This is a genomic window from Delftia sp. ASV31, assembly GCF_016428765.1.
Taxonomy (GTDB): domain Bacteria; phylum Pseudomonadota; class Gammaproteobacteria; order Burkholderiales; family Burkholderiaceae_C; genus Comamonas; species Comamonas acidovorans.
The window spans coordinates 1-93,253 of sequence record NZ_JAELTK010000013.1 but is presented as its reverse complement, the minus strand read 5'-3'; the positions used below and the strand labels follow the sequence as shown (position 1 = coordinate 93,253).

The window sequence follows — 93,253 nt, the reverse complement described above, 5'->3', positions numbered from 1 at the left end:
TCAGCCACAGCGTGGCCACGGTGGAGAGAACGGCGGCAACCAGCGGCATCCAGGGGCTGGGTGCCAGCAGCCAGCCCGTTGCCGCCAGGCACGCTGCGCCCCATGCGCCCACCAGCCAGCCGACGCCGGGCAGATGGGCAACGCTGGCGTGCTGCAGCTGGGGGCTCCAGCCAGCCCAGGCGGCCAGCCGCCCCGTGACCGGGATGCGGCTGAAGAACTGGACGGCCAGGACAAAGTGGCGAAGCGGCTGCATGGGCGTGTCAGTGCCGGCCCGCCAGGTCCGTCACTTGAGGAAAAGCTGGTAGGCCGGGTTGGCGGTTTCCTCGACCCAGGGATAGCCAAGATTGTTCAGGAAGGCGTCGAATTTCTTGCCATCCTTGGCGGGCACCTGCATGCCGACCAGGATGCGGCCGTAGTCGGCGCCCTGGTTGCGGTAGTGGAACAGCGAGATGTTCCAGGTCGGCGCCATCAGGCTGAGGAACTTGAACAATGCGCCGGGGCGCTCGGGGAAGACGAAGCGCAGCAGGCGCTCTTCCTGCGCCAGCGGCGAATGGCCACCGACCATGTGGCGCAGATGCTCCTTGGCCATGTCGTCGAAGGTCAGGTCCAGCGCCTCGAAGCCCTGCTTCTCGAAGTTCCTGGCGATCTTCTCGGACTCGCCGCGTGCCGCCGTGGTCAGGCCCACGAAGACATGGGCCTTGTTCTCGTGGCTGATGCGGTAGTTGAATTCGGTCACGTTGCGCGGGCCGCCGGGCAGCTTGCCCACCGCTTCGCAAAAGCGCTTGAAGCTGCCGCGCTCCTCGGGGATGGTCACGGCGAACAGGGCCTCGCGCTCCTCGCCCACCTCGGCCCGCTCGGCCACGAAGCGCAGCCGGTCGAAGTTCATGTTGGCGCCGCACAGGATGGCGGCATAGGTCTCGCCCTTGGTCTTGTGCTTGGCAACGTACTGCTTGATGGCCGCCACGGCCAGGGCGCCGGACGGCTCGACGATGGAGCGCGTGTCCACGAAGATGTCCTTGATCGCGGCGCAGACGGCATCGGTATCGACCACCACGTAGTCGTCCACCAGGCCCTGGGAGATGCGGAAGGTTTCCTCGCCCACCAGCTTGACGGCCGTGCCGTCGGCGAACAGGCCCACGTCGGCCAGCTCCACGCGGTGGCCGGCGCGCACGGACTGCAGCATGGCGTCCGAATCCTTGGTGTGCACGCCGATCACCTTCACGTCGGGGCGCACGGCCTTGATGTAGTTGGCCACGCCCGAGATCAGGCCGCCGCCGCCGATGGCGACAAAGACCGCGTCCAGGCGCGGGCTGCCCAGCTTTTGCAGCTGGCTCAGCATTTCCATGGCAATCGTGCCCTGGCCGGCGATCACGTAGGGATCGTCGAAGGGGTGCACAAAGGTCAGGCCCTTTTCCTTTTGCAGCTTGACGGCGTGCTTGTAGGCGTCGGAATAGCTTTCGCCGGCCAGTTCCACCTCGCCGCCCAGCGCCTGCACCGCATCGATCTTGACCTGGGGCGTGGTGGTCGGCATCACGATCACGGCGCGGCAGCCGAGCTTGCGTGCGCCCAGGGCCACGCCTTGCGCATGGTTGCCGGCCGAGGCGCAGATCACGCCCTTTTCCAGCTGCTCGGCCGACAGGTGCGCCATCTTGTTATAGGCGCCGCGCAGTTTGAAGCTGAATACCGGCTGCTGGTCCTCGCGCTTGAGCAGCACCTTGTTGTGCAGGCGGCGGCTCAGCGCCTTGGCGGGCTCCAGGTCCGACTCCACGGCCACGTCATAGACGCGCGCGGTAAGGATCTTGGTCAGGTAGTCGGCAGGGGTCAGGGGGTGGTTCATCGTCGGCGAAAGGCTGGAGAGCAGCAGGCCGGGAGGCGGCCCGTCGGTGTCAGGCGGCCATCATAGGCGCTTGTGAATCATGCTGCAGTGCAGCGTCCTGCGCGTGCCGGGAGCGACGAAACCAAAAAAAAGCCCCAGGCTGTAAAGCCGGGGGCTGAATCCACCAATAGAGGAGGTGGAGGAGACAACTGGTGCGATGCAGAGCGAAGTTGGTTCACAATCTGCAGTCCATCTGGAGGGGTGTCCGGGTTAACCCTTCAGATAACGCTTGGGTGCATTGTATGCACGACAGGTGCTGCGTTGCAACAAAATCAGGGTTTTTGTGTAGTTGATGCAAAATAGCAACAGTTTTTTGAGGACGCAACAATGGAATGCACAGTGAGTTGGACAGGCGGCACGACCGGCATGCGCTCGGGCATGGGCTTCGTGGCGGAAACGGGCAGCGGCCATGTAGTCAATATGGATGGGGCGCCGGATGCGGCCAACCCCGCCAATGGGGGGCAGAACCAGGCGCCCCGCCCCATGGAGATGCTGCTGGCCGGCGCCGGTGGCTGCACGGCCTATGACGTGGTGCTGATCCTCAAGCGCGGCAGGCATGCCGTCAAAGGCTGCAGCGTCAAGCTCACCTCGGAGCGCGCCGATGCGGACCCCAAGGTGTTCACCAAGATCCATATGCAGTTCACCGTCAGCGGCACGGGCCTGCCCACGGGTGCGGTGGAACGTGCCATCGCCATGAGCCATGACAAATACTGCTCGGCCACCATCATGCTGGGCAAGACGGCCGAGATCACCACGGGATTCGACATCGTCGAGGCCTGATGTAAGCCGATGGCCGGGCTTGCGCCTCGGCGCGGCCCTCCTGAAATGAAGAAAGCGGGCAAGGCCCGCTTTTTTTGGATGGAATGCTGCTTCAGATGTTTCTGAAGGTTCAGATGCGGTGGGCGGTTGTCGTCATCACCTTGGCTGCCAGGCGCATCAAGGCGCGGGCGGGGGGCGGCAATTGCAGGGCGCCGGCTTCGCGCGCAGCGGCGGCATGGCGTTCCTCGTCATCCTTCATGCGGGCCACCACGGCCAGCGAGGCGCGGTCTTCCTCGGGCAACAGGCCCAGATGGCTTTCCAGATGGGCGGACACCTGTTCCTCCGTCTCCACCACAAACCCCAGGCTGGCCGCGTCGCTGATCTTGGCGGCCACCACGCCAATGGCGAATGCCCCGGCGAACCACAGCGGGTTCAGCAGGCTGGGCCGGTCGCCCAGGGCGTTGAGCCGGTCGCGGGTCCATGCCAGGTGGTCGGTCTCCTCGCGCGCTGCCTCCAGCAGGTGCTCGCGCAGCACCATGTCGCGCGTCACCATGGCCTGGGCGTTGTACAGCGCCTGGGCGCAGACCTCTCCGACATGATTGACGCGCATCAAGGCGCCCGACAGGCGGCGCTGTGCCTCGGTCAGCTCTCCCTCCGCGATGCCGGCGGCCGGGGAGCGTTCGGCGGCGGAAGGCTGTGCAAACAGGGTGCGAAGCGCCGCATCGGCGGCAGTCAGTATCTTGTCCATGGGCGGTCCCTAGAGCGGAAATCTTGGCAAATTCAGGGTCTGAACGGTACACCAGGACGCCATGCCCTCTCTTTGTGCAAGCGCAACAAGGCCGGCGCGATGTTCGGGTTGGGCCTGATTGTGTTGGCTTGCAGGTTTGTTGCGGCAGTGCAACGAAAAACGGGGGGTAATGCCCGTTTGTGGGTGAATTTCTTTGCATGGGCAGCGGTGGTCTGGTGCAATAGGCCCTAACTTCCCCACCAGGAGGTTGGCGCGGGAAACCGGTGGAGCCTCAGGCCAAGCCTCTCTTCCTCACGACCGGCGCCCTTCTAAACCTTGGAGTAACTCGTAATGAAAAAATCTCTGATTGCCCTGGCAGTGCTGGCTGCTTCCGGCGCCGCAATGGCTCAATCCTCCGTGACCCTGTTCGGTATCGTGGACACCAACGTTGCCTACGTGAACAAGGACGCAGCTGGCGACAGCCGTTACGGCCTGGGCACCAGCGGCGCTTCCACGAGCCGTCTGGGCCTGCGCGGCACGGAAGACCTGGGTGGTGGTCTGAAGGCTGGCTTCTGGCTGGAAGGCGAAATCTTCGGTGACGATGGCAACGCCAGCGGCTTCAACTTCAAGCGTCGTTCCACCGTGAGCCTGTCGGGCAACTTCGGTGAAGTGCGCCTGGGCCGTGATCAAGTCCCGACCTTCCAAAAGCTGACCTCCTACGACCTGTTCAGCGCCACCGGTATCGGCCAATTCATGGGCTTCCGTAACTGGGCAGCTGGCCAAGGCGCCGACGACAACGGCATCCGCGCTAACAACCTGATCTCGTACTACACCCCCAACTTCGGCGGTTTCAACGCCGGCTTTGGCTACGCTTTCGACGAAAAGCAAACCATCGGTACTGCTGACAGCGTCGGCCGTTACATCGGCGGTTACGTTGCATACGACAACGGCCCCCTGAGCGCCAGCCTGGGCCTGGCCCAGCAAAAGACTGCCGTTGGCGGCCTGGCTACCGACCGTGACGAAATCACCCTGGGTGCTTCGTACAACTTCGGCGTTGCCAAGCTGACCGGCCTGCTGCAACAGACCAAGTTCAAGCGTGACATCGGCGGCGACATCAAGACCAACTCCTACATGCTGGGCGCTTCGGCTCCCGTCGGCGGCGTGGGCGAAGTCAAGCTGCAATACGCTCTGTACGACCAAAAGGCCATCGACTCCAAGGCTCACCAGATCACTCTGGGCTACGTCCACAACCTGTCCAAGCGCACCGCTCTGTACGGCAACCTGGCGTTCCTGAAGAACAAGGATCTGTCGACCCTGGGCCTGCAAGCCAAGGGCGTGTACGCTGGTGGCGTGCAAGCTGGCGAAAGCCAGACTGGCGTGCAAGTCGGCATTCGCCACGCTTTCTAATGAACGGCTGGCGTAAGCCAGTTGCCATTTGAAGCAAAAAAGAGCCAGTCTTCGGACTGGCTCTTTTGTTTTGTGCTAGGGAAAGACCTGTGTTGTGCTTGTGCCAACGGTGACGAGGCGGGAAAAGCGTTTCTAGAATGAAATTTCCACCAACCAATCGTTAACAAGAGAGAGACAACACAATGAATTCTTCATTCGTGAAAAAGAGCGTGGCACTGGCGGTGTTGGCAGCAACGGCACCCTTGGCAGCATTCGCCCAGCAAAGCAGCGTGCAGCTGTACGGCATCGTCGATGCCGCTGTGCGCCACACCACCAATGAAGGCCCGACCAAGAGCGGCAAGACCCAGATGATTGGCGGCGGCATGTCGCAGAGCCGCTGGGGCATCAACATCACCGAGGACCTGGGTGGCGGTCTGGCAGCGATTGCCAACCTGGAAGCCCGTTTCCTCACCGACACCGGCGAGCAGGCTGCGGCCAGCTACTTCCAGCAATCCTGGGTCGGTATTCGCAGCAGCAGCTTCGGCCAGGTCACCCTGGGCCGCCAGTACAACATGCTGTTCGACCTGGTGACCTCCACCTATGCCTCCTTCCCATATTCGCCGTACATGGAGGCCTACAAGCCTGAAATCGGCATGTCCATGGGCGCGCGCGCCAGCAACATGGTCAAGTACCTGGCCGAGTTCGGCCCCGTGCGCGGCGCCCTGCAGTATTCGTTCGACGAGAACAACACCTTCGACAAGGTCGGCACCGGCGTGAGCCCTGGTGGCGCCATCAAGACGGCCGGCGGCTATCTGCGCTACTCGCAAAGCGGCATCTCCGCAGGCGCCGGCTACCTGGGCACCACGCTGCCGGCCGGTACCAAGGTCGATGCCTATACCCTGGGCGGCTCGTACCGTGTGGGTCCCTGGTACGTCAACCTGGGCTACGGCCTGAACAAGCGCAAGGACGCATTCCCGGCGGCAACCGCAGGCGGTGGATTCGACCAGGCCATCCTCAATTCCTTCTGGACGGGCTCGTCCAACGGCGGCTTCGTGGCTGGCGACGCCAACAAGCGCCAGATGTACAAGATGGGCTTCGGCTACCAGATCACGCCCCAGATCAATGTGGGCGCGCATTACTACCATGCCAAGCAGTCGGGCTCGGGCACGGGCAATTTCAATGGCAAGGCGGACTTCCTGGTGGCGGTGGTCGACTACGCCTTCTCCAAGCGTACCGATGCCTATGTGGCCCTGGACCACACCAAGACAAGCGGCGGCTCGGGCGTGATGCTGGACGCCAATGGCGCCACCAAGCGCACGGGTTTCACCGTCGGCCTGCGCCATCGCTTCTGAGCACGCGGCATCTGCGCAACGAATGGCCTCCTTCGGGAGGCCTTTTTGTTTCCTGTCGATGGGCTGACGGTGGGCGGGTGCGATTTCCTGCGTTAAGGTAATGCGCAGGCCAACGAAGCGAAAGAACCAAGGCTATGGAAGCCACTCGATACAAGGCAGGCGGTCGGGCCTTTGCCCAGATCGCCCAGTACCACCCGGAGCTGACGGCGCTGCGCCGCGAGCTGCATGCGCATCCGGAGCTGGGATTCGAGGAGCGCTTCACGGCGGCGCGCGTCAAGGAGGCCTTGCGCCAGTGCGGTGTGGACGAGATCCATGAAGGCCTGGGCACCACGGGCCTGGTGGCCGTGATCCGCGGGCAGGGCCACAGTTCGGGCGCCATGGTGGGCCTGCGTGCCGACATGGACGCACTGCCCATGGTCGAGCACAACGAATTTCCCTGGAAGTCCGGCAAGCAGGGGCTGATGCACGGCTGCGGGCATGACGGCCATACGACCATGCTGGTGGGCGCCGCCCGCTACCTGGCCGCGACGCGGCGCTTCGATGGCTCGGCCGTGCTGGTCTTTCAGCCTGCCGAGGAAGGGCGCGGCGGCGCGCGGGCCATGATTGCCGATGGTCTTTTCGACCGCTTTCCGATGCAGGCCGTGTACGCCATGCACAACTGGCCCGCCATGCGTGCGGGCACGGTGGGCATCAACATGGGCGCGATGATGGCGGCAGCCGACCGCATCACCATCGAGATCACGGGGCGCGGCGGCCATGGTGCGCATCCCTACCAGACGGTGGACGTGGTGCTGGCGGCCGCGCACATCACCACGGCGGTGCAGAGCATCGTCTCGCGCAATGTACGCGCCATCGACAGTGCCGTCATCAGCCTGTGCGCCGTGCAGGCCGGGGACCTGGGCGCCTTCAGCGTGATGCCGGGCACGGCAACGCTGGTGGGAACCGTGCGGACCTTCGATCCCGCCGTGCAGGACCGTGTCGAGCAGCGCCTGCAGGAGTTGTGCAGCGCGGTGGCGCTGGGGCTGGGTGCCACGGCCAAGGTCAACTACGAGCGCATCTATCCCGCCACCATCAACTCTCCCACGGAGGCCGCCTTTGCTGCCGATGTGGCCCAGTCGCTGGTGGGGGTGGAGAACCTGGACCGGCAGCTGGAGCCCAGCATGGGGGCCGAGGACTTTTCGTTCATGCTGCAGCACAAGCCCGGTGCCTACCTGCGCCTGGGGCAATCCACGGGCGCCCAGCCCGGGGTGCCGCTGCACAGCAGCCGGTATGACTTCAACGACGAAGTGCTGCCGCTGGGCGCTGCCCTGCACGCCAGCCTGATCGAGCAGGCCATGCCGCTGCATTCGCAGGACGTATAGCGCAGGCGGAGCGGGTCAACGGGCCTGGCTCTCGGGCGCAAGAAGGTGGGCCTGCACCGTTTTCAGAATCTCGTCGGACAAGGCTGGATTGGCTGCGACCGTGGCGCGTGCCAGGACCAGGGCGCCCACCATGCTGCTGAGCATGGCCATGGCCTGGGCGCGCTGTGTGGCATCGGGTGCCTGATCGTCGCCAAGTGTGCCTATCACGCGCGCAAATCTGCCGATGTTGCGTTCCACCCCTTCGGCGAACACCGCTGAAAGATCGCCGCCTGCCCGGGCCACGTCCACGGCCAGCGCTGCGGCGGGGCAGCCCTCGCCGGGGCTGTCGCGGTGCTGCGGCGACAGATAGGACTGCACGCGCGCGGCAAGGCTGCCGGCCTGTTCACCCTGCAGGCCGTCCAGCGGCGCGATGGACCAGTCGAAGGCGCGTGCGCAGGCCTCGCGCACCAGCGCATCCTTGGATTCGAAGTGGCGATAGAGCCCGCCGTGCGTGAGCCCCGCGCCGCGCGTCACCTCGGCCACGCCGACGCCTTCCAGCCCGTGCTCGCGGTACAGCCGTGCGGCGGCTTCGAGGATGTCCTGCCGGTTCTGCGCGGCCTGGGCTTTCGTGACTTTCATGTGCGCTGTCCAATGATTGTGGTCGTTATCAAAACACGTTTATGATGACGGCCATCATCATAAATCAGCCCCTGCCATGGCCTGTGCGCCATGTTCTGCAGGGGCTGTGCACTCTACAGGGAAGAACCGATGAATGCCTGTTCACTTCTGCGCAGCCTGCTGCCTGGGCCCGCTCCGACCTCCGCACGGTGTGCCAGGAGCGGCTCATGAATACGGCCCATACGGTCCATACGGCGGCCCACCTGCCTCGCCGCGTGGTCATCACGGGCATGGGCATGGTCTCGCCGCTGGGGCGCGGCACTGAATTGGCCTGGCGCCGGCTGCTGTCCGGCGCATCGGGCCTGAGCCGGCTGCCCGAGGATCTGGCGCCCGATGTGCCGGGCCAGGTGGCAGGCCAGGTGCCCGACCTGGCCCGGGACCCGGAAGGCGGCTGGGACATCGATGCCGTGGTCTCGCCCAAGGACCAGCGCAAGATGGACCGCTTCATTCCGCTGGCGCTGGACGCTTCGGACCAGGCCCTGGCCCAGGCCGGCTGGCAGCCTGCCAGCGAGCAGGAGCGCACGCGCACGGCCTGCATCATTGCCTCGGGCATCGGCGGGTTTGGCGCCATTGCCCAGGCCGTGCGCACCACGGACAGCCGGGGGGTGTCGCGCCTGTCGCCCTTCACCGTGCCGTCTTTCCTGGTCAATCTCGCGGCCGGGCATGTGTCGATACGCCATGGGCTCAAGGGCCCGCTGGGTGCGCCGGTCACGGCCTGTGCGGCCAGCGTTCAGGCGGTGGGCGACGGCCTGCGCATGATCCGTTCGGGCGAGGCCGATGTGGCGCTGTGCGGCGGCGCCGAGGCAGCCATCGACCGCGTGAGCCTGGGCGCGTTCGCGGCGGCCAAGGCCCTTTCCACGGGATACAACGACCGCCCCGAAGAGGCCTCGCGCCCCTTCGACACAGGCCGCGACGGCTTTGTCATGGGCGAGGGCGCGGGCGCCCTGGTGCTGGAGGGGCTGGACCACGCCCTGGCGCGCGGCGCCGTGCCGCTGGCCGAAGTGGTGGGCTACGGCACCAGCGCCGATGCCTATCACATCACCTCGGGGCCGGAGGATGGCGACGGCGCGCGCCGCAGCATGGCGCAGGCGCTGGCCATGGCCGGACTGTCGCCGGATCAGCTGCAGTACCTCAATGCCCACGCCACCTCCACGCCCGTGGGGGACCGGGGCGAGCTGGCGGCCATGCGCTCCCTGTTTGGCGAGGGCAGCGGCGTGGCGATCAGCTCCACCAAGTCGGCCACGGGCCATCTGCTGGGCGCGGCGGGCGCGGTGGCGGCCATCTTCACGGTGCTGGCGCTGCGCGACCAGATGGCGCCGGCCACGCGCAATCTCGTGGAGCCCGATCCCCTGGCCCAGGGGCTGGACCTGGTCGCCGGCGCGGCAAGGCCCTGGGCCATGGAGCATGCCCTGGTCAACGGTTTCGGCTTTGGCGGTGTCAACGCCTCGCTGGTGCTCAGGCGCTGGCAGGGCTGAACGAGGCGGGTGGGCCTGGGGCCGGTGCTACGTGTAGCGCTTGGCCCGCAGGTTGTTCTTCATCTGCTCCAGCGCAGGCTGCAGGGCCGGGCCGATGCGTAGCGCCACGCAGGTGGCCAGCACGTCGATGACCAGCAGGTGCAGCAGGCGCGACACCATGGGGCTGTAGCGGTCGTAGCCCTCGGGATGGTCGGCGGCCAGATGGATGTGGCAGGCCGAGGCCAGGGGCGAGCCGCTGGCGGTGATGGCAATCGTGGTGGCGCCGTTCTTGCGCGCGATGTCGGCGGCGTCCATCAGGTCGCGCGTGCGGCCCGAGTTGGAGATGATCACCGCGCAGTCGCCGGGCCCCAGCAGGGTGGCGCTCATCACCTGCATGTGGCCGTCGCTGGTGGCCAGGCTGGTCACGCCCAGGCGAAAGAACTTGTGCTGTGCATCCTGCGCCACGATGCCCGAATTGCCTGCGCCGTAGAACTCGATGCGCCGCCCCGTCTGCCAGGTCGAGGCGATGGCCTGCGCCGCCTGCTCTATGGCCGTGGTGCTGGCGGCATTGCGGTACTGCAGGAAGGCGGCCACGGCGTTGTCCACCACCTTGACCATCACGTCGCTGGTCTTGTCGTCGGTGTCCACGCTGCGGTGGATGAAGGGCACTCCCTCGCTGACGCTGCCGGCCAGCTTGAGCTTGAAGTCGGCCAGGCCGTCGTAGCCCATGCTGCGGCAAAAGCGCACCACCGTAGGCTTGCTGACGTGGGCACGCTCGGCCAGTTCGCGCACCGGCTGCCGTGCGAAGGCCCGAGGATCGGCCAGCACCAGGCGGGCCACGCGTTGTTCGGCGGGAGCAAGCGAGGGCAGCGAGGCGGTGATGCGGTCCAGCATTAGGCGGTGGGCGTTGTTCTGTGGGTAAAGGGAAGCGGTTGCCGCAAGGCAGGTCCAGCGCGCATTTTGCATGAGCGGCAGCCTTCGCTTACTTTCCTGACGCCGATGCAAACCATGCGCGCGCATACACTCGGAGGATTTGCCGGTACAACCGCACCGCCCTGGTGCGATGCCGCCCCTCGCCAGGCTCCCGCCCAAAGGATGTTCCATGAACCAGCTTGATGCGCTTCGACAGTACACGACCGTGGTGGCCGATACCGGCGACTTCCACCAACTGGCCCAGTTCCAGCCGCGGGATGCGACCACCAATCCCTCGCTCATCCTCAAGGCGGTGCAAAAGCCCGAGTACGCACCGCTGATGCGTGCCACCGTGGCCCAGTACAAGGGCCGCAGCCTCGACGAGGTCATGGACCGCATGCTGGTGCGCTTCGGCTGCGAGATCCTGAACACCATTCCGGGCCGTGTCTCCACCGAAGTCGATGCGCGCCTGTCCTTCAATACCTCGGCCACCGTGGCACGTGCCGAGCGCCTGATCGAGCTGTACCAGGCCGAAGGCGTGCACATCGACCGCGTGCTCATCAAGATCGCCTCCACCTGGGAAGGCATCGAGGCGGCGCGCCAGCTGGAGCTGCGCGGCATCCACACCAACCTCACGCTGCTGTTCTCGTTCTGCCAGGCCGTGGCCTGCGGCCAGGCCAAGGTGCAGCTGATCTCGCCCTTCGTGGGCCGCATCTACGACTGGTACAAGAAGCAGGCCGGCGCCCAGTGGGACGAGGCCGCCATGGCCGGCGCCAACGACCCCGGCGTGCGTTCCGTGCGCGCCATCTACGAGCACTACAAGCACTTCGGCATCGCCACCGAGGTCATGGGCGCGAGCTTTCGCAACACGGGCCAGATCGTGGCACTGGCCGGCTGTGACCTGCTGACCATCGCCCCCGAACTGCTGGCCCAGCTGGGCGCCAGCGATGCGCCCCTGTCGCGCGCCCTGGACCCCGAGGCGGCGCGGACCCTGGAGCTCGATCCCGTGCACTACGACGAGGCCGGGTTCCGCCTGGCCCTCAACGAAGACGCCATGGGCACCGAAAAGCTGGCCGAAGGCATTCGCGCCTTTGCTGCCGACACGCGCAAGCTCGAAGCATTGATGCAGCAGGCCGCAGACTGATTGGATGAAGACCTTGCCCGTTCTGTGCAATACCTTGCCGGCATGGCCGGCACTTGAAAGCCATTTCCACGAAGACATCCAGACCCTGGATCTGCGCCAGGCCTTTGCCGCGGACGCGGGCCGGCTGGACGCGCTGAGCCAGCAGGCGCCCCATGTCTTTGCCGACCTGTCCAAGAACCTCTGGACCGGGCGCACCGAAGAGCTGCTGCGCGAGCTGGCGCAGCAGGCCGGCGTGCTGGCCCAGCGCGACGCCATGCTGGCCGGCGAGCCCGTCAACTGCACCGAGGGCCGTGCCGTCATGCACTGGCTGCTGCGCATGCCGCGCGACGGCGGCCAGCTGCGCCACTGCGCCACCGTGCAGCAGTGGCAGCCGGCCATGCACGAGGCGCTGGGCCAGGTGCACGAGACGCTGGACGCCATGCTGGCCCTGGCCGAGCAGGTGCGTGGCGACGAGGGCATCACCGACATCGTGAACATCGGCATCGGCGGCTCGCACCTGGGCCCCGAAGTGGTGGTCAATGCGCTGGAGGACTGGGTCGATGCGGGCAAGAATTTCCATTTCGTCTCCAACGTCGATGGCCATGAGCTCGGCCATGTGCTGCGCCGCGTGCGCCCGCACAGCACGCTGTTCCTGATCGCCTCCAAATCCTTCACCACGGCCGAGACCATGCTCAACGCGCACTCGGCGCGCCGGTGGTTTCTGGAGCAAGGCGGCAGCGAGGACCCGCAGGCCGCATGCTCCATCGACCGGCACTTCGTGGCGCTCACCACCAATGTGCAGGCCGCAGCCGACTTCGGCATCCGCCGCACGCTGGGTTTCTGGGACTGGGTGGGCGGCCGTTTTTCGCTGTGGTCGGCCATCGGCCTGCCGGTGGCCATCGCCATCGGCGCGGCGCAGTTCCGTGCGCTGCTGGACGGCGCGCATGCCATGGACGCGCATTTCTTTTCCTCGGGCGTGGAGGGCAACCTGCCGCTGCGCCTGGGCCTGCTGGATGTCTGGTACCGCGATTTCTGCGGCTTCTCCAGCCGCTGCATTGCCCCCTACAGCCATGGCCTGCGGCGGCTGACCGCCTACCTGCAGCAGCTGGAGATGGAGAGCAACGGCAAGGGCGTGACGCGCGACGGGCAGACACTGCCCGTGCGCACGGCGCCCGTGATCTGGGGCGAGCCCGGCACCAATGGCCAGCATGCCTTCTTCCAGATGCTGCACCAGGGCCAGGACGTGATTCCCGTGGAGTTCATCGCGCTGCGCGACGGCGGCAAATACCTGGGCGCCCACCACCAGAGCCTGGTCGTCAACGCCATTGCCCAGGCCCAGGCGCTGATGGAGGGGCGACACGGCGAAGGGGCAGAGCGCCATTGCGCGGGCAACCGGCCCAGCAGCTTCCTGCTGCTGCAGCAGCTGGACCCGGCATCGCTGGGCGCACTGATCGCGTTGTACGAGCACCGTGTCTTCTCGGCCGGTGCGGTCTGGGACATCAACAGCTTCGACCAGTGGGGCGTGGAGCTGGGCAAGCACCTGGCGCGCCAGCTGCATGCGCGCCAGGACAGCGGCGACTGGCAGGGCGTCGATGCCTCGACGCAGGGCCTCATGCACCGGCTTGCGGCAGGGTCGGCCGGCTGACCGGGCGCGGCGGGCTTGTGGCTCCCGCGGCGCACCAGCAGGGTGCCGGGTCATGTGGGTGGAGCATGACCTTCTTCCATTTCATCGTTATGCACAGGCGCCTGATTGCTCGATAGTTGATGCAATCGCCTTGACGGCGGCCCTGCCTGGAGGCAGCCGGTGACGGCGGCACGGCAGGGTGGAGGCGCAGCGCGCCTTCGGACCTGCAACAACTATCCAAGGAGACCCTCGATGCGATTCGTACTGGCCCATGTGGCGATGGCATGTGTGGTGGCGGCAACTGGCGCTGCCCATGCACAGGAGGCGGCCGGCACGCTGGACAAGATCCAGAGCACAGGCAAGGTGGTGATGGGCGTGCGCGAAAGCTCGGCGCCCATGGCCTATGCCTTCGGCACCACGCAGAAGTACGTGGGCTACCACGTGGAGCTGTGCGAGAAGGTGCTGGCGCAGATCGTGCCAAAGGCCAAGATCGAGTACATGGCCCTGACCTCGCAGAACACCATGCCCCTGGTGCAGAACGGCACCGTGGACATCGGCTGCGGCCCGACCACGAACAACCTCGCGCGCCAAAAGCAGGTGGCCTTTGCCGTGACCACCTACGTGAGCCAGGTGCGCATGGCCGTGCGTGCCGACTCGGGCATCACCTCCTTCAAGCAGCTCGACGGCAAGCCCGTGGCGGCCTCGGCCGGCACGACCGCCGTGCAGCTGCTGCGCAAGTACGGGCGCGACAATGGCGTGAACCTGCCCACCTCGCTGGGCAAGGACCATTTCGAGAGCTTTCTGATGCTCGAATCGGGCCGTGCCGATGCCTTCGTGCTGGACGACAACCTGCTGGCCGGCGTCATCGCCAACTCCAAGAACCCGGCAGGCTTCAAGATCGTGGGCGAGGTGCTGGGCTCCGAGCCCATCGCCATCCTGTTCCGCCGCGATGATCCCGCCTTCAAGAAGGCCGTGGACGACGTGCTGGTGGGCATGATGGCCTCGGGCGAAGTGGCGAAGATTTACGACAAGTGGTTCGTGCAGCCCATTCCGCCCAAGAACGCCCCGCTGAACCTGCCCATGAGCGACCTGCTCAAGCAGCTGCTGCAAAAGCCCAACGACAAGCCGCTGGAATCCTACGCGCAGCAGTGATTGCGGGCTGAGTCCAGCTCCAATACCGCCCGCGCCAGCGCCTGGATGCCGGCATCGATCTGATCGATGGCAATGGAGGACAGGCGCAGCCGGAAAAAGGGGCAGGGCTGGCGCGGCGTCGCAAAGAACGCGCTGCCTGCCTCGATCAGCACGCCGTGGCGGCGCGCCACGGCGGCCAGCGCATCGGCGTCCAGCCACGCCGGTGCCTGCACCCACAGCGATGCGCCGCCCTGGGGCTGGCGGAAGATGAAATCCGGCAGGTGCGCGCGCAGCGAGCGGTCCACCTGCGCCACGCGTTCCAGCATGGCCTGGTTCACGCGGCGCGCATGGGCCTCATGGTGGCCCAGCGACAGGAACAGCGCATAGGCGTGCTGCAGAAAGGCGCTGGGGTGGCGCACCATGGCATGGCGCAGCACGCGCAACTCGTCGATCAGCGCGCGCGGCGCGACGATATAGCCCAGCCGCAGCGCGGGCGACAGGCTCTTGGACAGCGACCCCACATAGATCACACGCCCGCCCTTGTCCAGGCTCTTGAGCGCGGGCATGGGCGTGCCCTGGTAGAGGTTCTCGGCCTCGTAGTCGTCCTCGATGATCACGAAATCGCCCTGCTCGGCGCGGCGCAGCAGTTGCTCGCGCCGCTGCAGGCTCAGCGTCACGGTGGTGGGGCTCTGGTGCGAGGGCGTGACGAACAGGTAGTCCAGCGGCGGCAGGCCATCGACCACCACGCCTTCTCCATCCACGGCCACTGGCACCCAATGCGGGCGGCGCAGCGAAAAGGTGTTGCGCGCATGCGGGTGGCCGGGCTCCTCGAAGCCCAGCCGCTGCGAGGGGGCCAGCAGCGCGTCGGCCAGCAGGTAGAAGGCCTGCTGCGCGCCCACGGTGACCAGGATCTCTTCCTTGAGCGCGAACACCCCGCGCCGGGGCAGCAGGCGCAGGCGGATCTGCTCGATCAGGTCGGGCACGTCGTCGGTCTCGAAGTCCGGCGTCCAGTGCGGCAGCTGGGCGCGCGCCAGGCTGCGCGTGCAGCATTCCCGGAAGCCTTCGGTGGGAAACAGCGCGGGATCGTGCATGCCGTAGACGAAGGGGTAGGGGTACTCGCGCCACTGCAGCGGCTTGGACAGCGTGTGCCTGTCCGTCAGCGAGCGCAGCACGCGTGCAGACCAGTCCGGCGCGGGCTCCCCGGGACTTGTCGCAGGCAGGGCCACGGCGCCGTCCACACCAGCCAGGCGCGAATCCCGGGCCACGAACACGCCGCTGCGCGGGCGGGCCTCGAGAAAGCCTTCATCCACCAGCTGCTCGTAGACCGTGGTCACGGTATTGCGCGACACCTCCAGCAGGCGCGACAGCTCGCGTGAGGGCGGCATGGCCGCGCCGGGCGGCAGGCGGCCTTCGAGGATGGGCTGGACCAGGGCCAGGCGCAGGCGGTCCTTCAGGGGAAGGCCGGGCTGCTCGGGCAGCGCGAACAGGCGGGCCCACTGGTGGCGTGGGTCTGTGGCGGAAGGGGTGCTCATGGCGCAACGGAGGCAATCGGGGGGCGTTCTTGGCGCGGCCGGGCAGAGGGCGCGCGGTCGGCGCCATGTTGCGGTGCGGGTGCGGGCAAGTAAAGGTTTGGGCCGGCCGACGCGGGTAAACACCGGGCCTCTGGCTCCTACGTTTGGACGGCTGTGGCCCCCGCGGCCCGCGCCCTTGTTGCGTATTCTGGATTGAAGGCAGCGAGCCGCGCGGCCTGGCGATCCAACGAGGGAGACAGTCCATGCACACCATCACTTTCCGACGCCGCGCCCTGGCGGCCCTGGCCCTGGCCGGCGCGCTGGCGGGCCTGGCGGCCACGCCGCTGCAGGCCCAGGCCCAGGAGCCGCAGCGCGGCGGCACCCTGATCGTGGGCAGTACCCAGGTGCCACGGCACCTGAACGGCGCCGTGCAATCGGGCATTGCCACGGCCATGCCTTCCACCCAGCTGTTCGCCAGCCCGCTGCGCTTTGATGACCAGTGGAAGCCCCAGCCATACCTGGCCGAGTCCTGGAAGCTGGCCGAGGACGGCAAGTCGCTGACCCTGAACCTGCGCAGGAATGCCGTGTTCCACGACGGCAAGCCCATCACCTCGGCCGACGTGGCCTTCTCCATCATGGCCATCAAGGCCAACCACCCGTTCCAGACCATGCTGGGGCCCGTGGAGAAGGTGGACACGCCCGACCCTTACACGGCCATCATCCGCATGAACGCGCCGCATCCGGCCATCCTGCTGGCCATGAGCCCGGCGCTGGCGCCCATACTGCCCAAGCACATCTATGGCGACGGCAGCGACCTCAAGACCCATGCGCGCAACAGCGCCGACGTGGTGGGCTCGGGGCCGTTCAAGCTGACCGAGTTCCGCGCGGGCCAGCGCATCGTGATGGAGCGCTTCGACAAGTTCTTCCTGCCCGGCCGCCCCTACCTGGACAAGCTGGTCTTCAACATCGTGCCCGACTCCTCCAGCCTGCTGCTGAGCCTGGAGCGCGGCGACGTGCAGATGGTGCCCTACCTGCAGGCCTCCATCGACCTGAAGCGCCTGTCCACCAATCCCCAGATCACGCTGACCGGCAAGGGCTTCGAGGGCATAGGCTCGATCAACTGGCTGGCCATCAACATCGACAGGAAGCCGCTGGACGACGTGCGCGTGCGCAAGGCCATTGCGCATGCCATCGACAAGAACTTCATCACCAAGGCGCTGATGGGCGGCTTCGCCACCGTGGCCGACGGCCCCATCGTGGCGGCCAGCCCCTTTGCCTCGGCCGACCTGGTGCGCTATCCGCTGGACCTCAAGAAGTCGGCGGCCCTGCTGGACGAGGCCGGCCTCAAGCCCGCCTCCAACGGAGAGCGCTTCAAGATCACCATCGACTATCTGCCGGGCTCGGACGAGCAGCAAAAGAACGTGGCCGAGTACGTGCGTGCCCAGCTCAAGAAGGTGGGCATCGCGGTCGAGGTGCGCGCCTCGGCCGACTTCCCGGCCTGGGCCCGGCGCCTGGCCACGCATGACTTCGACCTGTCCATGGACATCGTCTTCAACTGGGGTGATCCGGTCATCGGCGTGCACCGCAGCTACCTGTCCACCAACATCAAGCCCGTGGTCTGGACCAACACCCAGTCCTACCGCAATCCCAAGGTGGACGAGCTGCTGAACACGGCCAGCAGCACGCTGGACACGGCCGCGCGCAAGAAGCTCTATGCGGCCTTCCAGAAGACCGTGACGGACGAGCTGCCGGTGATCTTCATCAACAACTCGCCCTACCACACGGCTGCGCGCAAGAACGTGGGCAACCTGCCGACCACGGTCTGGGGGCCGGCCTCGCCCTACGACGAGATCTTTCTGAAGTAGTCGGGGAGGTGCAGTCCATGGCTTTTCTTCGCACACTCCTCAAGCGGCTGCTGCAGGGCCTGGCGCTGGTGCTGGCCGTGGTGGTGCTGAACTTCATGCTGGTGCATGCGGCGCCCGGCGATCCCGTGGAGACCATTGCCGGCGCCAGCGGTGGCATGGAGCCCGAGCTCATGGCCGAGCTGCGCACACGCTACGGGCTGGACCGGCCGCTGCCCGTGCAGCTGGGCATCTACCTGGCGCGCGTGGCCAGTGGTGATCTGGGCTACTCCTACTTCTTCAACCTGCCGGTGGCGCAGATGATTGCCGAGCGCGTGCCCGCCACCTTGCTGCTGGTGCTGGCCGCCGTACTCACGGCCTTCGTGGTGGGCACGCTGCTGGGCGTGCTGTCCTCGCGCCGGCCCAACGGCCTGCTGTCGCAGTGCATCACCGTGCTGTCCCTGGTGGGATTTGCGGCGCCCGTGTTCTGGACCGGCATGCTGCTGGTGCTGGCCTTTGCCTCCTGGTGGCCCGTGCTGCCGGTGTCGGGCATGCGCTCGGCCGATGCCGCAGGCGGCGCAGGCCTTGCCGACCTGCTGGACGTGGCCCGGCACCTGGTGCTGCCTGCGCTGACACTGGCCCTGGTCTACCTGGCGCAGTACAGCCGGCTGTCGCGCTCGTCCATGCTGGACGTGCTGGGCGCCGACTACATCCGCACGGCGCGCGCCAAGGGCCTGGCCGAGCATGTGGTGCTCTACCGCCATGCGCTGCGCAACGCGCTGCTGCCCGTGGTGACCATGCTGGGCCTGCAATTCGGCAACGTCATGGCCGGCGCCATCATCGTCGAGACGGTCTTCAACTGGCCGGGCCTGGGCCGGCTGGCCTTCGATTCGGTGCTGCGGCGCGACTACCCGACCATCCTGGGCGTGCTGCTGTTCTCCTCCATCGTCGTGGTCGTGATGAACCTCGTCACCGACCTGTGCTACCGGCTGATCGATCCCCGCATCAAGGCGGCCTGAGACCATGAATGCCATCACACCACCTTCCGTGTCCGTGCCGAGCGTCGCCGCGCCGCAGGCCGCAGCCCATGCCGAGCACCCGGCGCGCGAAGCGCTGCGCATGTTCCTGCGCAACCCCTCGGCCATTGCCGGCATGGCCATGCTGCTCATCGTGCTGCTGGTGGCCATCGCCGGCCCCTGGATCTGGCCTGCGGACCCGTTCGAGATCCGCACCATGCCGCTGAGCCCGCCGTTCAGCGAGGAGGCCTGGCTGGGCAGCGACCAGTTGGGGCGTGACGTGCTCACGGGCATCATCCACGGCGGCCGCGCCACGCTGATGGTGGGCGCCTTCGCGGCTTTGCTGTCGGTGTGCATCGGCGTGACGCTGGGGGCGATGGCGGGCTACTACGGCGGCCGCGTCGATGCCCTGCTGATGCGCGTGACCGAGTTCTTCCAGGTGCTGCCTGCGCTCCTGTTCGCCATGGTGGTGGTCACGCTGTTCTCGCCCTCGCTGGTGACGGTCACGCTGGCCATCGGCAGCGTGAGCTGGCCGGCCACGGCGCGGCTCACGCGGGCCGAGTTCATGCGCATCCGCCAGCTTGAATTCGTGCGCGCGGAGAGCGCCATCGGCGCGCGCCACGGCCGCATCATCTGGAAGGTGATCCTGCCCAATGCGCTGCCGCCGCTGGTGGTGTCGGCCACGCTGGCCGTGGGCGCCGCCATCCTGTTCGAGGCCGGCCTGTCCTTCCTGGGCCTGGGGGACCCCAACCAGATGAGCTGGGGCCTGATGATCGGGTCGGCCCGCCAATACCTGCTGTCGTGCTGGTGGGCCGTGGCCTTTCCCGGTGCCGCCATCTTCGTCACCGTGCTGGCCGTCAGCCTGATCGGCGACGGCCTCAACGATGCACTCAACCCCAAGCTGAGGGAGCGCTGATGGACACCGACACCCCCCTGCTGCAAGTGAGCGGCCTGCGCGTGGCCTTCCAGGGCCGGCGCGGCCAGGCGACGGTGCTCAACGGCGTGGATTTCGATCTGCGCGCGGGCGAGACCCTGTGCGTGGTCGGCGAATCCGGCTGCGGCAAGAGCATGACGGCGCTGGCGCTGCTGCGCCTCATTCCCTCGCCTCCGGGCCGCATCACGGGCGGGCAGGTGCGCTTCCAGGGCGAGGACCTGGTGGCCGCCGGCGAGGCCCATATGCGCCAGGTGCGCGGCAACCGCATCTCCATGATCTTCCAGGAGCCCATGACCTCGCTGAACCCGGTGCTCACCGTGGGCGAGCAGATCGCCGAGCCGCTGCGCCTGCACGCTGGCCTGGACGCGGGCGCCGCGCGCCAGCGCGCGGTGGAGATGCTCCGGCAGGTCGGCATCCCCGCACCCGAGCGGCGCGTGCACGAGTACCCGCACCAGCTGTCGGGCGGCATGCGCCAGCGCGTGATGATCGCCATGGCCCTGGCCTGCCGGCCCGACATCCTGATCGCCGACGAGCCCACCACGGCGCTGGACGTGACCGTGCAGGCGCAGATCTTCGACCTGCTGCGCGAGCTGCAGCGCGAAAAGGGCACGGCCATCGTGCTGATCACGCACGACATGGGGGCCGTGGCCGAGATGGCCGACCGCGTCATGGTCATGTATGCGGGCCGCGTGATCGAGCAGGGCCGCTGCGAACAGGTGCTGTCGGCGCCCGCCCATCCGTACACGCGCGGCCTGATCGCCTGCCTGCCCGAGCTGGGCAGCAGCCAGTCAGGCGGGCGCACCGAGCTGCCCGAGATCCCCGGCGTCGTGCCCTCGATCTGGGAGCTGGGCAGCGGCTGCGCCTTTCGTGCGCGCTGCCGCGAGGCCCAGCCGCGCTGCGCCAGCGAAGCCCCGCCGCTGACCGCGCTGGATGATCCATCCCACGGCGTGGCCTGCTGGCTGCACGCTCCCGCTTCCCGCATCCGCGCCCACACGGAGGCCCTGGCATGAACGCACGCATGGACGAAACCCTCTTGCAGGTGGACGATCTCCAGGTCCACTTTCCGCGCCCGGGCAAGGGCCTGTTCGGCAGGCCCGAGGTGGTTAAGGCCGTGGACGGCGTGTCCTTCAGCCTGCGGCGCGGCAGCACGCTGGCCGTGGTGGGCGAGTCGGGCTCGGGCAAGACGACCACGGCGCTGGCCGTGATGCGCCTGGCGCCCGTGACGGCGGGCCGCATGCAGCTGGGCGATACCGACCTGGGCGGCCTGTCGGGCGAGGCCCTGCGCCAGGCAAGGCGGCGCATGCAGATCGTGTTCCAGGACCCGTTTTCCTCGCTGAATCCGCGCCAGCGCGCGGGCGATGCGGTGCGCGCTCCGCTGGACCTGATGGACGTGGGCACGCCGGCCGAGCGCGAGGCGCGCGTGGCCGAGCTGTTCACCCAGGTCGGCCTGCGGCCCGAACAGCGCCAGCTGTTCCCGCACCAGTTCTCGGGCGGCCAGCGCCAGCGCATCAACATCGCGCGCGCCCTGGCCACGCGGCCCGAACTCGTGGTCTGCGACGAGCCCGTGTCGGCGCTGGACATCGCCATCCGCGCCCAGATCCTCAACCTGCTGGCGCGGCTGCAGCGCGAACTGGGCCTGAGCTACCTGTTCATCTCGCACGATATGGCCGTGGTCGAGCACATCTGCGACGACATCGCCGTCATGTACCTGGGCCAGATCGTGGAGCGCGCACCGCGCCAGGCCTTCTTTGCGCGGCCGCTGCATCCCTACAGCGTGGCCCTGATGTCGGCCGTGCCCACGGTGCGCGGCGGGCGCGAGCGTGCGGCGCGGCGCATACGGCTGGCCGGCGATCCGCCCAGCCCCATCGACCCGCCCGCGGGCTGCCGCTTCGCCGGGCGCTGCCCCGTGGCCGTGCCTGCGTGCTCGGCCGAGGCGCCACCGCTGCGCGAAGCCGCCCCCGGCCACTGGGTGCGCTGCATCCGCGTGGACCACATCGATGGCGTGCCGCGCGCGCCGCTGGCCCTGTGAACCCGGAGCACCCGCCACCATGAGCATCACCGTCTACGCCGCCCGCAAGATCATCACCATGAACCCCATGCAGCCCGAGGCCACGCACGTGGCCGTGCGCGACGGGCGCATCCTCGCGGTCGGGGACCTGGCGCGCTGCACGGCCTGGGGCGAGTGCCGCATCGACGAGCGCTTTGCCGACCAGGTGCTGCTGCCCGGCCTGGTGGAGGGCCACTGCCACCTCAAGGAAGGCAGCATGTGGGATTGGACATACACGGGCTGGTTCGACCGGCGTGACCCCGACGGAAAGACCTGGCCCGGCCTGCGCTCCATGGATGCCGTGGTGGACCGCCTGGCCGAGGTGGCGGCGCGCATGGATGCGCAGGGCCTGCCGCCCGGACAGCCGCTGATCGCCTGGGGGTTCGATCCCATCTACTTTGGCGGCGAGCGCATGACGGTGGAGCACCTGGACCGGGCCGCAGGAGGCCGTCCCGTCGTGATCTCGCACGCCAACGGCCATTTGATGAACGTCAACAGCGCCATGCTGCGCCTGGCCGAGATCACGCGTGACAACGAGGTCGAGGGCGTGGTGCGCTTTGCGCCCGGCCACGCCCTGGCCGGCGAGCCCACGGGCGAGCTGCAGGAGCCGGCCGCCATGTTCCTGGTGCTGCGCAAGATCGGCAACGCCGGCCTGCTGGCGCCCATGACCGAGGCGGGCGTGCGCTCCTTCGCCCGCCTGGCCTGCCGCCAGGGCGTGACCACGGCCACCGACCTGGTCAACAGGCTGGGTGAGCAGGACTGCCGCGTGCTGGAGGCCGCGCTGGCCGACGACCAGGTGCCCATCCGCATCCTGCCGGCCTTCCAGGCGTTTCACGGCACCCATGGCGCCGAGGCCGGTGCCGGGCATGTGCGCGCGCTCATGGCGCGCAACACCGACCGGCTGCGCTACGGCCTGGTCAAGATGATGCTGGACGGCTCCATCCAGGGCTTTTCGGCGCGCCTGCGCTGGCCCGGTCACTACAACGGCGCGCCCAACGGCATCTGGGTCACGGCGCCCGCGCAGTACGAGGCCGATTTCGAGACCTACCACCGCGCAGGCCTGCTCATCCATACGCACACCAATGGCGACGAGGCCAGCGAAGCCGCCATCGACGCCATAGGCCGCGTGCTGGCCCGCGCGCCCCGGCCCGACCACCGCCACACGCTGCAGCATGGCCAGATGATCGATGCGCCGCTGTTTCGCCGCATGGCGGCGCTGGGCCTGTGCGCCAACCTGTTCGCCAACCACCTCTGGTACTGGGGCGACCAGCACTACGAGATGACCATGGGGCCGGACCGGGCCATGCGGCTCGATGCCTGCGCCAGCGCGCTGGCCGCCGGCGTGCCGCTGGCCATCCATTCGGATGCGCCCGTCACGCCGCTGGGGCCGCTGTTCACCGCCTGGTGCGCGGTCCACCGGATCACGCCCAAGGGCCGCGTGCTGGGCGCGGCCGAGCGCCTGACCGTGGCCCAGGCCCTGCATGCCGTCACGCTGGGCGCGGCCTGGACACTGAAGATGGACCACGAGATCGGCAGCATCGAATGCGGCAAGCGCGCCGACTTCTGCGTGCTGGAGGACGATCCGCTGTCCCTGGACCCCATGGTGCTCAAGGACCTCCGGGTCTGGGGCACGGTGCTGTCGGGGCGCGTCTTCAAGGCGGCATGACATGGGACAGCGGCTGCCGTTCACGGTCATCGGCGGTTTCCTGGGCGCCGGCAAGACCACGCTGCTCAACCACTGGCTGCGCCATGCGGATGGCCAGCGGCTGGCCGTGCTGGTCAACGACTTCGGTGCGCTCAACATCGATGCAGGCCTGATCAAGGCCCACAGCGGCGACACCATCGCGCTGACCAATGGCTGCGTGTGCTGCCAGATCGGCGATGACCTCTCCATGGCCCTGATTGGCGTGCTGCAGCAGCGCGAGCGCTTCGACGCCGTGGTGGTCGAGGCCAGCGGCGTCTCCGACCCCTGGCGCATTGCCCAATTGGGCCTGGCCGATCCCGCACTGGCGCTGGACGGCGTCATCGTGGTCGTCGATGCCGCTGCCCTGCCCGGGCAGGCGGCCGATCCGCTGCTGGCCGACACGCTGCAGCGCCAGGTGGCCCGGGCCGACCTGGTCATCGTCAACAAGACCGATCTGGCCGATGCCCGGACCCTGGAGCGCGTGCACGGCTGGATAGCCAGCCACGCGCCAGCCGCGCAACGCTGCGATGTGCACGAAGCCCGGGTGCCCGTGGAACTGCTCAGCGGCGCAGCCCTGCTGCGTGGCGTGCGGGAGGTTTCATGGGGTGCCGGCACTGCGCGCCCCCTGCATGGCCGGCAGTTCGAGACCTGGTCCTGCCAGCCGCCCGGGATGCTGTCCGAGACGGCCCTGCAGGCGTGGCTGCAGGCCATGCCGGCTGGCGTGCTGCGGCTCAAGGGCGTGGTGCAGACCGGGGCGGGCCAGTGGAGCGAGCTTCAGTTTGCCGGGCGCAGCGGCCGGCTGCGTGCCGCATCAGCGCCCGCGCCCGCGCAGCAGCAGGTGCCCGCCATCGTGGCCATCGGCCTGGCCGGGCAGTTGCCGGTGGCGGCGCTGCAGGCGCTGGTGGCAGGCGCTGCGGGCGTCAGGGCTGCGGGCCGTCCCGCATGAAATCCTGGGCTGCCTGCTGCAGCCACTCGCGCAGGCTTTGCAGCGGCGGGTAGTTGCCGCGGCTCGTGGGCCAGGCCAGGTAGTAGCGCTCGGCGCTTTCCATCTCGGGCAGATGGGGCAGGGCACGCACCAGATCGCCCTGGGCCAGTTCCCGCTCGATCAGAAAGCGTGGCAGCAAGGCCACGCCCACGCCCGCGATGGCGGCCTGGGCGGCGGTGGCGAACTGGTCGAACAGCATGCCCTGGCCCTCGGCCATGGGCGCATGGTGCACGGACAGCCAGCGCTGCCAGGCATCGGGGCGCGAGGCCAGGTGCAGCAGCGGCGCCTGCAGCAGGTCCTGGGGCTGGGCAAAGCCATGCTGGGCCAGCAGGGCGGGGCTGCAGGCAGGCACCACGGTCTCGCTCATCAGAAAGGCCAGCTCGGCGCCCGGCCAGTGCGGCAGGCCGAAATGGATGGCGGCGTCCACGGCTTCGAGCTGGAAGTCGAACTGGGACAGCCGCGTCGTCAGGTTGATGGTGATGCCCGGGTGGGCGCTGAAGAACTGCGGCAGGCGCGGCGCCAGCCAGCGCGTGCCGAAGGTGGGCAGGATGGCCAGGTTCAGGCTGCCGCCGCGCGGGTTGGCGCGAAAGCCCAGCGTGGCGGTGGAGATGCGCATCAGCGCGCCGCGTATCTCCTGGGCATAGGCCTGGCCGGCCGGACTGAGCCGCACAGTCTGGCGCTCGCGCACAAAGAGTTCTGCCTCCAGCCGCTCCTCCAGCGCGCGGATCTGGCGGCTGACGGCGCTTTGCGTCAGGTGCAGCTCGGCCGCAGCTGCCGTGAAGCTCTGGTGCCGGGCCGCCGCCTCGAAGGCGCACAGCAGGGACATGGGGGGCAGGAAACGGCGGGACAGCAGCATGGCAGAGGGCGGTGGGGCAATCGTGGGAGGGGCATTCTGTTTGGGAATGACCTATGGGCCTGATTATCGTTTGACCAGGCTCAAGGCGCAGACCTAGCATGCGTGCCAGGAATCCACTCTGCCGCAGGGCTGCCCTGTGGCTCCAACTTCAGTCCCCACGAGCACCATGTCCTCTACGCCTGCCCACACCTTCGTGCCCTCCGACGAGATCCGCGCACGGTTTTCCAGCGCCATGTCCGAGATGTACCGCGATGAAGTGCCCCAGTACGGCACGCTGATCGAACTCGTGGCCGACATCAACCAGCGCACCCTGCAGGCCGAGCCCGCGCTGCTGGCCCGTATGCAGCGCAGCGGCGAGCTGGCCCGCCTGGGCGTGGAGCGCCACGGTGCCATCCGCGTGGGCACGGCGGCCGAGCTGTCCATGCTGCGCCGCCTGTTCGCCATCATGGGCATGGAGCCCGTGGGCTACTACGACCTGTCGGTGGCCGGCGTGCCCGTGCACTCCACGGCCTTCCGTCCCGTCAGCGATGCCGCTCTGCTGGCCAATCCCTTCCGCGTCTTCACCTCGCTGCTGCGCCTGGACCTGATTGCCGACGAGGCGCTGCGGGCCCAGGCGGGCGCCATCCTGGCGCGCCGCAACATCTTCACCGAACGCGCGCTGGCGCTGATCGCCCAGGCCGAAGCCCATGGCGGCCTGGCCGACGCCGACGCCGACGCATTCGTGCGCGAGGCGCTGGAGACCTTCCGCTGGCACAGCGAGTCCACCGTGGACGGCGCCACCTACGACGCGCTGCACAAGGCCCACCGCCTGATCGCCGACGTGGTCTGCTTCAAGGGCCCGCACATCAACCACCTGACGCCGCGCACGCTGGACATCGACGCGGCCCAGGCCGCCATGCCCGCACGCGGCATGGACGCCAAGGACGTGGTCGAAGGCCCGCCGCGCCGCGCCTGCCCCATCCTGCTGCGCCAGACCAGCTTCAAGGCGCTCAAGGAGACCGTGCGTTTTGCGGGCGATGCCACGGGCGCGGGCTCGCACACGGCGCGCTTCGGCGAGATCGAGCAGCGCGGCGTGGCGCTCACGCGCAAGGGCCGCGCGCTCTACGACCAGCTGCTGGCCCAGGTGCGCGACATGGGCAGCGCAGGCAGTGCCGCGCCCGACTACGGCAGCCGCCTGGCCCAGGTCTTCGAGGCTTTCCCCGACACCCATGAGCAGCTGCGCCGGCAAGACCTGGCCTTCTACCGCTTCACGTTGAGCGACGAGGGAGCCGCCCTGGCCGCAGGCGAGGCCGCAGCGGCCGCCGCCTCGGACCTGGACGCCCTGATCGCCCGCGGCCTGGCCCAGGCCGAGCCCATCGTCTACGAGGACTTCCTGCCCGTGAGCGCGGCCGGCATCTTCCAGTCCAACCTGGGCGGCGAAGAGCAAAAGCAGTACGCGGCCCATGCGGCCCAGCAGGCCTTCGAGGCCGACCTGGGTGCCCGCGTGCATGACGAGATCGCGCTGTACGAGCAGGCCCAGCAGCGATCCATCGACCAGCTGCGCAGCGCGCTGCGCGGCCAGGCCACCAAGGTCGCCGCATAAGCGCCGACCCGGGCTGAGCCCGCCACCGTTGATCCCCTTCCCCGGGGCGCATGCACAGGCGCCAGGCCTGCGCGTGCGCCCCTTTGTTTTTGCCATTTGCCGGAGGCCTTCATGAGCACCGCAGACCAGGGCGCGTCGTCGCCCACCGCCCATCTGTTCAACCCGCTGTTCGCACAGCCCGAAGGCTCGCCGATCCGCGAGCTGTTTCCCTACCTGAGCCGTGCCGGCATGCTCTCGCTGGCCGGAGGCTATCCATCGCCCAGCCTGTTCGATGCCGAAGGTTTGCAGCAGGCCGCCATGGCCGCGCTGCAGCAGGATGCCGCCACCAGCCTGCAGTACGGCGCCAGCGAGGGCCAGCTTGCGCTGCGCGAAGCCCTGGCCGCGCTGTGCGCCACGCGCGGCATTGCCTGCACGCCGGCCGACATGATCGTGACCACGGGCTCGCAGCAGGCCTTCGATCTGCTGGTCAAGGTGCTTGTCGAGCCCGGCGATCCGGTGCTGGTCGAAGTGCCCGCCTACCCGGCCACGCTGCAGACCCTGAAGCTGGCCCAGGCACAGGTCGTTGCCGTGCCCACGGACGAGCAGGGCCTGGACACCGAGGCCCTGGCCCGCCTGCTGGCGCAGTGGCCCCATGCGCGCGCCCCCAAGATGCTCTACACCGTGCCCAACTTCTCCAACCCGGGCGGCACCCTGCTGCCCGCGGCGCGGCGCACGGCCCTGGTGGAGCTGGCGCGCCAGCATGGCTTTGTCATCGTCGAGGACGATCCCTATGGCGAGCTGCGCTTTGCCGGCCAGCGCGAACCGTCGATCTACGAAACGGGCCTGGCGCTGTGCGGCGCCCAGGCCAATCCCGTGGTCTACCTGTCCAGCCTGTCCAAGACCGTGGCGCCTGCGCTGCGCATCGGCTGGATGCTGGCCGACGCCCAACTGCTGCGCCGCTGCACCATCGCCAAGCAGACGGCCGATCTTTGCACCTCGCCGCTGGCGCAGATGATCGCCGCGCACTATCTGCGCTCGGGCCGCTATGCGCCCCAGCTGGCCCAGGCCTGCGCCGAGTACGCGGCGCGCATGGATGCGCTGTGCTCCGGCATGCAGTCGGCGCTGGGCGATCAGATCCGCTTCGTGCGGCCTGCGGGGGGCATGTTCGTCTGGGCCCGGCTGCTGCCGCCGCAGCGGCTTGCGGGCGATTCCCAGGCCCTGGCCCGTGCGCTGTTCACGGCAGCGGTGGAGCAGGGCGTGCTCTATGTGCCGGGCAAGGCCTTCTTCCCGGCCGATGCGGCAGACAAGGCCGGCCTGTGCATGCGCCTGTCGTATGCGGCGCCCACCGTGCCCCAGATCACCGAGGCCGTGGCACGCCTGGGCCGGGCCTGGGGCCAGGCCGTGTCCTGAAAGACATAGGCAAGAGCGTTCATGCAATGACAAAGGCCGCCCGAGGGCGGCCTTTGTCTTGCTGGGCAAACCGGGCATGGCGCAAGGCCTGCCCGGTTGCGGCGGGCAATTACATGCCCATGCCGCCCATGCCACCCATGCCGCCCATGTCGGGCATGGCAGGGCCGCCTTCAGCCTTGGGAGACTCGGCGATCATGGCTTCGGTCGTCAGCAGCAGCGATGCCACGGAAGCGGCGTTCTGCAGGGCTGTACGCGTCACCTTGGTCGGGTCCAGGATACCCATTTCCAGCATGTCGCCGTAGGTGTCGTTGGCAGCGTTGAAGCCGTAGTTGCCCGAGCCGTTCAGCACGGCGTTGACCACCACCGAGGGCTCGCCACCGGCGTTGGCCACGATTTCGCGCAGGGGCGCTTCGATGGCCTTCATGATCAGCTTGATGCCGGCGTCCTGCTCGGCATCGCCGGTCTTCAGGTCGCCCACGGCTTGCTTGGCACGCAGCAGAGCCACGCCGCCGCCGGCCACGATGCCTTCTTCCACAGCAGCGCGGGTAGCGTGCAGGGCGTCTTCAACGCGGGCCTTCTTTTCCTTCATTTCGACTTCGGTGGCAGCGCCAACCTTGATCACGGCAACGCCGCCAGCCAGCTTGGCCACGCGCTCTTGCAGCTTTTCACGGTCGTAGTCGCTGGTGGCTTCTTCGATCTGGATGCGGATCTGCTTGACGCGGGCTTCGATTTCAGCAGCTTGGCCAGCACCGTCGATGATGGTGGTGTTTTCCTTGCCGATTTCGATGCGCACTGCCTGGCCCAGGTCTTCCAGGGTCACCTTGTCCAGCGCCAGGCCCACTTCTTCAGCGATGACCTTGCCGCCCGTCAGGATGGCGATGTCTTCCAGCATGGCCTTGCGGCGGTCGCCGAAGCCAGGAGCCTTGACAGCCACAACCTTCAGGATGCCGCGGATGGTGTTGACCACCAGCGTTGCCAGGGCTTCGCCTTCGACGTCTTCTGCAATGATCAGCAGGGGACGGCCGGCCTTTGCCACGGCTTCCAGCGTGGGCAGCAGGTCACGGATGTTGCTGATCTTCTTGTCGAACAGCAGCACGAAGGGGTTGTCCAGCAGGGCAACCTGCTTTTCAGGGTTGTTGATGAAGTAGGGCGACAGGTAGCCGCGGTCGAACTGCATGCCCTCGACGACGTCGAGTTCGTTGGCCAGCGACTTGCCTTCTTCAACGGTGATCACGCCTTCCTTGCCGACCTTGTCCATGGCTTCGGCAATGATGCTGCCCACGGATTCGTCGGAGTTGGCGGAGATCGAGCCGACCTGGGCGATTTCCTTGGAGGTGGTGGTGGCCTTGGATTGCTTCTTCAGCTCTTCCACCAGGGCGGCGACAGCCTTGTCGATGCCGCGCTTGAGGTCCATGGGGTTCAGGCCGGCGGCCACGTACTTGGCGCCTTCGCGGACGATGGCCTGTGCCAGCACGGTGGCGGTGGTCGTGCCGTCACCGGCGATGTCGTTGGTCTTGGAGGCCACTTCCTTCACGAGCTGGGCGCCCATGTTCTGCAGCTTGTCCTTGAGTTCGATTTCCTTGGCGACCGAGACACCGTCCTTGGTCACGGTGGGGGCGCCGAAGGAGCGCTCCAGCACCACGTTGCGGCCCTTGGGGCCCAGGGTGACCTTGACCGCGTTGGCCAGGATGTTCACGCCTTCAACCATGCGGGCGCGTGCTTCGCCGCCGAAAACTACGTCTTTTGCTGCCATTTCAATTCTCCGGATTCAGTTGGAAAGTGCGGTTTCGAAGCGCGGATTACTTTTCGACGACTGCGAACAGGTCGTCTTCCTTCATCACCAGCAGTTCGTCGCCATGGACCTTGACGGTCTGGCCGCTGTACTTGCCGAACAGAACGCGGTCGCCGACCTTCACGTTCAGAGCGATCACTTCGCCCTTGTCGTTCTTCTTGCCGGGGCCCACTGCCAGCACTTCGCCCTGGTCGGGCTTCTCGGCGGCATTCTCGGGGATCACGATGCCCGAAGCCGTCTTGGTTTCGTTCTCGAGGCGCTTCACGATCACGCGATCGTGCAGGGGACGCAGGTTCATACCAACTCCTAAATCATCAACAAAGTTGAAACAAAGACTTGCCGGCCCGGCGGGCCGGCATTCGAAGCAATGTGGGACAGAGGACTGTTAGCACTCATGCCCAACGAGTGCTAATAATAAGGCAATTCGGCCAGGATTCAAGGGGTAGGGTCGATGTGCCGCAAGACGGCACACCCGCAGCGGCACTAGCGCAAGGGCAGGGGCCGATTCACAACCCCCTCGGCCGCTGACTTGAAGTTCTCCATGACTTCATCGATCGGCTGGCCCATCTGCGCATGGACGATGGCGCCATCCGCCACCAGGGTGAGCGCAGCGCCCACGGACACGGGATGGCCATCGAACAGGCGATCCAGCACGGACGACATTTCCTGCTTGTGCCGCCGGACCGTCGCCAGGATCTCAGGGTCGGACGAGCCCAGTTCGGCGGCGGCGTTGAGAAAGGCGCAGCCCCGAAAGTCGGGCTGGCCGAACCAACTCCTGAGGGTGGCGGACAGGGCATCCAACGCGGACGAGCCCGTCGCGGTCGCCTGCGCCAGGCTGGCCTGGAACCAGGAAATCCACCGTTCATGGCGGTAGTCGAGGTACGCCCGGATCAGGTCGTCCTTGCTGGCGTACTGGCGGTAGAAGGTGACTTTGCTGACCGACGACCGCTCGATGATCCGGTCCACGCCCGTGGCCCGGATGCCCTCTGCGTAGAAGAGGCCATGGGCGGCCACCAGGATGCGCTCGCGGGGAGGCAATGACTCGAAGGATGGCTGGGAAGTTTTCATGAAGACATTGTAGACAGATCGTTCCACCTCCGTTAGAGTGGCGCATGTAGACAGATCGTTCTACATCTTTTCAAAAGGTCACATCATGGAAACTCGCCCACCCCTGCCCCCGTTCTCTCTCGCAAGCGCCGTCCAAAAGGTCCGTCTGGCCGAGGATGGATGGAACACACGCGATGCGGCCAAGGTCGCGATGGCCTATACCCCCGACACGAAATGGCGCAACCGGGCGGAGTTCGCCAACAGCCGCGCCGAGGCCCAGGCCCTCCTTGAGAGAAAGTGGAAGAAGGAGCTGGACTACCGGCTGATCAAGGAGCTTTGGCTATACGCGGAAAACCGGATCGCGGTCCGCTACGCCTATGAGTGGCACGACGATGCCGGGAACTGGTTCCGGTCGTACGGCAACGAGAACTGGGAGTTCGAGGCCGACGGTCTCATGCGCCGGCGCTTCGCATGCATCAACGACATGCCCATCCAGGAGTCGGAGCGCAAGTTCCACTGGCCGCTGGGGCGTCGCCCCGATGACCACCCCGGTCTGTCCGACCTGGGCCTGTAGGCAGCAAGGCCTCGGGCCACGCCATGAGGTAGCGGGGTCGCCAGCCGCTGCCGCGGGGGCCTGGGCGGGAAGGAGCTCCGCCTTACCGACTCAGCGCCTTGCGGACCTCCGCCTGGAACGCCTCGCTGTTGCGAAGGCGCAGGTACTCCTGATATGCAGCCCGATATTCCTGCGTTTCGACTCCGTAGGAGATCGATATCTCCGCATGGCGGTCCAATCCGGCGCGGCGCCAGAGTGCGAGATCGGCGATGACTTCGGCGCGGGAAAGCGCAGCGTCCGATGTGGCTGCCGAGGCGTCTTGCGGCTGCGAATGGGCTGCGAAGCAGGTCGAGAAGGCGATGGCCGCAAGCGCCGGCTTCAGGATGCGTGCGGCTGCAGCAACGGTGGGGGAGGGGGTTGTGTTTGACATGGTTTGACAGATGGGGTGGGTGGAGCCGGGCCATGGCTTCGGCCGCCTGCTTGGGCAGGTCGCCTGGGCCGCATGTCCCGCAGGGGTGTTCGGTTTCTTTGCTGTGTGGAAAGGGGGCTCCTTTCGGGAAGTGGCAGGTTCAGGGGGCAACGCTGGCGGGAAGACCGTGGCTGGCGGCCGCCAACGCCCTGGAAGGCAGGGGCTCCGGCGCCCAGCCGCCGCCCAGCGCCTTGAAGATCGCGACCGTCGATCGCGCCGACTCCGTCCGTGCCAGCGCCTGTGCATCGAGCACGCCCAGCAGGCTTTCATCCGCCTGCAGCACCTCGATCAGACTGACCACGCCCTTGTCGTAGGCGGCGCCTGCGGCCTGCCGGGCCCGCGTGAGCGCATCCGCGCCCCTGGCGAGCACGGCCATCAGCTCCTGCCGCTTGTCCAGCGAGACCAGGGCGTTCTCCACTTCTTCCGTGGCGCGCAGTACCGACTGCCGGTAGGCGGCAAGGCTTTCCGCCTCCTGTGCCTGCGCCTGGTGGATCTGGGCGTTGATGCGACCGAAGTCGAACAGCCGCCAGCGCAGGCCGCCCACAACGCTTGCCTGCGACGCGCCGGCGCTGAAGAGATTGCCTGCGGAGATGGAGGTGGCGCTGCCGATCAGGCCGCTGATCGACAGCTTCGGGTAGTACTCGGCGATCGCCACGCCGATGCGTGCGGTCGACGCTGCCAGGCGCCGCTCCGCCGCGATGAGGTCCGGGCGTCGCCGCAGCAGATCGCCGGGCGCCTCCGCCAGGGAAAGGGTTGGCAGCACGGGGACCGGGCGGGATTCGGCCAGCTCTGCCCGGTGCGTGCCGGGTGCCGTGGCAAGCATCACGTCCATGGCGTTGAGCGCGGCCTCGAGCGCATTTTCCAGCGGCGGGACGGTGGCTTGTGCCCGTGCGAGCGCTCCCTCGACCTGGCGCAGCTGAAGCTCCGGTGCCAGGCCTTTGCCAAACCGGAGTTCGACGATGGAGCGCAGTTGCTGCTGGGTTTGCACTTGCGAGCGTGCCACTGCCAGCCGCGCCTGCAGGCCGCGAATCTGGATATAGGTGTCCGCAGTCTGTGCGGCCACCGCAAGCCGCACGGCAGTGGCGCCGGCTTCCGATGCCTGGTACTCGGCCAGGGAGGCCTGCCTGGCCCTGCGCAGGCCGCCGAAGAGATCAAGCTCCCAGCTGGCTCCGAGGTTGGCCTCCTGGGCGCTGCCGTAGCGATCGAACCCCGGCATGGAGTCGAGCACCCGGCCCAGCGGAGTCTCGACCGACTGATAGCTCCTGGCCGTTTGCGCCGAGATCTGGGCCGACGGCAGCAGGGCGGCTGCCGCCGCATCCAGCCCGGCGCGTGCCTGAAGCACGCGGCCAGCGGCCTGGGCAACATCCAGGTTTTGCTGCAGTGCCGCCGTGACGAGGCGCGCCATCTGCGGATCGCCAAAGGCTGCCCACCAGGCTGCAAGGTCCGTGGAGGAGGCCGGCGAGGGCGGCTTGGTCTCACCCAGAACGCGGCTGCCCATGTAGGCCTGGGGCAGGGCCGGGGCGGGCGGCTGGTAGTCAGGGCCTACCGCACACCCTGCACAGAGGCTGGCGAGCATCAGAAAGACGGGGGCGGCAAGACGCGGCATGTTCAACAGTCAGAAGCGTGGTGACGCTGTGACTATATTCCAAAATGGTCACTTGCATAGTATTTTTTTGATGGAGTAAGCTAGGCCGCATGAGCACCACCAACGTCTATCCGACCTCTGCGCGCGGCCCGGTCGAACACGATGTCCGGCAACAGATCGTGACTGCGGCGAAAGAGCATTTCAGCCGCTACGGCTACGAGAAAACCACGGTGTCCGACCTTGCCAAGGCCATCGGCTTTTCCAAGGCCTACATCTACAAGTTCTTCGAGTCCAAGCAGGTCATCGGCGAGATGATCTGTTCCAACTGCCTGATGGAGATGGAGGCGGAGATCCGCCAGGCCGTCGCCAGCACGGATGCGCCTCCCGAGCAGCTGCGGCGCCTGTTCAAGGCGATCGTCGCTGTCACGCTGCGGCTTTTCTCCGAAGACCGCAAGCTGTACGAGATCGCCATTTCCGCGTCGGCCGAGCGCTGGCAGGCAGCGCAGGCCTATGAGGAACGCATGCATCAGCTGCTGCTGCAGATACTCGATGCCGGGCGCCAGCGGGGCGACTTCGAGCGCAAGACGCCGCTGGATGAAACCGGGCGCGCCATCTTCCTGGTCATGCTCCCCTATCTGAACCCGGTGATGCTGCAGCACAGCCTCGACCATGCGGACGAGGCGCCCGCACAACTGGCTGGATTGGTGCTGAGAAGCCTGTCGCCCTAAAATCCGCAGTTGTGACCATTGACATAAATGGTCACAAATCACAGAATCGGGTCCTGCTCATTGATCGGGACCCCTCATGCTTCGGCACCGCCATCTGTCCATCGCCGCTGTCGGCGCACTGTCACTTGCACTCGCTGCCTGCGGCAAAAGCACGCCGCCGGATCCGCGCACTCAGCCACCCCTCGTTCGTACCACCCTGGTAGCGCCAGGCAATGCTTCCGAGCGCGTCTTCACCGGCACCATCGCGGCCAGGGTGCAGGGCGATCTTGGATTTCGCGTGGCCGGCAAGGTGCTCGAGCGCCTGGTGGATACAGGCCAGACGGTCAGGCGGGGCCAGGCATTGCTGCGCCTCGACCCGGTGGACCTGAAGCTGGCCGCCCATGCCCAGCAGGAGGCCGTCGCAGCCGCCAGGGCACGTGCGCAGCAGGCCAGCGACGAGGAGCAGCGCTACCGTGACCTGCAGGGAACGGGTGCCGTTTCGGCCTTGGCCCATGAACAGATCAAGGCGGCCGCGGATTCCGCCCGCGCCCAGCTCAGGGCGGCCGAAGCGCAGGCCGCTGCAGCGCTGAACGCCAGCCGCTACGCCGAACTGCTGGCCGATGCCGATGGCATCGTGATGGAAACCCTTGCCGAGCCTGGCCAGGTCGTCAGTGCCGGCCAGGTGGTCGTGCGCCTCGCCCATGCCGGCAGGCGCGAAGCGGTCATCCAGTTGCCCGAAACACTGCGCCCGGCGCTGGGCTCGGCGGCCCAGGCCCGCCTGTTCGGCAGGGAGGATGTGGTCATCCCCGCCAGACTGCGCCAGCTGTCCGATGTGGCCGACCGGGCCACCCGCACCTTTGAGGCCCGCTATGTGCTGGACGCCGGCGCGGCGGCCAGCGCCCCGCTGGGCAGCACGGTCACGCTCAGGATTGGCGGGACATCGACAGCCACAGCGACATCGACATCTACATCGACAGCGGGCAAGGCAACCCTGCAGGTCCCCATCGGCGCCATCCTCGACGAGGGCAAGGGCGCCGCTGTCTGGGTGGTGCAGGGCGATCAGGTCAGGCGCCAGCCCGTCACCGTGGTTCAGGTGCAGGACGGCAATGCCCAGGTGGTGGGTGCGCTGGGCCTTGGGGAGCGGATCGTCGCGCTCGGCGCGCATTTGCTGAGCGAGGGCGCGCAGGTGCGACTGGACAGCGAGGCGCAGGCGCCTTCAACGGCAACAACGTCCACGGCGTCCTCCGTGTCCACGGGAGCGTCCCGTGAGTGAAGGCCGTTTCAACCTGTCGGCGCTTGCCGTCCGTGAGCGCTCCATCACGCTGTTCCTGATCCTGCTGATTTCGCTGACGGGTGTCTTTGCCTTCCTGAAGCTGGGCCGGGCGGAAGATCCGGCCTTCACCGTCAAGGTCATGACCATCATCACGGCCTGGCCTGGCGCCACCCCGCAGGAAATGCAGGACCAGGTGGCAGAGAAGCTGGAAAAGCGCCTGCAGGAGCTGCGCTGGTATGACCGCACCGAAACCTTCGTCAGGCCGGGGGTGGCCTTCACCACGCTGACCCTGCTCGACTCCACGCCCCCCGGCGAGGTGCAGGAGGAGTTCTACCAGGCCCGCAAGAAGCTCGGTGACGAGGCCCGCAACCTGCCGGCGGGCGTGATCGGCCCGATGGTGAACGACGAGTACGCCGACGTGACCTTTGCAATCTACGCCCTCAAGGCGCGCGGCGAGGAGCCCCGGGCGCTGGTGCGCGATGCCGAAGCCTTGCGCCAGCGTCTTTTGCATGTGCCGGGCGTCAAGAAGGTCAACATCGTCGGCGAGCAATCCGAGCGGATCTACGTGGAGTTCTCGCACGAGCGCCTGGCCACGCTGGGCATCAGCCCGCAGGACGTCTTCGCTGCGTTGAACAACCAGAACGCCCTCACCCCTGCCGGGTCGGTGGAGACCCAGGGACCCCAGGTGTTCATCCGCATCGACGGGGCGTTCGACGCGCTGCAGAAGATCCGCGACACGCCCATCGTGGCCCAGGGCCGCACGGTCAGGCTGTCCGACATCGCTACCGTCCAGCGCGGCTACGAAGATCCCTCGACCTTCATCATCCGCAACGGCGCGGAGCCGGCCTTGCTGCTGGGCGTCGTCATGCGCGACGGCTGGAACGGGCTGGACCTGGGCAAGGCGCTGGACAGGGAGGTGGGCGCCATCAACGCAGACATGCCGCTGGGCATGGGCCTGACCAAGGTGACGGACCAGGCCGTGAACATCAGCGCCGCCGTCGATGAGTTCATGCTCAAGTTCCTGGCCGCGCTGCTGGTCGTGCTGGTGGTGTGCTTCGCCAGCATGGGCTGGCGCGTTGGCGTGGTGGTGGCTGCGGCCGTGCCGCTGACGCTGGCGGCCGTGTTCATCATCATGGCCGCCACGGGAAAGAATTTCGACCGCATCACGCTTGGCTCGCTGATCCTTGCGCTGGGCCTGCTGGTGGACGACGCCATCATCGCCATCGAGATGATGGTGGTGAAGATGGAGGAGGGCTACGACCGCGTGGCCGCGTCCGCCTACGCCTGGAGCCATACCGCGGCGCCCATGCTGTCCGGAACGCTGGTGACGGCGGTGGGCTTCATGCCCAACGGGTTCGCGCGCTCCGCTGCAGGCGAGTACACCAGCAACATGTTCTGGATCGTCGGCATCGCGCTCATCGCGTCCTGGGTGGTGGCCGTGGTGTTCACGCCCTATCTGGGCGTGAAGATGCTGCCCCCTCTCAAGAAGGTCGAAGGCGGACATGCGGCGATGTATGGCACGCCCCGCTACGAGCGCCTGCGGCGCGTGCTGGGCAAGGTGATCGCCCGCAAGGGCATGGTGGCTGCAGTCGTGGGCGGGCTCATGGTGGCTTCCGTGCTGGGCATGTCCATCGTGAAGAAGCAGTTCTTCCCCATCTCCGACCGGCCCGAGGTGATGGTCGAGGTGCAGATGCCCTACGGCACCTCCATCGGCCAGACGAGCGAGACCACCCGCAAGGTGGAAGCCTGGCTGCTGCAGCAGCCCGAATCGGAGATCGTGACCGCCTATATCGGCCAGGGCGCACCGCGCTTTTTTCTGGCCATCTCGCCTGAGCTGCCCGACCCGTCGTTCGCCAAGATCGTCGTGCGCACCGCCAACCAGGCGCAGCGCGACGCGCTCAAGCTGAGGCTGCGCGAGGCCATCGCCCAGGGACTGGCTCCGCAGGCGCAGGTGCGCGCATCGCAGATCGTGTTCGGGCCGTACTCCCCGTTCCCCGTGGCGTATCGCGTCTCCGGCCCCGACCCGCAGCGGCTGCGCGACATTGCCGGCCAGGTGCACCAGGTGCTGCACGACAGCCCGATGATGCGGACCGTGAACTCCGACTGGGGCGTGCGCACCCCCGTCATGCGCTTCACCCTGGACCAGGACCGGCTGCAGGCCATGGGCCTGACCTCCGCGGCGGTCGCGCAGCAGCTGCAGTTCCTGCTCAGCGGCGTGCCCGTGACCACCGTGCGCGAGGACATCCGCACCGTGCAGGTGATGGCGCGTTCTGCGGGCGGCACCCGCCACGATGTGGCCAGGGTCGGCGACTTCACGCTCACCAACGCCACTGGCCAGCGCATACCGCTGTCGCAGCTGGGCGAGGTCACCGTGCAGATGGAGGAGCCCGTCATGCGCCGCCGCGACCGCATGCCCACCATCACGGTCCGCGGTGATATCGATGACAGCCTGCAGCCGCCCGATGTCTCGGCGGCCATCACCCGGCAGCTGGAGCCCATCAGGAAGGCGTTGCCTGCGGGCTACCGCATCGACGAGGCCGGCTCCATCGAGGAATCCGGCAAGGCCATGAAGGCCATGCTGCCCCTGTTCCCGATCATGATCGCCATCACGCTGATCATCATCATCTTGCAGGTGCGGTCGATATCGGCCATGGTCATGGTGTTCCTGACCAGCCCCCTGGGATTGATCGGCGTAGTGCCGACGCTCATCGTCTTTCAGCAGCCCTTCGGCATCAACGCACTGGTGGGGCTGATCGCGCTGTCGGGCATCCTGATGCGCAACACGCTGATCCTGATCGGGCAGATCCAGCACAACGAGCGGGAGGGGCTTGCGCCGTTCCAGGCGGTGGTGGAGGCCACCGTCCAGCGCGCCCGGCCCGTGATCCTGACCGCGCTGGCGGCGATCCTGGCCTTCATCCCGCTGACCCAATCGGTGTTCTGGGGGACGCTGGCCTATACGCTGATCGGCGGCACGCTCGCCGGCACGGTGCTGACGCTGGTCTTCCTGCCCGCCATGTACTCGATCTGGTTCAGGATCAGGCCCGGCGAAGCACGGCGCTGATGCACGGCACACGCGCCCAGGGCTTTGGCCGATTGGCCACAATGGGGCATCCCGTTCCAGGCTCAGGAGGCCATGCATGTCCGATATCCGCTGCGGCGATTCCATCCACCCACGCGCATCCCTGGGCCGCCGCTGCGCGCGCGCCGCCGCTCCCCTGCTGGCGGCGCTGCTGCTGTCGCCGCTGGCCCAGGCCGCGCTCAAGGTGGGCGACAGCGCGCCGCGTTTCACCACGCCGGCTGCGGTGGCGGGCAAGGCCTTCGATTTCGACATGGCCGCCACGCTCAGGAAGGGGCCGGTGGTGCTGTATTTCTTCCCCAAGGCCTTCACCCAGGGCTGCACCATGGAAGCCCACGCCTTTGCCGAGGCCACGCCGCGTTTCGCGGCCATGGGCGCCACGGTGGTGGGCATGTCGCATGACGACATCGATACGCTCAAGCGCTTTTCCACCGAGGCCTGCCGCGACCAGTTCGCCGTGGCATCGGACCCGCAGGCGCAGACCATCCGCGCCTACGACGCCTCGGCCGCCGCCGACCCCCAGCGCGCCGACCGCATCTCCTACGTGATCGGCCAGGACGGCAAGGTCCGCTTCGTGCACATCGGCTCGGACCCGGACGAGCATGTGCGCCAGACCGAGGCCGCGGTCAAGCGGCTGACCGGAAAGTAGCCCGCCGCGCGGCCCCTGTCAGGGGCCGTTGCCCTCGCTGGCCAGGATCTCGGCGTATTCCTCGTCCGTGAACAGCCTGGAGCGTGTGTGGAAGGCCTTGCCCGTGCTGCCCTCCAGTGAGAAGGTGCCGCCCTGGCCCTCGATCACATCGAGGATGAGCTGGGTGTGCTTCCAGTATTCGTACTGGGACTTGCCAATGTAGAAGGGCGCGCCGCCCACCTGGCCCAGCAGCACGTCCTGGGCGCCTATCGTCAGCTCGCCGGGCAGGTAGCAGTTGGCGGCGCTGTTGTCGCAGCAGCCGCCGGACTGGTGGAAGAACACCGGCCCGTGCTGCGCCTGCAGGTCGGCGATCAGCGCCAGCGCCGCCTCGGTGGCAATCACTTTGTCAACCATGGGTTGGTCCTTTCCTGGGCGGCCGGCCGCGCTGTGCGCCGCCGGCCGCATTCACCTGGGAAGAACTTCAGAAGAAGCCCAGCTTGTTCTCGCTGTAGCTGACCAGCAGGTTCTTGGTCTGCTGGTAGTGGTCCAGCATCATCTTGTGGGTCTCGCGGCCGATGCCCGATTCCTTGTAGCCGCCAAAGGCCGCGTGCGCCGGATAGGCGTGGTAGCAGTTGGTCCACACGCGCCCGGCCTTGATGGCGCGGCCCATGCGGTAGGCCACGTTGCCGTTGCGGCTCCACACGCCGGCGCCCAGGCCGTAGAGCGTGTCGTTGGCAATGGCCAGGGCCTCGGCCTCGTCCTTGAAGGTGGTCACGGCCAGCACGGGGCCGAAGATTTCCTCCTGGAAGATGCGCATCTTGTTGTGGCCCTTGAACAGCGTGGGCTGCACGTAGTAGCCGCCTTCCAGGTCACCGCCCAGATGGGCCTGGCCGCCGCCGGCCAGCACCTCGGCGCCCTCCTGCTTGCCCAGGTCCAGGTACGACAGGATCTTGGTGAGCTGCTCCTTGGACGCCTGCGCGCCCATCATGCTGTCGGTGTCCAGCGGGTTGGCATGCCGGATGGCGGCCACGCGCTGGAGCACGCGCTCCATGAAGCGGTCGTAGATGCTTTCGTGGATCAGCGCGCGGCTGGGGCAGGTGCAGACCTCGCCCTGGTTGAAGGCGAACAGCACCAGCCCTTCGACGGCCTTGTCGAGGAAGGCATCGTCCTTGTCCATCACATCGGCGAAGAAGATGTTGGGCGACTTGCCGCCCAGCTCCAGCGTGGCCGGGATCAGGTTGTTGGCGGCGGCCTGGGCAATCACGCGGCCCGTGGAGGTGGAGCCCGTGAAGGCGATCTTGGCGATGCGCTTGCTGGTGGCCAGCGGCATGCCGGCCTCTCGGCCGAAGCCGTTGACGATGTTGAGCACGCCGGGCGGCAGCAGGTCGGCAATGAGCTCGGCCAGGATCAGGATGCTGATGGGCGTGGACTCGGCCGGCTTGAGCACCACGCAGTTGCCTGCGCCCAGCGCGGGCGCCAGCTTCCAGGCCGCCATGAGGATGGGGAAGTTCCAGGGAATGATCTGGCCCACCACGCCCAGCGGCTCCTGGATGTGATAGGCCACCGTGGTCTCGTCGATATGGCTGAGCGCGCCTTCCTGGGCGCGCACGCAGCCCGCGAAATAGCGGAAATGGTCCACGGTCAGCGGGATGTCGGCATTCAGCGTCTCGCGGATGGCCTTGCCGTTGTCCACGGTCTCGGCATAGGCGAGCAGCTCCAGGTTGGCCTCGATGCGGTCGGCGATCTTCAGCAGGACGTTCGCACGCTCGGCCGCGCTGGTGCGGCCCCAGGCGTCGCTGGCGGCATGGGCGGCGTCCAGCGCCAGTTCGATGTCCTCGGCCGTGGAGCGCGCGGCGCGGGTGTAGACCTTGCCGCTGATGGGGGTGACCACGTCGAAGTACTGCTCCTTGACCGGAGGTACGAACCTGCCGCCGATGAAGTTGTCGTAGCGGGCCTTGTAGGCGATCTTGGCGCCAGCGGCGCCGGGTGCTGCGTAGACGGTCATGCTGCTTGTCTCCTGAGGATGCTTATGGGTCTGTTGTGATCGGGTGTGGATCGGCATATCCGGCCATGGCCGGACGGCAGACATGATTCAAAAGCCGTGCCAGCCTGCAGGCCGCAGGGCAGGTGCCCGCAAAGGCACGCGGGACGTGGCTGCTTCGGGTATTCCCGTGCGCGTTCGCCCTGTGCCGTGACGTTGCGCAACAGGACAACTGTCCAGAAATGGAACAGTCGGGCGCCTGGCCTGCCACTTGGCTTGCCCGGTGCCCGCCGGCCCCGCATACTGGTCTGCAACGCGGCGCAATGACGCCCGAGCAGGAGACAGCATGCAATCGAGAGCCTCCCTTGTGGCCTTGCGCCAGGCCCGTCACAGCCTGATGGAGTCAGGCCTGTGCCCCAGCGGCCTGGTGGACGAGCGCCTGGCGCGCTCGTGGCAGCGCTGCATCGAGCAGGGACTGCGTCCCACCGGGCGCCTGGGCGCCGCCGACAACCTGGAGCAGCATGCGCTGGGCGTGCTGCGCAGCCGCCACCATGCGCTGCTGGCGCATTCACGGCCCGTCATGGAATACCTGTCCGAGCAGGTGCGCGGCAGCCAGAGCGTGGTGGTGCTGGCCGGTCCCTGCGGCACCCTGGTGGATACCTGCGGCGATCCCTTCTTTCTGGGCAAGGCCGAACGCGTGGCCCTGGCCAGCGGCGCGTCCTGGCATGAGGCGCAGCGCGGCACCAATGCCATCGGCACGGCACTGGCCGAGATGGACTCCATCGAAATCCAGGGCGGCGAGCATTTCCTGGAGCGCAACGGCTTTCTCACCTGCGCGGCCGCGCCCATCCTGTCGGGCACGGGCCAGCTGCTGGGCATCCTGGACATCTCCAGCGAACATGGCCGGGGCAGCCCGCACACGCTGGGCCTGGTCGGCACGGCGGCCCGCATGATCGAAAACCGCCTCATGGCCTGCGACGGCCAGCGCCACATCCGCCTGCACCTGCACGCGCGGCCCGAAGGCATTGGCACGGTGGCCGAAGGCATTGCGCTGATCTCCGCGGACGGATGGCTGGTGGGCGCCAACCGCGCCGCGCTGGCCCTGCTGCGCCTGTCGCGGGGGCAACTGGGCAGCGTGTCGCTGGAGCAGGTGCTGGACGCCGGGCTGGAGGAGCTGCTGTCACGCCAGCACCGCCAGCCCGATGCGGCCCAGCCGCTGCGGCGCCATGACGGCACGGCGCTGTTCGGCCAGCTGGTGCCGGACCGGCGCACGGTCCGGTCCTCGGTCGTGGAACGGGTTGCAGAGCAACAGCAACAGGAACAGGCGCCGCAGCAGCCGGCGCGCGATGCGCTGGCGCGGCTGGACACGGGCGATGCGCGCTGGCGCACGGCGGCCGACAAGGCCCGGCGCGTGCTGGGCAAGCCGATTGCGCTGCTCATCCAGGGCGAGTCCGGCGTGGGCAAGGAGTGGTTTGCGCGCGCGGCCCACGACAGCGGGCCGCGCCGCGACGGCCCGTTCGTGGCCATCAACTGCGCGGCCATGCCCGAGTCGCTGATCGAGGCCGAGCTGTTCGGCTACCGCCAGGGCGCTTTCACGGGCGGGCGGCGCGAAGGACAGGCGGGCCTGCTGCGCCAGGCGCATGGCGGCACCCTGTTCCTGGACGAGATCGGCGACATGCCGCTGTCGCTGCAGACCCGGCTGCTGCGTGTGCTGCAGGAGCGGCAGGTGGTGCCGCTGGGCGGTGGCACGCCCGTTGCGGTCGATTTCGCGCTGGTCAGCGCCTCCAACCGCAGGCTGCGCGAGGATGCCGACCAGGGGCGCTTTCGTGCCGACCTTTACTACCGCATCAACGGCCTGGCCGTGGAGCTGCCTCCGCTGCGCGAGCGCGGCGACTTCGAGGCGCTGGCAGCGCACATGCTGGCCGACATCGAACCCGCGCGCCCGCTGCGCATGGCTCCGGCCCTGCTGGCGCAGCTGGCCGGCCATGGCTGGCCCGGCAATCTGCGCCAGTGCGCCAGCGTGCTGAGAACGGCCTGCGCCATGCTCGACCCCCATGAGGACTGCCTGCAGTGGCAGCACCTGCCCGACGACTTCCAGGCCGAGCTGGCGCAGACCGCCCGCAGCGGCCCCCGGCTCGACGCTGCGCCGCAGAGCCTGGATGAACTCTCGCGCTCGGCCGTGCGGCAGGCGCTGGAGAACTGCCGGGGCAATGTCACCCAGGCCGCGCGCATGCTGGGCATCAGCCGCCAGACGCTGTACCGCAAGCTGGCCCAGGACCGTGCGGCGGACGGCTTGCGGCTGCAGTGAGGCGCCTGCCGGTGCTCAGGCCTTGAAGGTGATCCAGGGCCTGAGCTTCACGGCGGCGTGGATCAGGCCGGCCGCCTCCTGCGACTCGATGACCGGGCCGATGGGCTTGTAAGCCTCCGGGGCCTCCTCGATGCGGCGCTCCTCGCGCAGCGTCACGCATTGCCAGCCCTGTTCGGCCGCACGGCCTGCATGTGCCTCGGGGCGCAGTGCGCGCACGGCCTGGCGGCGCATGCGCCGCCCCGCGCCATGGCTGCAGGACCAGAGCCAGTCGGCCGCGCCCAGGCCCGTGACCAGGTACGAGGCATCGCCCATGGACCCCGGGATCAGCGCGAAGTCGCCCTCGTTGGCCGGCGTGGCGCCCTTGCGGTGGATGTTCATGCCGCTTTGCTGCAGGACCACGTTGTGCGGCACATCGACCACCAGGCGCGAATCCGCTGCGCCCACGATCTGCTCCAGGTCCTTGCGCACCAGCTCGGCCAGCACCACGCGGTTGGCCCAGGCATAGCGCGCCGCCACGCCCATGGCCTGCAGGTACTCGCCGGCCAGCGGACCCGACAGGCCGTACAGGCCGCTGGCCGGGTGCTTCACGCCTTGCGGCCACTCGGCCCGGGCGCGGTCCATCCAGGCCTGGCCCACGTAAAAGCCCAGGTCGCGCGAGCCGCTGTGGATCATCACCACCACGTCGCCCGCGCGCAGGCCGGCCCGGTAGGCCGCGTGGCGGTCCAGCACCTCGTCGACCACCTGCAGTTCCACGAAATGGTTGCCCGATCCCACCGTGCCCAGGCACGGGTCGCGGAACACGGCATGGCGCTCCTGCAGATAGGCATGGGGCGCGTGGCGGGCGCTGCCAGCGAAGCTGTCCAGGCCGATGCAGGCGGCCAGCTCGCGGTGCAGGCGGTCCCTGTCGACATGGCCCCACAGGCCCTGGCGGCTCAGCCGGTCCACAAAGGCGGCCGGCCCGTGGTCGAACAGCGCGCGGAAGGCGGCCGTGGTCACGGGCACGTCGCGCCCGCTGCCCAGCAGGCTGGCGGTCAGCAAGTCCACCAGCCGGCCCTTGTGCGGCGCCAGCTGGTCCAGCCGTGCGCCCGTGGTCAGCAGGCGCACGCTGCAGTTGATGTCCGTGCCGATGGCGGCCGGAATGACGAAGTCCGATGGCGTGGCCACCACGCTGCCCACGGGCGCCACCGTGCCCGGATGGAAGTCGGGCGTGGCGCAGGCGCGGCAGACGGCGCCGTGGCTGCCCTGGCCGTCATGCCGGCGCACGGCCGCAAAGGCCAGCAGCTGGCGCACGGCCTTGTCCTCCAGGGGAAGGCTGTCGGGAAGAAGAATGTGGGCCTCGGCCTGGCCATCGCGCACGTGGTAGATGCCGTCGCGATAGTCGAGAGAGATGCCCGTGCGTGCAAAGGCACGCTGGAGTCGTTGAGGAGTGCTCATGGCTGCAGATCCGCGAGGCCTGGTTGGCGCTCGCCGCGTCCGATGGGTGTACGGACGATGAAAGACACCCGGGCGGCAAAGGCCCGGAAAACGTCTTTCCTGCAGCAGCTCGTTCAAGAAAGAAGGGGCGCAGTATAGCGGCAGATTTTCGAATCGTCTGCGGCTTCGGTCCTTGCAGCTTGAGCAGCACGCCGATCGATCGGACGGTCGGCCGGCCAGTCTCGCGCTCGACGCGGCGGATCAGGTCCAGCCGTTCCTGGTGCTGGGTGTGGGTTGCGTGGCTGAAGTTCGGGCGAAAGGCGCCAGCGCCAGCGTGCAACAGGGCGCGGATGATGGAAAGGTCGCAGCCCAAGGGCCGAGCGTGGCGTGGAGAAGACCGCGCATGGTGCCCTTGGAGGTTTTGGTGCCTTATATGCCGCGTGCGCCTGACGCGAGAAAGCCGCCATCGACGGGCATCGCGATGCCGGTTACGTACCGAGCGTCTTCGGACACCAAGTAGGTCACGGCCGAGGCGATCTCCCCACAGGTGCCGTAGCGATTCATCGGAATGGCCTTCGAATATTCGGCGCGGAACTGCGCGGTGTGCAGCGCCTGCGTCATCGGCGTATCGACGGGGCCTGGAGCCACCGCGTTGGCGGTAATCCCGTGCTCGGCCAGTTCCACGGCCATCTGCCGCGTCAGCGCAATCACCGCCCCTTTGGACGTGCCGTAGGCGGTGCGGCCGCTCCCCACTGCGCGCATGCCGGCGACAGACGCGATGTTGACGATGCGGCCCCAGCCCTGCTTCACCATCAGCCGAGCCGCCGCTTGCGCGCACAGCAGCGTGCCGGTGACGTTGACGTTCATCGTCGCGACGAAGTTGTCGAGCGGGAAGTCGATGAAGGGGAAGACCTTCGCAATGCCGGCAGAGTTGACAAGTATGTCGCAGCGCCCGTGCTCGCGCTCGACCTGCTCGAACGCCGTGGCAATAGCCTCGGGCTTGCCGACGTCCAGCCGCAGCGCGGTGGCCCGGCCGCCGGCAGCACTTAGCTCGAGTGCCGTCGCCGTCGCCGCATCGACATCGAGGTCGGCCACGAGGACATGGTGGCCGAGGACCGCCAGACGGGCGCACACCTCTGCGCCGATGCCCTTGGCGCCGCCGGTGACGAGCGCGACACGTGATTCGGAAATGGTGGTCATGTCGGGTACCAATAAGAAGGTAGAAGGGTTCAAAGGAAGCCGATCGAGATCCACGGCACCGCCGCGACGATCACGAGGCCGACGAACAAGGCCAGCATGTAGGCGCCAATCGGTCGGATGCCTTCGTCGGGGTTGACGCGGCCGATCGCGCAAGCGGCGTAGTAACCCACACCGAAAGGCGGCGCGAACAGGCCGAGGCCCATCGCGAGGATGACCACCATCGAGTAGTGCACCTCATGGATGCCCACGGTGCGGGCAATCGGGAACAGCAATGGGCCAAACAGCACGATCGCGGGGATGCCCTCGAGCATGCTTCCCAGCACGATGAAAGCGACGACCGATACCGCCATGAAGCCTGCAGCCCCGCCAGGCAGCTCACGCATGGCCTGGCTCAGCGTGTTCGAGAAGCCCGATTGCGTCAGGCCCCAGGCCATCGCGGTGGCCGCACCGATGATCAGCAGGATCGAGCCTGACAGGCTTGCGGTATCCACCAGCATCGGATAAATCCGCTTCCAGTCGAACTGCCGGTAGATCAACAGGCCGGCGAGCACGCCGTAGGCGATGCCGATGGTGGAGACCTCTGTGGCAGTCGCGACACCTTCCACCACAGCGGCGCGGATGATGAACGGCAGCGCGATGGCCGGGAGCGCAATCAGAAATGCCCGACCGATCTCACGCCGGCTGGCACGCTGCACGCCGCTCAGGTCTTCGTGCCGATAGCGGGCCCACACTACCGCCATCAGCGTCACGGCCAGCACGAGACCTGGCAGCAGGCCGCCGGTGAACAACGCGGCGATCGACACGCCGGTGACCGAGCCTATCGTGATCAGCACAATGGATGGCGGAATGGTCTCGGTCTGTGCCCCGGTGGCCGACAGCAGCGCGACCAGGTCGCCTTCCTTGGCGCCGCGCTTCCTCATCTCGGGGAACAGCACCGGTGCCACGGCTGCCATGTCTGCGGCCTTCGAACCTGAGATGCCGGAGACGAGATACATCGCGCCAAGCAGCACGTAATGCAGGCCCCCGCGCACGTGCCCCAGCATGCTGGCGAGGAACGCCACCATCGCACGCGCCATGCCCGTCATCTCGATCAGTTGGCCCAGGAAGACGAACAATGGCACCGACAGCAGGATCAGGTGGCTGACGCCCTCGTCCATGCGACCGACGACGATCAGAACGGGCGTGTTCGTCGCCAGCATCACATAGCCCAGCGTTGCAAGGCCGAAGGCGAAGGCAATCGGCACGCCGGCGAACACTCCCCCAGCGACGACGACCACGAAGAAGACCACCAGATTGGCGTTGCCGAGCTGTCGCCACACCGGTTGCAGCAGCGTCATCACGACCATCAGGGCGACGACCAAGCCGACGGCGGCCATCACTTGGCGCGGCCGCCCCACCGCGACGAGCCGCAGTACGGCCAGCAGCGCCATCGCCCCGAAGCCTGCGGTCATCGCGGCCGCGCGCCATGAATTCTGCAGATCCAGCGCTGGCGTGCGCATCATCGCCTCCTCCACTGCGTATTCATATGCATGCGGCAGCACCAGCAGCAGGAATGCCAGCGCCGCGGCGGTGGCAAGCACATCAAGGAAGGCGCGCGCTTCGGGCGCGAGCTTGCCCACCACTGCCGTCATGCGCATGTGCTCGCCGCGCTGGAAGGCGACTGCAGAGCCCAGCATCGCCAGCCACAGGAACAGGATCGAGGCGACCTCATCCGACCAGATCAACGGATAGTGGAACATGTAGCGCGCGACCACGCCGGCCAGCAGCACGGCGATTTCGGTGGCCACCAGCAGCGCGACGGGTAAGCCGAGCAGGTGTCCCAGCGCTTGATGGGCGCGCTGCGCCCAGGCAGCGACGGCGCCGCGCTGCGGGCCGTCTTCGGAGATGGGTGTGGCGTGCATCTCGGTCAGCCCAGCTTGCCGGTGTGCTTCTCAAGCAAGGCCCAGGCCTCATCGCCATACTTCTTCTTCCACTCGGCGTAGAAGCCCGACGCAAGAAGCCGCGCACGGAACGGCCCGATTTCCGGGTCGTTGAAGGCCAGCCCCCTGGAAGTCAGCTCGGGCCGCAACGAGGCGTCGAGCTTCGCGCCATCGGCGCGCATGTCGAGCGCAGCCTGGTTCAGGTGCTTGGCAATGATGGGCCTTACCTTCTCGGGCATGCGGCTCCAGACCTTTTGGTTCGTCATGCACCAATAGCCATCCCACATGTGGTTGGTCATGGAACAGTACTTTTGCACCTCGTAGAGTTTGGCGATCGAGATGATCGCCAAAGGGTTCTCCTGACCATCGACCACCTTCGTCTGCAGAGACGAATATGTCTCCGCGAAGTTGATAGAAGTGGGTGCGGCGCCGAGATGCTTGAACAGCGAGGTCCACAGAGGGCTAACCGGCACGCGAATCTTCAAGCCCTTGAGGTCGTCGGGCGTGTTGATCGGACGGACGCTGTTGGTGATCTGCCGGAAGCCGGAACTCCACACGGTGTCCATCGCCATCAGGCCGACCTTGGGGAACTGCGCGCGCAGAAATTTGCCGAGATCACCGTCCAGCGCCTTGTTGACGGCCTCGTCGTTCGCCCAGGCGAATCCAAGCCCCCACATCGATGAGACGGGCACGAGCTGCGACAGCACGTTCACGCCCGAGACGGTGAAGAACTCGAGCCCGCCTGCGCGCAGCTGCGAGAGCATGTCGGCGTCGTTGCCGAGTTGGTTGTTCGGGAAGACGTTGATCTGAACCTGGCCACCCGTGTCTTTCAGGATGCGCTCAGCGGCCTGCAGCGCTCGCACGTTGAGGGGATGTGTCGCCGGCAGGTTGGTCCCGAACTTGTAGGTAAATTCGGCGGCGCGCGCGAAGCGCGGCAGCACCAATGCCGGTGCGCTGATCAGTGCGGCGCCAGTCACGATGGCACGTCGGCGGTCGATCGAATTCATGGTTATGTCTCCTGTTGTTTATGCAAGTGAGAGGTGGGCGTCGGCCGTGCCGAGCAACGCCTTGACGAAATAGTCGGGCTGGCCCATCTGGCCGCCCTTGAGCGCAATTTCGAGCTGTGCCAGGTGCGGCTCGCGCGAGATGGCGCGGCACAGCGGAGCGCCTGGCGCCAACCGGGCGACGACGCGCAGAGCCTGCGGGGCCAGTCGCTGCGTGACGTGGCTGGAGGTGTCGCCGCCCGACAGCAGCAGGCGCTTGAGAGGATGCGCACGCAGCAGCGCATCGACGAGGTCGCCGAAGCGGTGTCCCAGCAGGCGGCCGCCTTCGTGGCGGGCCTGCTCCCGGCTGATGCCTTGCTTGGCGAGCGCGGACAGCATCGCTTCGATACGCGGGTCCTTCGGGCCGCGCGCGCTGTGCAGCATCACGCTGTGGCCGGCGCGCAGCGCTAGCAGGGCCTGATCGACGAGGCGGGCGAGTTCCGCTGCGGGATCGCTCGCTGCGACCAACGCGGCAGCGTCCACCGGCAACTCGACGAAGCCCGCATCAACGGCTGCGTCGATCTGCAGCGCGCTCAGCGGCGAAGCGCTGCCTGAGACGGCCAGCACCTGCGGCACGCCGTCGAAGCGGTCGTGCGTAGTCGGGATGGATGGCAGGGCGCCGGTCTCGTGCCACCACTGCGTCAGCGCATATTCGAGACCCGAACCGCCGATGCAGAACAAGGGTGTCTGGCGGCCCTGAGCCGCACCAGCGAGCCCATCGAGCAGCCGGCCGGTCTCGGTCAAGTGCTCAGTCGTGGTGCCGTCCAGCAGCACCGCGCCGCCCGACGTGGCGTCAACCACGCGCTGCAACTCGCCCGCCATCTCGGTGCGGTCGAGTGTGAGTTGCGGCAGCGTGAAGCCGGTGACAGGCATCGCGGTCTGCCCTGCGAGGTGGCGCGCCAGATCCGCCTCGTGCATCGGCGTTACAGGGTGCACGCTCATGATTGGGTGGCGATCGATGCGATGCACACGGTCGTCGGTGCCGGAGCGCGCGAACAGATTGCCGAAGGCGCAGTAGCGGCCGAGCGCGGGGGTGGCGGCAACGATGGGAATCGCGGTGTCACCGAAGGCCGTGCGCGACAGGTCCATGACCCGCCCGATGCTGCCGATGGTTGGTGAGCTGTCGAAGGTCGAGCAGACCTTGTAGTGCACCAGCGGCACAGGCAGGCGGGACATCGCTGCAAGCACGGGTGCGAGTTGCGCGTCCATCTCGGCCGGCGACATCGCGCGGCTCGCGCCCGCCACGCCGATCGCGTCGAAAGGTCCGAACTCGGCCAGCGTCTGCTCGTCGGGCACGTCGAGGAACAGTGCGCAGTTCAGGCCGGCGAACGCCAGCACTTCGAGTGCATCGGTGGACCCGGTGAAATCGTCACCGTAGAAGGCAAGCTTCATACCGGCTCCTACAGGTTGGCGAAATGAACCAGCGCGCGCTGTAGCGCTGGGTGCGCATCGGCATAGTGCTCCAGGCTCACGCCGGCCACCGCCGCCTCCCAGCCTTCGCGCATGCTTGCCACGCCGGCGGCGATGCCGTCGGGGTGGCCGATGATCCCGCCGCCCGCGAGGTGCATCAGGTCCACCGCGCCGAGCGCGCCGTACAGGTCGGGCGCCAGGCCGGCCCATTGACCCGACGAGAACACCGGCATCAGCGGCTGCAGTCCCGCCCAGGGCGCCAGGCAAGCTTTCGCGGAGGCGATCACCGAGTCGTCCGGCTCCCAGAACTTGCTGCGGATGCCGTTGCAGTGCAGGTGATCCACGCCGGCCAGGCGCCACAGCTTCTGGTAGGCCTGGAACGAGAAGCCGAGCCCTCCATGGCGCGTGAACGCGCCCCAGCCATTGCGATGACCATGGATCGGCAACTGCGAGTGGCGGCGCAGGTGTTCGACGGCGCTGAATCCGACCCAGTTGATGCTCACCATCACGCAGCTGCCGCCTGCGGCGAGCACGGCGTCGTGGCGGCGCAGCATCTCGTCGACCGAACCCGAGATGTTGATCGCGTACATCGGCATGCGACCGAGGCGATCGGTATGGCGTTGCAACACCGGCATGACGGCGCGCAGGCGCTCGTCGAACGGCGCGTACGGCGGGTCGGCGATCAGTTCATCGTCCTTGATGAAGTCGATGCCGGCTGCACAGAGGCTGTCGACCAATTCGGCGGTCTGTGCGGGCGTGAGACCGATGCTGGGCTTGATGATGGTGCCGATCAACGGCCGGCCATGGACGCCGGCGAGACGCCGGGTGCCGGGGATGCCGAAGGCGGGGCCGGCGAACTGCGCGGCGTATTCGGGGGCGAGATCAAGGTCGAGCAGGCGCAGGCCGGTGACTTCACCGAGCTCGTACAGGTTGCCCGCGATGGTGGCCAGCATGCTCGACAGATTGGCTCCGACGTTGGCGACAGGGAACGCGATCTCAATCTCCGCGCGGTGGAAGACGCCGCCGTGCGGATGCCGGCCGACATAGGCGCTTGGAAGCGTCGGCTGAAGCCCGGGTGCGAGTGGCTTGATGCTGGCGATCCGCGCGCGGGACCGCTCTTTCAGTTCATCGGTCTCACCGGGCAGTGAAAGGAAGGTGCCGCTGGACTGTTCGCCGGAGATCACCTGCGCGATCTTTTCGGAGGCGACCGAGCTTTCGACGAAATAGCGGGCGGTGAACTCTTTACGCGGGGCGATGTTGTTCATGAGGCTGTGAGCTTCTGTCTTTGATAGACCGAAGGGTAGGCGTCACAAACCAATGAGGCAAACGATTCAATTTCGAATGGCTGTGATATAAACTCACAAAACGTACGGGTTGACCCTAGATCAAAAACTCGCCATGGCCACGCCGCATCGACTTTCGCTCAACGGATTGCGCGCCTTTGAGGCGACAGCGCGTTTGCGCAGCTTCAGCGCGGCAGCTGAAGAACTCTCGGTGACGCATGGCGCGGTGAGTCGCCATATCCGCACGCTTGAAGACTCGCTGGGCCTGGCGCTTCTGCAACGCACAGCGCAGGGTGCGACGCCAACAAACGAAGGGTTGCGCTTGGCGGAAGGCCTCTCTACGGCCTTTGGTCTGATTCAGTCAAGTGTCGAGCAACTCAAGCCTGGCCCGCTCACATTGGCATGTTCGGAGTCGATCATGATGTACTGGCTCATTCCCAGGCTGAATCGCTTCAAGGAGATCAACCCCGAGGTGGAGCTTCGCTTCAACATGAGCCATGGTCCGATCGACTTCGCTCATGACAAGGTCAGTGTGGCCATTCGTCTGTCATCGATTGACCCCCCAAAGGAGGCTGTCCGAGCGGATGTGGCTCATGAATGGATTGGGCCGGTATGCTCACCTGGGTATCTGCAGAACCACCGCATCGAGTCCTTCGAAGATCTCGCTCGAGCACGGCTGATGATCTCGCTCACCCGACCAACAGCCTGGGCCGACTGGGCCAGTTGCAGTGGGCAAATGAGCCCGGAGTTGCGCGTAGATGAGTCATTCGCCCACTTCTACCTGCTTATCCAAGGCGCCCGTTGTGGTCTGGGTATGGCGAATGTGCCCCATATGCTGGTCCGAGATGATCTGATGAGCGGCACCTTGGTTGCTCCCATGGGCTTTGTGTGTGGCCCCAACCGACTAGCGATCTGGACTGCTCCACACCTTAGCCGCAGACCTGATGTGGTGAAGCTGGTCGACTGGTTGCACGATGAGTTGCGCGCATCGGAGCCGTAGATGGTCTGCGGTCAGTGCGGCGCTTTGATGGAGGCGCATGTTTTTGACTCCTGATTGGAAGATTTGGGCTGGTTGATCGTTACCGTGAGGAAACAGCGATGAATGAGCCTTGCTCGCGCAGATGCCTCTGGAAACGATCGGCATAGTCTTCGACGACGGCATGCCTCACGCTGGGGCGCTCCGCAAGCGCCGATCGCCACGCTGAAATGCGCGGAAGGCCGTCGAAGATCTGATACGCGACCGTCGCGGGGGTGATGTCGAAGTATCGGAACAGCGGGGCGTAAACCGCATCGACCATGCCAAAGGCCTCGCCTGCGAAAAATGGCCCTGTATCCATTTCTGACTCCAGCTTGCCCAGCCGTTCGCGAAATGCAGCGCGCTTGGCATCGGCGGTTGCAGAGTCGCGAGCGTGGAGGAACTGCCAGCCTTCGGCGAAGGTCTGGGCGGCAAACTCGATCCACGCGCGGTGCTGTGCGCGAGGCAATGCATCAACGGGGTACATCGGCGCACCGCCTTGCGTTTCATTGAGGTACTCGCAGATGACCACGCTTTCGAACAGGATCGCGTCCTCGGCATTCGCTTGGCGCACCTTGAGCACCGGCACCTTGCCGGTCGGTGAAAGTGCCAAGAACCAGTCTGGCTTGGCTGACAGATCGACGTCTATCCGATCGAATTCCACACCCTTCTCAAGAAGCACGATCACGGCGCGCTGGACGAAGGGGCACAGCGGGTGGCTTATCAGGGTAAGTGCAGTCATAGTGATGTGAGGCTCTGGAGGGTTTGTGCAGGGGAAACAGCGGCATGGGGCCACGTACCGCTGTTTCCTTTGCCTGGAGTGGAGGAGCTGTCACGCAGCGCTGAAGCAGGCCGTCAGCGCCTCGTTGACTCTGCCCGAGCCAACACGCTTTCGCCGACCTCCTGGGCTGCGCGCTTAACCATTGAGCAGGCGGCCGCCGTCAACGACGATTTCAGAGCCCACCGTCCAACGCGACTCGTCGGAAGCCAGATACAGCACGGCTTTAGTCACCTCGTCGGCCGTGCCGAAGCGCCCAAGCGGAATGCTCGCCGCAATATCTTTGTTGACCTGCTCGCGGTACGCGTCCGGAATCCCGAGCTTGTCGTACAGCGGCGTTTCGATCGGTCCGGGGCTGACCGCATTGACACGGATGCCACGTCCCAGCAATTCAGTCGAAAGCGTCTTCGACATGTTCAAGAATGCGGCCTTCGTGGCGGCATACACGGACGAGCGGGCTGCGCCTGCATGCGCGCTGACGGAGGTGTTGAGCACGACGGAGGCGGGATTCGCGAAGATCGGGAGCAGTGCCTGCATCAGGAAGTAGGGGCCCTTGACGTTGATGTCGAAAGAGCGGTCAAACATCTCTTCCGACCATTCCTCGATGGGCAGCCAGACAGATACGCCGGCATTGAGGAAGGCAATGTCCAGTTGGCCGTAGTGCTCCTTGATGATCTGTGCCAATTCCTTTTGGGCAGCAACGCTGGCCGAGTCGGCGCGCAGCACCTGAACTTCGGGGCCCAGTTCGGCTTGTGCCTTTGCGATCGAATCGGGATTTACGCCCGTGACGATGACGCGGGCGCCTTCCTCCAGAAACTGCTTTGCGGTTTCCAGCCCGATGCCACTCGTGCCGCCAGTGATGAGAGTACGTTTGCCTTGCAAGCGCGACATTGATTTCTCCTGAGAACGACGACCGACCAGGTCGACCGCAGGAATGATGCATCCATGTAAAAAAATACATAAGATATGACTTATGTATAAGATTAATGCTGAAACTGCATGAATTGAGGTGAGTAATGGACCGATTTCTCTTGATGAGCTGCTTCGCGCGCGCCGTGGAAACTGGAAGCTTTTCTGCTGCGGGGCGTGATCTGGGCCTGGGGCAACCCAATGTCAGTCGCTATGTGGCGGCGCTGGAAGATCATTTGCAGGCGCGCCTGCTCCACCGGTCCACGCGAAAGCTATCTTTGACGCCGGAGGGCGAACGCTACTACGCGGACATCCGGCGAATCCTGGATGCGGTAGATGAATCCGAATCGTCCTTCAGGAACAACGTCGAGCCATCAGGGCTCTTGCGCGTAGCCTGCCCAACGGCTCTCGCACACGCATTTGTGTTGCCACACGTGCCGACCTTTTTGGAGCGCTATCCCCAATTGACCTTGGATCTTCAATTCAACGATCGATACGTGGACTTGGTCAACGAAGGGACCGAAATCGCCATTCGCATCGGACACTTGGAGGACAGTAGCTTGCGGGCCCGGCGTCTTGGATGGTACGACCGCGTCTTCGTGGCCAGCAAGGACTACCTGGCCAAACGTGGAGTTCCGCAGACTCCAGATGACCTGCGCGATCACGATTGCATCATCTACACCCTGTTGTCGTCCGGGGCGATCTGGCGATTCCGCGACGCGGATATCCCGGTTTCCGGCAGGCTCAGGGTGAACTCGCCCGACGCAGTGGGTACTGCGGTCATGGCAGGCCTGGGCGTAGCTCAAGGACCTGCGTGGCTGTTTGAGGGTGGGCTGAACAGCGGCCGATTGCAGTTCATTTTGACGGATCATGCGGCTCCGCCCGTACCGGTGCAGATCGTCTATGTGGCCAACAGGCTGCTACCCACGCGGGCTGTCGTGTTCATGGACTTTATGGGTGAGTTGTTTTCGAGGATTCCTGCCTTGAATGGCCGCACTCCTTTGCCGAATCTATAAATGTTTCGTTCGTTGGTCACCCGCGAATGCCATCAGGGCCAGCAGTACGAACACCTTGCATCGACAGGCCGAATGTGAGACTGCAAACCCTTCAGCCCCTTGCTCTGCCGAATCTTGCTTTTCTTGAGAAGTCCATGCGAGACATTCCCTACGCGAGTGCGCCTTCCAGCAGCTCGGCCATGCGCGGCAGGTCGGGCTCGGCGCTGGTCACCAGCAAGATGGCGCGCTCATAGGCGGCGCCCGCAATGGGCAGCATGCGGCAGTCGCCCATGAAGCGCTCCAGGCCCGTCCAGTGCGGCACCAGGCCCACGCCCATGCCGTCGGCGGCCAGCATGGCAATGGCCTCCAGCGCGTCCAGGTCGCACAGCACCGCGGGCTCCAGCCCCTGGTCGGCCAGCCAGTCGGCCGCATGGCGGCCACCCCAGGCATCGGGGTCGTAGCGTATGTAGGGCAGGCTGCGCAGCAGCGCGGCAGGCCGGCCGCGTGCCTGGGGCGGTGCCAGCAGCACCAGCGGCTCGCGGCGCAGCTGCACGCTGCGCAGCGCCTTGGGCAGTTCAAAAGGGGGGGCCACGATGACGGCGGCATCGAGCTCGCCGGCCTGCAGCATCTGGAACAGGGCGCGCGAGGTGCCCGGCACGATGACGGGCCGGCACTGCGGCGCCGCCTGCGTGAGCTTGCGCAGCGCGGCCGGCAGCATGCCCGTGAGCGCGGTCGAGATGGCGCCGATGCGCAGCGTGCCGGCCAGCCCATCGGCGCTGGCATCGCTGCCCAGCAGCGCGGCCTCGCGCACCAGGCGCCGCGCGCGCGGCAGCAGGGCCAGGCAGGCTTGGGTGGGGCGGGCCGCATGGCCGCTGCGCGAGAGCAGGGCAAAGCCCAGCTCGCGCTCCAGCGCCTGCACGCGCTGGCCCACGGCGGCGGCGGTCAGGTGCTCGGCGCGCGCCGCATCGGCGATGGAGCCGCTGTCCACCACGGCGATCAGGCTCTTGAGATAGCGGGTCTCCAAAAGATTTCCTTGGGGATTGCAAAGAAATCAACGCTATCACTTTTGAAAAGCCTCTGCTAGGCTCGCGCCACCCACGGCAGGCCACGGCCTGCGAACCTGCCTGCACCACAAGCACAACCAAAGGATCAGCCATGCGCACCAGCTTCCACCTTGCCTACCATGTCCGCGATCTGGACGAAGCGCGCGCCTTCTACGGCACGCTGCTCGGCTGCCAGGAAGGCCGCAGCACCGAGACCTGGGTGGACTTCGACTTCTTCGGCCACCAGATCTCGCTGCACCTGGGCGAGCCCTTCCCGGTCACGAACACCGGCCGCGTGGGCGACCACATGGTGCCCATGCCCCACCTGGGCCTGGTGATGGGCATGGACGACTGGAAGGCCCTGGCCGCGCGGCTGTCGGGCGGCGTGGTGGACTTCGTGCTGCAGCCCGGCATCCGCTTCGAGGGCGAGCCCGGCGAGCAGGCCACCATGTTCTTCCGCGACCCCAGCGGCAATCCCATTGAGGTCAAGGGCTTCGCCGACCTGGACAAGGTCTTCGCCAAATGAGCGCCTCGCTCCCCCCGCTCCCCTTCGTCTGCGCACCCGGCTACCCGGCAGCCCAGGCCTGGCTGCAGGCCCTGCAGGCCGCCCTGCCCGAGGAGCGCGTGGTGGCGCTCGATACGCTGGATGCGGACCAGCGCGCGGCCTGCGAGGTCGCCATCGTCGCCAACCCCCAGCCCGCCGACCTGCGCACGCTGCCGCGCCTGCAATGGGTGCACAGCGTCTGGGCCGGCGTGGAGCGCCTGGTGGCCGACCTGGGCGATACCGACCTGCGCATCGTCCGCCTGGTGGACCCGCAACTGGCCGACACCATGGCCGAGGCCGTGCTGGCCTGGACCCTGTACCTGCACCGCGACATGCCGCGCTATGCCCGCCAGCAGGCCGCGCGCCAATGGCTGGCGCATGACGGCGTGCGCGCGCAGGACAGGACGGTATCGCTGCTGGGCCTGGGCGCACTGGGCGAAGCCAGCGCGCGGCGGCTGCTGGCGGCAGGCTTCCAGGTGCGCGGCTGGAGCCGCACGCCCAGGCGCATGGAAGGCGTGCAATGCCATGCGGGTGATGCCGCGCTGCCCGCCATGCTGGCGCAGACCGACATCCTCGTGTGCCTGCTGCCGCTCACGCCGCAGACGCGCGGCATCGTCGGCGCGCAGGCGCTGGCCGCGCTGCCTGCCCATGCCTCGCTGATCAACTTTGCGCGCGGCCCCATCGTGGACGATGCCGCGCTGCGCGCCGCCCTGGATGGCGGCCGCCTGGCCCATGCCGTGCTGGACGTGTTCGAGCAGGAGCCCCTGCCCGAAGCGTCATGGCAATGGGCGCACCCCGCCGTGACCGTGCTGCCCCACATCTCGGCACCCACGGACCGCGCGACGGCATCGGCCATCGTGGCGGGCAACATCCGGCGCTGGCGCGCCAGCGGCGAGCTGCCGCAGGCGGTGGACGCGGCGCGGGGCTATTGAGGGCGGGGCCTGCCCTTCGGCCGCGCAGGCTCCCCGAGCAGTCCCGAGGTGCTCAGCGGCCCCGGCGACAGCTGCTGTCCCCAGGCCTGCGTCAAGGCCTCGATGGCATCGCCCACCACGCGGCAGGCCTGGGTGAGCTTGCCGTGCCGGGGCAAGGCCAGCGTCACATGGCGCACCAGGCCGGGGTTGACCAGTCGGCTGGCCTGCAGCCGGCCCTGGCGCAGTTCGGCATCGATGGAATACGGGCCGATCACCGAGTAGAGGCCGGGCGCGTGGGCCACGAGTTCCTTTTGCACGGTCAGCGAGTCGGCCTCGGCGGCCGCCGCGAGCCGAAAGCCGTGGCTGTGCGCGGCCTCATCGAGCGCGTCGCGCCAATGGCTGGGGCGTCGCGGCAGCACCAGCTGCAGGCCGTCGAGCGCGGCGAACTCCGTGGTGGGCGCCAGGGTCAAGGGGTCGCCTGGGCGCGACACCAGATAGCTGTGCGCGGTGCTCAGCAGCCGCTCGTCGCCGCCGGCCGGGCGTGCGAAGCGAAAGAGGATGGCCAGGTCCACGGCGCCGCTGTCCAGCAGCGCATCGAGCTCCGTGCCCTGGGCCTCGGTGATGTTCAGGCGTATGCCCGGGTGCTCGCGCTGCAGCCAGTCGAACACATGCGTCATCAGCGGGTGCGCGGCCGAGGGCACGATGCCCAGCCGCACCTCGCCCCATAGCTGGCCTGCGTCCGCACGCAGCGTTTCCTGCAATTGCTCGGTTTCCTGCAGCCAGCTGCGCAGCCGCAGCGCGGCCCGCGCCCCCAGCGGCGTCAGCGTGACGCCTCGGCCCGTGCGCCGCAGCAAGGGGCCGCCCAGAGACGCTTCGAATTCGCTGATCTGCCGGCTGATGTGCGACTGCACGGTGTGCCGCCGTGCCGCGACCTTGCTGATGCTGCCGGCTTCGGAGACCTCGAGGAAGAGCTTGACGCTGGGCAGGTGCATGGTGGTTACCCGGTTGAGGTATGCCTGATGAGGCAATTCTGAAAGCCTGAAATTCTATCTATCCAGATATCAACGGGATTTCTACAGTGCAGTCATGCCTTGCCAGCGGCCTTGCCTTGGCAGGTTTTCCAGACACCGAACCTAAGGAAAATCCGTTGAAACTCGCCAGCTTCATCCATGCCGGACAGCCCCGCTACGGGCAGGTTCTGGCCGAGCGCTTCCTGCTGCCGCCCGCCGACTTTCTCGCCCGCCATCCCGACCTGCTGTCCGTGCTGCGCGCACAGGCGCTGGGCGAGCTGGAGCAGGCCCTGCAGGCCGGCGCCGTGTCCGTCGATGCGGCGCAGACCCAGGCGCTGCCCGTCATCCCCAACCCCGGCAAGCTCATCTGCGTGGGCCTGAACTACAAGACCCATGTGGCCGAGACGCGGCGCGCCGACAGCGAGCACCCGTCGCTGTTCCTGCGCTTCAACGACAGCCTGGCCGCCGATGGCGACGAGCTGCTGCGCCCGGCCTTTTCGGAGCGTTTCGACTGGGAGGGCGAGCTGGCCTTCGTCATCGGCCGGGGCGGGCGCCACATTGCAAAGGAAGATGCCTTCGACCACATCGCCGGCTATGCCTGCTTCAACGATGTGAGCGTGCGCGACTGGCAGCGCCATACGCACCAGTTCACGCCCGGCAAGAACTTTCCCGGCACGGCGCCCTTCGGCCCCTGGCTGGTCACGCGCGACGAGGTGGCCGACGTGCGCGGCCTGGCGCTGCAGACGCGCCTGAACGGCAGCGTGGTGCAGCAGGCCAGCCTGGGCGACCTGATCTTCGACATCCCCACCATCGTGGCCTATGTGTCGCGCTTCACGCCGCTGTCGCCCGGCGATGTGATCGCCACGGGCACGCCGGGCGGCGTGGGCGACCGCCGCGAGCCGCCCCTGTACATGAAGCATGGCGATGTGGTCGAGGTCGAGATCACGGGCCTGGGCGTGCTGCGCAACCGTATCGGCACTGATAGCGCTGCCGTCTGACTCCGGAGAATTTCATGGATAACCAACAAGCGATTTCGCAGCGGCCCCGGCTGCGCATTGCCGTCGATATCGGCGGCACCTTCACCGACATGGCGGCGTTCGACGAGGCCAGCGGCCAGCTGCTGTTCGGCAAGGCCCTGTCCACGCATGGAGAGCTGGTCAACGGCATCCAGGCCACGATAGACAGCGCGGGCATCGACTGGCGCGACGGCCATCTGTTCCTGCACGGCTCCACCATTGCCATCAACACGCTGCTGGAGCGCAATGGCGCCCACACCGCGCTGCTGATCACCGAGGGCTTTCGCGACATCTACGAGATCGGCCGCGTGAACCGGCCCGATGCCTACAACCTGTTCTTCAACAAGCACCAGCCGCTGGTGCGGCGCTCGCTGCGCCATGAGGTGTCCGAGCGCCTGCGCGCCGACGGCAGCCTGCACAAGCCGTTGGACGAGGCGGCCGTGCGCGAGCTGGCCCGCGAGCTGGCAGGGCAGGGCGTGGAGGCCGTGGCCGTGCTGCTGCTGCACTCCTACCGCAATCCGGCGCACGAGCAGCGTGTCAAGCAGATCCTGCAGGAAGAGATGCCGGGCGCCTTCGTCTGCGCCTCGCACGAGCTGTCGCAGGAGTACCGCGAGTTCGAGCGCGTGTCCACCGCCGTAGCCAATGCCTATGTGGGGCCGCGCGTGTCGCAGTACCTGGGCCAGCTGGAGAACCACCTGGGCGGCAAGGGCTTCGAGGGCGATTTCTACATCGTGCAGTCCACGGGCGGCCTGTTCCCGGTCGAGCATGCCAAGGTGGGCTGCGTGCGCATGCTCGAATCGGGTCCGGCGGCCGGCGTGATCGGCGCCCAGGCCATCTGTGCGCAACTGGGCATGGGCGATGCCATCGCCTTCGACATGGGCGGCACCACGGCCAAGGCCGGCGTGATCAGCGAAGGCCGGCCGCTGACCACGGGCTCGGCGCTGATCGGCGGCTACGAGCAGGCCCTGCCGATACAGATCCCGATGATGGACATCCACGAAGTGGGCACGGGCGGCGGCTCCATCGCCCGCGTGGAGACGGGCAACGCGCTGCGCGTGGGCCCGCAGAGCGCCGGCTCCATCCCCGGCCCCGTGGCCTATGGCCGTGGCGGGCTGGAGCCCACGGTGACCGACGCCAACCTGGTGCTGGGCCGGCTGGACGCGGAGCATTTCCTGGGCGGCGAGCTGCAGCTGGACATGGACGCCTGCCAGCGCCAGATGGCCGAGCGCGTGGCGACCCCGCTGGGCCTGGAGCCCACCGAGGCGGCAGACGGCATCCTGCGCATCGCCGTGACGCAGATGTCGCATGCCGTCAAGGCCGTGACCACCGAGCGCGGCCTGGACGCGGGCAGCTTCACCATGGTCGTCTACGGCGGCGCGGGGCCGCTGCACGCCTCGGCCATTGCGCGCGAGATCGGCATCCGCAAGGTGCTGATTCCCTATGCGCCCGGCTATTTCTCGGCCTACGGAATGCTGTTCTCCGACCTGCGCTACGACTATGTGCGCTCGGTGTTCCGCAAGCTGGGCGAGGTGTCCTTCGAGGAGATCGAGGCCGCCTACCAGAGCATGGAGGACGAGGGCCGCGCCGCGCTGGCGCAGTCCGGCATCGCGCCGGACGGCATCGTGATCGAGCGCGCTGCCGACATGCGCTACGTGGGCCAGGAGCATGCGGTGACCGTGGACCTGCCCATGGCCTTCTTCGAGGGCCGGGACCGCTCGGCCATCAAGCGCCAGTTCGACGAGCTGCACAAGGTGCGCTACGGCACCTCGGCCCCGCAGGAGCCGGCCGACCTCGTGAGCCTGCGCGTCACCGTGCTGGGCACGATGAAGAAACCGCCCAGGCACAGCGTGGAGCGCGGCAGTGCCGAGCCCAGCCGTGCCTCCGTGCGCACGGTCAAGCCCGTCTATTTCCGCTCCAGCGGCTGGGTGGACACGCCGGTGCATCTGCGCGAGCGCCTGCTGGCGGGCAACGAGATCGCGGGGCCCGCGCTGATCGAGGAACACGCATCCACCACCGTCGTGCAGCCCGGCGACCGGCTGCGCGTGGACGAACTGGGCAATCTGCAAATCGACATCGGGAGCGACCGCACATGAACCACCCCACTGACTCCAGGCCCGTCGATCCGGTCACCGTCGAGATCATCCGCAACGGCCTGTACGCCGTCACGGAGGAGATGAAGACCAACCTGACGCGCACGGCCTACAACCTCATCATCTACGAGGCGCTGGACTTCACGGTCGGCCTGTTCACGCGCGAGGGCGACACGGTGTCCATCGGCCTGGGCCTGCCCATGTTCATCCGCGGCATGTCGGAGACGGTCAAGGCCAAGATCCGCCACTTCGGCTACGAGAACATCCTGCCCGGCGACATCCTGGTCACCAACGATGCCTACACCACCGGCAGCCACCTGAACCACTTCACGTTCACCATGCCGGTGTTCCATGAGGGCCGGCTCGAAGGCTTCACCTGCTGCATGGCCCACTGGCTGGACGTGGGCGGCACGCTGGGCAACGTCACCACGGACATCTTCAGCGAGGGGATACAGATCCCCATCATGAAGTACCAGCGCCAGGGCGAGGTCAACCAGGACCTGATCGACATCATCGCGATGAACGTGCGCCTGGCCGAGCGGGCCCTGGGCGATCTGCGCGCGCAGATCACGGCCATCACCACGGGCGAGCGCCGCTATGTGGAACTGTTGCAGCGCTATGGCGTGGATGCGGTCAACGGCGCCATCGCGCAGATCATGGATTCCAGCGAGGCCGTGGCGCGCAAGAACACGCTGTCGATTCCCGATGGCGTGTACGAGGCCGAGTCCTTCATGGACGACGACGGGCTGGACATCGGCAAGCGCATTCCCATCCGCGTCAAGGTCACGGTGCAGGGCGACGAGATGACGGTGGACCTGTCGGACGTCTCCAAGCAGGTGCGCGGCTTCTACAACTCCGGCTTCACCACGGGCATCGCCTGCGCGCAGGTGGCCTACAAATGCCTCACCACGCCGACCGACTACCCGGTCAACGACGGAAGCTTTCGGCCGCTCAAGGTGATCATGCCCATGGGCACGGTGATCAGCGCCGAGAGGCCGTATCCCATGCGCGTGTGGATGACCTTCCCCATGACGGTGATCGACACCATCTTCAAGGCGCTGGCGCCGGCGATTCCCGACCGCTCCATCGCAGGCCACCATGCGGACCTGGTGTTTCCCAACATCCATGGCATCTCGCCCGAGGACGGGCGGTTGTTCATCGTCGGCATCGGCCCGCTGGGCGGCGGCTGGGGCGCCAAGAGCCGCGAGGACGGTGTGTCCGTCACCGTCTGCATCAATGACGGCGACACCCACAACAGCCCCACCGAGCAGCTCGAGGCCAAGTACCCGGTGCTGGTGGAGAAGTACGAGATCCGCCAGGACTCGGCCGGCGCGGGCCAGTACCGGGGCGGCCTGGGCGCGGAGATGGTGGTGCAGGCGCTGTCGCCCTTCACCGTCACCACGCGCATCGACCGCGTGCACTGCAAGCCCTGGGGCCTGGAGGGTGGCGGCGACGCCATGGGCAACGGCCTGGCCGTGCGCCACAAGGGCGAGTGGAAGACCGACCATGCCAACGCCAAGATCTTCAACGTGCGCCTGGAACGCGGCGATGCCTACCGCATGCTGTCGGGCGGCGGCGGGGGCTTTGGCGACCCGCTGGCGCGCGAACTGGACAAGGTGGCCGAGGACGTGCGCGAAGGCTATGTGAGCGCCCAGGTGGCCCGCGAGGTCTACCGCGTGGCGCTGGATGGCCAGGGACAGGTGGACCGCGAGGGCACGCAGGCGCTGCGCAGCGGCAGGTCTCCGTCGGCCGCAACGGCAACCTCAGCCGTGGCCTGGGACGGGCAGTGAGCACGGCCATGGCCTCCGACCACGCCCTGCAGGCCGGCCGGCTCTGGGACCTGTGGTGCGCCCTGGCGCTGCGCCATGTCGCGCTGGGCGGTGCCTGCGCCTGCGGGGCGGGCGGCATCAGCCTGCGGCTGGAGGACTTCGAGCTGGACATCGTGGACTACCTGCAGGACGGGGGCGAGCGCTGCGAGCAGCCCGAGGTGGCGGCCTGGTTCCGTGCCCGGCCCGCACCCGGGCAGGGCGCGCAGCCGCTGCGCGGCCTGCTCGATGCGCTGGGCTCGGACGAGGTGCCGCAGGCCGTGGCGCAGTGGGCGCTGGCGCGGCTGGAGCGCACGCTGCGCTCGTTCGCCGAGGTGCATGGTGGGGTGGCGTCATGAGCGGGCATTTCTCCAGCCTGCTGGCCCTGCCCGAAGCGGCGGGGCAGCGCATTCCGGTCACCGTGCTCACGGGCTTTCTGGGCAGCGGCAAGACCACGCTGCTCAACCGGCTGCTGGCGCTGCCGGACCTGCACGGGACGGCCGTCATCGTCAACGAGTTCGGCGCGGTCGGCATCGACCAGGACCTGACCAGCCTGGCCTGCGAGGACACGGTGCTGCTGGCCAATGGCTGCCTGTGCTGCAGCGTGCGCGGTGATCTGGTGGAGGCGCTGGAGCGCCTGGCCCTGCGCGAACAGGGCGCGCCGCGCCGCGTGCTGATCGAAACCAGCGGCCTGGCGGACCCGGGGCCGATACTGCGCTCCTTCCTGGGCGAGCCCGCCGTGCGCGCGCGCTATGCGCTGGCCGGCGTGGCCTGCACGGTCGATGCCGTGCTGGGCAGCGCCACGCTGGCAGGCTATCCCGAAGCCGTGCGGCAACTGGCCGTGGCTGACCTGGTGCTGCTGACCAAGACAGACTTGCTGGGCGGCGCACAGCCCGCTGCGCAACTGCTGGCCCAGGTGCAGGCCATCAACGGCGAGGCGCCGCAAGGCATGGACCCTGGCCACCATGTGGCGCTGCTGCAGCGGCTGATGTCGGAAGGCGCGACGGGGCAGGAGGACACCGCTGCGGGCATGCTCCAGGCACCCGGCTACCGGGCCATGGCTCCGGTGACAGCTCCGGTGACAGCGCCGGCAGGCGCGCACCGCGACGGCATCTCGTCCTTTGTGCTGCAGCGCGACGAGCCCCTGCCCGCGCAGGCGTTCGGCGAATGGATGGACTGGGTCACGGCCATGCGCGGCGATGACCTGCTGCGCGTCAAAGGCATCGTGCACCTGCAGGAGCACCCGGACCAGCCCCTGGTCATCCATGGCGTGCAGCACCTGTTCGCCCCGCCGCAGACGCTGCCCCGCTGGCCGGGTGCCGACCGGCGCACGCGCATCGTCTTCATCACGCGGGGGCTGGATGCCCAGGCCCTGGACGACACGCTGAGCGTGCTGGTGCGCAGGCACAGGCGGCGCGCGCCGAATCAGGACCCGGGCTGAGCCACGCAACGGCCGGCCCATTTTCAAAAGAAACAGGAGACAAAGCATGAAAACTCTGACACGGCTGAAGGGGCCGGTGCTGGGCGCCTTACTGGGTGCGCTGGCTGCCTTGCCCATCGCCAGCATGGCCTCGTCCAGTGCGTCCGCCGCCTTTCCCGAACCGGGCAAGATGGTCAAGGTCATCGTCCCCTTCGTGGCGGGCGGCGGCGTGGACAGCGCCGCGCGCCTGTTTGCCGAGCAGTTGCGCAAGCAGCTGGGCACGACGGTCATCGTCGAGAACCGCGTGGGCGGCAGTGGCGTGGTGGGCGGCCGTGCGGTGCTGGCGGCTGCCCCCGATGGCTACACCCTGCTGTTCTCGGCCGCCACGCATGTGCTGGCCAAGCAGGTGCTGGCCCATCCGCCCTATGACCCGCAGACAGACTTTGTCCCCGTGGCGCGCGTGGGCGAGGCGCCGCTGATGCTGGTGATCTCCCCGCAGCTGCCCCACAGCAAGCTGGGCGAGGTGCTGGCCGCAGGCGCCAAGAGCACGTGGACGGCGGCCATTCCCGCCGTGGGCGCACCCAGCCACCTGGCCACGCTGCTGCTGGCCCAACAGGGCCGCATGCGCCTCGAGTACGTGCCCTACAAGGGCACGCAACCCGCGCTGGTGGATGTGGGCGGCGGCCATGTGGACCTGCTGCTCGACTCCATGGTCTCCGTGCTGCCGCTGGCCAAGGCCGGCAAGGTGCGGCCGATTGCCATCACCTCCGGCAAGCGCAGCCCGCTGGCGCCCGAGGTGCCCACCATGCAGGAAAGCGGCCTGCCCCGGTTTGTCTACACGTCCTGGTACGGACTGTGGGCGCCCAAGGACACGCCGGCCGACCGGGTGCAGCGGCTGAACCAGGCCTCCAACGCGGCGGTGGCCGAGCTGGCCAGGTCCGGCGCCTTCGCGAGCCTGGGCATCGACACGGTTTCGGAGAGCACCGAGCAGTTCAAGCGCTTCATCGCCGCCGATGTGGCGCAGAGCGCCGCGCTGCTCAAGGGCGCGGGCTTCAAGCCCGAGTAGCCGGGCAGACACCGGCACACGCCCGAGAAAAAGCAAAAAGCAAAGCAAAAAAACACAAGGAGACAACATGCAGGTTTTCATACGCCAGGCCCTGGCCGCCTCGCTGGGGCTGGCCGCCGCGCATGCGGGCGCGCAGTCCTCGGTATCGATCTCGGGCACCGTCGATGTGAGCGTCAGGCAGGTGCGCAACCAGGGCCTGGACACGGTCACCTCGCAGGCCAGCGGCGCCAACTCCACCAGCAAGCTGGTATTGCGGGGGCAGGAGGACCTGGGCGACGGCCTGAGCGCGGGCTTCTACCTGGACGGCAGCCTGCTGGCCGACACCGGCGCCATGGGCGCCAGCGGCCCGTTCTGGGACCGGCGCTCCACGGTCAGCCTGGCCTCGCGGCAATGGGGCGAGCTGCGGCTGGGGCGGGACTGGGTGCCCACGCACCTGGTGTGGAGCGGCTTCGATCCGTTTGCCACGCTGGGCATCGGCAGCGCCAATGGCTTTCGCTCGTTCACGGCTTCCCGCGCGCTGGGCCAGGCCTTCGGCACGGCGCCGGAGTCGCAGTCGGCCAATCCCACGCTGCGCGTGAGCAATGCGGTGGAGTATTTCCTGCCGGCCGGCCTGGGCGGGCTGCAGGGCGTGTCCGGCAGCCTGATCGCCACCTTTGGCGAGAAGGGCGCCACCGCGGCAGGCCAGACGCGCGGCAACGGCTTTCGGCTGGGCTGGGCGGGCGCGGGCTGGAACGTGGCGGGCGCGCAGTTCACCACGCGCAACACCCTGAGCGGCATCCATTTCAAGGACCAGAGCTACGGTGTCTCCTACGACTTCGGCTGGCTCAAGGCCAGCCTGGCCCAGCGCCGCTGGGTGCATGGCGTGGACCGCACGGTCAACACCCTGGTGGGCATGAGCGTTCCCGTGGGCAGCGGCGTGGTCAAGCTCAGCTACGTCAAGGCCGACCAGAAGGGCGCAACGGCGGCGCAAAGCGCCAGCGATGCCGACCTGTGGGCGCTGGGCTATGTGCACTCGCTGTCGCGGCGCACGGCGCTGTACGCGCATGCGGCCCGCATGTCCAACCGCAATGGGGCGGCCTTCGCCATAGCCGGGGGTGCGGCTGTCAGCGGCAATCCGGCCGCGGCCAATTACTTTGGCGGGCGCGCCTCCACGGCCTTCGAGCTGGGCATCCGGCACGACTTCTGACGGGCTGCGTGGGCTGCGTGCGCGCTGGTTCGTGGTCATTGCTGCACCCCATGCAGCAGTGAACTGCACGCCGGCCTATTGCTGCCGTCAATCGCTTCTTCTACGCTGCACCCATTTCACGGAGCAGCGAGATGAATCCATTGATCAAGGTCCGCATGGACGCCGCAGGCACCCCCGACGCCATGCGCCTGGAGCCGGTCGAGGTGCAGGCGCCCGGCCCCGGCCAGGTCTGGCTGGAGCAGACGGCCATCGGCGTGAACCCGCTGGACGTGAGCCAGCGCAAGGGCGCGGTCGCCATCTCCTTTCCCTCGGGCCTGGGGCTGGAGGGTGCGGGGCGGGTGGCCGCCGTGGGCGAGGGCGTGACGAATGTGGCCGTGGGTGAGCGCGTGGGCTACGCCACGGGGCCGCTGGGCGCCTATGCCGGCGCCCGCCTGTATCCGGCCGAGCGCCTGGTGAAGCTGCCCGATGCGCTGCCTGACGACGCGGCGGCGGCCGTGCTGTTCAAGGGCATCACGGCGCAGTACCTGCTCAAGACCACCCATGCCGTGGGCCCCGGCAGCCGCATCGTGATCTATGGCGCCGCCGGTGCGCTGGGCCAGTTGATGTGTGCCTGGGCCAGGCACCTGGGCGCCCTGGTGATCGGCGTGGTGTCCAAGGCAGCCAGCGTGGAGCGCGCGCGGGCGGCCGGCTGCGACGAGGTCTTCGTGTTCGACGCGGCCACGCTGCCGGGCCAGGTGCTGCAGGCCACCGGGGGCCTGAAGGCCGACGTGGTCTACGACCCCATCGGCCGCACGACGCTGGGCGCCTCGCTGGACTGCCTGCGCCCGCGCGGCCTGCTGGTGTCCTTCGGCGCGACCTCCGGCCTGCCCGATCCCATCTCGGTGGCCACGCTCAATGCCAAGGGCTCGCTGTTCCTCACGCGCCCCTCGCTGGCCGCGCACACGGCCACGGCGGCCGAGTACCAGGAGCGCGCACGGGACGTGCTGGCCGCCGTGGCGGCCGGCATCGTCGTGCCCGGCGTCTGGCGCCGGTATGCGCTGGCGGAGGTGGCGCAGGCGCATGGCGATCTGGAGCAGGGACGCTCCCAAGGTGCGATCATCCTGACCCCATGAACCTTCTGGACAGCCAGCACGCCGATGAACTGGCGGCCCTGGTGGCGCTGCATGAACAAGGCTCCTTCGCTGCGGCGGGGCGGGCCTTGCTGCGCCATCCGTCCGTGCTGTCCAAACGCCTGAACGCGCTGGAGACCCGGCTGGGCGTGCGGCTGGTGGAGCGCAGCACACGCCATCTGCACCTGACCGACGAGGGCCTGCGCCTGGTGGACAAGGTACGCCAGGCGGCCGGCCTGATCGCCGACGCCCAGAAGGAGGCCGCCCAGGGCGCCTCGCAGGCGCGGGGCCGGCTGCGGCTGTCGCTGCCGGCCGCCATGGGGCGGCGCTGGCTCAGTCCGTTGCTGGCCGAGTTTGCGCTGGCGCATCCGCAGATCGTGCTGGAGGTGGAGTATGCGGACCGCTTCGTGGACATCGTGGGCGAGCGCTTCGACGCGGCGGTGCGCATAGGCCGGCTGGCGGACAGCCGGCTCGTGGCGCTGCGGCTGGGCGGGCACCAGCGCATTCTGGGCGCCGCGCCCGCCTATCTGCAGGCCCACGGCACGCCGGTGCACCCCGAGGACCTGGCGGCGCACCGCTGCCTGGGCTTCACGGGGCTGCAATCTTTTCCGCAATGGGAGCTGGTGCACGGTGGCGCATCGGGCGATGTGCCTCAGGGCCAGGCCCGGCACACCGTGCTGGTGCGCGGCCCCATGGTCAGCAATGACAGCGAGGCCCTGCTCACGGCCGCCGTCATGGGCGTGGGCATTCTGGCCGGCGGCGACTGGCTGATGAGCGAGCACATGGCCGCAGGCCGGCTGGTGCGGGTGCTGCCGCAATGGCGCCTGGATGGCGCCTCGGGCATCTACTTCGTTCGGCCCTCGGCGGCGTTCAGCAGCGCTGCCATGACGGCGCTGCGCGACTGCCTGGTGCGGTGGTTTGCCACGCGCAGCCCCTGGCGCACGGGGCATGACACACTGGCGCCGCCCCCATCCCTGCCCCCGCCCTTTTCCGCATCCGCTCCATGACCCAAAAAACCTCACCGCCCGCCATGGCGGCCGCCTTGCTTCCCTGGCTGTTCGTGCTGCTGTGGAGCACGGGCTTCATCGGCGCCAAGTTCGGCCTGCCCTATGTGGAGCCGCTGACCTTTCTGACGCTGCGCTATGCCATCGTCCTGGTGCTGATGGCGGCGGTGGCCCTGGTGCTGCGCGCGCCCTGGCCACGGTCGGCACGCCAGTGGCTGCACATTGGCGTGTCAGGGCTGTTCGTGCATGGCGTGTACCTGGCCGGCGTGTTCACGGCCATCGCCCACGGCCTGCCTTCGGGCGTGACGGCCCTGGTGGTGGGGCTGCAGCCGCTGATCACGGCCCTGGTGGCCGGCACCTTGCTGGGCGAGTCCGTGCGGCCCCGGCAGTGGGCCGGGCTGGCGCTGGGCTTCACGGGCGTGGCCCTGGTGGTGGCGGGCAAGATCGCCTCGGTGCCGGTCCATGCCCTGCTGGCCATGCTGGTGCCGGCCGTGGTGGCGCTGGCCGGCATCACGGCCGGCACGCTGTACCAGAAGCGGTTCTGCCCCTCGTTTGATCTGCGCACGGGCTCGGTCATCCAGTACCTGCCCTGCCTGGTGGCGACGGGGGCGCTGGCCCTGGCCACCGAAACCATGCAGGTGCGCTGGAGCGGCGAGTTCCTGTTCGCGCTGGGCTGGCTGGTGCTGGTGCTGTCCGTGGGCGCGGTCAGCCTGCTCAACCTGCTGATACGCCGCGGCGGCGCCGTGCACGTGGCCAGCCTGTTCTACCTGACGCCGCCGGCCACGGCCCTGATCGCCTGGGCCATGTTCGGCGAGACGCTGGGCGGCCTGGCGCTGGCGGGCATGGCCTTGACGGCAGCCGGCGTGTGGCTGGCGCGGCAGGGGCGCTAGCTTGCCCCGCAAGCCGCGGGCAGGGCATGCGCAAAGGCGGGATACTGCGGCACTGTCAGCCCACGAATACCGGATTTCCGCAACATGCCCATCAATGAACTGCGCGCCATCGCCACCTTTGCCAAGGCGGTCGAGCTGGGCAGCCTGCGCCAGGCGGCGCTGTCCCAGGGCGTGAGCCCCCAAGCCGCCAGCCAGGCGGTGGCCCATCTGGAGCAGCACCTGGGCGTGCGCCTGCTGCACCGGACCACGCGCAGCCTGGCGCTGACCGAGGAGGGCCAGCGTTTCCTGCAGGACACCCAGCCGGCGCTGGCCGCGCTGGACCGCGCACTGAACCTGGCACGCGACAGCCGCGAGGGCATTGCGGGGCCGTTGCGCATCGTGGGCCCCAAGTCCTGCTTTGCGCCCGTGCTGATGCCGCTGCTCGATGAGTTCTGCCGCCTGCACCCGGGCATCGTCCCCGATGTGCGGCTGGACGACGGCATAGGCAACTGGGTGCTGGACCGGGTCGATGCGGGGTTTCGCATCGGCGCCTCGCCCGATGAAAGCGTGATCGGGCGGCGGCTGTTTCCCGTGCAGCTCATCGTCTGCGCGGCGCCGCAGTACCTGCAGCGCCATGGCGTGCCCCGGTCGCTGGACGAGCTGGCCGCGCACCGCTGCAGCATGTTCCGCCATGCGACCACGGACACGGTGATGCCCTGGTACCTGCCGGTCGATGGCGAGCTCACGCACCGCTACCTGCAGCCGGCCCTGTCCACCAACGATGCCGAGCTGGAGCTGCATGCCGTGCTGGCCGGCCAGGTGCTGGGCCAGCTGTCCAACATCTGCGCGGCCGCGCACATCCGCGCGGGGCGCCTGGTGCCCGTGCTGCTGGCGCATGTCAGCGAGCACATCGGCCTGCATGTCTACTACGGCAGCCGCGACGCGCTGCCCCGGCGCGTGCGTGCCTTCATCGACCTGGCCGTGCAGCGGCTGCAGGACTGCCCGGACTATGTGCTGACCATGGAAGAACTGGAAAGGGCGGCGGCCGCAGGTGCCGCCGCCCTTTCCGGCGGCTGACCGGGATCAGGTCCGGCCGTTCAGGCCAGCTCGATCACGCCAAGTCGATCACGCCAGGTCGAACGGCAGCTTGCGCACGAGCTTGCCCGTGAGCTGCGCCACGGCGTTGGCGAAGGCCGGTGCCAGCGGCGGCAGGCCGGGCTCGCCCATGCCCGTCGGCGGCTCGGCGCTGGGCACGACGTGGACGGCGATCTCGGGCATGTCGGTGATGCGCGGCACGGCGAAGTCGCCGAAGTTGCTTTGCTCCACCACACCGTCCTTGAGCGTGATCGCCGCGCCGGGCAGGCACATGGACAGGCCCATCAGCGCCGCGCCCTGCACCTGCGCCTCGATGGTGCGCGGGTTCACGGCCAGGTTGCAGTGCACGCCGGCCGTGGCCTTGTGCAGCACCGGGCGGCCGTCCTTGACCGAGGCCTCCACCACATAGGCCACCACCGTGTCGAAGGACTCGTGCACGGCCACGCCCCAGGCACGGCCCGCGCGCAGCTGGCGCTTGCCGTAGCCGCTCTTGTCCACGGCCAGCTGCAGGGCCAGGCGATGGCGCGGGTGCTTGTCGCCGAACATCTGCATGCGGTAGGCCACGGGGTCCTGGCGGCTGCTGCGCGCGATCTCGTCGATCAGCGTTTCCATGACGAAGGCCGTGTGGGTCGATCCCACGCTGCGCCACCACAGCACGGGCACGTTGACCTTGGGGTGGTGCACGGTCAGGCGCATGGGCAGCGGATAGGGCTCGCGCATGCCCTCCACGGCCGTGGCGTCGATGCCGTTCTTGATCATGCCGCCCTCGAACATGGTGCCCGCCGTGATGGACTGGCCCACGATGGCGTGGTCCCAGGCCAGCACCTTGCCGCGTTCGTCGAAGCCGATCTTCGCGCGGTGCAGGTGCATGGGGCGGTAGTAGCCGCCCTTGATGTCGTCCTCGCGGCTCCAGACCATGCGCACGGGGGCGCTCAGGCCGGCGCGGCGCGCGGCCAGCGCCACCTGGCAGGCCTCGACCACGTAGTCGCTGGTGCCCACGCCCCGGCGGCCAAAGCCGCCACCGGCCATCTGCACGTGCACGCGCACCTGCTCGGGCTTGAGGCCCAGCACGCGCGCGGCTGCCATGCCGTCCACGCCCGCGAACTGCGTGCCCAGGTAGAGGTCCGCTCCCGCCTCGCCGGTCTCGCCCATCTGCACCGTGCAGTTGAGCGGCTCCATGGGCGCATGGGCCAGGTAGGGGAAGCTGAACTCGGCCTCGATATGGCGCGGCGCCTTGTCCAGCGCCGAGATATCGGCGTCGAAGTGGCGCGCGCCGGGCTGCGCGGCCAGTTCGCGGTACTGGGCCAGCTGGCGTTCGCTGTCCACCTTCTCCACGGCGTCGGTGTTCCATTGCGCCTTCAGCGCCTCGCGGCCCTTGCGCGCTGGCCAGTAGCCGGTGGCGATCACGGCCACGCCTTCGCCGCCACCGTCCACGGGCACGCGCAGCACGGCCTTGACGCCGGGCACGGCACGCGCCGCAGCGTCGTCCAGCGAGGCCAGCTGCGCCTTGAACACGGGCGGGTGTGCAATCACCGCCGTCAGCTGGCCCGGCAGGTGCATGTCGATGCCGAAGCTCTGCTGGCCGCTGCTCTTGGCCCGGGCGTCGATGCGGCCCGTGGGCTTGCCGATCAGGCGGAAGTCCTTGGGATTCTTCAGCACGACGGTGGCCGGCACGGGCTGGGCCATGGCGGCCTGGGCCAGCTCGCCATACGACAGCTTCTTGCCATTGGGGCCGAGCACGAAGCCCTCGCGCGTGCGCAGCGTGGCGGCGTCCACCTTCCACTGCGCGGCGGCGGCGGCCACCAGCATGGCGCGCGCACGGGCGCCCAGCTCGCGGTACTGGGTGTAGCTGTGCTTGAGGGCGGTGGAGCCGCCCGTCATCTGGATGCCGTAGCGCGGATCGGCATAGGCCGCATCGTTGCCGCCCAGGCGTGCGCGGACCTTGCTCCAGTCGGCGTCCAGCTCCTCGGCCAGCACCAGGGGCAGGGCGGTGTGCACGCCCTGGCCGAATTCCAGGCGGTTGATGGCCACGGTGACTTCGCCATTGGGCGAGATCTCCACGAAGGAGGCGGGCTGCTCGGTGGGCTTGAGGCCGGCGGCCTCGCCCTTGCCCGGCGCCTGCGCCTGCGCCATGGCGGGAAACACGCCCAGGGCCAGCGAACCGGCACCGGCGATCTTGAGGAAGCTGCGGCGGGGGATCTGTGCAAGGGCTGGCGCGACGGCGATGGCAGCAGCGGCCTCGTCACGGTCCAGGATGTGCTGCAGGGCGCGCGGCAGTTCGGCGGGGTTGAAGGTGGTCAGCATGCGGCGTTCTCCGTTCAGCCCAGGGTGCGCGCGGCATCGGCCACGGCCGTGCGGATGCGTGCATAGGTTCCACAGCGGCAGATGTTGCCGGCCATGGCCGCGTCTATCTCCTCGCCGCTGGGCTTCTTGCCCTTGGGCAGCGACTTGAGGAAGGCCGTGGCGCTCATGATCTGCCCGCTCTGGCAGTAGCCGCACTGGGCCACGTCGTGGCGCACCCAGGCATCGCGCACGGCGGTGCCCACGCGGTCGGAGCCCGAGGTCATGGCCTCGATGGTGGTGATCTTCTGGCCTGCGGCGGCCGAGATCGGCGTCACGCAGGAACGTATGGCCTGGCCATTCATGTGCACCGTGCAGGCGCCGCACAGCGCCGCGCCGCAGCCGAACTTGGTGCCGGTCATCTCCAGCGTGTCGCGCAGGGCCCACAGAATGGGCGTCTCGGGGTCCAGGTCCATGGAAACGGTCTTGCCGTTGATGGTGAGATCGGTCATCGCAGTCTCTCCTTGTTGTGGGGGCTTTTGGGGATGGGGTCCCGTGGGAGTGTCGCCGTCGCCCGGGCTTGAGGGAAGAGGGCGGATCCGTCGAGGCGCCGACTATAGAAAGGCCATGCCCCCGCCACTAGCCATGTTCCGCTTGAAAGATTGGCAAGAGCAAGTTGCGAATGCCCTTCAGATTCTGTGTGCCCGTGATCCTCTGCCTCCGTGCAGGTTCAATGCACAAACCCACCCTTGATGAACCGCACGGGCTCGGCGTCCATGCGTGCAATCAGCGCGCCCAGGCCGTCGGCCAAGGCGCCAGCGCCGGAGGTGGCCTTGGCCGCCGTGTCCGTGCGGCAGACCAGGTCGTCCTCCGACCAGCCCTGGGCCCCCGGACGCGATAGCGCGCGCAGCCAGCCGCTGCGGTCGCCCAGCCACTGCATGCCCTGCAGCTGGTCCGAGCCGCTGAGCAGGGCCATGGCCTGCCAGGCGCGCGGGTCGTTGACGGTGCAGTCCAGGGCGCTGGCGGCGCGGTTGCCGCCATCGGGCGACAGCTGCAGGCTGACCAGGCGCGGGTCTTCCTGCACCGGGTCGCTGCCTGCCACCACCCTCAGCCGCTGCTGGCGGCTTTGCCAGGTGCTCAGGCGGCGTGCGGGCTGGCCTGCGCACTGCACGGCCATGTCGGGAAGGCCCACGGGATAGGGCCAGTTGCCGGCGATCTGCAGCATCTGGCCTGCGGCGCGGGCCTTCATGAAGTCGATCAGGGCCCAGGCGTCGTCGCTGGACAGTCGGTCGGCCTGGCCGTGTGCCCGTGCGCCGTCGCCAGACTCCACGGGGCGGCGGTCATGAAGAATGGCCCAGAGCAATTCCCCATCGGCGCGGCGCCACAGCAGCGGGCTGGTGAAGTTGGGAGGCCAGACCGGCTGGCTGGCGGCCAGCGGGCCGTGGCCCCGGCCATCGGCGCCGTGGCAGGCCGTGCAGTGCTGGGCATAGGTGGCGCCGCCGCGCGCAATGCTCTCCACGCTGAAGCCCGTGGGCGAGGCATGGAAGCTGGTGGCATGCGCGGGCACCAGGATCAGGTCGGCACGCGGCCAGGGGGCCAGCAGCAGGGCGAGCGCGGCCAGCGCGGTCAGCACCAGGGCCGGCAGGCGGATGCGGCGCAGAACCAGGACCAGCACCAGCGCCAGCACCAGCAAAACGATGGCGGTGGCCACGGCCGCCAGCGACCACAGCAGGCCCCGGGCCTGGCCCAGGTCGATCAGCAGGTTTTCGCCGGACAGGCGCAGGGCCCACGGCCAGGCGGGCTGCCCATCCACCGTGCCGGCCAGGCCCAGTCCGTGCAGCAGCTGCAGCAGGCCGACCTGGGCCTGCTGCATGGCGCCGATCAAGGGGTTGAGCCAGTCGGGGGAGTCGCTGCGTTGCATCGGATCCGGGCGCTACCAGGTCTGGTCCAGGCCCAGGTGGCGCAGGGCCTCGTGGCGCAGCTCGGACAGGCGGGCATGGCCGCGCTGGCGCGGGTAGGGCAGGTCCACATCGATCTCGGCCACGATGCGGGCAGGCCGCTGGCTGAAGACCAGCACGCGGTGGGCCAGGAAGAGGGCCTCTTCCACATCGTGCGTGACCAGCAGCACGGAAAAGCCTGCGCGCTGCCAGATCTTGAGGATCTCGCTTTGCATGGCCAGCCGCGTCAGCGAGTCGAGCTTGCCCAGCGGCTCGTCCAGGATCAGCAGGCGCGGGTCGTTGACCAGGGCGCGCGCCAGGGCCGCGCGCTGGGCCATGCCGCCCGACAGCTGGTGGGGATGGCTGTCCGCGAAATCCTCCAGTCCCACCAGGCGCAGGGCCTCGTCGATGCGGTGGGCCTGGCTGTCCAGCAGGCCGCGTGCCTGCAGGCCCAGGGCCACGTTGCCGCGCACCGTGCGCCAGGGAAACAGCGTGGGGTCCTGGAAGACGACGATGCGTGAGGGATCGGGCTCGGTGATGGCCGTGCCGTCCTGCGCCACGGCGCCAGCCGTGGGCGCGTCCAGCCCGGCCACCAGGCGCAGCAGCGTGGACTTGCCGCAGCCGCTGGGGCCCAGCAGGGCGACGAACTCGCCAGGCCGCACCTGCAGGCTGACCTCGTCGAGCACCTGCAGCGCGCCCTGTCCCTGGCCGAACCAGTGGCTGACGGCCTGCACATCGATGGCCGCGCCGGCTAGGGCCGCCCCTGCGATGGCGGGCGTGGCTGCGGCGTTGGCGGCGTGTTCTGCGGCAATCACCATTTGACGGTTCCCTTCTGCCACGACAGCGTGCGGTCGCGCACGGTGAACAGCAGCGTGATCAGGCCCGAGCACAGCACGGCCATGACCAGCAGCGCCGTGTACATGTTGGCGTAGGCTGCCCAGCCCTGGGCCCACTGCAGATACCAGCCCAGGCCGGCCTTCACGCCCATCATCTCGGCCGTGATCAGCACCGAGAACGAGGCGCCCAGCCCCATGAACAGGCCCACGAAGACCTGGGGCAGGGCGGCCGGGATGGCCACGCGAAGCACCAGGAACCAGGGCGATGCGCCCAGCGTGCGCGCCACGTCGTAGTAGCTCTTGCTGACCGATGCCACGCCCGACCAGGTCAGCACGGCCACCGGAAAGAACGTGGCCAGCGCCACCAGGAACACGGCTGCCGAGTAGCTCGACGGCGCGAAGAAAAAGGCCAGCGGCAGCAGGGCCGAGGCCGGCACCGGCCCCAGGAAGCGCAGCAGCGGATGCACCCAGTAGCCCGCGATGCGCGACCAGCCTATCCACACGCCCGTCAGAAACCCGATCACCGCGCCGAACACGATGCCGTTGAGCAGCAGCCGCAGCGAATACAGCGTGGACAGGCCCAGGCGCTGCCAGTCCTCATGGACCACGTCGATCAGGCTTTGCGGTGGCGCGAAGAATGGCGGTGGCAGCGCGCCGAGCTTGGCCGTCAGCGTCTCCCACAGCGCCAGCAGCAGTGGCGCCGCCACCAGCCAGGCGCCGGCCGGGCGCAGCCAGCGGTCGATGCGCCGTGCTGCCCGTACGGGTCGCACAGGCACCACGGCCGATGCCAGCAGCAAAAGGGCCACGGCTAGGGCGGCAATACCGAATTCCTGCGTGAATGCCCATTCGCTGAAGCCGATCTCCTTGTTGGGCCACAGCAGGGTCAGCATGCCCAGGCCGGCCCAGGCGGCGGCGGCCAGCAGGCCGGTGCGCCAGGGGCCTGCCTTGCGCGTGCCCTGCGCCTGTTCCCGTTCCAGGCCGGGTGCGGCATCCGTGGCGCCCAGGCGCCAGCGTGGTCTTGCGGTGCTCATGCGAGGACGTCCAGCGTGATGTGGCTGGCAAAGCGGCCAGGGTCGGTCTGCTTCTTGAGCACGCCGGCCGTGCGGAAGTCGGCCGCAAAGGCCTGGACCTCGTCGCGCAGCGGCTTGCCGTGCGGATGGTGCTTGAAGGTCAGCTCGGCCAGCAGGCGCTGCAGGTCCTCGACGGGAACCTTGGGCGAGTACCTGGCAAAGATCTTCGCCGTTTCGTTGGGGTTCTCGGCGATGTAGTCCGAGGCCTGGGTCAGCGCGCGCACCACGCTGGCCGCAGCGGGCTTGTTGGCCCGGGCGAACTTTGCGCCTGCGCCGATCACGCAGCAAATGCTTTCGGCGTACTCGTTCTTGGCGCTGTTGCCCAGTTCGAGGAAGGTGCCGGGGTTGCGCTTTTCGATCAGGTAGAGATTCGGGTCGCCGTCGGCGATGGCCTGGATTTCGCCCTTCTTGGCGGCCACATCCAGCAGGTCGGCCGGGTAGACGCGCCATTCGATGTCCTTGTCCACATCCAGGCCGCGCTTGGCCAGGTGGATGGAATAGAACTGCTTTGCCGGGCTGTTGAGATCGGCCACGCCGATGGTCTTGCCCTTGAGCGTTCTTGGGTCCAGCGTGACGCCGGCCGACTTCAGGCCCACCAGGCGCAGGCAGCCGCCGTGCACGCTGCCGATGAGCTTGACATCCAGCCCCGCCTCCAGCGGCTTGATCCAGCGGTGGATCAGGCCCGCGCCCGCATCGGCCTTGCCCGTGGCCAGCGCTTCCAGCAACTGGTCGGCCGAGCCGCCCCAGTTCAGCAGCTCCACGTCCAGGCCGTTGCGCTCGAAGAAGCCGCGCTCCAGCGCCACGGGAATGGGCGAATGGCAGAAGCTGGCCTGGCTCCAGGCAAAGGTGATCTTCTGGCGCGGCTGCGCCCCGGCGCGGCCGCTGAACCAGGCGGCCGAGCCCAGCGCGCCGGCTGCGGCGCCGGCGCGGATCAGGGTGCGGCGCGAGAGCGAGGGCTCGGATGCCTCGGGAGCATCGAGCGCCCCGAAAGCACCGCAATCGGCGCCATGGGCGCAGCGGCTGTCCTGGGTCCTGTCGATCTCGGTCTGGGTCTTGCGGGTCATGGAACTCCCTCCAAAGCAGTTTCGGGACTGCCGATGCTGTCCGCTGGGTGCCGTGTTTCCAACGACGCAAAACGCGCATCCATATGTGCGTGGCAACTAGGAAAGCAACGGCCCGGCGACATGCGCAAACCGAATAAGCGAACGCGTTTTTCTTCGTAGTGCGCAGGACGCGGGCTTCGAATAATGGACTGCATCGACCACTCATACGGAGTCCATGCATGACCTCAGCGACCGGCACCGAGTCCGCCCCGCACGACGCAGCCAGCGATGCGCTGTGGCAGCAGGACACCCAGGCCCTGCACGCCGGCTACCGGGGGCGCGAGCAGCAGCGCAGCGCGGCCGTGCCCATCTACCAGAGCACCTCCTTCGTGTTCGACAGCGCCCAGCACGGCGCCAACCTGTTCGGCCTGGTGGAGGAGGGCGATGTGTACTCGCGCACGGCCAACCCCACGCTGGCGGTGCTGGAGCAGCGCATTGCGGCTCTCGAAGGCGGCGTGGCCGCGCTGGCCCTGGCCTCGGGCATGGCCGCCATCGACGTGGCACTGGCCACGCTGGCCAGTGCGGGCGACCATGTGGTCGTGGCCTCGCAGCTGTATGGCGGCACGCACAACTTCATCGCCCATGTGCTGGCCTCGCGCGGCGTGCAGAGCACGGCCGTGGCCAAGGACGATTTCCAGGCGTTGCGCCGGGCGATAGGGCCGCGCACCAAGGCCGTGTTCGTGGAGTCCGTGGGCAATCCATCGGGCGGCATTGCCGACCTGCGCCAGCTGGCCGACATCAGCCATGCGGCGGGCGTGGCCCTGGTGGTGGACAACACCGTGGCTTCCCCGCTGCTGCTGCGGCCCTTCGACTGGGGCGCCGACCTCGTCGTGCACTCGGCCACCAAGGCCATCGGCGGACACGGCAATGTGCTGGGCGGGCTGATCGTGGACAGCGGCCGCTTCGACTGGGTGGCGCACGCGGGGCGCTACCCGCAGTTCAGCGCGCCCGAGCCGGCCTACCAGGGCTTTGTCTTTACCGAGAAATTTCCCGACCGGGCCTTCATCGCGCGGGCCCGTGCCGTGCTGCTGCGCAACTGCGGCGCGGCGCTGGCGCCGCACAGCGCCTTCCTGCTGCTGCAGGGCCTGGAGACGCTGGGCCTGCGCCAGGAGCGCGCCAGCCGCAACACGCTGGCCGTGATCGATTTCCTGCAGCGCCATCCGCTGGTGGAGCGCATACACCACGCCAGCCAGAGCGGCCACGCCGACCACGCGCTGGCCCTGCGCCAGCTGCGCGGCGGGCATGTGCCGGCGCTGCTGGGCTTCGAGCTGCGCGGCGGCCGCCCGGCGGCGCGCGCCTTCTATGACGCGCTGCGCCTGTTCCTGCGCCTGGTCAACATCGGCGACAGCAAGTCGCTGGCCGCCATTCCTGCCGAGACCACGCACAGCCTGCTCAGCGACGAGGAACTGGCGCGCGTGGGCATTGCGCCCGGGCTGGTGCGCCTGTCCATCGGCATTGAGCACCCGCAGGACCTGCTGGCCGACCTGGAGCAGGCGCTGGAGCAGGCGCAGGGCCATGCGGTGTTGGCTGCCGAACGCGAACAAGACCGCGAACAAAACCGCGATCAGCGCCTGGCGGCCTGAGCGTCCCTTCCTTCCCCCTTCCCTGGCAGCACAGCATGAGCACCTTGACAGCATCCACTCTCGACGCGCCCGCCGCCACAGCGGCAACCCCGGCCCTGCCCGTCATCGATCTGCAGGCCCTGCGTGACCCGGCCACGCAGGCCCAGGCGCTGCGCCAGCTGGCGCGCACGGCGCGCGACACCGGTTTCTTCTACCTGGAAGGGCACGGCATAGGCCGGGACGCATGGCAGGGCATACAGCGGCGCGCGCGCGAATTCTTTGCGCAGCCGCTGGCCGACAAGCAGGCGCTGGCCATTGCCAACACGCGGCACTTCCGGGGCTATACGGCCGTGGGCATGGAGATCACGCGCCAGCGGCCCGACCAGCGCGAGCAGATCGACCTGGGGGAGGAATCGCCCGAGATTCCCGCAGGCCCCGGCGTGCCGGACTGGAAGGGGCTGCAAGGCCCCAACCAGTGGCCGCAGGCCCTGCCCGGGTTCCGCGAGGAGGTGCTGGCCTGGCAGGCGGCAGCGCATGGCGTGGCGCTGGAGCTGCTGCGCCACTTCGTGGCCGCGCTGCAGCTGCCCGAGGGCGCGCTGGACGCCCTGGTCAGCGGCCTGCCTGCGCACCGCATCAAGATCATCCACTACCCGGGCAGCGAGCTGGGCGCAGCAGGCCAGGGCGTGGGCGCGCACAAGGACGGCGGCCTGCTGACCCTGCTGCTGCAGGACGAGGTGGGCGGGCTGCAGGTGGAGACGCCGGCCGGCTGGGTCGATGTGCCGCCGCGCGACGGGGCCTTCGTCATCAACATCGGTGAGATGCTGGAGCTGGCCACCAACGGCTATCTGCGCGCCAACGTGCATCGCGTGCTGGTGCCGCGCGCAGGCGTGCAGCGCTACTCCATCGCCTACTTCCTGGCGCCGCGCCTGGACCTGGGCCAGGTGCCGCTGCTGACCCTGCCGCCCGAGCTGGCCGTGCTGGCCACGGGGCCGCAGAGCGACCCGGACAACCCGCTGTTCAGCCATGTGGGCGAGAACGCGCTCAAGGGCCGCGTGCGCTCCCACCTGGATGTGGCCCAGCGCTTCTATCCCGAGCATTTCGCCCGCCTGCAGGCCCAGGCCCGCGCCGCTGGCCGTGAGTTGCACCCCGGTGCCTATTGATCGACTCCTGTTGATCGGTGCCTGTTGATTCTTGAAAGGACTGTGCGATGGACAAGCGAGTATTTCTGCGGAGACTGGCGGCGGGGGCCTCGGTGGCGGCGATGTCAGGCGCCATCCGGGCCGCGCAGGCCGGCCCGCTGCGCGTGGGCGTGCGCGGCGGCGTGGACGAGGAAATCTGGGAGGTGGTGACCCGCGTGGCGCGCGAGCAGGGGCTGCAGGTCAAGCCCGTGGTCATCAGCGGCGCGGCCAGCCCCAACGAGGCGCTGAACAACGGCGACATCGAGGCCAACTCCTTCCAGCATGTGCCGTTCCTGCGCGACCAGAACCAGCAGCGCGGCTACCGGCTGGTGGCGGCCGGCGACACCTACATCTCGCCCATCGCCTTCTATTCGAAAAAGCACAAACGCCTGGCCGACCTGCCCGCTGGCGCGCGCCTGGGCATTCCCAACGATCCCAGCAACCAGACGCGCGCGCTGGTGGTGCTGCAGGACCAGGGCATCCTGAAGCTGCGCGAAGGCTTCGACCCCTTCAAGGGCACGGCGGGCCTGGCCGACATCGCCAGCTACCAGAAGAAGGTGCAGCTGGTGGAGGCGGCCTCGGTGGTGCTGGCGCGCTCGCTGGACGATCTCGATGCCTCGGCCATCGTCAACAGCTTTGCCTACCAGGCCGGGCTGATCGCCACGCGCGATGGCATTGCCGTCGAAAGGCGCGAGCGCAATCCCTACGTGAACATCATTGCCGTGCACGAGCGCGACCGCGCTGCACCCTGGGTCGCGGCCCTGCTGCGCGCCTACCAGTCTGAGCCCGTGCGCCAGTTCATCGTGAGCAGGTACCAGGGCTCGGTGCTGCCGGCCTTCTGAGGCGTGTAAGGCAATGAAGGTGGAACAGGCGGCGGCCGGCGAGCCCCATGCAATCGATGCGCTGCAGCGGCCGCACATCGTCTTCGAGGGCGTGCGCAAGCAATACCCGGGCACGGGCACGGGAAGGAGCGCGGGCGAGCCCGTGCACGCGCTGCAGGCGCTGAGCTTCGAGGTGGCGCGTGCCGAGGTGTTCGGCATCATCGGCCGCAGCGGCGCCGGCAAATCCACGCTGCTGCGCACCATCAATGCGCTGGAGCGGCCCAGCAGCGGCCGCGTGCTGGTGGACGGCACCGATGTCGCCACGCTGGACGAGGACGCGCTGGTGGCGCTGCGCCGGCGCATCGGCATGATCTTCCAGCACTTCAACCTCTTGTCCTCGCGCACGGTGTACGAGAACGTGGCCCTGCCGCTGCAGGCCGCGGGCTGGCGGCCCGCGCTCGTGCGCGCGCGGGTGGACGAGTTGCTGGCCCTGGTGGGGCTGGCGGACAAGAGCGGCGCCTATCCGGCCCAGCTCTCGGGCGGGCAAAAGCAGCGCGTGGGCATTGCGCGCGCGCTGGTGCACGAGCCCGAAATCCTGCTGTGCGACGAGGCCACCTCGGCCCTGGACCCCGAGACCACGCAGTCCATCCTGGAGCTGCTGCGCGAGATCAACCGCAAGCTGCAGCTGACCATCGTGCTCATCACGCACGACATGGCCGTGATCCGCGAGGTCTGCGACCGCGTGCTGGTGCTGGACCAGGGCCGGCTGCAGGAGATCGGCGAGGTCTGGAAGCTGTTTGCGGCACCGCGCTCGGAGGCGGCGCGTGCGCTGCTGCGGCCGCTGCGGCAGGCCTTGGCGGCGGACCTGGAACTGGTGGCGGCGGCCGATGGTCCGGAGGCCGTCGCCGTGCTGGCCATCGGATGGGCCGACGGCGGCAGCCAGCAGGGCCTGCCGCTGGCGCAGCTTCAGGTGCTGGGCCCGCGTGCCCGTTTGCTGCAGGGGGGCCTGGACTGCATGCGCGGGCGTTCGCAGGGCCGCCTGCTGGTGGGCGTGCCGGTGCAGGATCTGCCGTCGGCACCCTCGCCGCTTTCACCGCTCTCACCCCTTTCACCGGCCGCGCTGTCTTCCCTTCAACAGGCGCTGGGCGCCGATTCACTGCAACTGCTTGGCCATGTCCCTGCCCCCGCTCGATAAATACCTGCAGGCCTTTCTGGAAACCCTGCTGATGGCGGGCGCGTCCTCGCTGATCGCCATCGTTGCCGGGCTGGCGCTGGCCATCGTGCTGCACACCACGGCGCCAGGCGGGCTCTATGCCAGGCCGCGCCTGTACCGGGGGCTGTCGGCGGCGGTGAACATCGGCCGGGCCATTCCCTTCATCATCCTGCTGGTGGCCCTGCTGCCGGTGACGCGCGCCATCGTGGGCACCACGCTGGGCACCTGGGCGGCGGTGGTGCCGCTGTCGGTCAACCTGATTCCGTTCTTTGCGCGCATCGCCCAGGTCAGCCTGGGCGAAGTGGACGGCGGCCTGGTGGAGGCGGCGCGCGCCATGGGCCTGCGCCGCCCGCAGATCGTGCGCCAGGTGCTGCTGCCCGAGGCGCTGCCGGGCCTGATCGGCGGCATGACCGTGAGCGTGATCGCCATGGTCAATGCCTCGGCCATGGCGGGCGCCGTGGGGGCGGGCGGCCTGGGCGACCTGGCCATCCGCTACGGCTACGAACGCTATGAGACGCGCGTGATGTTCGAGGTCATCGTCATCCTGGTGGCCCTGGTGTCGGTGCTGCAGTTCGGCGGCGAGTGGCTGGCGCGCCGTGCCGACCACCGGCGTTCGATCTCTTGAGATGATTTGGAAATAACAGACTGAATTTTTATTATTTTTGGTTTTTTCGACTTGTCTCGACAATGGCCTGCAGCAGCATTCGGGCTGCTGATTCTTTTCCGAGACGCTTCGATGACCCACACCACACGCCCCGCCTGGCCTTCCCCTCTTGCCGGCCGCACTGCCATGAAGCCGGGCGTGGCCATCGTCTGTGGCGTCCACCATGTCCAGCTGTCCTTCCCGGCGCGCGCCCAGGCGGCCATGGAGCGCTTTTATGGCGAAGTGCTGGGCCTGTCTGCCCTGACCGTTGCCGGGCGTCCGGGCCTGAGCTTTCTGGCCGGCGGGCAGCGCATCGATCTGGTGCCCTACAAGGGGCAGTCCGGCGGCACCGAGCGCGCGGCGGGCAACCTGGTGCATCTGGCGCTGACGGTCAGCGACGTGGATGCGCTGCGCCAGCAGTTGCTGGTACACGGCGGCCTGGCGCTGGAGGTGGCGCCCGTGAGCGAGGGCCGGCGCTGCTATGCGCGCGACCCCGCAGGCAATCTGATCGAGCTGCTGGAGCTGCCCCGCGAGGCAGCGGCCGATGCCCCGGATGAGCCGGCCGTGGCCTGTTCGGCCTGAAGCCTCTCGCCGTCCCCCTCTCTCTTTCCTTCCTGCTTTTGCCTTCCACAGGCCCGGGCCGCACCGGCCCCGGGCGGAGCCTTGCCCATGAACTTCCAGCAACTGCGCTATGTGCGCGAAACCGTGCGCCGCGGCTACAGCCTGACCGAGGTGGCCCACACGCTGCACACCTCCCAGCCCGGCGTGAGCCGTCAGATCCGCGAGCTGGAGGAAGAACTGGGCGTGGAGATCTTCATCCGCGCAGGCAAGCGGCTGACCGGGCTGACGCCGCCCGGCGAGGCGCTGCTGCCCATCGTCGAGCGCCTGATGCTGGAGGCCGACAACCTGCGCCGCGTGGGCGCCGACTTCAGCGCCAGCGAGCAGGGCCGCCTGTCGATTGCCGCCACCCACTCCCAGGCCCGCTATGCGCTGCCCCATGTGGTGCGCGACTTCCGCCAGCGCTATCCGCAGGTGCGCCTGCACCTGCACCAGGGCTCGCCCGAGCAGGTGGCGCAGATGCTGCGCAGCGGCGAGGCCGACATCGGCGTGGCCACCGAGGCGCTGGCCGGCTATGAAGGCCTGGTCGCGCTGCCCTGCTACCGCTGGACGCACGGCGTGGTCGTGCCGCCGGGCCACCCGCTGCTGCAGTCGCAGCAGGCGCTGACGCTGGAGGCGCTGTCGCGCTTTCCCATCATCACCTACGAGCAGGGCTATACGGGCCGCGCCCACATCGACGAGGCCTTTGCGCGCGAAGGCCTGGAGCCCGACGTGGTGCTCACGGCCATGGACGCCGACGTGATCAAGACCTATGTGGAGCTGGACATGGGCGTGGGCATCGTCGCCTCGGTGGCGCTGGATGCCGAGCGAGACCAGGGCCTGCGCACGCTGGACGCCGGCCACCTGTTCGAGGTCAACACCACGCGGCTGGGCCTGCGCAAGGGCGCCTGGCTGCGCGGCTATGCCTATGCCTTCATCGAGACCTTCGTGCCCACGCTGACGCGCGAGGTGGTCGAGCAGGCCGTGCGCCAGGGCGTGGAGCCAGAGTAGGCCGGCCTCAGCCCGGCTCGCGCGCCATCTCCAGCAGGGTGTCGCCGGTCACGCGGTAGCGGATCCACTCGGTCTGGGGCAGGGCGCCCAGGCGGTCGTAGAACTCGATGGAGGGCAGGTTCCAGTCGAGCACGCTCCACTCGAAGCGGCCGCAGTCCTTCTCGACGGCGATCTGCGCCAGCCGGCGCAGCAGCGCCGTGCCCGCGCCCAGGCCGCGCGCCTCGGGCGTGACGTAGAGGTCTTCGAGGTACAGGCCGTGGCGGCCCTGCCAGGTCGAGTAATTGAAGAAGTAGACCGCAAAGCCCACGGGCTGGTCGCCATGCAGGCAGATCAGGCCGAAGACGGCGGGGTTGTCGGCAAACAGGGTGCGCTTCACATGCTCTGGTGTGGCCAGGACTTCATGCTCGGCTTTTTCATAGACGGCGAGTTCGCGCACGAAGCGGACGATGAGCTCGGCGTCATCGGGGGTGGCGGGTCGGATCTGTAGGGTGGTAGTCATTCAAACGCGGGGGAACACGGGAAACACGGTATTGCGGCGCAAGATGGCGCCGCAATCTCCGGTTTTAGCCGATTTTCGCGCCCGTGTCCGCCAGGGGCTGTTGCACCGGAAGGGGCAGGAACTGGCGCAGGATCTGGAAGTGGTCCTCGAAGAACGCGCTTTCCATGGCGGGCAGGTCGCAGACGGCCACCCAGCGCGCCAGTGCCGCATCGTCGCCGCCCTGCACGGGCGGCAGCGAGGGCAGCACGCCCAGGTCCAGATAGTGCACATGGGTGATGGTGCGCCCGCGCAGGCTGCGGTCGGGATGGTCGAAGACCTGCACGGACTGCAGGGCCGCCTGCAGGTCGGCCTCGCTGAGCGTGGAGCAGGTCTCCTCGCGCAACTCGCGCAGGCAGGACTGCCACAGCGTGTCGCGCGGCTCCAGGAAGCCGCCCGGCAGCGCCCACAGGCCCAGGCCCGGGGCATGGCCGCGGCGTATCAGCAGGATGTGGTCCTGTTGCGCGCCTTCGTGCGGCACGCGGCAGCGCAGCAGTGCGTCCACGGTCACGAAGACGGGCGGGTAGGGCGCCGCAGCCCAGGCCTGGCGGTACCGGGCCAGCATGCGCCATTCCTCGCACATCTGCGCATGGACGGGCGTGGTGGCCCATTGGCGCAGGAACTGCAGGGTGGCGGGCGGCACCTGGGCGGCCAGGGCCTCGAAGTCCACGCCGGATTCGCCGAAGTAGATGTCGCGCAGCGGCGTGGCGTCGAACTGGCCCAGGCGCGGCAGGCTGATCAGTTGCCAGCGCGGAAAGCGCGCCAGGTAGCCGCTGGTCGCATCCTTGAAATGGCCGACCAGGGCCACGCTGGCGCCTTCGGGCACGCAGGACTGCACGGCCTGCTGCACGGCCTGTACCCACAGCGGTTCGTTGTAATAGTCGCGCACGGGCACGCAATGCAGGCGGGCCGCGTCGGCCGGCGGCAGCGCCTCGCGCAGCATCTGCGCGCGTTCCTGCCAGCTGAAGGGATTCTTGGGATTGGGCGCCTGCATGGCGCTGCCCAGCACGACGACGATCTGCTCGGCACGCTCCAGCGCCGCGCGCAGCAGGGCCATGTGGCCGTTGTGCAGCGGCTGGAAGCGCCCGATCAGCACGGCGGTGTGCACGCGCTCGCTGGTGGCCGGGGTTTCGGTGGGGGCGTCCATGGCGGCAGTCTCTTGCATAAACAGGCTCGGTGGCTTCACTCTGGCTTCATTCGTAGTGGGCGGCAATGGGCATCTGGCGGCCCGTGCCGAAGGCGCGCGGGCGCACGCGCAGTATGGGCGGGGCCTGGCGGCGCTTGTACTCGCTGCGGAAGATCATGCGCTTGACGCGGTCAACCAGCTCGGCACTGCCGGGTTGGCCCAGCAGCTGGGTCACAAAGCGCTCGGCCGTGCCGTATTCGGCGGTGGACAGGTGCCGGCCTTCGATGGCGTATTTGAGGATTTCGTCCAGCACCGCATAGGGCGGCAGGCTGTCCTCGTCCTTCTGGTCGGGCGCCAGCTCGGCCGAGGGCGGCTTGTCGATGATGGCCTGGGGAATCAGCTCGCGGCCCGCACTGTGGTTGATGTGGCGCGACAGCTCGAAAACCTCGGTCTTGTACAGATCGCCCAGCAGGCCCAGGCCGCCGTTGGTGTCGCCATACAGCGTGCAGTAGCCCACCGATATCTCGGACTTGTTGCCCGTGGTCAGCAGCAGGTGGCCGAAGGCGTTGGAGTACTCCATCAGCGTGGTGCCGCGGATGCGTGCCTGCAGGTTCTCCAGCGGCAGGCCCTGCAGCGGCTGGCCGAAGCTGGCCTCGAACTGGCGCGCATAGCCGTCGACCAGCTCGCGGATCGGGTGCTCGTGCAGCGTGATGCCCAGGTTGCGGCACAGGATCACCGAGTCATCGACCGAGCCGCTCGACGAAAAGCGCGAAGGCATGGTGACGGCCACCACGTTGTCCGCGCCCAGGGCCTCGGCCGCCAGGGCCAGGGTCAGTGCGCTGTCGATGCCGCCCGAGCTGCCCACCACCGCGCGCGTGAAGCCGCAGCGGCGCGCATAGTCGCGCAGGCCCAGCACGATCTGGCGGCGGTAGAACTCCATGGTGGGCAGGCCTTCGGCCGGCACGCTCATGCAGTGCTGGCCGGCTGCGTCGAGGAAGCGTCCGTCGTCGAACTGCAGCGTGCGCAGGTCTTCGACAAAGCGCTCGGCCTCGAAGACCACGCCGCGCCCGGGCTCCACCGCGAAGGAGGCGCCGTCGAACACGATCTGGTCCTGGCCGCCGATCTGATTCACATAGAGGATGGGCAGGCCGTGGCGCGTGGCCGCCTGGCCGAAGATCTCGTGGCGCTGCTCGCGCTTGCCCAGGTGGCTGGGGCTGGCGTTGATGCTGACCACCAGGTCGGGCGCGGCGTCGGCCATGCGCGCGAAGGGGTTGGTGGCGTAGTCGGCACCGGCGTCGTTCCAGCCGTCCTCGCACACCAGAAAGCCCACCTGGGCCTGGCCTATGCGCAGCACCTTGGCCGCGTCGGGGCCGGGCTCGAAGTGGCGGCGCTCGTCGAAGATGTTGTAGGTGGGCAGCAGCTGCTTGTCGTAGCGCAGGCGCACGGCGCCGTCCTTGAGCACCAGCAGGCTGTTGTGCAGCGGCTTGCCGGGCCCGCTGGCACGCGTGGGCGCGCCGATGACCCAGTGCAATTGCGGCCACTGGCGCGTGGCCTGCAGCAGCTGCTGCAAGCCTTGCTCCAGGCGTTCGCGAAAGGCGGGCTCGTCCAGCAGGTCGCCAGGGTAGTAGCCGCACAGCGACAGCTCGGGAAAGACCAGCAGGTCGGCCTGCGCGCGCGCGGCGCGGGCAGCGGCCTCGGCCATGCGGGCCACGTTGCCGGCGATGTCGCCGACGGTGGGGTTGAGTTGGGCAATGGTGATGCGCAGCATGAATGGAGCTTTGGCGGTGTCGGGCGGTATCAGACGGCGACAGGCTGGGCCAGGCCGAAGACCTGGCGCAGATAGGCCAGATAGGTTTCGTCGTTGCACAGCGTCTTGCCCGGCGAGTCCGAGATCTTGGCCACGGGCTGGCCGTTGGCGTGGGTGAGCTTCATCACGATGTTGATGGTCTCCAGCCCCATGTCGTTGGTCAGCCGCGTGCCGATGCCGAAGCCCAGCTGTATGCGGTCGGCAAAGCGCTGGTACAGGGCCAGGGCCGTGTCCAGGTCCAGCCCGTCGGAGAACACCAGGCGCTTGGCCTGGGGGTCTATGCGCAGCTTCTGGTAGTGGGCGATGGCCTTCTCGCCCCAGGCATACGGGTCGCCCGAGTCGTGGCGCAGCCCGTCGAAGAGCTTGGCGAAGTACATGTCGAAATCGGCCAGGAAGGCATCCATGCCCACGGTGTCGGTCAGGGCCACGCCCAGGTCGCCCCGGTACTCCTGCACCCAGTCCTCCAGCGCGGCGATCTGGAAGTCGCGCAGGCGCACGCCCTGGGCCTGGTAGCTCTGCAGGTACTCATGGGCCATGGTGCCTATGGGCACGATGCCGAAGTCGCGAGCCAGCAGCACGTTGGACGTGCCCTTGAACCACTGCGCCGTCTGCGTGGCAAAGGCCTGGACCACCTCGCGCTGCCAGGCGCCCGAGAAGCGCCGGCGCACGCCGAAGTCGAACAGCTCGAAGGGATTGCGCAGCCTGGCCTCGCAGGCCAGGTGGCGCAGACGCTCGATCTTGCCGGCCAGGCGCCTGCGGCCTTCGGCCAGCGCCGCCTCGGCGTCGAAGCGCCGGAAATACAGCTCGTTGACGATGGCCAGCACATAGATCTCGAAGCCCATCACATGGACCTGGGGGCCCTTGGCCTCGATGTGCAGGGTGTCGCCATCGGCCCAGGCACGGATGAAGGCGCGCTGGAACTGGAAGATGCGCAGAAAGTCGATGAAGTCGCTCTTCATGAAGCGCAGCCCGCCCAGGTAGGCCAGGTCTTCGGGCGTGAAGCGCAGCGCGCACAGGGCGTCCAGCTCGCGCTCCACCTCGGGCAGCAGCTCGGCCAGCGGGAAGGCCGTCTTCGTGCGGCAGACGAATTCGTATTCGGCCTCGGTCTGGGGATTGCGGTGCAGCATGGCCTGCCACATCGTGAATTTGTAGAGATCGGTGTCGAGCAGGCTGGTGATGATGGGGGCCATGGTGCGATGCTGGGGAAACAGGAAAGGGGGCTGCGCGCAGGAAGGAGGCCTGGCCCCTACAGGTGGAGTTCTTGGCTGGAGGCCAGCCGCAATCCGCGGGCCTGCATGGCTGCCAGGAAATCATGGTGCGCAGACTCGAAGCCCGGCACCGGGCTCATGGCGTCATGCATCAGCACGATGCGCTCAGGATGGGGAAGGTGCTCGACCAGATGCTCGACCGTGGAGCGCACGCAATGGCTGCTGGCCTCGCCAGCAACGACCAGCAAGTCGGCCCGGTCCAGCCGCTCCAGCAAGGCAGTGTTCAGCAAGGTCGCCGGATCGGCCGGGTCCGGCACCTCGGCCTGCAGGGCGCTGTAGTGCTCAGTCCAGGGATTGAGCCCCTTGAAAACGTTGTACACGGCGCGTTGGCGCTGCTGCTGCCAGTCGCCGCAGGCCGCCAGCACATCGGCATGGATACCGTGGCCCCAACTGCCCACCTCGCAGTGCACGGGCCAGACCATCAGCGTGTAGCGGCTGTTGGCTTCGAGTGCATCCAGATATTCCAGGCTGCGCTGCAGCGCCTCGGCGTTGCGCGGCCGGAACACTCCCGCCCGCACCTGCGCCGCCGTGATCGCGGTGAACGGTGCCACATCGCCGCCGTCACCCTGTTGCCAGAAAGCCGGATGGGCGATGTCGTAGCGCTGGTGCGAGTCCAGCGTCACCGTGATGGCGTCAATTCTCGCCCCGTCGCGCCGTATCCAACCGGCAAGCCGCTGCATGTCGGCATGGGCGCCCGCCACGGGCAGGCTGGGACGTTGCCCGCCAGGACACCAGTCCTCAGGCAGATCGCAGAAGTCGTTCTGGGGGTCTATGACCAGGAGCTGGGTGGTGGCAGATGGCATGGGTGAGTGCACGAAAGCAACAGCGCGGACATGTATCAGGTGAGTGCTTCAGTGTAGTGCTGCCAGAACCCCGTCTGCATTCAAGGCTGTGATCCTGGATGTCTGGTTTTTTGGCGAAGGAATGCCGCGATTCCCTGTCATGGGGCAAGGCGGGGCAAGCAGGGCCCGTTTGTTCCGAACATGATGCAGAGAGCTGCAATAGGAGGTTTCACGTATTTCGCGAATGGTTTGGCTTGTCTCAGACCGCCACTGCGCTGCTTTCAGGCGTGCCCTGCTTCAACCGAACAGACTCATTCGGTGGCTCTTGATTATCAATATGGCATCCCTTCAGGTAACAACAACTTTTATGGGTATGGGTTTGGCTGCGCTGATTCTGTACCTGATCCGGCGCGACCATCTCTACCTCATGCACGGGCTGCTCTGGGTGGTCGTTGCCGTGGCTGCCGTCGTGCTGGGCGTCTGGCCCGGGATGATCAACCGCCTGGCAGCGGTGCTGGGCATCAGCTATCCACCAGCCATGCTGCTGCTGCTGGTCAGCATCGTCCTGCTCATCAAGGCCCTGCATGCCGACATGGTCAACACCCGCATTGAGCGCGATGTGCGGCGGTTGAATCAGCGGTTGGCGATGGTGGAGGCTGATGCTGAGGATTTGCACCAGCCTCTTTCCAACAAGACCCCGTCATGAGCACACCCTTGCTTCCCGTCATCTTTTGTGGCGGATCTGGAACCCGCCTGTGGCCACTGTCCCGTGAGAGCCACCCAAAGCAATATCTGGCGCTCCACGGGGACGGAATCTCCATGTTGCAGAAAACTGCCAGGCGCTTGGATGGCATGGCCGAACATATCCCGAAGGCTGCTCCCGTCGTGATATGCAATAACGAGCACCGCTTTTTGGCGGCGCAACAGCTGCAGGAGGCCGGAATAGAAGGCTCCAAGCTGGTGTTGGAGCCCGTTGGTCGAAACACTGCCCCGGCCTTGACCCTGGCGGCACTGGTCGCAGAGCCTGAAACCGTAATGCTGGCCATGCCTGTAGATCACGTCATTGCCAGGCTATCGGACTTTCACAAGGCCGTGGCTGTGGCTTGGCAACTTGCCAAGGATGGCGCCATGGTCACGTTTGGCATTACACCCAGCCGTCCAGAGACTGGGTATGGCTATATACAGAAAGCAGAAGCCGTCGATTGCGGCGCGTTCGCGATACGCAGCTTTACTGAAAAGCCCAGCCGTGAATTGGCCGAAAATTATCTGCGAAGCGGCGACTATCTTTGGAACAGCGGCCTTTTCATGGTGCGGGCAGACCAATGGCTCAAGGCTGTCGCAGAGCTGCAGCCGCAGATGCTGCATGCTTGCCAAGCCTCGTTAATCCAGAGCAGCCAAGATATGGACTTTATCCGTCCCCATGGCGAGCTCTTCGCCAGTTGCCCTTCCAAATCGATCGACTACGCAGTAATGGAACATCTACCAGGCAACAAAGCTCTGGGAATTCTTGCTTCGGTGGTTCCTATGGATGCGGGCTGGTCCGACCTGGGGGCCTGGGACTCTCTTTGGGACGTGTTGCCGCGTGATGCATGTGGCAATGCCCATGTAGGCCACACGCTGGCCATTGATACTAATGACAGCCTTCTCTTCCTGTCTCTTATACACATCTAAAAGGGGGGGGGGGGGGGGGGGGGGGGGGGGGGGGGGGGGGGGGGGGGGGGGGGG

Annotated in this window: 82 protein-coding genes and 1 pseudogene; 47 read left to right on the top strand and 36 right to left on the bottom strand. The window is 67.9% G+C overall.

Annotated elements, in window-relative coordinates; genetic code table 11:
* Positions 1–253, bottom strand: a 253-nt coding sequence (locus tag JHD82_RS07380; RefSeq protein ID WP_199135861.1) for an adenosylcobinamide-GDP ribazoletransferase, incomplete at its 3' end; no start/stop codon positions are given.
* A gap of 30 nt (positions 254–283) precedes the next feature.
* A complete protein-coding gene (ilvA, locus tag JHD82_RS07375) occupies positions 284–1,837 on the bottom strand; it encodes a threonine ammonia-lyase, biosynthetic (RefSeq protein ID WP_199135860.1) in 1,554 nt (517 codons plus the stop codon).
* A 366-nt stretch (positions 1,838–2,203) separates the two neighbouring features.
* Between ilvA and JHD82_RS07370 the strand changes: the two genes are divergently transcribed.
* A complete protein-coding gene (locus tag JHD82_RS07370) occupies positions 2,204–2,656 on the top strand; it encodes an OsmC family protein (RefSeq protein ID WP_012207481.1) in 453 nt (150 codons plus the stop codon).
* Positions 2,657–2,765: 109 nt separating this feature from the next.
* On the opposite strand, the gene coq7 is transcribed toward JHD82_RS07370, so the two are convergent.
* Positions 2,766–3,383 (bottom strand): 2-polyprenyl-3-methyl-6-methoxy-1,4-benzoquinone monooxygenase, encoded by a 618-nt coding sequence (coq7, locus tag JHD82_RS07365; protein WP_012207480.1) that lies wholly within the window; start codon positions 3,381–3,383, stop codon positions 2,766–2,768.
* Between the two features lie 330 nt (positions 3,384–3,713).
* On the opposite strand from coq7, the gene JHD82_RS07360 reads away from it, so the two are divergent.
* The 3 genes from JHD82_RS07360 to JHD82_RS07350 all read left to right on the top strand — a co-directional run bounded on the left by JHD82_RS07360 (position 3,714) and on the right by JHD82_RS07350 (position 7,461).
* Positions 3,714–4,769 (top strand): porin, encoded by a 1,056-nt coding sequence (locus tag JHD82_RS07360; protein WP_199135859.1) that lies wholly within the window; start codon positions 3,714–3,716, stop codon positions 4,767–4,769.
* A gap of 182 nt (positions 4,770–4,951) precedes the next feature.
* On the top strand, positions 4,952–6,100 hold the full coding sequence (locus tag JHD82_RS07355; RefSeq protein ID WP_199135858.1) for a porin: 1,149 nt from the start codon (positions 4,952–4,954) through the stop codon (positions 6,098–6,100).
* Between the two features lie 134 nt (positions 6,101–6,234).
* Positions 6,235–7,461 (top strand): M20 aminoacylase family protein, encoded by a 1,227-nt coding sequence (locus JHD82_RS07350; protein ID WP_012207476.1) that lies wholly within the window; start codon positions 6,235–6,237, stop codon positions 7,459–7,461.
* Positions 7,462–7,476: 15 nt separating this feature from the next.
* On the opposite strand, the gene JHD82_RS07345 is transcribed toward JHD82_RS07350, so the two are convergent.
* Positions 7,477–8,079 carry a TetR/AcrR family transcriptional regulator gene (locus JHD82_RS07345; RefSeq protein WP_199135857.1) on the bottom strand — a complete coding sequence of 201 codons (603 nt, stop codon included), beginning with the start codon at positions 8,077–8,079 and terminating at the stop codon, positions 7,477–7,479.
* 206 nt (positions 8,080–8,285) lie between these two features.
* Between JHD82_RS07345 and fabF the strand changes: the two genes are divergently transcribed.
* Entirely contained in the window at positions 8,286–9,593 is a 1,308-nt protein-coding gene (fabF, locus tag JHD82_RS07340) for a beta-ketoacyl-ACP synthase II (RefSeq protein WP_199135856.1), read from the top strand.
* Between the two features lie 27 nt (positions 9,594–9,620).
* On the opposite strand, the gene JHD82_RS07335 is transcribed toward fabF, so the two are convergent.
* Entirely contained in the window at positions 9,621–10,466 is an 846-nt protein-coding gene (locus tag JHD82_RS07335) for a MurR/RpiR family transcriptional regulator (protein ID WP_016448717.1), read from the bottom strand.
* Between the two features lie 208 nt (positions 10,467–10,674).
* Between JHD82_RS07335 and tal the strand changes: the two genes are divergently transcribed.
* The 3 genes from tal (at position 10,675) to JHD82_RS07320 (ending at position 14,383) form a co-directional block, all read left to right on the top strand.
* Complete coding sequence (tal, locus tag JHD82_RS07330; RefSeq protein WP_012207472.1) at positions 10,675–11,628, top strand: transaldolase; 954 nt, start codon at positions 10,675–10,677, stop codon at positions 11,626–11,628.
* A gap of 4 nt (positions 11,629–11,632) precedes the next feature.
* Positions 11,633–13,252 carry a glucose-6-phosphate isomerase gene (gene pgi, locus JHD82_RS07325; RefSeq protein ID WP_199135855.1) on the top strand — a complete coding sequence of 540 codons (1,620 nt, stop codon included), beginning with the start codon at positions 11,633–11,635 and terminating at the stop codon, positions 13,250–13,252.
* A 231-nt stretch (positions 13,253–13,483) separates the two neighbouring features.
* Entirely contained in the window at positions 13,484–14,383 is a 900-nt protein-coding gene (locus JHD82_RS07320; protein ID WP_012207470.1) for a transporter substrate-binding domain-containing protein, read from the top strand.
* On the opposite strand, the gene JHD82_RS07315 is transcribed toward JHD82_RS07320, so the two are convergent.
* On the bottom strand, positions 14,368–15,894 hold the full coding sequence (locus JHD82_RS07315) for a PLP-dependent aminotransferase family protein (protein WP_199135854.1): 1,527 nt from the start codon (positions 15,892–15,894) through the stop codon (positions 14,368–14,370). The two genes, JHD82_RS07320 and JHD82_RS07315, sit on opposite strands and share 16 nt — an antisense overlap.
* A gap of 242 nt (positions 15,895–16,136) precedes the next feature.
* Between JHD82_RS07315 and JHD82_RS07310 the strand changes: the two genes are divergently transcribed.
* The 7 genes from JHD82_RS07310 to JHD82_RS07280 are packed head-to-tail and all read left to right on the top strand — an operon-like array spanning position 16,137 to position 24,341.
* Positions 16,137–17,738, top strand: coding sequence for an ABC transporter substrate-binding protein (locus tag JHD82_RS07310; RefSeq protein WP_199135853.1), 1,602 nt, complete (start codon positions 16,137–16,139; stop codon positions 17,736–17,738).
* 17 nt (positions 17,739–17,755) lie between these two features.
* Positions 17,756–18,733 carry an ABC transporter permease gene (locus JHD82_RS07305; protein ID WP_012207467.1) on the top strand — a complete coding sequence of 326 codons (978 nt, stop codon included), beginning with the start codon at positions 17,756–17,758 and terminating at the stop codon, positions 18,731–18,733.
* A gap of 4 nt (positions 18,734–18,737) precedes the next feature.
* The gene (locus JHD82_RS07300) at positions 18,738–19,646 is read left to right on the top strand and encodes an ABC transporter permease (protein WP_043790046.1); all 909 of its coding nucleotides are present in this window, start codon (positions 18,738–18,740) and stop codon (positions 19,644–19,646) included.
* Positions 19,646–20,674: an ABC transporter ATP-binding protein gene (locus JHD82_RS07295; protein ID WP_199135852.1), complete on the top strand. Its 1,029-nt coding sequence runs from the start codon at positions 19,646–19,648 to the stop codon at positions 20,672–20,674. The genes JHD82_RS07300 and JHD82_RS07295 overlap by 1 nt, the downstream gene beginning before the upstream one ends.
* Positions 20,671–21,693: an ABC transporter ATP-binding protein gene (locus JHD82_RS07290; RefSeq protein ID WP_013800674.1), complete on the top strand. Its 1,023-nt coding sequence runs from the start codon at positions 20,671–20,673 to the stop codon at positions 21,691–21,693. Before JHD82_RS07295 ends, JHD82_RS07290 begins: the two co-directional genes overlap by 4 nt.
* Before the next feature lie 19 nt (positions 21,694–21,712).
* Positions 21,713–23,377: an amidohydrolase gene (locus JHD82_RS07285; RefSeq protein WP_199135851.1), complete on the top strand. Its 1,665-nt coding sequence runs from the start codon at positions 21,713–21,715 to the stop codon at positions 23,375–23,377.
* Position 23,378: 1 nt separating this feature from the next.
* Positions 23,379–24,341: a GTP-binding protein gene (locus JHD82_RS07280; RefSeq protein WP_199135850.1), complete on the top strand. Its 963-nt coding sequence runs from the start codon at positions 23,379–23,381 to the stop codon at positions 24,339–24,341.
* Here the strand turns inward: JHD82_RS07280 and JHD82_RS07275 are convergent.
* The gene (locus tag JHD82_RS07275; protein WP_012207461.1) at positions 24,316–25,236 is read right to left on the bottom strand and encodes a LysR family transcriptional regulator; all 921 of its coding nucleotides are present in this window, start codon (positions 25,234–25,236) and stop codon (positions 24,316–24,318) included. The genes JHD82_RS07280 and JHD82_RS07275 overlap by 26 nt on opposite strands.
* A gap of 166 nt (positions 25,237–25,402) precedes the next feature.
* Here JHD82_RS07275 and JHD82_RS07270 point away from each other — a divergent pair, with 166 nt between their 5' ends.
* Both JHD82_RS07270 and JHD82_RS07265 read left to right on the top strand, forming a co-directional pair.
* On the top strand, positions 25,403–26,818 hold the full coding sequence (locus tag JHD82_RS07270) for a VOC family protein (protein ID WP_199135849.1): 1,416 nt from the start codon (positions 25,403–25,405) through the stop codon (positions 26,816–26,818).
* 111 nt (positions 26,819–26,929) lie between these two features.
* A complete protein-coding gene (locus JHD82_RS07265) occupies positions 26,930–28,207 on the top strand; it encodes a PLP-dependent aminotransferase family protein (RefSeq protein ID WP_199135848.1) in 1,278 nt (425 codons plus the stop codon).
* Positions 28,208–28,316: 109 nt separating this feature from the next.
* Here JHD82_RS07265 and groL read toward each other — a convergent pair whose 3' ends face one another.
* From groL to JHD82_RS07250, 3 genes are all read right to left on the bottom strand, one after another.
* Entirely contained in the window at positions 28,317–29,960 is a 1,644-nt protein-coding gene (groL, locus tag JHD82_RS07260) for a chaperonin GroEL (protein ID WP_012207458.1), read from the bottom strand.
* 46 nt (positions 29,961–30,006) lie between these two features.
* Entirely contained in the window at positions 30,007–30,297 is a 291-nt protein-coding gene (locus JHD82_RS07255) for a co-chaperone GroES (protein WP_012207457.1), read from the bottom strand.
* A 185-nt stretch (positions 30,298–30,482) separates the two neighbouring features.
* Positions 30,483–31,067 (bottom strand): TetR/AcrR family transcriptional regulator, encoded by a 585-nt coding sequence (locus tag JHD82_RS07250; protein WP_199135847.1) that lies wholly within the window; start codon positions 31,065–31,067, stop codon positions 30,483–30,485.
* An 85-nt stretch (positions 31,068–31,152) separates the two neighbouring features.
* On the opposite strand from JHD82_RS07250, the gene JHD82_RS07245 reads away from it, so the two are divergent.
* The gene (locus JHD82_RS07245; RefSeq protein ID WP_016445466.1) at positions 31,153–31,620 is read left to right on the top strand and encodes a nuclear transport factor 2 family protein; all 468 of its coding nucleotides are present in this window, start codon (positions 31,153–31,155) and stop codon (positions 31,618–31,620) included.
* A gap of 82 nt (positions 31,621–31,702) precedes the next feature.
* On the opposite strand, the gene JHD82_RS07240 is transcribed toward JHD82_RS07245, so the two are convergent.
* Together JHD82_RS07240 and JHD82_RS07235 are read right to left on the bottom strand one after the other, a co-directional pair.
* Positions 31,703–32,029: a hypothetical protein gene (locus tag JHD82_RS07240; protein ID WP_047326459.1), complete on the bottom strand. Its 327-nt coding sequence runs from the start codon at positions 32,027–32,029 to the stop codon at positions 31,703–31,705.
* Positions 32,030–32,168: 139 nt separating this feature from the next.
* Entirely contained in the window at positions 32,169–33,674 is a 1,506-nt protein-coding gene (locus JHD82_RS07235; protein ID WP_199135846.1) for an efflux transporter outer membrane subunit, read from the bottom strand.
* 89 nt (positions 33,675–33,763) lie between these two features.
* On the opposite strand from JHD82_RS07235, the gene JHD82_RS07230 reads away from it, so the two are divergent.
* The 4 genes from JHD82_RS07230 to JHD82_RS07215 all read left to right on the top strand — a co-directional run bounded on the left by JHD82_RS07230 (position 33,764) and on the right by JHD82_RS07215 (position 39,358).
* The gene (locus JHD82_RS07230; protein ID WP_012207452.1) at positions 33,764–34,381 is read left to right on the top strand and encodes a TetR/AcrR family transcriptional regulator; all 618 of its coding nucleotides are present in this window, start codon (positions 33,764–33,766) and stop codon (positions 34,379–34,381) included.
* A gap of 76 nt (positions 34,382–34,457) precedes the next feature.
* Complete coding sequence (locus JHD82_RS07225; RefSeq protein WP_199135845.1) at positions 34,458–35,633, top strand: efflux RND transporter periplasmic adaptor subunit; 1,176 nt, start codon at positions 34,458–34,460, stop codon at positions 35,631–35,633.
* Positions 35,626–38,694 carry an efflux RND transporter permease subunit gene (locus JHD82_RS07220; RefSeq protein ID WP_199135844.1) on the top strand — a complete coding sequence of 1,023 codons (3,069 nt, stop codon included), beginning with the start codon at positions 35,626–35,628 and terminating at the stop codon, positions 38,692–38,694. Before JHD82_RS07225 ends, JHD82_RS07220 begins: the two co-directional genes overlap by 8 nt.
* A 76-nt stretch (positions 38,695–38,770) precedes the next feature.
* Positions 38,771–39,358: a peroxiredoxin gene (locus JHD82_RS07215; protein WP_012207449.1), complete on the top strand. Its 588-nt coding sequence runs from the start codon at positions 38,771–38,773 to the stop codon at positions 39,356–39,358.
* 18 nt (positions 39,359–39,376) lie between these two features.
* Here the strand turns inward: JHD82_RS07215 and JHD82_RS07210 are convergent, their stop codons facing one another.
* Complete coding sequence (locus tag JHD82_RS07210; RefSeq protein WP_071956811.1) at positions 39,377–39,751, bottom strand: DUF779 domain-containing protein; 375 nt, start codon at positions 39,749–39,751, stop codon at positions 39,377–39,379.
* Between the two features lie 67 nt (positions 39,752–39,818).
* The gene (locus JHD82_RS07205; RefSeq protein ID WP_012207447.1) at positions 39,819–41,342 is read right to left on the bottom strand and encodes an aldehyde dehydrogenase family protein; all 1,524 of its coding nucleotides are present in this window, start codon (positions 41,340–41,342) and stop codon (positions 39,819–39,821) included.
* A 322-nt stretch (positions 41,343–41,664) separates the two neighbouring features.
* Here JHD82_RS07205 and JHD82_RS07200 point away from each other — a divergent pair, with 322 nt between their 5' ends.
* Entirely contained in the window at positions 41,665–43,626 is a 1,962-nt protein-coding gene (locus JHD82_RS07200; RefSeq protein ID WP_199135843.1) for a sigma-54-dependent Fis family transcriptional regulator, read from the top strand.
* 15 nt (positions 43,627–43,641) lie between these two features.
* Here JHD82_RS07200 and JHD82_RS07195 read toward each other — a convergent pair whose 3' ends face one another.
* The 7 genes and pseudogenes from JHD82_RS07195 to JHD82_RS07165 all read right to left on the bottom strand — a co-directional run bounded on the left by JHD82_RS07195 (position 43,642) and on the right by JHD82_RS07165 (position 51,876).
* Positions 43,642–45,060: an RtcB family protein gene (locus JHD82_RS07195; RefSeq protein WP_199135842.1), complete on the bottom strand. Its 1,419-nt coding sequence runs from the start codon at positions 45,058–45,060 to the stop codon at positions 43,642–43,644.
* A gap of 166 nt (positions 45,061–45,226) precedes the next feature.
* A pseudogene (locus JHD82_RS30450) lies at positions 45,227–45,412 on the bottom strand (pyruvate kinase); the annotation flags it as partial.
* A 56-nt stretch (positions 45,413–45,468) separates the two neighbouring features.
* A complete protein-coding gene (locus JHD82_RS07185; protein WP_012207444.1) occupies positions 45,469–46,239 on the bottom strand; it encodes an SDR family NAD(P)-dependent oxidoreductase in 771 nt (256 codons plus the stop codon).
* Positions 46,240–46,268: 29 nt separating this feature from the next.
* A complete protein-coding gene (locus tag JHD82_RS07180) occupies positions 46,269–48,140 on the bottom strand; it encodes a TRAP transporter large permease subunit (protein WP_199135841.1) in 1,872 nt (623 codons plus the stop codon).
* 5 nt (positions 48,141–48,145) lie between these two features.
* Positions 48,146–49,165 (bottom strand): TRAP transporter substrate-binding protein, encoded by a 1,020-nt coding sequence (locus JHD82_RS07175; protein WP_199135840.1) that lies wholly within the window; start codon positions 49,163–49,165, stop codon positions 48,146–48,148.
* Between the two features lie 18 nt (positions 49,166–49,183).
* On the bottom strand, positions 49,184–50,593 hold the full coding sequence (locus JHD82_RS07170; protein WP_199135839.1) for a four-carbon acid sugar kinase family protein: 1,410 nt from the start codon (positions 50,591–50,593) through the stop codon (positions 49,184–49,186).
* Positions 50,594–50,601: 8 nt separating this feature from the next.
* The gene (locus JHD82_RS07165) at positions 50,602–51,876 is read right to left on the bottom strand and encodes a ribulose-bisphosphate carboxylase large subunit family protein (RefSeq protein ID WP_199135838.1); all 1,275 of its coding nucleotides are present in this window, start codon (positions 51,874–51,876) and stop codon (positions 50,602–50,604) included.
* Positions 51,877–52,009: 133 nt separating this feature from the next.
* Here JHD82_RS07165 and JHD82_RS07160 point away from each other — a divergent pair, with 133 nt between their 5' ends.
* Entirely contained in the window at positions 52,010–52,894 is an 885-nt protein-coding gene (locus tag JHD82_RS07160; RefSeq protein WP_097201392.1) for a LysR substrate-binding domain-containing protein, read from the top strand.
* Positions 52,895–52,973: 79 nt separating this feature from the next.
* On the opposite strand, the gene JHD82_RS07155 is transcribed toward JHD82_RS07160, so the two are convergent.
* Positions 52,974–53,651, bottom strand: a complete 678-nt coding sequence (locus JHD82_RS07155) for a glutathione S-transferase family protein (protein ID WP_197944240.1) — start codon at positions 53,649–53,651, stop codon at positions 52,974–52,976.
* Between the two features lie 174 nt (positions 53,652–53,825).
* Positions 53,826–54,578: an SDR family oxidoreductase gene (locus JHD82_RS07150; RefSeq protein WP_097201393.1), complete on the bottom strand. Its 753-nt coding sequence runs from the start codon at positions 54,576–54,578 to the stop codon at positions 53,826–53,828.
* Positions 54,579–54,703: 125 nt separating this feature from the next.
* Between JHD82_RS07150 and JHD82_RS07145 the strand changes: the two genes are divergently transcribed.
* Positions 54,704–55,612 carry a LysR family transcriptional regulator gene (locus JHD82_RS07145; protein WP_199135837.1) on the top strand — a complete coding sequence of 303 codons (909 nt, stop codon included), beginning with the start codon at positions 54,704–54,706 and terminating at the stop codon, positions 55,610–55,612.
* Between the two features lie 148 nt (positions 55,613–55,760).
* Here JHD82_RS07145 and JHD82_RS07140 read toward each other — a convergent pair whose 3' ends face one another.
* Positions 55,761–56,615, bottom strand: coding sequence for a LysR substrate-binding domain-containing protein (locus JHD82_RS07140; RefSeq protein ID WP_016445479.1), 855 nt, complete (start codon positions 56,613–56,615; stop codon positions 55,761–55,763).
* A 131-nt stretch (positions 56,616–56,746) separates the two neighbouring features.
* Between JHD82_RS07140 and JHD82_RS07135 the strand changes: the two genes are divergently transcribed.
* The gene (locus JHD82_RS07135; protein ID WP_199135836.1) at positions 56,747–57,160 is read left to right on the top strand and encodes a VOC family protein; all 414 of its coding nucleotides are present in this window, start codon (positions 56,747–56,749) and stop codon (positions 57,158–57,160) included.
* A complete protein-coding gene (locus JHD82_RS07130) occupies positions 57,157–58,110 on the top strand; it encodes a glyoxylate/hydroxypyruvate reductase A (RefSeq protein ID WP_199135835.1) in 954 nt (317 codons plus the stop codon). The genes JHD82_RS07135 and JHD82_RS07130 overlap by 4 nt, the downstream gene beginning before the upstream one ends.
* Here JHD82_RS07130 and JHD82_RS07125 read toward each other — a convergent pair.
* Positions 58,104–59,081 carry a LysR family transcriptional regulator gene (locus tag JHD82_RS07125; RefSeq protein WP_097201397.1) on the bottom strand — a complete coding sequence of 326 codons (978 nt, stop codon included), beginning with the start codon at positions 59,079–59,081 and terminating at the stop codon, positions 58,104–58,106. The genes JHD82_RS07130 and JHD82_RS07125 overlap by 7 nt on opposite strands.
* Positions 59,082–59,236: 155 nt before the next feature.
* Here JHD82_RS07125 and JHD82_RS07120 point away from each other — a divergent pair, with 155 nt between their 5' ends.
* The 11 genes from JHD82_RS07120 (at position 59,237) to JHD82_RS07070 (ending at position 71,741) form a co-directional block, all read left to right on the top strand.
* Positions 59,237–60,097 (top strand): fumarylacetoacetate hydrolase family protein, encoded by an 861-nt coding sequence (locus tag JHD82_RS07120; RefSeq protein WP_199135834.1) that lies wholly within the window; start codon positions 59,237–59,239, stop codon positions 60,095–60,097.
* 14 nt (positions 60,098–60,111) lie between these two features.
* A complete protein-coding gene (locus tag JHD82_RS07115) occupies positions 60,112–62,208 on the top strand; it encodes a hydantoinase/oxoprolinase family protein (protein ID WP_013800699.1) in 2,097 nt (698 codons plus the stop codon).
* A complete protein-coding gene (locus JHD82_RS07110) occupies positions 62,205–63,995 on the top strand; it encodes a hydantoinase B/oxoprolinase family protein (protein WP_199135833.1) in 1,791 nt (596 codons plus the stop codon). The genes JHD82_RS07115 and JHD82_RS07110 overlap by 4 nt, the downstream gene beginning before the upstream one ends.
* Before the next feature lie 8 nt (positions 63,996–64,003).
* Positions 64,004–64,369: a hypothetical protein gene (locus tag JHD82_RS07105; protein ID WP_012207428.1), complete on the top strand. Its 366-nt coding sequence runs from the start codon at positions 64,004–64,006 to the stop codon at positions 64,367–64,369.
* Entirely contained in the window at positions 64,366–65,451 is a 1,086-nt protein-coding gene (locus tag JHD82_RS07100) for a GTP-binding protein (protein WP_199135832.1), read from the top strand. Before JHD82_RS07105 ends, JHD82_RS07100 begins: the two co-directional genes overlap by 4 nt.
* A 46-nt stretch (positions 65,452–65,497) precedes the next feature.
* Complete coding sequence (locus JHD82_RS07095) at positions 65,498–66,496, top strand: tripartite tricarboxylate transporter substrate binding protein (protein WP_199135831.1); 999 nt, start codon at positions 65,498–65,500, stop codon at positions 66,494–66,496.
* A gap of 67 nt (positions 66,497–66,563) precedes the next feature.
* Positions 66,564–67,682, top strand: a complete 1,119-nt coding sequence (locus JHD82_RS07090) for a porin (RefSeq protein WP_199135830.1) — start codon at positions 66,564–66,566, stop codon at positions 67,680–67,682.
* A gap of 131 nt (positions 67,683–67,813) precedes the next feature.
* The gene (locus JHD82_RS07085; protein ID WP_199135829.1) at positions 67,814–68,794 is read left to right on the top strand and encodes a quinone oxidoreductase; all 981 of its coding nucleotides are present in this window, start codon (positions 67,814–67,816) and stop codon (positions 68,792–68,794) included.
* Positions 68,791–69,798: a LysR family transcriptional regulator gene (locus JHD82_RS07080; RefSeq protein WP_141835327.1), complete on the top strand. Its 1,008-nt coding sequence runs from the start codon at positions 68,791–68,793 to the stop codon at positions 69,796–69,798. Before JHD82_RS07085 ends, JHD82_RS07080 begins: the two co-directional genes overlap by 4 nt.
* Complete coding sequence (locus JHD82_RS07075; protein ID WP_012207422.1) at positions 69,795–70,685, top strand: DMT family transporter; 891 nt, start codon at positions 69,795–69,797, stop codon at positions 70,683–70,685. Before JHD82_RS07080 ends, JHD82_RS07075 begins: the two co-directional genes overlap by 4 nt.
* A gap of 84 nt (positions 70,686–70,769) precedes the next feature.
* Entirely contained in the window at positions 70,770–71,741 is a 972-nt protein-coding gene (locus tag JHD82_RS07070) for a LysR family transcriptional regulator (RefSeq protein ID WP_199135828.1), read from the top strand.
* A gap of 48 nt (positions 71,742–71,789) precedes the next feature.
* On the opposite strand, the gene JHD82_RS07065 is transcribed toward JHD82_RS07070, so the two are convergent.
* The 6 genes from JHD82_RS07065 to JHD82_RS07040 all read right to left on the bottom strand — a co-directional run bounded on the left by JHD82_RS07065 (position 71,790) and on the right by JHD82_RS07040 (position 78,946).
* On the bottom strand, positions 71,790–74,063 hold the full coding sequence (locus JHD82_RS07065; RefSeq protein ID WP_199135827.1) for a xanthine dehydrogenase family protein molybdopterin-binding subunit: 2,274 nt from the start codon (positions 74,061–74,063) through the stop codon (positions 71,790–71,792).
* A 14-nt stretch (positions 74,064–74,077) separates the two neighbouring features.
* A complete protein-coding gene (locus tag JHD82_RS07060) occupies positions 74,078–74,551 on the bottom strand; it encodes a (2Fe-2S)-binding protein (RefSeq protein WP_012207419.1) in 474 nt (157 codons plus the stop codon).
* Between the two features lie 218 nt (positions 74,552–74,769).
* Positions 74,770–75,960 (bottom strand): cytochrome c, encoded by a 1,191-nt coding sequence (locus JHD82_RS07055; protein WP_199135826.1) that lies wholly within the window; start codon positions 75,958–75,960, stop codon positions 74,770–74,772.
* Positions 75,961–75,972: 12 nt separating this feature from the next.
* Positions 75,973–76,794 (bottom strand): ABC transporter ATP-binding protein, encoded by an 822-nt coding sequence (locus tag JHD82_RS07050; RefSeq protein ID WP_016450923.1) that lies wholly within the window; start codon positions 76,792–76,794, stop codon positions 75,973–75,975.
* On the bottom strand, positions 76,788–77,843 hold the full coding sequence (locus JHD82_RS07045; RefSeq protein WP_199135825.1) for an ABC transporter permease: 1,056 nt from the start codon (positions 77,841–77,843) through the stop codon (positions 76,788–76,790). The genes JHD82_RS07050 and JHD82_RS07045 overlap by 7 nt, the downstream gene beginning before the upstream one ends.
* On the bottom strand, positions 77,840–78,946 hold the full coding sequence (locus tag JHD82_RS07040) for an ABC transporter substrate-binding protein (protein WP_199135824.1): 1,107 nt from the start codon (positions 78,944–78,946) through the stop codon (positions 77,840–77,842). Before JHD82_RS07040 ends, JHD82_RS07045 begins: the two co-directional genes overlap by 4 nt.
* A 218-nt stretch (positions 78,947–79,164) precedes the next feature.
* Here JHD82_RS07040 and JHD82_RS07035 point away from each other — a divergent pair, with 218 nt between their 5' ends.
* The 7 genes from JHD82_RS07035 (at position 79,165) to JHD82_RS07005 (ending at position 86,010) form a co-directional block, all read left to right on the top strand.
* The gene (locus JHD82_RS07035; protein WP_199135823.1) at positions 79,165–80,568 is read left to right on the top strand and encodes an O-acetylhomoserine aminocarboxypropyltransferase/cysteine synthase family protein; all 1,404 of its coding nucleotides are present in this window, start codon (positions 79,165–79,167) and stop codon (positions 80,566–80,568) included.
* A 35-nt stretch (positions 80,569–80,603) separates the two neighbouring features.
* Complete coding sequence (locus tag JHD82_RS07030) at positions 80,604–81,707, top strand: isopenicillin N synthase family oxygenase (RefSeq protein ID WP_047326487.1); 1,104 nt, start codon at positions 80,604–80,606, stop codon at positions 81,705–81,707.
* Positions 81,708–81,754: 47 nt separating this feature from the next.
* Positions 81,755–82,567: a MetQ/NlpA family ABC transporter substrate-binding protein gene (locus JHD82_RS07025; RefSeq protein ID WP_199135822.1), complete on the top strand. Its 813-nt coding sequence runs from the start codon at positions 81,755–81,757 to the stop codon at positions 82,565–82,567.
* Positions 82,568–82,580: 13 nt separating this feature from the next.
* Positions 82,581–83,741: a methionine ABC transporter ATP-binding protein gene (locus JHD82_RS07020; protein ID WP_199135821.1), complete on the top strand. Its 1,161-nt coding sequence runs from the start codon at positions 82,581–82,583 to the stop codon at positions 83,739–83,741.
* Entirely contained in the window at positions 83,719–84,384 is a 666-nt protein-coding gene (locus JHD82_RS07015; RefSeq protein ID WP_199135820.1) for a methionine ABC transporter permease, read from the top strand. Before JHD82_RS07020 ends, JHD82_RS07015 begins: the two co-directional genes overlap by 23 nt.
* 111 nt (positions 84,385–84,495) lie before the next feature.
* Positions 84,496–84,984, top strand: a complete 489-nt coding sequence (locus tag JHD82_RS07010) for a VOC family protein (protein WP_012207409.1) — start codon at positions 84,496–84,498, stop codon at positions 84,982–84,984.
* 87 nt (positions 84,985–85,071) lie between these two features.
* A complete protein-coding gene (locus JHD82_RS07005; protein WP_013800726.1) occupies positions 85,072–86,010 on the top strand; it encodes a CysB family HTH-type transcriptional regulator in 939 nt (312 codons plus the stop codon).
* 7 nt (positions 86,011–86,017) lie between these two features.
* Here the strand turns inward: JHD82_RS07005 and JHD82_RS07000 are convergent, their stop codons facing one another.
* The 5 genes from JHD82_RS07000 to JHD82_RS06980 form a co-directional block, all read right to left on the bottom strand.
* Positions 86,018–86,509 (bottom strand): GNAT family N-acetyltransferase, encoded by a 492-nt coding sequence (locus JHD82_RS07000; RefSeq protein ID WP_012207407.1) that lies wholly within the window; start codon positions 86,507–86,509, stop codon positions 86,018–86,020.
* A gap of 64 nt (positions 86,510–86,573) precedes the next feature.
* Entirely contained in the window at positions 86,574–87,692 is a 1,119-nt protein-coding gene (locus JHD82_RS06995; protein ID WP_199135819.1) for a bifunctional nicotinamide-nucleotide adenylyltransferase/Nudix hydroxylase, read from the bottom strand.
* A 46-nt stretch (positions 87,693–87,738) separates the two neighbouring features.
* Positions 87,739–89,439: an NAD+ synthase gene (locus JHD82_RS06990; protein WP_199135818.1), complete on the bottom strand. Its 1,701-nt coding sequence runs from the start codon at positions 89,437–89,439 to the stop codon at positions 87,739–87,741.
* Between the two features lie 29 nt (positions 89,440–89,468).
* The gene (pncB, locus tag JHD82_RS06985; protein ID WP_012207404.1) at positions 89,469–90,668 is read right to left on the bottom strand and encodes a nicotinate phosphoribosyltransferase; all 1,200 of its coding nucleotides are present in this window, start codon (positions 90,666–90,668) and stop codon (positions 89,469–89,471) included.
* A 56-nt stretch (positions 90,669–90,724) separates the two neighbouring features.
* Positions 90,725–91,549, bottom strand: coding sequence for a cysteine hydrolase (locus JHD82_RS06980; RefSeq protein WP_199135817.1), 825 nt, complete (start codon positions 91,547–91,549; stop codon positions 90,725–90,727).
* 316 nt (positions 91,550–91,865) lie between these two features.
* On the opposite strand from JHD82_RS06980, the gene JHD82_RS06975 reads away from it, so the two are divergent.
* On the top strand, positions 91,866–92,234 hold the full coding sequence (locus JHD82_RS06975) for a DUF2304 domain-containing protein (RefSeq protein ID WP_199135816.1): 369 nt from the start codon (positions 91,866–91,868) through the stop codon (positions 92,232–92,234).
* The gene (locus JHD82_RS06970) at positions 92,231–93,199 is read left to right on the top strand and encodes a mannose-1-phosphate guanylyltransferase (RefSeq protein ID WP_233174654.1); all 969 of its coding nucleotides are present in this window, start codon (positions 92,231–92,233) and stop codon (positions 93,197–93,199) included. The genes JHD82_RS06975 and JHD82_RS06970 overlap by 4 nt, the downstream gene beginning before the upstream one ends.
* The last annotated feature ends 54 nt before the right edge of the window (positions 93,200–93,253 follow it).

Coding starts and splice junctions, on each gene's coding strand:
- JHD82_RS07110 (WP_199135833.1), top strand. CDS start 62,205: ATGAACCACCCCACTGACTCCAGGCCCGTCGATCCGGTCACCGTCGAG.
- JHD82_RS07060 (WP_012207419.1), bottom strand. CDS start 74,551: ATGACCGATCTCACCATCAACGGCAAGACCGTTTCCATGGACCTGGAC.
- groL (WP_012207458.1), bottom strand. CDS start 29,960: ATGGCAGCAAAAGACGTAGTTTTCGGCGGCGAAGCACGCGCCCGCATG.
- JHD82_RS07310 (WP_199135853.1), top strand. CDS start 16,137: ATGCACACCATCACTTTCCGACGCCGCGCCCTGGCGGCCCTGGCCCTG.
- JHD82_RS07040 (WP_199135824.1), bottom strand. CDS start 78,946: ATGACCCGCAAGACCCAGACCGAGATCGACAGGACCCAGGACAGCCGC.
- JHD82_RS07065 (WP_199135827.1), bottom strand. CDS start 74,063: ATGCTGACCACCTTCAACCCCGCCGAACTGCCGCGCGCCCTGCAGCAC.
- JHD82_RS07315 (WP_199135854.1), bottom strand. CDS start 15,894: ATGAGCACCCCTTCCGCCACAGACCCACGCCACCAGTGGGCCCGCCTG.
- JHD82_RS07085 (WP_199135829.1), top strand. CDS start 67,814: ATGAATCCATTGATCAAGGTCCGCATGGACGCCGCAGGCACCCCCGAC.
- JHD82_RS07075 (WP_012207422.1), top strand. CDS start 69,795: ATGACCCAAAAAACCTCACCGCCCGCCATGGCGGCCGCCTTGCTTCCC.
- JHD82_RS07370 (WP_012207481.1), top strand. CDS start 2,204: ATGGAATGCACAGTGAGTTGGACAGGCGGCACGACCGGCATGCGCTCG.
- JHD82_RS07125 (WP_097201397.1), bottom strand. CDS start 59,081: ATGCACCTGCCCAGCGTCAAGCTCTTCCTCGAGGTCTCCGAAGCCGGC.
- JHD82_RS07090 (WP_199135830.1), top strand. CDS start 66,564: ATGCAGGTTTTCATACGCCAGGCCCTGGCCGCCTCGCTGGGGCTGGCC.
- JHD82_RS07010 (WP_012207409.1), top strand. CDS start 84,496: ATGACCCACACCACACGCCCCGCCTGGCCTTCCCCTCTTGCCGGCCGC.
- JHD82_RS07270 (WP_199135849.1), top strand. CDS start 25,403: ATGTCCTCTACGCCTGCCCACACCTTCGTGCCCTCCGACGAGATCCGC.
- fabF (WP_199135856.1), top strand. CDS start 8,286: ATGAATACGGCCCATACGGTCCATACGGCGGCCCACCTGCCTCGCCGC.
- JHD82_RS07280 (WP_199135850.1), top strand. CDS start 23,379: ATGGGACAGCGGCTGCCGTTCACGGTCATCGGCGGTTTCCTGGGCGCC.
- JHD82_RS07295 (WP_199135852.1), top strand. CDS start 19,646: ATGGACACCGACACCCCCCTGCTGCAAGTGAGCGGCCTGCGCGTGGCC.
- JHD82_RS07115 (WP_013800699.1), top strand. CDS start 60,112: ATGGATAACCAACAAGCGATTTCGCAGCGGCCCCGGCTGCGCATTGCC.
- tal (WP_012207472.1), top strand. CDS start 10,675: ATGAACCAGCTTGATGCGCTTCGACAGTACACGACCGTGGTGGCCGAT.
- JHD82_RS07335 (WP_016448717.1), bottom strand. CDS start 10,466: ATGCTGGACCGCATCACCGCCTCGCTGCCCTCGCTTGCTCCCGCCGAA.
- JHD82_RS07285 (WP_199135851.1), top strand. CDS start 21,713: ATGAGCATCACCGTCTACGCCGCCCGCAAGATCATCACCATGAACCCC.
- pgi (WP_199135855.1), top strand. CDS start 11,633: ATGAAGACCTTGCCCGTTCTGTGCAATACCTTGCCGGCATGGCCGGCA.
- JHD82_RS07150 (WP_097201393.1), bottom strand. CDS start 54,578: ATGTCGCGCTTGCAAGGCAAACGTACTCTCATCACTGGCGGCACGAGT.
- JHD82_RS07000 (WP_012207407.1), bottom strand. CDS start 86,509: ATGACTACCACCCTACAGATCCGACCCGCCACCCCCGATGACGCCGAG.
- JHD82_RS07180 (WP_199135841.1), bottom strand. CDS start 48,140: ATGCACGCCACACCCATCTCCGAAGACGGCCCGCAGCGCGGCGCCGTC.
- JHD82_RS07185 (WP_012207444.1), bottom strand. CDS start 46,239: ATGACCACCATTTCCGAATCACGTGTCGCGCTCGTCACCGGCGGCGCC.
- JHD82_RS07015 (WP_199135820.1), top strand. CDS start 83,719: ATGTCCCTGCCCCCGCTCGATAAATACCTGCAGGCCTTTCTGGAAACC.
- JHD82_RS07300 (WP_043790046.1), top strand. CDS start 18,738: ATGAATGCCATCACACCACCTTCCGTGTCCGTGCCGAGCGTCGCCGCG.
- JHD82_RS07305 (WP_012207467.1), top strand. CDS start 17,756: ATGGCTTTTCTTCGCACACTCCTCAAGCGGCTGCTGCAGGGCCTGGCG.
- JHD82_RS07225 (WP_199135845.1), top strand. CDS start 34,458: ATGCTTCGGCACCGCCATCTGTCCATCGCCGCTGTCGGCGCACTGTCA.
- JHD82_RS07245 (WP_016445466.1), top strand. CDS start 31,153: ATGGAAACTCGCCCACCCCTGCCCCCGTTCTCTCTCGCAAGCGCCGTC.
- JHD82_RS07135 (WP_199135836.1), top strand. CDS start 56,747: ATGCGCACCAGCTTCCACCTTGCCTACCATGTCCGCGATCTGGACGAA.
- JHD82_RS07345 (WP_199135857.1), bottom strand. CDS start 8,079: ATGAAAGTCACGAAAGCCCAGGCCGCGCAGAACCGGCAGGACATCCTC.
- JHD82_RS07215 (WP_012207449.1), top strand. CDS start 38,771: ATGTCCGATATCCGCTGCGGCGATTCCATCCACCCACGCGCATCCCTG.
- JHD82_RS06970 (WP_233174654.1), top strand. CDS start 92,231: ATGAGCACACCCTTGCTTCCCGTCATCTTTTGTGGCGGATCTGGAACC.
- JHD82_RS07290 (WP_013800674.1), top strand. CDS start 20,671: ATGAACGCACGCATGGACGAAACCCTCTTGCAGGTGGACGATCTCCAG.
- JHD82_RS07160 (WP_097201392.1), top strand. CDS start 52,010: ATGGCCACGCCGCATCGACTTTCGCTCAACGGATTGCGCGCCTTTGAG.
- JHD82_RS07350 (WP_012207476.1), top strand. CDS start 6,235: ATGGAAGCCACTCGATACAAGGCAGGCGGTCGGGCCTTTGCCCAGATC.
- JHD82_RS07250 (WP_199135847.1), bottom strand. CDS start 31,067: ATGAAAACTTCCCAGCCATCCTTCGAGTCATTGCCTCCCCGCGAGCGC.
- JHD82_RS07240 (WP_047326459.1), bottom strand. CDS start 32,029: ATGTCAAACACAACCCCCTCCCCCACCGTTGCTGCAGCCGCACGCATC.
- coq7 (WP_012207480.1), bottom strand. CDS start 3,383: ATGGACAAGATACTGACTGCCGCCGATGCGGCGCTTCGCACCCTGTTT.
- JHD82_RS07030 (WP_047326487.1), top strand. CDS start 80,604: ATGAGCACCTTGACAGCATCCACTCTCGACGCGCCCGCCGCCACAGCG.
- JHD82_RS07070 (WP_199135828.1), top strand. CDS start 70,770: ATGCCCATCAATGAACTGCGCGCCATCGCCACCTTTGCCAAGGCGGTC.
- JHD82_RS07205 (WP_012207447.1), bottom strand. CDS start 41,342: ATGACCGTCTACGCAGCACCCGGCGCCGCTGGCGCCAAGATCGCCTAC.
- pncB (WP_012207404.1), bottom strand. CDS start 90,668: ATGGCCCCCATCATCACCAGCCTGCTCGACACCGATCTCTACAAATTC.
- JHD82_RS07235 (WP_199135846.1), bottom strand. CDS start 33,674: ATGCCGCGTCTTGCCGCCCCCGTCTTTCTGATGCTCGCCAGCCTCTGT.
- JHD82_RS06975 (WP_199135816.1), top strand. CDS start 91,866: ATGGCATCCCTTCAGGTAACAACAACTTTTATGGGTATGGGTTTGGCT.
- JHD82_RS07320 (WP_012207470.1), top strand. CDS start 13,484: ATGCGATTCGTACTGGCCCATGTGGCGATGGCATGTGTGGTGGCGGCA.
- JHD82_RS07080 (WP_141835327.1), top strand. CDS start 68,791: ATGAACCTTCTGGACAGCCAGCACGCCGATGAACTGGCGGCCCTGGTG.
- JHD82_RS07195 (WP_199135842.1), bottom strand. CDS start 45,060: ATGAGCACTCCTCAACGACTCCAGCGTGCCTTTGCACGCACGGGCATC.
- JHD82_RS07145 (WP_199135837.1), top strand. CDS start 54,704: ATGGACCGATTTCTCTTGATGAGCTGCTTCGCGCGCGCCGTGGAAACT.
- JHD82_RS07055 (WP_199135826.1), bottom strand. CDS start 75,960: ATGCAACGCAGCGACTCCCCCGACTGGCTCAACCCCTTGATCGGCGCC.
- JHD82_RS07025 (WP_199135822.1), top strand. CDS start 81,755: ATGGACAAGCGAGTATTTCTGCGGAGACTGGCGGCGGGGGCCTCGGTG.
- JHD82_RS07265 (WP_199135848.1), top strand. CDS start 26,930: ATGAGCACCGCAGACCAGGGCGCGTCGTCGCCCACCGCCCATCTGTTC.
- JHD82_RS07355 (WP_199135858.1), top strand. CDS start 4,952: ATGAATTCTTCATTCGTGAAAAAGAGCGTGGCACTGGCGGTGTTGGCA.
- JHD82_RS07020 (WP_199135821.1), top strand. CDS start 82,581: ATGAAGGTGGAACAGGCGGCGGCCGGCGAGCCCCATGCAATCGATGCG.
- JHD82_RS07095 (WP_199135831.1), top strand. CDS start 65,498: ATGAAAACTCTGACACGGCTGAAGGGGCCGGTGCTGGGCGCCTTACTG.
- JHD82_RS07230 (WP_012207452.1), top strand. CDS start 33,764: ATGAGCACCACCAACGTCTATCCGACCTCTGCGCGCGGCCCGGTCGAA.
- JHD82_RS07105 (WP_012207428.1), top strand. CDS start 64,004: ATGGCCTCCGACCACGCCCTGCAGGCCGGCCGGCTCTGGGACCTGTGG.
- JHD82_RS07005 (WP_013800726.1), top strand. CDS start 85,072: ATGAACTTCCAGCAACTGCGCTATGTGCGCGAAACCGTGCGCCGCGGC.
- JHD82_RS07155 (WP_197944240.1), bottom strand. CDS start 53,651: ATGACTGCACTTACCCTGATAAGCCACCCGCTGTGCCCCTTCGTCCAG.
- JHD82_RS07170 (WP_199135839.1), bottom strand. CDS start 50,593: ATGAAGCTTGCCTTCTACGGTGACGATTTCACCGGGTCCACCGATGCA.
- JHD82_RS07165 (WP_199135838.1), bottom strand. CDS start 51,876: ATGAACAACATCGCCCCGCGTAAAGAGTTCACCGCCCGCTATTTCGTC.
- JHD82_RS07200 (WP_199135843.1), top strand. CDS start 41,665: ATGCAATCGAGAGCCTCCCTTGTGGCCTTGCGCCAGGCCCGTCACAGC.
- ilvA (WP_199135860.1), bottom strand. CDS start 1,837: ATGAACCACCCCCTGACCCCTGCCGACTACCTGACCAAGATCCTTACC.
- JHD82_RS07050 (WP_016450923.1), bottom strand. CDS start 76,794: ATGGTGATTGCCGCAGAACACGCCGCCAACGCCGCAGCCACGCCCGCC.
- JHD82_RS07255 (WP_012207457.1), bottom strand. CDS start 30,297: ATGAACCTGCGTCCCCTGCACGATCGCGTGATCGTGAAGCGCCTCGAG.
- JHD82_RS07045 (WP_199135825.1), bottom strand. CDS start 77,843: ATGAGCACCGCAAGACCACGCTGGCGCCTGGGCGCCACGGATGCCGCA.
- JHD82_RS06990 (WP_199135818.1), bottom strand. CDS start 89,439: ATGCTGCGCATCACCATTGCCCAACTCAACCCCACCGTCGGCGACATC.
- JHD82_RS07275 (WP_012207461.1), bottom strand. CDS start 25,236: ATGCTGCTGTCCCGCCGTTTCCTGCCCCCCATGTCCCTGCTGTGCGCC.
- JHD82_RS07210 (WP_071956811.1), bottom strand. CDS start 39,751: ATGGTTGACAAAGTGATTGCCACCGAGGCGGCGCTGGCGCTGATCGCC.
- JHD82_RS07360 (WP_199135859.1), top strand. CDS start 3,714: ATGAAAAAATCTCTGATTGCCCTGGCAGTGCTGGCTGCTTCCGGCGCC.
- JHD82_RS07035 (WP_199135823.1), top strand. CDS start 79,165: ATGACCTCAGCGACCGGCACCGAGTCCGCCCCGCACGACGCAGCCAGC.
- JHD82_RS06995 (WP_199135819.1), bottom strand. CDS start 87,692: ATGGACGCCCCCACCGAAACCCCGGCCACCAGCGAGCGCGTGCACACC.
- JHD82_RS06980 (WP_199135817.1), bottom strand. CDS start 91,549: ATGCCATCTGCCACCACCCAGCTCCTGGTCATAGACCCCCAGAACGAC.
- JHD82_RS07100 (WP_199135832.1), top strand. CDS start 64,366: ATGAGCGGGCATTTCTCCAGCCTGCTGGCCCTGCCCGAAGCGGCGGGG.
- JHD82_RS07130 (WP_199135835.1), top strand. CDS start 57,157: ATGAGCGCCTCGCTCCCCCCGCTCCCCTTCGTCTGCGCACCCGGCTAC.
- JHD82_RS07175 (WP_199135840.1), bottom strand. CDS start 49,165: ATGAATTCGATCGACCGCCGACGTGCCATCGTGACTGGCGCCGCACTG.